Origin of the sequence: Rhodococcus sp. AH-ZY2 (assembly GCF_030916465.1) — a bacterium.
Taxonomy (GTDB): Bacteria; Actinomycetota; Actinomycetes; order Mycobacteriales; family Mycobacteriaceae; genus Rhodococcus; species Rhodococcus ruber.
Map to the genome: position 1 here is coordinate 1,017,853 of NZ_CP126458.1, position 112,772 is coordinate 1,130,624.

Annotated in this window: 109 protein-coding genes and 1 pseudogene (2 of these 110 only partly in view); 66 read left to right on the top strand and 44 right to left on the bottom strand. The window is 70.9% G+C overall.

The features are described from left to right. On the top strand, positions 1-161 hold the end of the coding sequence (locus QNA09_RS05770; protein ID WP_010592516.1) for an acyl-CoA dehydrogenase family protein. Its footprint begins 1,105 nt before the window's first position; the window shows 161 of its 1,266 coding nt (coding positions 1,106-1,266); its start codon lies beyond the left edge, outside the window; it ends in the stop codon at positions 159-161. 70 nt (positions 162-231) lie between these two features. On the opposite strand, the gene QNA09_RS05775 is transcribed toward QNA09_RS05770, so the two are convergent. Further along, the gene (locus tag QNA09_RS05775; protein WP_119699551.1) at positions 232-1,239 is read right to left on the bottom strand and encodes an AraC family transcriptional regulator; all 1,008 of its coding nucleotides are present in this window, start codon (positions 1,237-1,239) and stop codon (positions 232-234) included. A gap of 132 nt (positions 1,240-1,371) precedes the next feature. Between QNA09_RS05775 and QNA09_RS05780 the strand changes: the two genes are divergently transcribed. Beyond that, entirely contained in the window at positions 1,372-2,586 is a 1,215-nt protein-coding gene (locus tag QNA09_RS05780; protein WP_308072321.1) for a cytochrome P450, read from the top strand. Positions 2,587-2,588: 2 nt separating this feature from the next. Next, on the top strand, positions 2,589-3,617 hold the full coding sequence (locus QNA09_RS05785) for an NADH:ubiquinone reductase (Na(+)-transporting) subunit F (protein WP_010592513.1): 1,029 nt from the start codon (positions 2,589-2,591) through the stop codon (positions 3,615-3,617). A gap of 53 nt (positions 3,618-3,670) precedes the next feature. On the opposite strand, the gene QNA09_RS05790 is transcribed toward QNA09_RS05785, so the two are convergent. After that, a complete protein-coding gene (locus QNA09_RS05790; protein WP_010592512.1) occupies positions 3,671-4,693 on the bottom strand; it encodes an AraC family transcriptional regulator in 1,023 nt (340 codons plus the stop codon). A gap of 209 nt (positions 4,694-4,902) precedes the next feature. Here QNA09_RS05790 and QNA09_RS05795 point away from each other — a divergent pair, with 209 nt between their 5' ends. The 4 genes and pseudogenes from QNA09_RS05795 to QNA09_RS05810 all read left to right on the top strand — a co-directional run bounded on the left by QNA09_RS05795 (position 4,903) and on the right by QNA09_RS05810 (position 7,750). After that, entirely contained in the window at positions 4,903-6,465 is a 1,563-nt protein-coding gene (locus QNA09_RS05795; RefSeq protein WP_010592511.1) for a 4-hydroxyphenylacetate 3-hydroxylase family protein, read from the top strand. 13 nt (positions 6,466-6,478) lie between these two features. Next, complete coding sequence (gene nphA, locus QNA09_RS05800) at positions 6,479-7,006, top strand: NADH-dependent flavin reductase (protein WP_190242367.1); 528 nt, start codon at positions 6,479-6,481, stop codon at positions 7,004-7,006. A 167-nt stretch (positions 7,007-7,173) separates the two neighbouring features. Then, positions 7,174-7,335, top strand: a pseudogene (locus QNA09_RS05805) (wax ester/triacylglycerol synthase domain-containing protein); the annotation flags it as partial. A 91-nt stretch (positions 7,336-7,426) separates the two neighbouring features. Further along, positions 7,427-7,750, top strand: coding sequence for a hypothetical protein (locus tag QNA09_RS05810; protein ID WP_010592509.1), 324 nt, complete (start codon positions 7,427-7,429; stop codon positions 7,748-7,750). Positions 7,751-7,776: 26 nt separating this feature from the next. On the opposite strand, the gene QNA09_RS05815 is transcribed toward QNA09_RS05810, so the two are convergent. The 5 genes from QNA09_RS05815 to QNA09_RS05835 all read right to left on the bottom strand — a co-directional run bounded on the left by QNA09_RS05815 (position 7,777) and on the right by QNA09_RS05835 (position 12,534). Next, positions 7,777-8,205: a tautomerase family protein gene (locus tag QNA09_RS05815; RefSeq protein ID WP_010592508.1), complete on the bottom strand. Its 429-nt coding sequence runs from the start codon at positions 8,203-8,205 to the stop codon at positions 7,777-7,779. Between the two features lie 33 nt (positions 8,206-8,238). Next, positions 8,239-8,991: an SDR family NAD(P)-dependent oxidoreductase gene (locus QNA09_RS05820; RefSeq protein ID WP_010592507.1), complete on the bottom strand. Its 753-nt coding sequence runs from the start codon at positions 8,989-8,991 to the stop codon at positions 8,239-8,241. Between the two features lie 112 nt (positions 8,992-9,103). After that, on the bottom strand, positions 9,104-10,582 hold the full coding sequence (locus QNA09_RS05825; protein WP_010592506.1) for an aldehyde dehydrogenase: 1,479 nt from the start codon (positions 10,580-10,582) through the stop codon (positions 9,104-9,106). A gap of 15 nt (positions 10,583-10,597) precedes the next feature. Beyond that, positions 10,598-11,659, bottom strand: a complete 1,062-nt coding sequence (dmpG, locus tag QNA09_RS05830; protein ID WP_048771791.1) for a 4-hydroxy-2-oxovalerate aldolase — start codon at positions 11,657-11,659, stop codon at positions 10,598-10,600. Next, positions 11,656-12,534, bottom strand: a complete 879-nt coding sequence (locus tag QNA09_RS05835) for an acetaldehyde dehydrogenase (acetylating) (protein ID WP_010592504.1) — start codon at positions 12,532-12,534, stop codon at positions 11,656-11,658. The genes dmpG and QNA09_RS05835 overlap by 4 nt, the downstream gene beginning before the upstream one ends. 219 nt (positions 12,535-12,753) lie before the next feature. On the opposite strand from QNA09_RS05835, the gene QNA09_RS05840 reads away from it, so the two are divergent. Continuing rightward, positions 12,754-13,848: a VOC family protein gene (locus QNA09_RS05840; RefSeq protein WP_010592503.1), complete on the top strand. Its 1,095-nt coding sequence runs from the start codon at positions 12,754-12,756 to the stop codon at positions 13,846-13,848. A gap of 68 nt (positions 13,849-13,916) precedes the next feature. Here the strand turns inward: QNA09_RS05840 and QNA09_RS05845 are convergent, their stop codons facing one another. Next, a complete protein-coding gene (locus tag QNA09_RS05845; protein ID WP_119699553.1) occupies positions 13,917-14,846 on the bottom strand; it encodes a sigma-70 family RNA polymerase sigma factor in 930 nt (309 codons plus the stop codon). Positions 14,847-14,921: 75 nt separating this feature from the next. Between QNA09_RS05845 and QNA09_RS05850 the strand changes: the two genes are divergently transcribed. The 3 genes from QNA09_RS05850 (at position 14,922) to QNA09_RS05860 (ending at position 16,375) form a co-directional block, all read left to right on the top strand. Beyond that, the gene (locus tag QNA09_RS05850) at positions 14,922-15,377 is read left to right on the top strand and encodes a carboxymuconolactone decarboxylase family protein (RefSeq protein WP_026137632.1); all 456 of its coding nucleotides are present in this window, start codon (positions 14,922-14,924) and stop codon (positions 15,375-15,377) included. A 96-nt stretch (positions 15,378-15,473) separates the two neighbouring features. Then, positions 15,474-15,863 carry a hypothetical protein gene (locus tag QNA09_RS05855; RefSeq protein ID WP_010592500.1) on the top strand — a complete coding sequence of 130 codons (390 nt, stop codon included), beginning with the start codon at positions 15,474-15,476 and terminating at the stop codon, positions 15,861-15,863. A 92-nt stretch (positions 15,864-15,955) separates the two neighbouring features. Next, a complete protein-coding gene (locus QNA09_RS05860) occupies positions 15,956-16,375 on the top strand; it encodes a hypothetical protein (protein ID WP_102030850.1) in 420 nt (139 codons plus the stop codon). A 9-nt stretch (positions 16,376-16,384) separates the two neighbouring features. Here QNA09_RS05860 and QNA09_RS05865 read toward each other — a convergent pair whose 3' ends face one another. Both QNA09_RS05865 and QNA09_RS05870 read right to left on the bottom strand, forming a co-directional pair. Then, the gene (locus QNA09_RS05865; protein ID WP_010592498.1) at positions 16,385-16,837 is read right to left on the bottom strand and encodes a polynucleotide kinase; all 453 of its coding nucleotides are present in this window, start codon (positions 16,835-16,837) and stop codon (positions 16,385-16,387) included. Positions 16,838-16,938: 101 nt separating this feature from the next. Beyond that, complete coding sequence (locus QNA09_RS05870; protein WP_010592497.1) at positions 16,939-18,636, bottom strand: fumarate hydratase; 1,698 nt, start codon at positions 18,634-18,636, stop codon at positions 16,939-16,941. Positions 18,637-18,903: 267 nt separating this feature from the next. On the opposite strand from QNA09_RS05870, the gene QNA09_RS05875 reads away from it, so the two are divergent. Together QNA09_RS05875 and QNA09_RS05880 are read left to right on the top strand one after the other, a co-directional pair. After that, the gene (locus QNA09_RS05875) at positions 18,904-19,659 is read left to right on the top strand and encodes a CPBP family intramembrane glutamic endopeptidase (RefSeq protein ID WP_010592496.1); all 756 of its coding nucleotides are present in this window, start codon (positions 18,904-18,906) and stop codon (positions 19,657-19,659) included. 49 nt (positions 19,660-19,708) lie between these two features. After that, on the top strand, positions 19,709-20,233 hold the full coding sequence (locus QNA09_RS05880; protein WP_010592495.1) for a 2'-5' RNA ligase family protein: 525 nt from the start codon (positions 19,709-19,711) through the stop codon (positions 20,231-20,233). 10 nt (positions 20,234-20,243) lie between these two features. Here the strand turns inward: QNA09_RS05880 and QNA09_RS05885 are convergent, their stop codons facing one another. Continuing rightward, complete coding sequence (locus QNA09_RS05885) at positions 20,244-20,459, bottom strand: hypothetical protein (RefSeq protein ID WP_010592494.1); 216 nt, start codon at positions 20,457-20,459, stop codon at positions 20,244-20,246. 89 nt (positions 20,460-20,548) lie between these two features. Next, entirely contained in the window at positions 20,549-21,340 is a 792-nt protein-coding gene (locus QNA09_RS05890) for a helix-turn-helix domain-containing protein (RefSeq protein WP_010592493.1), read from the bottom strand. Between the two features lie 127 nt (positions 21,341-21,467). Here QNA09_RS05890 and QNA09_RS05895 point away from each other — a divergent pair, with 127 nt between their 5' ends. Next, positions 21,468-21,803 carry a DUF1330 domain-containing protein gene (locus tag QNA09_RS05895; protein WP_119699557.1) on the top strand — a complete coding sequence of 112 codons (336 nt, stop codon included), beginning with the start codon at positions 21,468-21,470 and terminating at the stop codon, positions 21,801-21,803. Positions 21,804-21,822: 19 nt separating this feature from the next. On the opposite strand, the gene QNA09_RS05900 is transcribed toward QNA09_RS05895, so the two are convergent. Next, positions 21,823-22,389 carry a mismatch-specific DNA-glycosylase gene (locus tag QNA09_RS05900; RefSeq protein ID WP_102030849.1) on the bottom strand — a complete coding sequence of 189 codons (567 nt, stop codon included), beginning with the start codon at positions 22,387-22,389 and terminating at the stop codon, positions 21,823-21,825. A 158-nt stretch (positions 22,390-22,547) separates the two neighbouring features. Here QNA09_RS05900 and QNA09_RS05905 point away from each other — a divergent pair, with 158 nt between their 5' ends. Then, on the top strand, positions 22,548-23,492 hold the full coding sequence (locus QNA09_RS05905) for a winged helix-turn-helix domain-containing protein (protein WP_010592490.1): 945 nt from the start codon (positions 22,548-22,550) through the stop codon (positions 23,490-23,492). A gap of 161 nt (positions 23,493-23,653) precedes the next feature. Beyond that, positions 23,654-24,376: a DUF1906 domain-containing protein gene (locus QNA09_RS05910; RefSeq protein ID WP_017680220.1), complete on the top strand. Its 723-nt coding sequence runs from the start codon at positions 23,654-23,656 to the stop codon at positions 24,374-24,376. Here QNA09_RS05910 and QNA09_RS05915 read toward each other — a convergent pair. The 3 genes from QNA09_RS05915 to QNA09_RS05925 all read right to left on the bottom strand — a co-directional run bounded on the left by QNA09_RS05915 (position 24,363) and on the right by QNA09_RS05925 (position 27,186). After that, positions 24,363-25,790: an MFS transporter gene (locus QNA09_RS05915; RefSeq protein WP_017680219.1), complete on the bottom strand. Its 1,428-nt coding sequence runs from the start codon at positions 25,788-25,790 to the stop codon at positions 24,363-24,365. The two genes, QNA09_RS05910 and QNA09_RS05915, sit on opposite strands and share 14 nt — an antisense overlap. Positions 25,791-25,897: 107 nt before the next feature. Beyond that, the gene (locus QNA09_RS05920) at positions 25,898-26,245 is read right to left on the bottom strand and encodes a hypothetical protein (RefSeq protein WP_010592485.1); all 348 of its coding nucleotides are present in this window, start codon (positions 26,243-26,245) and stop codon (positions 25,898-25,900) included. Between the two features lie 113 nt (positions 26,246-26,358). Then, positions 26,359-27,186 (bottom strand): hypothetical protein, encoded by an 828-nt coding sequence (locus tag QNA09_RS05925; RefSeq protein ID WP_048771782.1) that lies wholly within the window; start codon positions 27,184-27,186, stop codon positions 26,359-26,361. A gap of 357 nt (positions 27,187-27,543) precedes the next feature. Here QNA09_RS05925 and QNA09_RS05930 point away from each other — a divergent pair, with 357 nt between their 5' ends. Continuing rightward, a complete protein-coding gene (locus QNA09_RS05930) occupies positions 27,544-28,806 on the top strand; it encodes a mannosyltransferase (RefSeq protein ID WP_140188407.1) in 1,263 nt (420 codons plus the stop codon). Here QNA09_RS05930 and QNA09_RS05935 read toward each other — a convergent pair. Further along, positions 28,751-29,038, bottom strand: a complete 288-nt coding sequence (locus QNA09_RS05935; RefSeq protein ID WP_140188408.1) for a 4a-hydroxytetrahydrobiopterin dehydratase — start codon at positions 29,036-29,038, stop codon at positions 28,751-28,753. The two genes, QNA09_RS05930 and QNA09_RS05935, sit on opposite strands and share 56 nt — an antisense overlap. Positions 29,039-29,063: 25 nt before the next feature. Here QNA09_RS05935 and QNA09_RS05940 point away from each other — a divergent pair, with 25 nt between their 5' ends. Beyond that, positions 29,064-29,468, top strand: a complete 405-nt coding sequence (locus QNA09_RS05940) for a (deoxy)nucleoside triphosphate pyrophosphohydrolase (protein ID WP_017680216.1) — start codon at positions 29,064-29,066, stop codon at positions 29,466-29,468. A 15-nt stretch (positions 29,469-29,483) separates the two neighbouring features. Here QNA09_RS05940 and QNA09_RS05945 read toward each other — a convergent pair whose 3' ends face one another. Next, positions 29,484-29,660 carry a hypothetical protein gene (locus QNA09_RS05945; protein ID WP_003936054.1) on the bottom strand — a complete coding sequence of 59 codons (177 nt, stop codon included), beginning with the start codon at positions 29,658-29,660 and terminating at the stop codon, positions 29,484-29,486. 357 nt (positions 29,661-30,017) lie between these two features. Between QNA09_RS05945 and typA the strand changes: the two genes are divergently transcribed. The 5 genes from typA (at position 30,018) to QNA09_RS05970 (ending at position 35,419) form a co-directional block, all read left to right on the top strand. Then, positions 30,018-31,904, top strand: coding sequence for a translational GTPase TypA (gene typA / locus QNA09_RS05950; RefSeq protein ID WP_140188409.1), 1,887 nt, complete (start codon positions 30,018-30,020; stop codon positions 31,902-31,904). An 84-nt stretch (positions 31,905-31,988) separates the two neighbouring features. Continuing rightward, a complete protein-coding gene (locus QNA09_RS05955; protein WP_140188410.1) occupies positions 31,989-33,836 on the top strand; it encodes an ABC transporter family substrate-binding protein in 1,848 nt (615 codons plus the stop codon). Next, on the top strand, positions 33,833-34,720 hold the full coding sequence (gene mshB, locus QNA09_RS05960) for an N-acetyl-1-D-myo-inositol-2-amino-2-deoxy-alpha-D-glucopyranoside deacetylase (protein ID WP_140188411.1): 888 nt from the start codon (positions 33,833-33,835) through the stop codon (positions 34,718-34,720). Before QNA09_RS05955 ends, mshB begins: the two co-directional genes overlap by 4 nt. 50 nt (positions 34,721-34,770) lie before the next feature. Then, positions 34,771-34,929, top strand: a complete 159-nt coding sequence (locus tag QNA09_RS05965) for a hypothetical protein (protein ID WP_006933951.1) — start codon at positions 34,771-34,773, stop codon at positions 34,927-34,929. Positions 34,930-34,981: 52 nt separating this feature from the next. After that, positions 34,982-35,419 carry a hypothetical protein gene (locus QNA09_RS05970; protein WP_048771770.1) on the top strand — a complete coding sequence of 146 codons (438 nt, stop codon included), beginning with the start codon at positions 34,982-34,984 and terminating at the stop codon, positions 35,417-35,419. Here QNA09_RS05970 and QNA09_RS05975 read toward each other — a convergent pair. The 3 genes from QNA09_RS05975 to QNA09_RS05985 are packed head-to-tail and all read right to left on the bottom strand — an operon-like array spanning position 35,382 to position 38,208. Then, entirely contained in the window at positions 35,382-36,119 is a 738-nt protein-coding gene (locus QNA09_RS05975; RefSeq protein WP_010592476.1) for a uracil-DNA glycosylase, read from the bottom strand. The two genes, QNA09_RS05970 and QNA09_RS05975, sit on opposite strands and share 38 nt — an antisense overlap. Continuing rightward, positions 36,116-37,669 (bottom strand): PH domain-containing protein, encoded by a 1,554-nt coding sequence (locus QNA09_RS05980; protein WP_017680212.1) that lies wholly within the window; start codon positions 37,667-37,669, stop codon positions 36,116-36,118. The genes QNA09_RS05975 and QNA09_RS05980 overlap by 4 nt, the downstream gene beginning before the upstream one ends. Then, on the bottom strand, positions 37,666-38,208 hold the full coding sequence (locus tag QNA09_RS05985; protein ID WP_010592473.1) for a PH domain-containing protein: 543 nt from the start codon (positions 38,206-38,208) through the stop codon (positions 37,666-37,668). Before QNA09_RS05985 ends, QNA09_RS05980 begins: the two co-directional genes overlap by 4 nt. Positions 38,209-38,318: 110 nt before the next feature. On the opposite strand from QNA09_RS05985, the gene QNA09_RS05990 reads away from it, so the two are divergent. The 11 genes from QNA09_RS05990 (at position 38,319) to QNA09_RS06040 (ending at position 51,508) form a co-directional block, all read left to right on the top strand. Beyond that, positions 38,319-38,507 (top strand): hypothetical protein, encoded by a 189-nt coding sequence (locus QNA09_RS05990; RefSeq protein ID WP_010592472.1) that lies wholly within the window; start codon positions 38,319-38,321, stop codon positions 38,505-38,507. Positions 38,508-38,567: 60 nt separating this feature from the next. Next, positions 38,568-41,195, top strand: coding sequence for a bifunctional FO biosynthesis protein CofGH (locus QNA09_RS05995; RefSeq protein ID WP_010592471.1), 2,628 nt, complete (start codon positions 38,568-38,570; stop codon positions 41,193-41,195). Beyond that, positions 41,192-41,893: a hypothetical protein gene (locus QNA09_RS06000; protein WP_010592470.1), complete on the top strand. Its 702-nt coding sequence runs from the start codon at positions 41,192-41,194 to the stop codon at positions 41,891-41,893. Before QNA09_RS05995 ends, QNA09_RS06000 begins: the two co-directional genes overlap by 4 nt. 129 nt (positions 41,894-42,022) lie before the next feature. Further along, a complete protein-coding gene (fdxA, locus tag QNA09_RS06005; RefSeq protein ID WP_003936066.1) occupies positions 42,023-42,346 on the top strand; it encodes a ferredoxin in 324 nt (107 codons plus the stop codon). After that, positions 42,346-43,467 carry a succinyldiaminopimelate transaminase gene (gene dapC, locus QNA09_RS06010; RefSeq protein WP_017680209.1) on the top strand — a complete coding sequence of 374 codons (1,122 nt, stop codon included), beginning with the start codon at positions 42,346-42,348 and terminating at the stop codon, positions 43,465-43,467. The genes fdxA and dapC overlap by 1 nt, the downstream gene beginning before the upstream one ends. 112 nt (positions 43,468-43,579) lie before the next feature. Continuing rightward, the gene (pruA, locus tag QNA09_RS06015) at positions 43,580-45,220 is read left to right on the top strand and encodes an L-glutamate gamma-semialdehyde dehydrogenase (RefSeq protein ID WP_010592468.1); all 1,641 of its coding nucleotides are present in this window, start codon (positions 43,580-43,582) and stop codon (positions 45,218-45,220) included. Then, entirely contained in the window at positions 45,217-46,236 is a 1,020-nt protein-coding gene (locus QNA09_RS06020) for a proline dehydrogenase family protein (protein WP_048771766.1), read from the top strand. The genes pruA and QNA09_RS06020 overlap by 4 nt, the downstream gene beginning before the upstream one ends. 76 nt (positions 46,237-46,312) lie before the next feature. After that, a complete protein-coding gene (locus QNA09_RS06025) occupies positions 46,313-46,984 on the top strand; it encodes a rhomboid family intramembrane serine protease (RefSeq protein ID WP_017680207.1) in 672 nt (223 codons plus the stop codon). 5 nt (positions 46,985-46,989) lie between these two features. Continuing rightward, complete coding sequence (locus QNA09_RS06030) at positions 46,990-48,408, top strand: acyl-CoA synthetase (RefSeq protein ID WP_248957477.1); 1,419 nt, start codon at positions 46,990-46,992, stop codon at positions 48,406-48,408. A 130-nt stretch (positions 48,409-48,538) separates the two neighbouring features. Further along, positions 48,539-49,804: a CdaR family transcriptional regulator gene (locus QNA09_RS06035; protein WP_010592464.1), complete on the top strand. Its 1,266-nt coding sequence runs from the start codon at positions 48,539-48,541 to the stop codon at positions 49,802-49,804. 78 nt (positions 49,805-49,882) lie between these two features. Then, on the top strand, positions 49,883-51,508 hold the full coding sequence (locus QNA09_RS06040; protein WP_026137628.1) for a substrate-binding domain-containing protein: 1,626 nt from the start codon (positions 49,883-49,885) through the stop codon (positions 51,506-51,508). 22 nt (positions 51,509-51,530) lie between these two features. On the opposite strand, the gene QNA09_RS06045 is transcribed toward QNA09_RS06040, so the two are convergent. Both QNA09_RS06045 and dapD read right to left on the bottom strand, forming a co-directional pair. Next, positions 51,531-52,913 (bottom strand): amino acid permease, encoded by a 1,383-nt coding sequence (locus tag QNA09_RS06045; protein ID WP_010592462.1) that lies wholly within the window; start codon positions 52,911-52,913, stop codon positions 51,531-51,533. A gap of 16 nt (positions 52,914-52,929) precedes the next feature. Beyond that, on the bottom strand, positions 52,930-53,883 hold the full coding sequence (dapD, locus tag QNA09_RS06050) for a 2,3,4,5-tetrahydropyridine-2,6-dicarboxylate N-succinyltransferase (RefSeq protein WP_010592461.1): 954 nt from the start codon (positions 53,881-53,883) through the stop codon (positions 52,930-52,932). Positions 53,884-53,956: 73 nt separating this feature from the next. On the opposite strand from dapD, the gene dapE reads away from it, so the two are divergent. The 10 genes from dapE to QNA09_RS06100 all read left to right on the top strand — a co-directional run bounded on the left by dapE (position 53,957) and on the right by QNA09_RS06100 (position 62,590). Continuing rightward, a complete protein-coding gene (gene dapE, locus QNA09_RS06055) occupies positions 53,957-55,033 on the top strand; it encodes a succinyl-diaminopimelate desuccinylase (RefSeq protein WP_017680204.1) in 1,077 nt (358 codons plus the stop codon). Between the two features lie 56 nt (positions 55,034-55,089). Further along, positions 55,090-55,896, top strand: coding sequence for a TIGR00730 family Rossman fold protein (locus QNA09_RS06060; RefSeq protein ID WP_010592459.1), 807 nt, complete (start codon positions 55,090-55,092; stop codon positions 55,894-55,896). Next, positions 55,890-56,477: a TIGR00730 family Rossman fold protein gene (locus tag QNA09_RS06065; protein ID WP_010592458.1), complete on the top strand. Its 588-nt coding sequence runs from the start codon at positions 55,890-55,892 to the stop codon at positions 56,475-56,477. The genes QNA09_RS06060 and QNA09_RS06065 overlap by 7 nt, the downstream gene beginning before the upstream one ends. 69 nt (positions 56,478-56,546) lie before the next feature. Continuing rightward, complete coding sequence (locus QNA09_RS06070) at positions 56,547-58,319, top strand: long-chain-acyl-CoA synthetase (RefSeq protein ID WP_010592457.1); 1,773 nt, start codon at positions 56,547-56,549, stop codon at positions 58,317-58,319. Between the two features lie 119 nt (positions 58,320-58,438). Next, positions 58,439-59,320: a dihydropteroate synthase gene (gene folP, locus QNA09_RS06075; RefSeq protein ID WP_010592456.1), complete on the top strand. Its 882-nt coding sequence runs from the start codon at positions 58,439-58,441 to the stop codon at positions 59,318-59,320. After that, entirely contained in the window at positions 59,317-60,258 is a 942-nt protein-coding gene (locus tag QNA09_RS06080) for a glucosyl-3-phosphoglycerate synthase (RefSeq protein WP_010592455.1), read from the top strand. The genes folP and QNA09_RS06080 overlap by 4 nt, the downstream gene beginning before the upstream one ends. 38 nt (positions 60,259-60,296) lie before the next feature. Then, positions 60,297-60,749, top strand: coding sequence for a DivIVA domain-containing protein (locus QNA09_RS06085; RefSeq protein ID WP_010592454.1), 453 nt, complete (start codon positions 60,297-60,299; stop codon positions 60,747-60,749). Continuing rightward, positions 60,742-61,365, top strand: coding sequence for a DNA-3-methyladenine glycosylase I (locus QNA09_RS06090; protein WP_010592453.1), 624 nt, complete (start codon positions 60,742-60,744; stop codon positions 61,363-61,365). Before QNA09_RS06085 ends, QNA09_RS06090 begins: the two co-directional genes overlap by 8 nt. A 96-nt stretch (positions 61,366-61,461) precedes the next feature. Continuing rightward, positions 61,462-61,629 carry a DUF3117 domain-containing protein gene (locus tag QNA09_RS06095; RefSeq protein ID WP_003936084.1) on the top strand — a complete coding sequence of 56 codons (168 nt, stop codon included), beginning with the start codon at positions 61,462-61,464 and terminating at the stop codon, positions 61,627-61,629. A 112-nt stretch (positions 61,630-61,741) separates the two neighbouring features. Next, the gene (locus QNA09_RS06100; protein ID WP_203011536.1) at positions 61,742-62,590 is read left to right on the top strand and encodes a putative RNA methyltransferase; all 849 of its coding nucleotides are present in this window, start codon (positions 61,742-61,744) and stop codon (positions 62,588-62,590) included. Positions 62,591-62,638: 48 nt separating this feature from the next. Here the strand turns inward: QNA09_RS06100 and glgA are convergent, their stop codons facing one another. Further along, positions 62,639-63,814 carry a glycogen synthase gene (gene glgA / locus QNA09_RS06105; RefSeq protein WP_072786282.1) on the bottom strand — a complete coding sequence of 392 codons (1,176 nt, stop codon included), beginning with the start codon at positions 63,812-63,814 and terminating at the stop codon, positions 62,639-62,641. 86 nt (positions 63,815-63,900) lie between these two features. Here glgA and glgC point away from each other — a divergent pair, with 86 nt between their 5' ends. Next, positions 63,901-65,115: a glucose-1-phosphate adenylyltransferase gene (glgC, locus tag QNA09_RS06110; protein WP_010592450.1), complete on the top strand. Its 1,215-nt coding sequence runs from the start codon at positions 63,901-63,903 to the stop codon at positions 65,113-65,115. Positions 65,116-65,176: 61 nt separating this feature from the next. Here the strand turns inward: glgC and QNA09_RS06115 are convergent, their stop codons facing one another. Next, positions 65,177-65,806: an O-methyltransferase gene (locus QNA09_RS06115; RefSeq protein ID WP_010592449.1), complete on the bottom strand. Its 630-nt coding sequence runs from the start codon at positions 65,804-65,806 to the stop codon at positions 65,177-65,179. A 252-nt stretch (positions 65,807-66,058) separates the two neighbouring features. Here QNA09_RS06115 and sigE point away from each other — a divergent pair, with 252 nt between their 5' ends. The 4 genes from sigE to tatB all read left to right on the top strand — a co-directional run bounded on the left by sigE (position 66,059) and on the right by tatB (position 69,257). Next, positions 66,059-66,685, top strand: coding sequence for an RNA polymerase sigma factor SigE (sigE, locus tag QNA09_RS06120; protein ID WP_010592448.1), 627 nt, complete (start codon positions 66,059-66,061; stop codon positions 66,683-66,685). 16 nt (positions 66,686-66,701) lie between these two features. After that, on the top strand, positions 66,702-67,055 hold the full coding sequence (locus QNA09_RS06125) for a zf-HC2 domain-containing protein (RefSeq protein WP_010592447.1): 354 nt from the start codon (positions 66,702-66,704) through the stop codon (positions 67,053-67,055). Positions 67,056-67,340: 285 nt separating this feature from the next. Next, entirely contained in the window at positions 67,341-68,792 is a 1,452-nt protein-coding gene (locus QNA09_RS06130) for a S1C family serine protease (RefSeq protein ID WP_017680198.1), read from the top strand. Positions 68,793-68,876: 84 nt separating this feature from the next. Next, entirely contained in the window at positions 68,877-69,257 is a 381-nt protein-coding gene (gene tatB / locus QNA09_RS06135) for a Sec-independent protein translocase protein TatB (RefSeq protein WP_010592445.1), read from the top strand. A gap of 76 nt (positions 69,258-69,333) precedes the next feature. Here the strand turns inward: tatB and QNA09_RS06140 are convergent, their stop codons facing one another. From QNA09_RS06140 to QNA09_RS06160, 5 genes are all read right to left on the bottom strand, one after another. Next, complete coding sequence (locus QNA09_RS06140; protein WP_203011537.1) at positions 69,334-70,467, bottom strand: Mrp/NBP35 family ATP-binding protein; 1,134 nt, start codon at positions 70,465-70,467, stop codon at positions 69,334-69,336. 25 nt (positions 70,468-70,492) lie between these two features. Then, entirely contained in the window at positions 70,493-71,371 is an 879-nt protein-coding gene (locus QNA09_RS06145; protein WP_010592444.1) for a lytic transglycosylase domain-containing protein, read from the bottom strand. A gap of 158 nt (positions 71,372-71,529) precedes the next feature. After that, positions 71,530-72,564 (bottom strand): hypothetical protein, encoded by a 1,035-nt coding sequence (locus QNA09_RS06150; RefSeq protein WP_040275501.1) that lies wholly within the window; start codon positions 72,562-72,564, stop codon positions 71,530-71,532. An 88-nt stretch (positions 72,565-72,652) separates the two neighbouring features. Then, positions 72,653-73,180 carry a DUF1003 domain-containing protein gene (locus QNA09_RS06155; protein ID WP_010592442.1) on the bottom strand — a complete coding sequence of 176 codons (528 nt, stop codon included), beginning with the start codon at positions 73,178-73,180 and terminating at the stop codon, positions 72,653-72,655. Beyond that, positions 73,173-74,447: a magnesium transporter MgtE N-terminal domain-containing protein gene (locus QNA09_RS06160; RefSeq protein ID WP_026138051.1), complete on the bottom strand. Its 1,275-nt coding sequence runs from the start codon at positions 74,445-74,447 to the stop codon at positions 73,173-73,175. Before QNA09_RS06160 ends, QNA09_RS06155 begins: the two co-directional genes overlap by 8 nt. A gap of 58 nt (positions 74,448-74,505) precedes the next feature. On the opposite strand from QNA09_RS06160, the gene QNA09_RS06165 reads away from it, so the two are divergent. The 7 genes from QNA09_RS06165 to QNA09_RS06195 all read left to right on the top strand — a co-directional run bounded on the left by QNA09_RS06165 (position 74,506) and on the right by QNA09_RS06195 (position 81,359). Continuing rightward, positions 74,506-75,462, top strand: coding sequence for a CoA ester lyase (locus QNA09_RS06165; protein ID WP_010592440.1), 957 nt, complete (start codon positions 74,506-74,508; stop codon positions 75,460-75,462). Positions 75,463-75,594: 132 nt separating this feature from the next. Further along, positions 75,595-76,083 (top strand): general stress protein, encoded by a 489-nt coding sequence (locus tag QNA09_RS06170; RefSeq protein ID WP_003936099.1) that lies wholly within the window; start codon positions 75,595-75,597, stop codon positions 76,081-76,083. A gap of 136 nt (positions 76,084-76,219) precedes the next feature. Next, on the top strand, positions 76,220-77,554 hold the full coding sequence (locus QNA09_RS06175; RefSeq protein WP_017681975.1) for an ABC transporter substrate-binding protein: 1,335 nt from the start codon (positions 76,220-76,222) through the stop codon (positions 77,552-77,554). Positions 77,555-77,631: 77 nt separating this feature from the next. Further along, positions 77,632-78,516 carry a carbohydrate ABC transporter permease gene (locus tag QNA09_RS06180; protein ID WP_174557540.1) on the top strand — a complete coding sequence of 295 codons (885 nt, stop codon included), beginning with the start codon at positions 77,632-77,634 and terminating at the stop codon, positions 78,514-78,516. Then, positions 78,516-79,352 carry a carbohydrate ABC transporter permease gene (locus tag QNA09_RS06185; RefSeq protein WP_010592437.1) on the top strand — a complete coding sequence of 279 codons (837 nt, stop codon included), beginning with the start codon at positions 78,516-78,518 and terminating at the stop codon, positions 79,350-79,352. The genes QNA09_RS06180 and QNA09_RS06185 overlap by 1 nt, the downstream gene beginning before the upstream one ends. A gap of 5 nt (positions 79,353-79,357) precedes the next feature. After that, complete coding sequence (locus QNA09_RS06190) at positions 79,358-80,527, top strand: ABC transporter ATP-binding protein (protein ID WP_010592436.1); 1,170 nt, start codon at positions 79,358-79,360, stop codon at positions 80,525-80,527. A gap of 22 nt (positions 80,528-80,549) precedes the next feature. Then, complete coding sequence (locus QNA09_RS06195) at positions 80,550-81,359, top strand: hypothetical protein (protein WP_017681977.1); 810 nt, start codon at positions 80,550-80,552, stop codon at positions 81,357-81,359. Positions 81,360-81,420: 61 nt separating this feature from the next. Here QNA09_RS06195 and QNA09_RS06200 read toward each other — a convergent pair whose 3' ends face one another. Further along, complete coding sequence (locus QNA09_RS06200) at positions 81,421-82,929, bottom strand: MFS transporter (RefSeq protein ID WP_140188413.1); 1,509 nt, start codon at positions 82,927-82,929, stop codon at positions 81,421-81,423. Between the two features lie 123 nt (positions 82,930-83,052). On the opposite strand from QNA09_RS06200, the gene QNA09_RS06205 reads away from it, so the two are divergent. Continuing rightward, entirely contained in the window at positions 83,053-84,159 is a 1,107-nt protein-coding gene (locus tag QNA09_RS06205; protein ID WP_017681979.1) for a winged helix DNA-binding domain-containing protein, read from the top strand. A gap of 116 nt (positions 84,160-84,275) precedes the next feature. Further along, positions 84,276-84,812: a DUF1360 domain-containing protein gene (locus tag QNA09_RS06210; protein ID WP_026138052.1), complete on the top strand. Its 537-nt coding sequence runs from the start codon at positions 84,276-84,278 to the stop codon at positions 84,810-84,812. A 116-nt stretch (positions 84,813-84,928) separates the two neighbouring features. On the opposite strand, the gene QNA09_RS06215 is transcribed toward QNA09_RS06210, so the two are convergent. Then, positions 84,929-86,626: an ATP-dependent DNA helicase RecQ gene (locus QNA09_RS06215; protein WP_308072322.1), complete on the bottom strand. Its 1,698-nt coding sequence runs from the start codon at positions 86,624-86,626 to the stop codon at positions 84,929-84,931. Between the two features lie 183 nt (positions 86,627-86,809). Then, positions 86,810-87,655 (bottom strand): ParB N-terminal domain-containing protein, encoded by an 846-nt coding sequence (locus tag QNA09_RS06220; RefSeq protein ID WP_010592429.1) that lies wholly within the window; start codon positions 87,653-87,655, stop codon positions 86,810-86,812. Positions 87,656-87,749: 94 nt separating this feature from the next. On the opposite strand from QNA09_RS06220, the gene QNA09_RS06225 reads away from it, so the two are divergent. After that, entirely contained in the window at positions 87,750-88,337 is a 588-nt protein-coding gene (locus QNA09_RS06225; protein WP_010592428.1) for a suppressor of fused domain protein, read from the top strand. 43 nt (positions 88,338-88,380) lie between these two features. Here the strand turns inward: QNA09_RS06225 and QNA09_RS06230 are convergent, their stop codons facing one another. Further along, the gene (locus tag QNA09_RS06230; RefSeq protein WP_248957480.1) at positions 88,381-90,192 is read right to left on the bottom strand and encodes a hypothetical protein; all 1,812 of its coding nucleotides are present in this window, start codon (positions 90,190-90,192) and stop codon (positions 88,381-88,383) included. Next, positions 90,183-91,250: a magnesium/cobalt transporter CorA gene (corA, locus tag QNA09_RS06235; RefSeq protein ID WP_010592426.1), complete on the bottom strand. Its 1,068-nt coding sequence runs from the start codon at positions 91,248-91,250 to the stop codon at positions 90,183-90,185. The genes QNA09_RS06230 and corA overlap by 10 nt, the downstream gene beginning before the upstream one ends. A 112-nt stretch (positions 91,251-91,362) precedes the next feature. On the opposite strand from corA, the gene QNA09_RS06240 reads away from it, so the two are divergent. The 4 genes from QNA09_RS06240 (at position 91,363) to QNA09_RS06255 (ending at position 95,308) form a co-directional block, all read left to right on the top strand. Beyond that, complete coding sequence (locus QNA09_RS06240) at positions 91,363-92,217, top strand: PHP domain-containing protein (RefSeq protein WP_017681983.1); 855 nt, start codon at positions 91,363-91,365, stop codon at positions 92,215-92,217. Beyond that, entirely contained in the window at positions 92,214-92,636 is a 423-nt protein-coding gene (locus tag QNA09_RS06245; protein WP_248957481.1) for a hypothetical protein, read from the top strand. Before QNA09_RS06240 ends, QNA09_RS06245 begins: the two co-directional genes overlap by 4 nt. 445 nt (positions 92,637-93,081) lie before the next feature. Next, positions 93,082-94,275, top strand: coding sequence for an NADP-dependent malic enzyme (locus QNA09_RS06250; RefSeq protein ID WP_026138053.1), 1,194 nt, complete (start codon positions 93,082-93,084; stop codon positions 94,273-94,275). A gap of 97 nt (positions 94,276-94,372) precedes the next feature. Further along, entirely contained in the window at positions 94,373-95,308 is a 936-nt protein-coding gene (locus QNA09_RS06255) for a glycine betaine ABC transporter substrate-binding protein (RefSeq protein ID WP_308072324.1), read from the top strand. Here the strand turns inward: QNA09_RS06255 and QNA09_RS06260 are convergent. From QNA09_RS06260 to QNA09_RS06270, 3 genes are read right to left on the bottom strand one after another with little or no spacing between them, the layout of a single operon-like run. Beyond that, entirely contained in the window at positions 95,267-96,184 is a 918-nt protein-coding gene (locus QNA09_RS06260; protein WP_010592421.1) for an alpha/beta hydrolase, read from the bottom strand. The genes QNA09_RS06255 and QNA09_RS06260 overlap by 42 nt on opposite strands. Positions 96,185-96,194: 10 nt before the next feature. After that, positions 96,195-97,022, bottom strand: a complete 828-nt coding sequence (locus QNA09_RS06265; RefSeq protein WP_308072326.1) for an SDR family NAD(P)-dependent oxidoreductase — start codon at positions 97,020-97,022, stop codon at positions 96,195-96,197. Next, complete coding sequence (locus QNA09_RS06270; RefSeq protein ID WP_017681985.1) at positions 97,019-98,602, bottom strand: NAD(P)/FAD-dependent oxidoreductase; 1,584 nt, start codon at positions 98,600-98,602, stop codon at positions 97,019-97,021. Before QNA09_RS06270 ends, QNA09_RS06265 begins: the two co-directional genes overlap by 4 nt. Before the next feature lie 70 nt (positions 98,603-98,672). Here QNA09_RS06270 and QNA09_RS06275 point away from each other — a divergent pair, with 70 nt between their 5' ends. Both QNA09_RS06275 and QNA09_RS06280 read left to right on the top strand, forming a co-directional pair. Beyond that, a complete protein-coding gene (locus QNA09_RS06275; protein WP_248957484.1) occupies positions 98,673-99,410 on the top strand; it encodes a TetR/AcrR family transcriptional regulator in 738 nt (245 codons plus the stop codon). 25 nt (positions 99,411-99,435) lie between these two features. Continuing rightward, positions 99,436-101,064, top strand: a complete 1,629-nt coding sequence (locus QNA09_RS06280) for a transposase (RefSeq protein ID WP_374121870.1) — start codon at positions 99,436-99,438, stop codon at positions 101,062-101,064. Between the two features lie 214 nt (positions 101,065-101,278). Here QNA09_RS06280 and QNA09_RS06285 read toward each other — a convergent pair whose 3' ends face one another. From QNA09_RS06285 to QNA09_RS06310, 6 genes are all read right to left on the bottom strand, one after another. Further along, positions 101,279-105,055 (bottom strand): multifunctional oxoglutarate decarboxylase/oxoglutarate dehydrogenase thiamine pyrophosphate-binding subunit/dihydrolipoyllysine-residue succinyltransferase subunit, encoded by a 3,777-nt coding sequence (locus QNA09_RS06285; protein WP_248957485.1) that lies wholly within the window; start codon positions 105,053-105,055, stop codon positions 101,279-101,281. 107 nt (positions 105,056-105,162) lie between these two features. Then, complete coding sequence (locus QNA09_RS06290) at positions 105,163-108,963, bottom strand: ABC transporter ATP-binding protein (RefSeq protein ID WP_248957486.1); 3,801 nt, start codon at positions 108,961-108,963, stop codon at positions 105,163-105,165. A gap of 161 nt (positions 108,964-109,124) precedes the next feature. Beyond that, positions 109,125-109,910 (bottom strand): ABC transporter permease, encoded by a 786-nt coding sequence (locus QNA09_RS06295; RefSeq protein WP_029539874.1) that lies wholly within the window; start codon positions 109,908-109,910, stop codon positions 109,125-109,127. Continuing rightward, positions 109,907-111,007: an ABC transporter ATP-binding protein gene (locus QNA09_RS06300; protein WP_248957487.1), complete on the bottom strand. Its 1,101-nt coding sequence runs from the start codon at positions 111,005-111,007 to the stop codon at positions 109,907-109,909. The genes QNA09_RS06295 and QNA09_RS06300 overlap by 4 nt, the downstream gene beginning before the upstream one ends. A gap of 40 nt (positions 111,008-111,047) precedes the next feature. Then, positions 111,048-111,887: an alpha/beta fold hydrolase gene (locus QNA09_RS06305; RefSeq protein ID WP_010592413.1), complete on the bottom strand. Its 840-nt coding sequence runs from the start codon at positions 111,885-111,887 to the stop codon at positions 111,048-111,050. 1 nt (position 111,888) lies between these two features. Further along, a complete protein-coding gene (locus QNA09_RS06310; protein WP_026137999.1) occupies positions 111,889-112,638 on the bottom strand; it encodes a hypothetical protein in 750 nt (249 codons plus the stop codon). A 117-nt stretch (positions 112,639-112,755) separates the two neighbouring features. On the opposite strand from QNA09_RS06310, the gene QNA09_RS06315 reads away from it, so the two are divergent. Beyond that, positions 112,756-112,772 carry the 5' portion of a helix-turn-helix domain-containing protein gene (locus QNA09_RS06315; RefSeq protein ID WP_010592411.1) on the top strand. The gene runs 841 nt beyond the window's last position, so only the first 17 of its 858 coding nucleotides appear in the window; its start codon is at positions 112,756-112,758; its stop codon lies off the right edge, out of view.

Consider the following 112,772-nt stretch of genomic DNA (forward strand, 5'->3'; position numbering starts at 1 on the left):
GCGGACTCGGATTCGTGCAGTCCCTCGGTGCCGACGACACCGAAGGCCCGGTCGAGGCGATCTACCGGGACAGCAAGATCGGCGAGATCTACGAGGGAGCCAACGAGATTCAGAAATGGGTGCTCGCCCGGCAGATTTTCGGACGGGACCACACCGGATAGGTTTCGGCAGTTCTGTGGGGGCTGGTCGTCGCTCGTGCGAGCGTGGACGGCCGGCCCTCGCCGGTGACGACTACCCGCGCACGGCGGGGTTCAGGCGGAAATGTGCAGGGCTGGAGCCGAACCGGCGACGGAACGCGCGGCTGAAATGCGATACGTCCCGGAACCCGACGTGGACACTGATCGCAGTGACGGTGAGATCGGTTTCCAGCAGCATCGTTCGGGCGCGGCCGAGTCGCACCTCGTACAGCCACGTGCGGGGAGTGGTTCCCGCCGTGCTGAACAGTTTGTGGATGTAGCGCAGCGACATTCCCAGTTCCATGCCGATCTCGGCGAGCGTGTGATCGGGATCGTGCAGGTACCGGGCCATGGTGGCCTGGACCTTGCGCAGGTCGTCCGCGTGCGCCCGCTTCGTGGCGTTCAGCGGAGTCACCCGGTCGCTGATCGCGGTGACGAGCAGGTCCAGCGCCGCGGCGGCCACAGAATCCGAGGTTCCACCGGACAGGGGGGTTTCGGTGGCGGCCACGTCGACCAGAAAACGCGACACCAGTCGCCCGATGCCGGTCTGCCCCGAAATGCCGTGGCCCGTCACGCTCTCCACCGCGTTGAGCGGCAGTCGGGACGTGAGCTGCCGGCGCGGCGCCCGCAGTACGATCTGCTCGAATTCGGTTGTGCCGTCGACGACGAACGGCGTCGACGAGTCCACGACGCCGAAGGCGCCGTTCTCGAGGATCGCCGTCCGCGGCCCCTGCGTCAGGGTGGCGGAACCCTGAGTGATGAGGCACAGCAGGAAATCGTCGTTGGGATCCGAATCGATCATCGCGGGGGTCCGCACCACCGTGTGCGGATCGGCGCGCACCACGCTCACGATCACGTCGCCGATCGGGCGAGCGACCAGATCGGCAGCAAACCGGTCGTTCGATCGGGACCAGTCGACGTCCATCTCGCAGTAGGTCCGGTCGAGCGTATCCGCCCACCGCGCACGGCCTTCGGCGGATTCGAGTTCACGAACGCTCAGCGCCACCGGTCGACCGGCCTCCGCGGTGCACGGGGAGTCATCCTTCGGTGCACTGTCGGTCATGTTCCTGCTCACCTCCTCCTCCTAGTGTTCCAGATCACAGGAACTCGGCGGGCGGACGATACCGCGAGACGCACCGTCTGCGCGACCCTCGACCGTCGCCTCCGGACGAGCCGACGACAGGAGAACGACATCATGACCACCACCCACACCTGGATCGACGAGATCACCATGGAGGAACTGGATCGCGACCCGAATCCGATCTATGAGCGCCTCCGCCGTGAAGCCCCGGTCGCGTATGTGCCCGCAGTGGGGATGCACGTCGTGGCGACCCGCGAGTTGTGCCTGCAGATCACGCAGGACCCGCAGGCGTGGTCCACCGTGATCGCCCCCTCGGGAGGCCGGACGTTCGGCAAGGGAACGGTTCTCGACTCCAACGGCGAGCAGCACCGCAGGATCCGGGAGTGGATCGATCCGCAACTGCGTCCCGCCGCCGTCGACACCTATGTCGAGGCCCTGGTCCGGCCGCAGGCGCAGCGGATCCTCGAGCGCATCGAAGACCTCGGAGCCGCCGACATCCAGGAGGCATACTTCGCGCCGGTCAGCGTCCGCGCCGTCGGCGACCTCATGGGCCTGACGGACGTCCCGTCCGAGACGCTCGTGCGCTGGTTCCAGACGCTCGCCCTGTCCTACGGCAACGCCGCGGTCGACGAGCACGGCAACTTCGCAGATCCGGCACCCTTCGAGGCCGGTGACAGGGTCAAGGAGGAGATCGTCGCGACAGTCGACCCCATGCTCGACCACTGGACCGCCCACCCCGACCACACCCTCATCTCGCACTGGCTGCACGACGGGATGCCCGAGGGACAGGTGCGCGATCGCGCCGAGATCTACCCGAACATCTACGTGTTCCTGCTCGGTGCTCTGCAGGAGCCGGGCCACGTCATGACGACCACCCTGGCGGGCCTGCTGCAGCACCCCGAACAGCTCGAACGGGTCGTCGACGATCCGACCCTCGTGCCGCGCGCGATCAACGAGGGCGCTCGGTGGGTGGCGCCGATCTGGAGCGCTGCGGTGAAGGTCGCGAACCACGATGTCACGATCGGCGGTGTCGACCTGCCTGCGGGTACACCCGTGATACTCGCCTACGGCTCGGCGAACCGGGACGAGACCGCCTGGGAGAACCCGGACGCCTACGACGTGGATCGGCCGGTCATGCCGCATCTCGCGTTCGGCTCCGGCAACCATGCCTGTGCCGGAACCTACCTCGGCACCGCGATCGTCCGCATCGCGCTCGAGGAGCTGTTCGAGACGATCCCGAACATCGAGCCCGATCTCGACCACACGCCGGACTTCTGGGGCTGGACCTTCCGCGGCCCGCAGGGATTGCGTGTGCGGTGGGAGGTGTGACAGTGGAACATTCGGTGACCGTCTCGGACGGCGAGCAGCCCTTTCGTGCCGCAGCGGACCGCTCCATCCTCGAATCCGCGCTACGGGAGAACCGGTGGCTCCCGCATGCCTGCTCGCAGGGCACGTGTGGCACCTGCAAGATCCGCGTGCTGTGCGGGGAGGTGGACCACGGGCGGGTGGACGATACGGTCCTTTCCGAGACGGAGCGTGCGAGCGGGCTCGCGCTGGCCTGCCAGGCGAGCCCGCGCACCGATCTGACCGTCGCGCCGTTGAGCGAGACTGCGCCGGTCGGCCCGAGGCATCCGTTGCGCGATCACGCCGGCACCGTGCTCGAGCTGACCGACATCGCCCGGTGCACCCGCCGGCTCGTCGTGGAGCTGGACGAGCCGATGGAATTCTCCGCCGGCCAGTACGCCGAGCTGGTTGTGCCGGGTTCCGTGGTGGCACGCCAATATTCGATGGCCAATCCGCCGTCCGAGTCGCGCCGGCTCGAGTTCCACATCAAGAAGGTCGACGGTGGGCTCGCGACGGAGGGGTGGATCTTCGGCTCGCTACGCCCGGGAGACCGGATCGAGTTGCGCGGGCCGCTGGGGCAGTTCGCCCTGGTTCACCCCCAGGAGGAACCGGCCATCCTGATCGGCGGCGGGACGGGACTAGCCCCCTTGAAGTCGATTGTGCGCCATGCTCTCTCCAGCGATCTCGTCCCGAGCATCGACCTGTACCACGGAGGGCGCGGGCAGGCGGATCTGTACGACGTGGACTTCTTCCGGGCACTCGAGGCTGCCGATTCCCGATTCCGCTACCACCCCGTGCTCAGCGAGGAGCAGTGGGACGGCGCGACCGGCATGGTCACCGACGTCGTGCTCGACGACTTCGCCAGTTGCCGGGGGCGCAGCGCGTACCTGTGCGGACCACCCGCCATGGTCGCCGCGGCGGTCAAGGCGCTCAAACGGCGTCGCATGGCGCCCCGGTCGATATTCAAGGAGGAGTTCACCGTCGGCGCCGCGCCGCCGGTGCTGTCGCCGACGTGACCGGTTCTGCGGCCGGGTGTTCGGGTTCGTCCCGGGCACCCGGCCGTTCGCCGTCAGTGCCGGTGGCCCGGTGGGCGGTCGGTTCTTCCCTTGCGGTACTGACCGGGGCTGGAGCCGAAGGAGGCGCGGAACGTCCTGCTGAAGTGGGAGACGTCCCGGAAACCCGCGCATTCGCTGACCTCCGCGACGGACATCTCGGTCGTCAGCAGGTACTTCCGCGCGCGTTCGAGGCGGGCCTGGTACAGCCATGCCCGGGGGGTGATCCCGGCCGCGCTGAACAGTTTCTGCACGTTACGCAACGACATCCCGGCGTCGGCCGCGACGTCCGACAGCGTGAGCTCGGGATCGTGCAGTTTCTGTTCGATGACCCGCTGGACGCGGGTGAGGTCCTCGGTGCGATGCAGTTGCGAGGCGCTGGTCGCGAGCGGTCCCTCCGCGAGCGCGGTGGCCAGCATGTCGACGGCCGAGGAGGCGAACGACACGGCGGCCCCCGGCGAGATCGGCGCCGTCGTGGTCGAGAGGTCGACGAAGAATCGGCCGACCAGTTCGCCGGCCCCGGTGTCGCCGCCGATCGACCGGGCGGTGCCGTGCTCGACGATCCGGCCGGGTAGACGTGAGGTGAGCAGCTCGGCGGGGGACCGCACCACGATCTGCCGGAACGGCGCGGGGGAGTGGAAGACGAACGGTGCGGAGCAGTCCAGCAGCGCGAATCCCCCGCGCTCGAGAACGGTGGCTCGACCGGACTGCTGCACCTCGACGCGGCCCTCGGTCACGATGCACACGAGGTAGCCCGCCCAGTTGTCCGAGGCGATCATCTCGGGGGACCGCACCACGGTGTGGGCGTCGGCGCGGATCGTGCTGATGTGCAGGTCCCCGAAGGGCCGTCCACCCCACTCGGCGTCGAAGTGCTGCCGCGGATCGGGCCACGCCACGTCCATCTCGCCGTACAGCAGCTCGAGGGTGCTCGCCCACTGTGTGCGGCCTTCGCGGGTGTCGAGCTCCCGCGTGCGTAGGGACACGAGGGCGGGCGCCGCTCCGTTGCGCGCGGAGTCACCCGATTGTTCGCGCTCAGCCATGTTCCAGCAGACCTCCGCCTTCTAGTGTTCCAGATCACAGGGACTTGGCGTCCGGAACGATATTCCGACATCGCGCCGAAGGCGACATCCGAGAGCGGATCCCCAATCAGGGCAACGCAATCGGTGCCGACCGCGTCGCAGCGCGACGCCGGTCGATCCCGCCGGTCCCCGAAACGACTCTCCACCGCCCGAGACCAGGAGTGAACATCATGACGACATCAGCGATCATCGGCGACGCCGTGGGAGCACCCAACACCGTCCGTCCCATGACGGGCGAGGAGTACATCGAGTCGCTGCGCGACGGTCGCGAGGTGTACTTCCGTGGTGAGCGGGTCGACGACGTCACCACACACCCCGCCTTCCGAAATTCGGTCCGGTCGGTGGCACGGATGTACGACGCGATGCACAAGCCGGAGGCGAAGGGCATCCTCACGGTGCCGACCGACACCGGCAACGGTGGCTTCACCCATCCGTTCTTCAAGACGGCACGCAGCGCCGACGACCTGCTCCTCGCCCGCGACGCGATCGCCACGTGGCAGCGCGAGGTGTACGGCTGGCTGGGCCGCTCGCCCGACTACAAGGCGTCGTTCCTCGGCACCCTCGGAGCCAACGCCGACTTCTACGGCGAGTACAAGCAGAACGCCCTCGACTGGTACAAGAAGTCCCAGGAGCGGGTGCTCTACCTCAACCACGCGATCGTCAACCCGCCGATCGACCGCGACAAGCCCGCCGACGAGACCGCCGACATCTGCGTGCACGTGGTCGAGGAAACCGACGCGGGTCTGATCGTGTCGGGCGCGAAGGTGGTGGCGACCGGTTCGGCGATCACGAATGCCAACTTCATCGCGCACTACGGCCTGCCGCTCCGCAAGAAGGAGTTCGGCCTGATCTTCACCGTCCCGATGGATTCACCGGGGCTGAAGTTGTTCTGTCGTACGTCCTACGAGATGAACGCCGCCGTCATGGGTACGCCGTTCGACTACCCGCTGTCGAGCCGATTCGACGAGAACGACGCGATCATGGTGTTCGACCGAGTGCTGGTGCCGTGGGAGAACGTCTTCGCCTACGACGCCGAGACGACCAACGGGTTCGTCATGAAATCCGGGTTCATGTCGCGCTTCATGTTTCACGGTTGCGCCCGTCTCGCCGTGAAGCTCGACTTCATCGCCGGCTGTGTGATGAAGGCGGTGGAGATGACCGGCTCGGCCGGATTCCGCGGGGTGCAGATGCAGGTCGGCGAGATCCTCAACTGGCGCGACATGTTCTGGGGACTGTCCGACGCGATGGCGAAGACGCCCGATCCGTGGGTGGGCGGGGCCGTGCAACCGAACCTGAACTACGGCCTGGCGTATCGGACCTTCATGGGTGTGGGCTATCCGCGGATCAAGGAGATCATCCAGCAGACTCTCGGCAGCGGTCTGATCTACCTGAATTCCCATGCGAGCGACTGGGGCAACCCCGACATCCGGCCGTACCTCGACCAGTACGTGCGCGGGTCGAACGGGATCGCGGCCATCGACCGTGTCAAGCTGCTCAAGCTGCTCTGGGATGCCGTCGGCACCGAGTTCGGCGGCCGGCACGAGTTGTACGAGCGCAACTACGGCGGTGACCACGAGGCCGTGCGCTTCCAGACGCTGTTCGCCTACCAGGCCCAGGGCCTGGACAACCAGCTCAAGGGCTTCGCCGAGCAGTGCATGTCCGAGTACGACGTCGACGGCTGGACGCGCCCCGATCTGATCGGCAACGACGATCTGAAGATCGTCCGGGGCTGAACGGAGCGAGACGATGAGGAGCACTGCCGTGGCCGATCTCGAGGTCACTCCACAACATATGCGAAAAGCGCTGGGGCGGTTCGCGAGCGGCGTCACCATCGTCACCACCGCCGAGTGCGAGGACGAGGCTTCGGTGCACGGGATGACCGCCAACGCTTTCACCTCGGTGTCGCTCGACCCGCCGCTCGTGCTCGTGTCGATCGCCAACCGCGCCAGGATGAACGAGCGGATCCGGGAGACCGGTAGGTACGGGGTTTCGATCCTCGCCGGGGACCAGGAACCGTTGTCCCTGCACTTCGCCGGTGCGGCACACCAGCCGGATCTGGTCCGGTTCGTGTGGCGGAAGGAAGTGCCCCTCCTCGAGGGCGCGCTGGTGCACCTCGCGTGCACGGTGGTCGACTCCCATCCCGCGGGTGACCACACGCTGCACGTGGGCCGGGTGGAGCAGCTCTGGTACGACGACGGGCACCCCCTGGTGTTCTACACCGGCAGTTTCCGGTCGCTCGAGTTGCAGGGCAGGGACGACCCCTGGGGCTTCTGATCGAGGTAGAGCGGGGGTGGCCGCGGCGGGTGTCGCGGCCACCCTCCCGCGTATCCGACGGAATCCCTCCGTGCCCTGTCTGCGGACATCTGGTTCGCTGGAGGGACGCGACGCCAGGTGGGCGCATCCGGGCGGTCGCAGCGGGACGGGGCGGGGAGTTGTTCCCGGTGGTCGAATCGATCCGGCGGCGCCCGCTCGACCGGTCACGGCCGCTGTGGGAGCTGTGGGTGATCCCGGGGCTCGGAGAGCATTCACATGCGGTCTACCTGCGGGTCCACCATGTGATCGCCGACGGCCCGGCGGGGGTGGCGATGCTCGGCGTGCTCCTCGACGCCGCCCCGGACGTGCCGCTGACGCCCGCGCCGCCTCGGCACGAGGAGAAGATCGACGATGTGCTGCTCTCGGTCTTCGCCGGGGGGCTTGCGCGAACTGCTGTGTCGCCGGGGCGAACCGGCCGACGACGTCGTGCTGCGGGCGGTCGTCCCCGTCTCACTGCACGGGCAGCAGTCGGGGCCGGCCCGCGGAAGCCTGCTCGGTCAGATGATCGTTCGGCTTCCGGTGGGCAACACCAGCCTCGGTGCGGGCGCGTTCTCGTACGCGGGGCGGTTCACGATCACCGTCGTCGGCGACAGTGTCGTGTGTCCCGAAGTGGACGTGGTGGCTCGCGGGATGGAGGAGACGCCGCGAGTGCTCCGCGGCGGACGCCCGAGCGAATGTGCCGTGGTGTCGGGTAGACCGACGTGACGGCACATTCGCTCAGGTGCCGGCGATCAGCGCGCCCGCTGTGTGGTTGCCGCCCGTGCCGCGACCTCGTCGGCGCGGGCGGCGGCGGCGGGGTCGCCTGCGATGAACCAGTTCACTGGGTCCGCCTCCACGATCCGGCCACGCACCGACTCCCTCGGCGCCCCGAGAATCTCGACGATCAGATCGGTGAAACGCGCTGCCAGCTCCTGCCGCTGCGCGATGGGGCGTCCGGCCAGGACGATCGCGGTGAAGTAGGGGGCCGGGGTGCCGCCGTCGGCGATCACCGTGCCGGACGTCGCGACGTCGTCGGGGTCGTACCGGACGACGAACGCCCGCACCCGCTCGATCGGGGAGTCGAGGACCTCCGCATAACAGCGACTCGCGTCGGCGAGCAGACGACGTCGTTGCCCGGCGGTGTAGGCGCCGTCGACGAGGTGGAAGTGTGCAACGGGCATGGATGCTCCTTCGTGACGCTTCGGGGTACAGGATTACTGGACTCCGTGCCGGGTCCCGCCGTCGACGTTGAGGACGCTTCCGTGCAGCACGGCGGCCTCGGGAGCGAGGAGCATCTCCAGAGTCCAGCCGATCTCGTCGAGCGTCGGTAGGCGGCCGAGCGTGGTCGCGGCGCGATAGCGATCCCAGATCTCGCCGGGGTCGCGCCCGGTCTCGGCGGCCTCGGTCTCGACGAACTTCCGCAGCCGTGGAGTGTCGACGGGTCCCGGTGCGATGGTGTGGGTGGTGACGCCGCTCGGGCCGTAGAGTGCGCTGAGCTGGCGCATGAGATTGAAGACTGCGGCGTTCACCGTCCCCGGCCCGGCGTCGAGCGGGCCGGGTTCGAGTCCGAGCGAACCGGCGATCGTCACGAAACGCGAGCCCGGTACGAGGTGGTCCCGGACGGCGTGCAGCAGCCGCACCAGTCCGCCCACCTTGATATTCGCGCCTACCGCGAGGTCCCCCGGTGCGATGGTGTCGGCCGAGCCGCGCACCGGCAGCCCGGCCGCGAACACGGCCAGGCGCACGGGCGCGTCGAGACGGGCGGCGATCGCGCCGATGGCACTGTCGTCGGCGATGTCGGCGACACACGGAACGATCAGATCGCCCTCGGTCGCGAGCTTGTCGAGGTCCTCGGCATTTCGGGCGACCGCGACGACGCGCATCCCGCGCCGGACCAGGCGCCGGGTGAACTCGGTGCCCATCGCGCCGGTTGCGCCGACGACGACGCACAGTGCGGGTGAGGCCATGTCTGTGCTCCTTGATTCGTGGGTGTGGCCGCAATCGAGACGCGAAATCGGAACTCGCCCAGACATGGTCGTGGGCGGATTCCGATTCGGCGTGCGTATCCGTTGCTCCGTTTCAGCCGCGCAGCCGGAGGGTGACTGCCCGCGGCTCGGTGAAGAAGTCGCGGGAGTACTGCCCGCCCTCGCGTCCCAGGCCGCTGGCGCCCTCGCCACCGAACGGCAGGCGCAGGTCGCGCTCGAAGAAGCAGTTGATCCACACGGTGCCGGCCTTCCAGCGGGCGGCCATCCGGTGGGCGCGGTCGAGGTTCTGGGTGAACAGCATTCCGGCGAGACCGTAGGGGGAGTCGTTGGCGATGCGCAGCGCTTCCTCCTCGGTATCGAATCCGAGGACGGTCTCGACCGGGCCGAAGATCTCCTCCCGTGCGGTGCGGGAGTCGTTTGTCAGCCCGGTGACGACGGTGGGCGGGTAGTAGAACCCGGCGGCGCGGGCGTCGTCGGTCAGGCGGGCACCACCGGTGACGACCTTGCCGCCTTCCTCCTGGGCGAGTTCGACGTAGCCGTGCACCTTGTCGAGGTGGCGCTGCTCGATGAGCGGGCCCAGGAAGTTGGCCGGGTCCTTCGGGTCGCCGACGGTGAGCTTGTCCGCCTCCTCGGTGAACCGGGCGAGGAACTCGTCCATGATGCTGTTGTGCACCAGAAGGCGGGAACCGGCCAGACACACCTGCCCGTTGCCGCCGAAGATCGCCCGGATCGCCATCGGCACGGCGACGTCGAGGTCGGCGTCGGCGAAGACGATGTTCGCGGACTTGCCGCCCATCTCCGCCGAGACCGGGGTGTGATGGGCCGCGGCGGCCTGCAGGATCTTCACGCCCGTGGCGCTCGAGCCGGTGAAGGTGATCCGATCCACCCGCGGATCCGAGGTCAGCGGCCCGGCGACGGCCTCACCGCCGAACCCGTGCACGACGTTGAGCACCCCCTCGGGCAGCCCGGCCTCGAGGGCGAGCTCGGCGAAGCGGTGCGCGGTCAGCGGGGTCTGCGGCGCGGGCTTGAGGACAGCGGTATTTCCGAATGCCAAGGCGGGAGCGATCTTCCACGTGGCGAGCATCAGCGGCGCGTTCCACGGGCTGATCGCCGAGACGACACCGGCCGGTGGGTAGAGCACGTACGACAGCAGGTCCCCGTCCGGGTATGCCTCGTTCGCGGCCATCGCGACGTAGTCGGCGAAGAAGCGCAGATTGTGTGCCACCCGCGGGATCTCGGCGTGCAGGGACTGATTGATGCTCTTGCCGCCGTCGCGGGTCTCGAGCAGGGCGAGTTCCTCTCGGTGGGCGTCGACCGTGTCGGCGACCGCGTGCAGGATCTTCGCGCGCTCCTTCGGGGACAGCAGCGGCCACGGGCCGTCGTCGAACGCACTGCGGGCGGCGGTGATCGCCGCGGCACCGTCCTCGGCCGTGCCCGCGGGTACGATCCCGAGTAGCGCACCGTCGTGCGGGTCGCGGGATTCGAAGGTGGCCCCGTCCGACGCCTGCTTCCATTCGCCGCCGATCAGGTGACGGACCTGCGTGACCGATGGCGGGTTCTGGGTCTGTGTCATGGCAGTCTCCCTGTGTCAGACTCCGGCGCGGGCCGGGAGCTCGTAGGTGCGGCCGGCCAGTTCGGAGGCGACGTCGACGATCATGTCCTCCTGGCCGCCGATGACGCCGCGGCGCCCGAGTTCGAGCAGGATCTCGCGGGTGGAGATGCCGAACTTCTTCGCGGCCCGCTTGGTGGGGTGGAAGAAGGTCGAGTACACCCCGGCGTAGCCGAGGATCAGCGCGGTCTCGTCGATGATCTGCGGGTCGGTCATCAGCGGCGCGACGACGTGCTCGGCGGTGTCGATCAGCGGGAACAGGTCGACGGCGGTATCCCAGCCGGCCCGCTCGAACGCGGCGGCGAGCACCTCGGTCTGGGCGTTGCCGGCGCTGGCGCCGAGCCCGCGCAGAGACCCGTCGATGAACGTCGCGCCGTTCTCGGCGGCGGTGAGCGCGTTGGCGATGCCCACTCCGAGATTGTTGTGGGCGTGGAAACCGATGTCGGCGGAGATCGCCTGTCGCAGGGCCGCGACGCGCTCACCGGCGTGCCGGGGCACCATCGCGCCGGCGGAGTCGACCACGTAGACGACATCGGCGCCGTAGGAGTCGAGCTTGGCGGCCTGCTCGGCGAGCGGCTCCGGGTCGAGTTTGTGGCTCATCATCAGGAACGTCATCACGTTCAGGCCCTGCTCCTTGGCCCACTCGACGGGCTGCTGGGCGCAGTCGGCCTCGGTGCAGTGCACCGCGACGCGCACGGTCTTGATGCCGGCGTCGATCGCGGACTTCAGTTCGGCGAGGGTGGCGATGCCCGGGACGTACAGCACTGCGATGTCCGCATTGTCGACGGCATTGACGGCGGCGCGTACGTACTCGGGGTCGGTGGCGGCGGCGAAGCCGTACTGGATCGAGGAGGCGCCGAGGCCGATGCCGTGGGCCACCTCGATGGTGGGGATGCCGGCCCGGTCGAGGCCGCGGGCGATGTCGGCAACATTCTCGGGGGTGAATCGGTGCGAGACCGACGACATGCCGTCGCGCAGGGTGGTGTCGACGAGGGTGACCTTGCGGCGCCCGGTGTGGGGGGTGGTGTCGGTGGTGCTCACTGGGCTGCTCCCTGGACGAGGTTGCGCTGCGCCAGGACGTCGGCGACCTGTACGGCGGCGGCGGTGATGATGTCGAGGTTTCCGGCGTAGGTGGGCAGGAAGTCGCCGGCGCCGACGACCTCGAGCATGACGGTGACGAGGTCGCCGTCGACGTCGACGAGCCGCAGGGTGTAACCGGGGACGTACTGCTGCACCCTGGCGACCATGTCGATCACGGCGCGTTCGATCGCGTCCGGGTCGGGGTTGCGGACCTTGGCGTAGACGGTGTCGCGCATGTTCATCGGCGGTTCGGCCGGGTTGATCACCGAGATGGCCTTGGCGCGGTCCGCGCCGGCGACCTGCGCGAGTGCCCGGCCGGTCTTCTCGCTGAATTCGCTGAGGTTCTGACGGGTGCCGGGGCCCGCGCTCTTCGACGCGATGGCCGCCACGATCTCGCCGTACGAGGCGTCGGCGACCTCGTTGATCGCGTACAGGATCGGGATGGTGGCCTGCCCGGCGCAGCTGACCATGTTCACGTTCGGCGCGTCCAGGTGCTCGGTGAGGTTGACGGCCGGCACGACGTACGGGCCCACCGACGCGGGCGTCAGGTCGATCGCCTTGATTCCCGCCTCCGCGTAGCGGGGCGCCGTTGCGGCGTGCACCTTTGCCGAGGTGGCCTCGAACACGACGTCAGGGAGTTCGGGGCGGCTCAGCAGCCAGTCCACGCCCTCGGCGGACGCTTCCAGGCCCGCCTGCCGGGCCCGTTCGAGTCCCTCGCTGGACGGGTCGATGCCCACCATGTACACCGGCTCGACATGCTCGGACCGCAGCAGCTTGTACATCAGATCCGTGCCGATGTTCCCGGAACCGACGATCGCGGCTTTCAAACGACTCATCTGTGGGGCCTTCCCTCAACTCGGGGGTGATGCGGACCACGCTAGGGCGGAAGGTCCCCTTGTCGGCCCCTCGTCCGGAGGTCTCGAACGCGGGACCGATGCCCCGAGTGGCGATTCGGCTATTCCGAACGACGTGCACAGCGGACTCGAGGTGCGCGCACGCTCGTGACGAAGAGCACAGCCGGTATCCTCGCCGGCCAGCGCAGATCAGGAGAGATCATGACGGACACGACCGCCCGTTTCGACATCGCGCACCTCGCCCGCGCGGAGCTGTTCACCCCGAGGCCTCAGGAAACCCTCGACTTCTTCACGAAGTTCCTCGGCATGTACGTCACGCACCGGGAAGGACAGTCCGTCTACCTGCGCGGGTACGAGGATCCCTACCAGTGGAGCCTGAAGGTCACCGAGGCTCAGGAGCCCGGCATGGGCCATGCTGCGCTGCGCGCCAGCTCGTCGGAAGCTCTCGAACGCCGCGTCGCGTCCCTGAAGCAGGGCAACGTGGAGGGCAAATGGAGCGAGGATCAGTTCGGCTACGGAAAGACCTTCGAATTCCAGTCCCCGGACGGCCACAACCTGCAGTTGCTGTGGGAGGTCGAGAAGTACGTCGCCCCGCAGGAGCTGCAGAGCAAGATCCTGTCGCGTCCGTCGAAGAAGCCGCTCCAGGGTATTCCGGTCAAGCGGATCGATCACCTGAACCTCATGTCCTCCGACGTGACCGCGGTGAAGGACTCGTTCGAGCGGCACCTCGGATTCCGCACGACCGAACGCGTGGTGGACGGCGGCGTGGAGATCGGCGCCTGGATGAGTTCGAACCTGCTCGGTCACGAGGTCGCCTGCATGCGTGACATGACCGGCGGACACGGCAAGCTCCACCACCTCGCGTTCTACTACGGCACCGGCCAGCACCTCGCAGACGCGGTCGAGATGTTCCGGGACTACGACATTCAGATCGAGGCAGGTCCCGACAAGCACGGCATCACGCAGGGGCAGTTCCTCTACGTGTTCGAGCCCGGCGGCAACCGCGTCGAGCTGTTCGGCGAGGCCGGTTACCTGCATCTCGATCCGGACGCCGAGACGAAGACGTGGCAGATGGCCGACATCGACACCGGCCTCGCGGTCGGTGGGGCCAAGCTGCCGTGGGAAACCTACTTCACCTACGGCACCCCGAACCCGCTCGCACTCGATCAGCACATCGAGAAGTTCTCGCACTTCGGCCCGGGCGCTCCTGTCGAGGACCCCGAGGTGCTCGCCGCGGAGCAGACGATCCCGGACGACATCGATCACTCCCGCGCGGTGTCCGGCTCCCCGGTCTGAGTCCTGGCGGGTGCGCACCTCCTGCACCGTCTTCCGGCGTGCCACGACGAGAGGTGCGCACCCGCGTGTCAGCCGGCGTCCGGGAACGTCACCTCGAGCGCCGCGAGCTGCTCGGGATCCGACACCACCTCGATCTCGACGATCGCGTCGTCCTCGATCGTGAAGGCGAACACCGTGCGCGGACGGCCGCCCGGCGCCCATGCGGCGCCGGGCATTCCGTCGACGAGCACTGCCCGGGCGGCCTGGGCGCGGCCGTCGAAAACCTCTGCGACGCTGTGGGGGCCGTGAAGCTCGCGCGCGAGCGCCGGTGCGCCGTGAGCCGCGCCGGCACGGGCCGTCGCCACGGCGATGTCGTCCGCGCGGAGGATCACACCCGGATCGAGCAGGGCCAGCAGGTCGTCGAACCGCCCCTCCCGCGACGCGGCGAGGAACGCATCGACGAGGCGACGGCGGCGCATCAGGTCGGCCCGTGGAGCGGTCGCGCCCTGGATGCGCCGCCGCGCTCGGCTCGCGAGCTGGCGGGTGGCGGCGGGGGAGCGTTCCACGATCGGGGCGATCTCGTCGAAGGGGACGGCGAACAGGTCGTGCAGCACGAACGCAAGGCGTTCGGCCGGGGCGAGGGTGTCGAGCACGACGAGCAATGCCACCCCGACCGAATCGGCCAGCAGTGCAGCGCTTTCCGGAACGTCGCGCGGGTCCGTCGACCGAGGTCCGGGACGATCGGGCTGATCGAGGGGGATCTCCCGGCGCGAGCCCCGCGAGCGCAGCATGTCCAGGCACACCCGGCTCACCACCGTCGTCAGCCAGCCTCCCAGGTTGGCGACCTCGTCGGTGCCGGAGCGGTGCAGACGCAGCCAGGCCTCCTGCACGGCGTCGTCGGCCTCGCTCGCCGAGCCGAGCATGCGGAAGGCCACTGCCCGCAGACGGTCCCGATGTGCCTCGAACTGTTCGGCGGGGAAGGCGCCGCCGGGGTGGGCCGAGAAGTTTCCGTCGCTCATGTCGTCACATTCTGTCGTCGGGATCCGTCATGGCTGTGACGAACGCACGACCCCGGATGTGACAAGGAGACGATCATGAAGGCTCGAATGACGAATCCCGCGCTTGTTCTGCCCGACGCGGTGACGGCGTTGCAGGCACTGGGGAACGCCGCCGACGGTGGCGGACTGCCGGCGCGCACCACCCACCTCGTGCATCTGCGGGCAAGCCAGATCAACGGATGCAGCGTCTGTGTGGACATGCACCCGCGGCTGGCCAAGAAGGACGGGGAGACCGACAAACGGCTGTTCGCGGTGGCGGCGTGGCGCGAGGCGCCGTACTTCACCGATGGCGAGCGGGCGGCCCTGGCGCTGACGGAGGCGGTGACCCGGCTCGCGGACCGGCCCGACCCGGTGCCCGACGACGTCTGGGACGAGGCCGCCCGCCACTACGACGAGCCGCAACTGGCGGCGCTGATCCTGCAGATCTCGCTGATCAACGTGTGGAACCGGCTCGACGCGACGGTCGAGCAGGTGGCCGGCGCGCAGTGGTGACGACGGGCGTTGCCCTCCGGCAGATATTTTGGAATGATTCCAGATAACATCCCGGAGTGTCGTGCTGCGGCGCCCGGAACGAAAGGAAGTGCGCTCATGTATGCCGTCGATTCCCGTGCCGTCGCGCTGCCGTCGATGGTCCTCGGCGGGTTGCGGCCGCTGTACCGGCAGATGGCCCGCGCCAACGTGCGCGCCGTGGGCTTCGTGCACACCACGGGCGCGAACCGGTTCGAGGTCCGGCTGATCGCGTCCGTGGGTGGGCCGACGCTCGAAATCCGCTCGCAGGACCGGACAGTCGTGTTCACTGTCCCACTCACGGCCCAGTTCCGGGCGCAGCCCGAACTCGACACCGACAGCTACCGGCGGCTGTGCGCGATGCTGACCCCGGCCGCCGATCCCTCGCCCGACACCATCGTCCGGTTCCTGCAGGGTCTCGTCGCTCAGGCGCCCGCCGTCCTCTCGCGCACCGACGCCCGCGCTGCCTGAGGGCGCCCCTACGATGTTCGGCTGCCGGGTCGCGTCCCGGGGTGCATGATCGGTTCGGGACCGAACCGTAGTGATGGCGGAGAGGGGTAACGATGGCGGAGGACGGCGAGACGCGTCGATTCGGACTGCTCGGGTCCGCGATGGAGGAGTTGCTCGAGAGAACCCGCGCGGTGGCCGACGAGGTCGCGTCGATCGGGAGCGACGCCCTCGGGTCGATTCCCGACCCCCTGTCCAGGCCTGCCGACCGGATGCTCGCGTCGCTCCGGGAGGTGATGGAGCTGGCCCCGCCCGTCTTCACCGAGTTCGACGCCCTCGTCGAGCAGCTGCACGCGCAGCGGAAGTCGGTGCAGGCGCTGCAGGCGCAACTGTCGGCGTTCGACCGTCAGTTGGAGGTGGTCGAGAAGTCGCTGGCGCCCCTGCAGGGGCTGGCCCACCAGTGGGCACGGTTGCAGCAGACGCTGCTTCGGTATCCCCCCACCGACGAACCGGAAGCCGGCCCGCCGAAGTCCTGACGGACCGCGTCAGAAGTCGCCCTCGGCCACCTGGAAACACACCAGTCCCATCCGCCGCCACATCCGCACCACCTGGTCACGATCGTCGAGGACGGCGACGACCCGGTACCGGTGCCGGACGAACCGGTCGAACAGCTCGGCCTTGACGATGGAGTCCTTGCGACTGTCGCCGGGCGTGCGCATGTGCAGTTCGGTGTAGGGCACCCGATGCTCGGCCAGCCACTGCTCGGTCTCGGGCCGGCACACCCCGTCGCGCCCGGAGACGAGCACGATCGCCGGCTTCTCCGGCGAGGCGGCGAACGCCGTCACCGCGGCCATCACGGCGGGGGAGAGCGAGTCCTCGCCCACGCGGTGCCAGTGGTAGGGGCTGCGGTCGCTCATGTGGGCGAGCGTGCCGTCGATGTCGACGATCCACGCCGGGGGCAGCGTCGGATCCGGCACATACGGCGCCGGGTAGGGCACCGGCTCGGCCCCTGGTCGGTGCCGCCCCTGTCGCCGCGCCCCGGTGCGTCCTTTGGGCTGCTGGGACCGCCCAAAGGACGCACCGGCGGCGCAGCCGCCTGTCACAGCCCGGGGCGCTTGCCGATCGTCAGGGTGACCTCGCCGGTGCCGGCGAAGAAGTCGTTGCCCTTGTCGTCGACGACGATGAACGCCGGGAAGTCCTCGACCTCGATCTTCCACACTGCTTCCATACCCAGTTCCGGGTACTCGAGAACCTCGACCTTCTTGATGCAGTCCAGGGCGAGGCGCGCGGCGGGTCCCCCGATGGAGCCGAGATAGAAACCGCCGTGGTTCTTGCAGGCGTCGGTGACCTGCTGCGAGCGGTTGCCCTTGGCGAGCATGACCATCGAACCGCCCGCGGCCTGGAACTGCTCGACATAGGAGTCCATCCGGCCCGCGGTGGTGGGACCGAACGAACCGGAGGCCATGCCGTCCGGCGTCTTGGCCGGGCCGGCGTAGTACACGGGGTGGTCCTTCAGGTACTGCGGCATGCCCTCGCCCGCGTCCAGACGTTCCTTGATCTTCGCGTGCGCGATGTCGCGGGCGACGACGAGCGGGCCCGTGAGGGACAGCCGGGTCTTGACGGGATGCTTGGACAGTTCGGCGAGGATCTCCGGCATCGGCCGCGTCAGGTCGATCTTCACCGCGGCGCCCTTGCCGGTGCCCGACACGCCCTCGGTCTCGGCGTCGAGCTGCGCGTCGGTGATCTCGGGCAGGAAGCGGCCCGGATCGAACTCGAGCTGCTCGAGGAACACCCCCTCCGGGGTGATCTTGGCCTTCGCCTGCCGGTCGGCCGAGCAGGACACCGCCAGCGCCACCGGCAGCGACGCGCCGTGCCGCGGCAGCCGGATCACGCGCACGTCGTGGCAGAAGTACTTGCCGCCGAACTGCGCACCGATGCCGATCTTCTGCGTCAGCTCGAAGACCTTCTTCTCGAGTTCGAGGTCGCGGAAGCCGCGGCCGGTGATCGCACCCTCGGTGGGCAGCTCGTCGAGGTAGTGGGCCGAGGCGTACTTCGCGGTCTTGAGGGCGAACTCGGCGGAGGTCCCGCCCACCACGATGGCGAGGTGGTACGGGGGGCACGCGGCCGTGCCGAGCGAGCGGATCTTGGCCTCGAGGAACTGCATCATCGAGTCCGGGTTCAGGATCGCCTTCGTCTCCTGGTACAGGTACGACTTGTTGGCCGAACCACCACCCTTGGCCATGAACAGGAACTTGTAGGCGTTCTCGTGGCCGGCCGCGGTGTCGGCATAGAGCTCGATCTGCGCCGGCAGGTTCGAGCCGGTGTTCTTCTCCTCCCACATGGTGAGGGGAGCGTTCTGCGAGTACCGCAGGTTGAGCCGGGTGTAGGCGTCGTACACGCCGCGGGCGATCGCTTCCTCGTCGTCGCCGGGGGTGAGGACGTGCTGGCCGCGCTTGCCCATGACGATCGCGGTTCCGGTGTCCTGGCACATCGGCAGCACTCCGGCGGCGGCGATGTGGGCGTTCTTCAGGAGGTCCAGGGCGACGAACTTGTCGTTGTCCGACGCCTCCGGGTCGTCGAGGATGCTCGCGAGCTGCTTCAGGTGATCCGCCCGCAGATAGTGCTGGATGTCGTGCAGCGCGGTCTCGGTGAGCAGGCGCAGCGCCTCGGGCTCGACCTGCAGGAAGGTGCGGCCGCCCGGGCCTTCGACGGTCGACACCCCCTCGGTGGTCAGCAGCCGGTACTCGGTGGGGTCTTCCCCGATCGGCAGCAGGTCCTCGTAGAGGAAGTCGGCCATTTCTTCTCCTGAACTGTCCTGGACAGCGGGGCTGATGTTCGGGACAAGGTTAGTCCCGGCAACGGGACGCTCCGACGCCGGGGCGTGTGACGCAGACCGCCTCCGCACCCATCGTGACCTGCATCACTGCCAAAATCGGTCGCCGGTGTGCCGCCGGTCACGGTCGCTCCGGCACGGAATCCGTACACTGGTACGGATGGTTCGTACAGTGCAGGAACGGGTACTCGATCGGTTCCGACAGACCCGACAGCGGGGGTTCGAGAACACATGACTGCGGAGACCCTGCCGACGACGGCACCTGCCCACCGCGGATCGCTCCGCGGCTTCCATGCCTGGTTCGACGTCGCCGTCGTGGTGATCGTCCTCGTCGCCACCAACCTGATCGCGCACTTCACCACCGTGTGGGCCAGCATCGCGACGGTGCCCGCTGCGGCGCTGGTGCTCGTCGCGCTGATGCGCCGTCGTGGCATGCGCTGGTCCGAACTCGGGCTCTCGCCGCGCCACTGGCGCTCGGGTTCCCTCTACGCCCTGGCCGCCGTCGGGGTCGTGCTGGCCGTGATCGCCGTGGGGGTGGCGTTGCCGCTCACGCGGCAGTTCTTCCTGTCGGACCGCTACGCCACGATCTCCGGCGCGCTCCTCGCCTCGATGATCGTGATTCCACTGCAGACGGTCATCCCCGAGGAACTCGCGTTCCGCGGCGTGCTGCACGGCACGCTCGAACGCGTCTCCGGTGCGCGCGGAGTGTTCGCCGCCGGGTCGCTGCTGTTCGGCCTGTGGCACATCGCCTCGTCCCTCGGGCTCACGAACGGCAATCGCGGCCTGAGCGGCATCCTCGGCGGCGGCCTGTGGGGGCAGGTGCTGGGCATCGCCGGAGCGGTCCTGGCCACCGCCGCTGCCGGGTTCGTCTTCACCTGGCTGCGCCGCCGCAGCGGAAGCCTGATCGCCCCGATCGCCCTGCACTGGTCCCTCAACGGTGCCGGGGCGCTGGCCGCGGCGCTGGTCTGGCACGCCACCCTGAACTGACCGCCCGAACCGGCCGCCGGCCCGCCGGCGCCCGCGGTACCGTGCGCTGATGGCACTCGCGGTCTGCCTGGTCTTCGACGCCGCCGCCCGGCGCGCCCTGCAGCAACTGTGGGCCCGGCTCGAAGACCTCGGGGTGCCGACGCTGCTCACCCATACCCACGGCCGGCACGTGCCGCACCTGTCGTACGCGGTGTTGCGCAGCTACGACGTCGAGGACGTGACGGCCGCGCTCGCGACGCTCCCCGACGGTGGACCGCTGACCCTCTACTCCGACGCGCTGGGGGCCTTCCGGCGCGGACGGGTCTGGCTCTCGCCGGCACCCACCGCCGACCTCCTGCGCCGTCAGCAGCGCGTGGTGGACACCGTCACCGCCGTCGGCGCGGACCTGCACAAGCACTACCGGCCGGGCGTATGGACCCCGCATCTGACCCTCAGCCCCCGAGCCCGGCTGGAGGACCTGCCGCGGGTGGCCGCGGTCGTCTACGACGTGCTGCCCCTCGAGACGGTCGTGTCCGGCGCGGCGCTGATCGACACCACGACGGGGGAGCGGCGGCCGCTGCGCCGCGTCCCGTGACCGGCGGTGCTCACTCCTCGGGGTTCTCCACCCACTTGCCGTACGGCGGCGGGCCCTCGCCCATGATCTGCACCCCGAAGTGCGGGGCGTGCTTCCACACGTAGCCGTGCAGGGTGTGTTCCTCCGAGGTCTGCGTATTGACGAGGACGAGGTCTCCCGTCGCTCGCTCCTCGAGGGAGAACCCGCTGTCCGGGCCCTCGAGTACCCACCACTTCGTCCTGCTCATGATCGATGCCTCCGGTGTGGGACGGGACAGGTCTCGGGGCGGACGTTACTCCCGACAGTGCCCGTGCGGCACCGGTTCGCCGATCCGGATCATCGGCCTCCCAGCACCCGTCGGGTGGCCTCGTCGGCCGGGTAGAACGCCTCGATCGCCAGTTCCGCGACGGTGACATCCAACGGCGTGCCGAACAGCGTCGTCGTGCTCAGCAGGGACAGCTCGCCGTCGTCGGTGCGCAGCCGCAGCGGCACCACCAGGGCGTGGGCGCCGGTCGGATCGAGCTCGGCGTCGTGCCCGTCGTCGCAGGGGTAGTCGGCCAGTTCGGCGTGCAGCCGGCGCAGCACCGGGTCGCCCGTCGCGGCGAGCTGATGTCGCAGTCGGGTCAGCAGGTGCGCCCGCCACTGGCCGTGATTGACGATGCGCGGCGCCATCCCGTCCGGGTGCAGCGTCACCCGCAGCACGTTCACCGGGGGCTCGAGCAGCCGCGGGTCGCATCCGCCCAGCAAGCCCATGACGGCGTCGTTGGCGTCGACCATCGTCCAGTGCCGGTCCACCACCAGCGCGGGATACGGGCGGTGCGACCGCAGGATCCGCTCGATCGCATCGGCCACCGCGGCCATCGGCACGTCCCCGAGACGGTGCTCCGGGTACGCGGGCGCCAGACCCGCCGCGAGCAGCAGCGAGTTGCGCTCCCGAAGCGGGATGTCGAGCTGATCGGCCAGGCGCAGCAGCATGACGCGCGTCGGCCGGGACCGGCCCGTCTCGAGGAAACTCACGTGCCGCGCCGAGACCTGCGCCCGGTTGGCGAGGGCGAGCTGGCTCAGGCCGCGACGCTCACGCCAGTGCCGCAGCAGTGCTCCGACGGGTTCCTCGTGCACGGTGGTCATGGAAGTCACGGTAGGCGCGGAAGGGAACGACGGCCATTACCTGCCGGGTAATCGATTCGGGCACCGCGGCCCGGCACTCTCGTCGGTGTGCGGCACGCCGCCGCCACCGACCGACCCGGAGGACCCCATGACTGCCTACGCGATCGCCCATCTGCGCTCCGTCGACTTCGGCCCCGAGATCGTCCGCTACATCGAGGAGATCGACGACACCTTCACGCCGTACGGGGGCAGGTTCCTCGTCCACGGCGTCGAACCCGAGGTCCACGAGGGACCCTGGCCCGGCCACGTCGTGATCATCGAGTTCCCCGACATCGAGCAGGCCCGCGCCTGGTACCGGTCGCCGGCCTACCAGGAGATCCTGCCGCTGCGCACCGAGCACTCCGACAGTTCGGCCATCCTCGTCGAGGGTGTCCCGCCGGGCTACCGGGCGCGCGACTATCTCACCAAGGTGGGGCACCGCTGAGCGGCCCGGACCTACCGGCTCAGGGCAGGATCCCGGCCGCGCGGGCCGGCGCCGCATACGCCTCGGCGAGGGTGTCGACCGTCTCGTGGGCGTTGAGGCCACTCGGATTCGGCACCACCCATACCGGCACCCCGCCGATCGTCGCCTCCTGCAACCCCGCGGCCGCCTTGCGCTGCCCGAACGCCGACCGGTACGCCGTGATGCCGGCGACGGCCACCACCCGCGGCCGGTGCTGCGCCACCACCCCGGCCAGTCGCGCGGCCCCGGTCCGCAGCTCGTCTGCCGTGAGTTCGTCCGCGCGGGCGGTGGCGCGGGGGGCGAGATTGGTGATCCCGACGCCGCGCTCGAGCAGGTGTGCCTTGTCGTCCTCGCTCATACCGGAGGTGGGGTCGACGGGCCGGAGCAGGATGCCGGCCCGCAGCAGGGCCGGGTAGAAGCGGTTCCCGGGCCGGGCGAAGTGCGCACCCGTCGCGGCCGTCCACAGTCCCGGATTGATGCCCACGAACAGCAGCCGGCAGCCCGGCCCGATCAGGTCGGGCACCACCGCGTCACGGCAGCGTTCGAGTTCGGCGCGCGTGAATCCCATCCGTCCCACGGTAGCGAGCGGCGCCGTCCCGGTCCGGCCTCGCCCGGACACGAGGAGTGCGGCCGCCCTCGCTTCCGCGGTCATCGGCTAGGGTGAAATGCGCGTCGTGGCGGGACCGGACAGCCGCGGCGAGCAGGGCCGAAACGATAGGGGAAGGTGTGCAGCGCCGGAACGTGATCGGTAACCCCGTCGAAGACCCGTCCGGCCGCGAGGTGGCGCTACCGCCGTACACGGATCTGCTGTGGCCCACCCTGCAGGCGCTGATCGGGCTCGGCGGCTCGGCGTCGATCGAGGAACTCGAGAAGGCCGTCGTCGCGCGCGAGCGTCTGTCCGAGGCCGCGCGGTCCGTACCGCACGGTGACGGCCCGGTCACCGAGATCGAGTACCGGATCGGCTGGGCGCGTACCTATCTCAAGGGCATGGGTCTGCTGGCCAACACCCGGCGCGGGGTGTGGAGCGTCACGGACCGCGGTCGCGCGGTGCAGGAATCGGAGATCAAGCCGCTCCAGGTGGCCTACACCGCGGAGAAGCGACGCAAACGACTCGTGCGCAACGCGTCGTCGCGGGCGCAGGTGGTGCCTCTCACGGCGGCCCCCGAGGATCCCGAGCTGTGGCGCGAACCCGTGCTCGCCGCCGTCGCCGAGCTCCCCGACGAGGGGTTCGAGCGGCTCGCCGTCGCGGTGCTCCGCGCCGCCGGATTCACCACCGTCTCCGTCCCGCCGCACGGTGGCCATCTCGACACCGGCTCCGACAACGACGTCGACGTGGAGGGCACCGGCGTGCTGCGGGTGTCGCTGCTCGGCTTCTCGGTGTTCTTCCGGTTCCTGCGCGGCCCCGAGCGGGCGGGCGCGGACGTGGTGCGCGAGTTCCGCGCCGCGATGGCCGGTCGCGGTGAGAAGGGCCTGCTCGTCACCACCGGCACGTTCGGCGACGACGCCCGCTCCGAGGCGCACCGGCTCGGCGCGCCCCCCATCGAACTCGTCGACGGCGACGGGCTGTGCGATCTGCTCAAGGAGCACGGTCTCGGGGTCCACACCACGGTGCGCACCGTCGAGGACGTGGCTCTGGTTCCGGCCTTCTTCGCCGAGCTCGGCGGCCGGTAGCCCCGCCCGTCGTCGGGCCGAAGCCCTGGGCCCCGAATCCCTGGGCCCCGAATCTCGATGTGCCCCGAATCTCGATGTGCCCCCGCGGGACCCGGGAGTGTGATGCAATACCGGAGGCTCGACACCCTGTCCTCCGTGCACGCTCGTCCAAGCGAGGTTCGATGGCCGTTTCACGTCGGGAACTGTTGCGATATGCGGCCGTCGGCTCGTGCGCGGCCTGGATCTCGGCCGTCGCCGCCCCCGGGGTGGCGCACGGCCGGGAGGTGCTCGGCACGATCGTCGACTACTCGGCGGCCGTGCCGTCGCCGTCGTCGATCCGTGCCGCCGGGCACATCGGGGCCATCCGGTACGTCTCGGACCGGCGGCCGGGTGCCGAATGGATGCTGGCCAAGCCGCTGACCGAGTCGGAGGCCGCCGCGCTCGTCGCCGGCGATCTCGAGGTCGTCTCGTGCTACCAGTTCGGCAAGGCCGACACCGCGGACTGGCTCGGTGGATACGACGCCGGGGTCCGGCACGCGACGCGCGGCCTCGAGCTGCACCGGGCGGCCGGGGGCCCGGCGGACCGGCCGATCTACGCCTCGATCGACGACAACCCGTCCGAGCAGCAGTTCGCCGACCTCATCGCGCCGTACCTGCAGGGCTGGCACGACGTGCTCGGCGCCGGGAACACCGGCGTGTACGCCAACGCGCCGACCATCTCCTGGGCGCGCGACGCCGGGCTGGGATCGTTCTACTGGCAGCACGACTGGGGCACGGCCGAGGGCTACGTGCATCCCGCGGCCGACCTGCACCAGGTGGGCGGCGGCACGATCGACGGTATCGGCATCGACGTCAACAACGTGTTCAGCACCGACTACGGGCAGTGGTCCCTCACCGCCGGGTGAGGCCGCCGGGTCGTGACCGCGGCACGGCCACCGTCAGGGCCAGGCCCACGACGGCGGCCAGGGCCGCCACCAGGAACGTGGCGCGGAAGGCGTCCAGGGCGGGGACGGTGGCGGTGCCGACGTTCAGGGTGTCCGCTGCGAGCAGGACGCTCACGACCGCCGCGGACGAGGAGGTCCCCACCGAGCGCATGAGCGCGTTGAGACTGTTGGCGGCCGCGGTCTCCGACAGCGGCACCGCGGTCATGATCAGCGCCGGCATCGCGGCGTAGGCCAGGCCGATACCGGCACCGATGATCATGGCGGCGACCACGATGTGCCAGATCTCCGAGCAGGCGACGTAGGCCAGGAGGTAACCGAGGCAGACGACGACCGCGCCCGCGGCGAGGGTCGTCCGGGGTCCGTACCGCGTCGTGATCCGCGCCGACACCGGCGACAGCGCCATCATGACCAGACCGCTCGGCGCGAGCACCAGGCCCGTCGCGACCATGGACAACCCGAACCCGTAGCCCGTGACGACCGGTGCCATCAACAACTGCGGGAAGGCGAGGCTGTTGCTGTAGAGCGCGAAACCGACCGCGACCGACGCCAGATTGGTGAACAACACCGGACGTCGCCCCGACACGCGCAGATCGACCAGCGGTCGCGGCCGTCGGAGTTCGTACCGGCCCCAGGCGACGGCGGTGGCGGCGGCGCCGGCGAACATCGCGAGCGTCGCGGGCGCCGTCCAGCCCCAGGTGCTGCCCTTGGTCACGGGGAGGAGGAACAGCGTCAGTGCCACCGCGAGCCCGATCGCACCGAGCAGGTCGAAACGTCCGGGATCCGCCCGGGGGGATTCGGGAACCACCCACAGCACGAGGGCGGCGGCGAGCACTCCGACCAGTCCGCAGAACCAGAACAGGGTGTGCCAGTGGGCGATCTGCGCGACGGCCGCGGCGACGGGGAAGCCGACGGCTCCGCCGACTCCCATCGTCGCGCTGATGGTCGCCATCGCTCCCGGCAGTCTGCGCGGGCGCAGTTCGTCGCGCAGGATCGCGATGCCGAGCGGGATCGCTCCGCTCGCGGCGCCCTGCAGGGCGCGGCCGGTGATCATCGGCCACAGCGTGGTGGACAGCGCGCAGACCGCGGAGCCGACGACGAGCGTGCCGAGGCACACGAGCAGCATCCGGCGTTTGCCGAACATGTCGCCGAGCCGGCCGCTGACCGGGGTGATCACGGCGGAGGCGAGCAGGGTGGCGGTGACGGCCCACGAGGCGCTCTCCACCGAGGTTCCCAGCAGATGCGGCAGTTGGGGCAGCAGCGGGACGACGAGGGTGTGCATCAGGGCGACGACGATGCCGCAGAGGGAGAGCACAGCGACGAGGCCACGGGGTGCCGGACGTTCGCCGACCGACGGGATCCGGGTCTCGACCGCCATGCGCCTCCTCGAAGCCGGGCCGCGACGACGACCGGACGTACGACATCTACCAGGTGTGGCGGCGGCGCGGGAGAACGGGCCCGTTCAACGGGACAGCGCCTGCCCGGTCAACTCTGGCAGTGCGCGGCGGGGTCGGGTTCGGCGGCGGTGACGACGAGCGTGGGGTGCGGGTCCTCGGGGGCGTCGTGGACGCCGCGCCACGACAGCAGCGACCAGCGGGACAGTCCCGACAGCGCCGAGCCGAGGCTGGCGAACGACAGCGACGACAGGGCCGAACCGAACGACCCCACCGAACCGACCGACAGCACCGACCCGACGCTGCCGACGGACAGGATCGAGTACGCCGAGCCGATGGACAGGATCGAGCCCTCGGAACGGAGGGAGAGGATCGACCGGTGGGAGCGGCGGGAGCGCAGCGATCGGGAAACGGTGTGCCCGAGGGGTGTTTCGGCCATGTCCCGGTCTACCACGCAGCGGGCGGCGCGGGAAGCGTGCGGACGACGAGCGTGCGGACGACCGAGGCCGCCGGGACGATCCCGGCGGCCTCGGCCAAGGTGCGGACGATCGATCAGGCGACCGTGACGAGCCCGATCGTCGGCAGGAAGGTGCACGAGCGCGGGGCCGCGCCCTCGGCCTGCGTGGTGATGCCACCGGAGATCACCGCGGCCACGTTGCCGGAGCCGGTGTCCGCGATCGCGCTGAGCGTCGTCGGGCCGTCGGGGTTGATCCGGGCCTCGTCGGTGAGCGTCGCGGTGCCGCTGCGGCCGTTGGAGACGTTGATCCAGCTCACCGTCAGCGGCTGGGCCTGCTGCGCGGCGAACTTGGCGGTTCCCAGCGCGGTGAACACGAACCCGGCCTGGCCGGCCTTCGGGCCCGGCGGCGGGAGCGGTGCGGGACCGGCGACGGCGAGTGCGGTGCCGATGGAGTCGCCGCCGTCGCGGATGCAGTCCTTGCCGATGCTCGGGTACAGGAACTGCGAGATCGGCACGGCGTTCGGGTCGGGGAGGTCGGGACCGCCACCGCCGCTGCCGTCGAGGAAGGTGATCACGCGCTGGAGCAGGGCCTTGACGGAGTCGGGCAGCTGCGAGTTCGCGAGCAGCTCCTTCGCCTGGTCGAGCAGCTGGTTCCGGCCGTCGGCGACGTCCGTCGGCCCGGCTGCCGCGCCGACGATGGCGGGGGCGAGGGAAGCGAGGGCCTCGACCTCTTCGGGTGCGGCGGCCTGGGTGCTCAGCATCCCCATGAGGGACTCGATCGTCAGGTCCGCCGGCAGCGGGTAGCCCGCGAGCTCGACCGGCAGCTGAAGCGTGTCGGGGAGGCCCGGAACGACGGGTTGCGCGACCGCCTGCGAGGGCACGGTGAGCGCCGCGGCGGCGGCGAGAGCGCAGGCGGTGATCATCCTGCGCGTTGCTCGGGTTCGAAGCACTTTTCCCCATCCTTGTCGTTGAAGCGGCGCCGGAGCGAGGGGCTCCGATGCCGCTGACGGCTCGGGGAGACACTTTATGTAGGCCCCCCGATCAGTACAAGCCGTGGCCGGTCTCACAGCCGCCGCCTGTATTCGCGGGAGTCTAGCCATAACGTGTTCCGATCAGTGGTGTCCGCTCGAGACTACGTGTGACGCATGTGGTTTTTGTGAGAGTAGATGAAACTGTTACTGATGTGAGTATCGTGTTCGGCCCGCCGTCGTGGACCGGATAGTCTGCATCAGTCCCCGGTCCTTCCCCGGGGTGACGTGACGACGGGAGGCCGCGCCGCAGTGTCCGATCCGGTTCGCCCGCATCGACTGTGGTGGTGCGCGGCCCTGCTGGCCGTCTCCGTCGGGGTGCGCCTGGCGTGGAACTTCCTCACCCCCAACGGCATGAATCTCGTGGATCTGCACGTGTACGTCGACGGGTCCGCGGCGCTGCTGCGCGGGGAGCTGTACGACTTCACCTACACCCGGGACACGCCCGAGTTCTCCCTGCCCTTCACCTACCCGCCGTTCGCGGCCCTGGTCTTCTTCCCCCTGCACTACCTCCCGTTCCCCGTGGTCGGAGTGCTGTGGCAGCTGCTGACCGTCGCCGCCCTGTTCGGCATCCTGCGCATCTGCCTCGAGCTGCTGTTCGGTCCCGCGGCCCACAGCGCCCACTGGACGGCGGTCGCGCTCGGATGGACGGCGGTCGGTATCTGGACCGAGCCCATCCGCACGACCCTCGACTACGGGCAGGTCAACGTGTTCCTGGCCTTCGGGGTGATGGTCGCGGTCCGCAGCAACCGCTGGTGGCTCTCGGGCGGACTGGTCGGGGTGCTCGCCGGCATCAAGCTGACCCCGGCGGTCGCCGGTCTGTACCTCGTGGCGCGACGGCGGTGGTCGGCGGCGTTCTTCTCCGCGGCGGTCTTCGTCGTCACCGTCGCCGTCAGCTGGCTGGCGCTCGGCGAGCAGGCACGGACCTACTTCACGACGTTGTTCGGCGACGCCGAGCGGATCGGACCGGTGGGGTCGGTCTGGAACCAGTCGCTGCGCGGCGCGCTGAGCCGCATCGTGGGGCACGACGTCGGCACCGGGCCGCTGTGGCTGGCGGCCGTCGCGGTCTCGGCGGCGCTGGCCTTCGCGGCCTGGCGTGCCCTCGGCCCGGACGATCGCCTCGGCACCATCGTCGTCGTCGAACTCTTCGGGCTGCTGGTCTCGCCGATCTCCTGGATGCACCACTGGGTATGGGTACTGCCGATGCTGGTGTGGCTGGTCTACGGCCCGCTCGCGGACCGGCGGGGCGCGCGCGTGCTGGCCGGAGTCTGGGCGGTGCTCACCGTCGTCGGGGTGCCGTGGCTGCTGGGGCTGGCGCAGGACTCGATGTGGGACATCTCGCGGCCCGCGGTGCTCGCCTGGGCCGGTGCGTGCAACGTGCTCGGAGTGCTCGCGGTGTACGTGTGGACGATCCTCGCCCGGCGCATCCCGGCGCGGCACCCCGCTCCGGCCGTATCCGTCAGCCGTGGACCAGCGCGTCGATCGTCCGGGCCAGTTCCACGTCCGACGCGGTGATCCCGCCGGCGGAATGGGTGGACAGCGAGTACGTCACCTTCCGCCAGCGGATGTCGATGTCGGGATGGTGGTTCGCCGCCTCGGCGGCCTCGGCCACCCGGTCCACCAGCGCGACGGCCTCGGGGAACGAAGGGGACTCGACGGTGCGCACGATCGCGTTCCCGTCCCGCTGCCACGCGGGGAGATCCGCGAGGGCGGCCTCGATGTCGGCGTCGGAGAGCAACTCGGCCATGTCTCATTCTGGGACGATGCCGCACATGAGTGCAACGACGGGCCGGGCGGACGAGGTGGTGGCCGGGGCGATCTTCCGCGACGGCCGGCTGTTGCTGGCGCAGCGGGTCGGCCCCCCGGAGCTGGCGGGGTTGTGGGAACTGCCCGGCGGCAAGGCGGAGCCGGGGGAGTCCGCCGAGGCGGCACTACGCCGGGAGCTGCGGGAGGAACTGGGCGTGGAGGTCGCCGGCGCACAACGGGTCGGGGCCGGAGTGCCGCTCGGCGGGGGCCGGGTGCTGCGCGCCTACCGCGTCGAGCTGGTCTCGGGGGAACCGCGGCCGCTCGAGCACGCGGCCCTGCGCTGGGTGGACGCCGACGAGCTGGAACGGATCGACCTGGTGCCCAACGACCGGGTGTGGCTACCGGAGCTGCGCGCCCGACTCCGGGACTGACGGTGGTGCGGCCGGTCAGGCGGCGCGGGCCTTCTTCAGGCGCTTCGCGAGCTCCTTCTTGCCCAGTCCCTCGTGCTCGAGTCTCTTCATCCGCATGACCACCACCGGGCAGCGCACACAGCGGGTCTTCTTGCGGCAGCACTTCTTCTTGGGCTCGAGCTGCGCGACCTTGCTCGCCTTCACCTTGCCCATCCGGGTCGCCGGCCTTTCGTCGGTGGGGTTCCGGACCAAAGGTTAGCATGCCCTTACCTGGATGGCCGGGCCGCCGAATACAGGGTGCGCCGACGAATGCAGGGTGCGCCGGCCGGCGCGGGGCGACGTGGCGAACGTCACGCTCTGCGTCGCGAGCTGGTGAATCCGGCGTCGGCGCGCGCGGAGCACCGGGACCGGCCTGTACTGTATTGGAGGCCGCAGTGCCTGTGCGGGCCGTTCACGGCCGCGAACAGGTGACTCGCATTCGCGACGCGGCCACCGCAAGAACGCCGTACGGGCGAGGTGCCGTCTGGGTCCAGTGCCGTGTGGCCGGACAACAGCCAGGAGAGCCATCGCGTGAGCACCGCCAGTTTCCGCAACGTCGCCATCGTCGCGCACGTCGACCACGGAAAGACCACCCTCGTCGACGCCATGCTGCGCCAATCGGGCGCCTTCGCCGAGCGCGCGGAACTCGTCGACCGGGTCATGGACTCCGGTGACCTCGAGCGCGAGAAGGGCATCACGATCCTCGCGAAGAACACCGCTGTGCACCGGCACAACCCCGACGGCACCGTCACCGTCATCAACGTGATCGACACCCCCGGTCACGCCGACTTCGGTGGCGAGGTCGAGCGCGGGCTGTCCATGGTCGACGGCGTGGTCCTGCTCGTCGATGCGTCCGAGGGCCCGCTGCCCCAGACCCGTTTCGTGCTGCGCAAGGCGCTCTCCGCGTCGCTGCCGGTGCTGCTCGTGGTCAACAAGACCGACCGTCCCGACGCCCGCATCGCCGAGGTCGTCGAGGAGACCCACGACCTGCTGCTCGACCTCGCCTCCGACCTCGACGACGAGGCTTCCGAGGCCGCCGAGCAGCTGCTCGACCTGCCGGTCCTGTACGCCTCCGGCCGCGAGGGCAAGGCGTCCACCGAACAGCCCGAGAACGGACAGGCGCCGTCCGCCGAGAATCTCGACGCGCTGTTCGACGTGCTCATGAAATACATCCCCGCCCCCAAGGGCGATCCGGCCGCATCCTTGCAGGCGCACGTCACCAACCTCGACGCCTCCGAGTTCCTCGGCCGCCTGGCGCTGCTGCGCATCCACAACGGCGAACTGCGCAAGGGCCAGACCGTCGCGTGGATGCACGCCGACGGCGTGAAGAACGTGAAGATCACCGAGCTGCTCCAGACCATCGGTGTCGAGCGCCGGCCCGGTGACGTCGCCGTCGCCGGCGACATCGTCGCCGTCGCCGGCATCCCGGACATCATGATCGGCGACACCCTCGCCGACGTGGACAACCCGGTCGCGCTGCCGCGCATCACGGTCGACGAGCCGGCCATCTCGGTGGTCATCGGCACCAACACGTCGCCGCTCGTCGGCCGCGTGCAGGGTCACAAGCTGACCGCGCGCATGGTCAAGTCCCGGCTCGACTCGGAGCTGGTCGGCAACGTGTCGTTGCGCGTGCTCGACATCGGCCGCCCCGACGCGTGGGAGGTGCAGGGCCGCGGCGAGCTGGCGCTGGCCATCCTCGTCGAGCAGATGCGCCGCGAGGGCTTCGAGCTCACCGTCGGCAAGCCGCAGGTGGTCACCCGGCAGATCGACGGCAAGGTGCACGAGCCGTACGAGGAGCTCACCATCGACAGCCCCGAGGAACACCTCGGCGCGATCACCCAGCTGCTCGCGGCCCGCAAGGGCAAGATGGTGCAGATGTCCAACCACGCCGCCGGGTGGGTGCGCATGGAGTTCATCGTCCCGTCGCGCGGCCTCATCGGGTTCCGCACCGACTTCCTCACCGAGACCCGCGGCACGGGCATCGCCAACGCCGTCTTCCACGGCTACGCCCCGTGGGCCGGCGAGATCCGCGCACGGCATACCGGCTCGCTGGTCTCCGACCGCTCGGGCTCGGTCACGCCGTTCGCCATGATCCAGCTCGGCGACCGCGGCACCTTCTTCGTGGAGCCGGGCAGCGACACCTACGAGGGCCACGTCGTGGGCATCAACCCGCGCGCCGAAGACCTCGACATCAACGTCACCCGCGAGAAGAAGCTCACCAACATGCGCTCCTCCACGGCCGACGTGATGGAAACCCTCGCCAAGCCGATCACCCTGAGCCTCGAAGAGGCCATGGAGTTCTGCGCCTCCGACGAGTGCGTCGAGGTCACCCCGGAGATCCTCCGGGTCCGCAAGGTGCACCTCTCGGCCACCGACCGGGCCCGCGCCCGCTCGCGGGAGAAGGCTCGCAACAAGTAGTCGCGGCACTGGACGAGTAGTGCGGCAGAGGTGGTCCCGGTGCGGCCGGGACCACCGCCGCATCCCGCAGGGAAGGGAGGCCGGATGCGCAGGTTCGCCGGGATCACCGCCGTCGCCGCGGTGCTGGGATTGTCGGCGTGTACCGCCGATCCGCCGCCGCCGATCGAGCAGACCGAACCCACCCGGACCCCCGCCCCGGTTCCCCAGCTGAACACCGTCGTGGTGGCGGTCGACGACGTGGGCGCCGGGTTCAATCCGCACCTGCTCGCCGACCAGTCGCCCGTCGGCAACACGGTTGCCGGGATGGTGCTGCCGAGCGCGTTCCGGCCCGTGCCCGATCCCGCGCGGCCCGGTGCCACCGTGTGGATGCTCGACGAGTCCGTCCTCGTCTCGGCCGACGTCACCTCGCAGGCGCCGTTCACCATCACCTATCAGGTCCGCGACGAAGCGCAGTGGTCCGACAGCGCACCCATCGCCGCCGAGGACTTCCGGTACCTGTGGCAGCAGATGATCACCGAGCCCGGCGTGGTCGATCCCGCGGGCTACCGCCTCATCGAGGACGTCGGATCCTCCGGCGGCGGCAAGACCGTCACCGTCACCCTGCGCGAGCCCTACCCGGCGTGGCGGGAACTGTTCACCCACCTCCTGCCGGCCCACCTGGTCAAGGACACGCCGGGTGGATTCGCCACGAGCCTCGCCGAATCGATCCCGGTGTCCGGTGGGCAGTTCCATGTCAGGTCCGTCGACCGCGGGCGGGGCGAGATCCTGCTCGAACGCAACGACCGGTTCTGGGGGACCCCGGCCCGGCCCGACCGGATCCTGTTGCGGCGCGGCGGAACCGACGCACAGCTCGCCGAGTCGATGCGCACCGGCGACGCCCAGGTCGCGCAGATGCACGGCGGCGGCTCCGCGCTGCTCGCCCAGCTCGGCGCGATCCCGCACGTGCGCACCGGCACTCAACTCCAGCCCCGCGTCCTGGAACTGACCCTCAACGGCCGCACGACCGAGTTCGCGGATCCGCGCGTGCGCCGCGCCGTCCTCGGACTTCTCGACCCGGACCTGCTGGCCACGGTCGCGGCCGGCACGGAATCGGCCGTGGTCGCGGCCCGTGCACAGGTGCTCGCCCCGTCCGACCCCGGATATGCGCCGAGCATGCCGCCGCGGCCGGGCCGCGAGGAGTCCCTCGCGCTCCTCGCCGCGGCCGGTTACGTACCGGCCGACCCGGCGACGGTCGAAGCGACCCGCACGCCGGTACCGGAAGCGGCGACGACCGGGCTGCTCGCCCACGGAGACGCGCCCCTGGCGCTCGTGCTGGGCGTGCCGGAGAACTCCCCGGTGGCCGACGCCGTCGCCCACACCGCGGCGGACCAGCTGCGCGGAGCCGGCGTCGCGGCCACCGTGACCACGCTGCCGCCCGACGAGCTCTACGGCGAGGCACTCGTCCGGGGAACCGTGCACGCCGTGGTCGGCTGGACCCGCGCCGGCGGCGACCCCGCCACGGCCGCGATGTCCCGATTCGGTTGTCCACCGGCGATTCCCGGGCCGGGGAGCCCCCCGGTCGAGCCGGATCCGGCGCCCGCCCCGGACAGCGGCACCGTGCCCGGCGCCGACACCGCTCCCGGGGGTGACACCGTTCCCGACGACGAGATCGAAGCCGCCGAGGCGCAGCTCGCCGCACCGAGCAACGTGTCCGGGGTGTGCGACCCCGCCCTCGAATCCGAACTCGCCGGCGCCCTGCGCGGCGCCGGCGACGTGCCCGCCGTCCTGACCGGCGCCCAGCCGAAGCTGTGGGACCTCGCGGTCACCCTGCCGATCCTGCAGGACCGCACCGTGATCGCCGCGGGACCCGGCGTCGAGGGCGTGACCCTGACCGGCGCGATCCCCGCCGGGCCCCTGTCCGACGCGCAGCACTGGTGGAGGACCACCCCGTGACCGACCGAACCGACCCCGCGTCGCGGCGCCTGCTGCTGGTGCACGCCCACCCCGACGACGAATCCATCACCACGGGCGGGACCATCGCGCACTACGCCGCTCGGGGCGCCGAGGTCACCGTCGTGACGTGCACCCTCGGGGAGGAAGGCGAGGTCATCGGGGACGAATGGGCGCAGCTCACCGCCGACCGCGCCGACCAGCTCGGCGGTTACCGCATCCACGAACTCGGCCGGGCGCTGGCCGCCCTCGGCGTGCCCGCCCCGCGCTTCCTCGGCGGTGCCGGGCACTGGCGCGATTCCGGGATGGCCGGGACCCCGTCGGCTGCGAACCCCCGGGCCTGGGTGAACGCCGACCGGGACGAGGCGGTGGCCGCCCTGGTCGCGGTGATCCGCGAACTGCGCCCGCACGTGGTGGTCACCTACGACCCGGTGGGCGGCTACGGCCACCCCGACCACATCCGGGTGCATCACGTCGTGACCGCGGCCGTCGAGGCCGCGGGGACCGACGCCTACCCGCACGCCGGCCCGCCGTGGGACCCGGCGAAGCTCTACTGGACCGTCACCGAGGCGAGCGCCCTGCGCCGCGGCATCGAGAACATGACCGACCTGCCCGACGGGTGGCGGCGGCCCGGCCCCGACGAGCTGCCGAGCGTGCCCGACGACCGGGTCACCACCGTGGTCGACGTCGCCGACGTGCTCGACGCCAAGCGAGCGGCGCTGGCGGCGCACGCGACCCAGGTGCTCGTGGCGCCCGGCGGCGCACAGTTCACCCTGTCCAACCTCGTCGCGCAGCCCGTGCTGGACCAGGAGCACTACGTACTGGCCCGCGGCGACCGCGGCGACGGCCCCGGACGGGAGCGTGACCTCTTCGCCGGGCTGGGTTAGTGTGACCACGAGCACCGGAAAGGTGATCGCGATCACACGAGAGGGTTCCGATGTACAACTGGTCCGTCCAGAACCAGATCGTCGCATTCGTCGATTCGTTGCGTCCCTACGCGGACCAGATCAATGCCGCCTACTACCAGGCGCTCTACGGCTTCGCGGACCAGGCCAGCCACGTGCTCACGCTCATGGGCTACCCGCCCGTGCCGTGATCGGCCGGGACCCGGTGCCCACGGACCCGCGCCCGTGGCGCACTATCGAACCATGACGGTCGATCCCGCCACCACCGCCACGCAGGCCTCCGCGCCCCCGGCGGCGACGCCGCGTACGGGCATCGTCGCCCTGCTGACCTTCGACGGCTTCCTCTGCGCGCTGCTGTCCGTGTTCTTCCTCGGCCTGTACATCGGCACGGTGCCGTTCCCGATCACGATCGTGCTGGCCGGCGCGGCGAACGTGCTGCTGGTGATGGCGATGCGCGCCGAAACCGGATCCACCTCGCGCGCGGCGTGGCCGCTGCTGGCGTGGATCGTCGGATTCGTCCTGTGCCTGGCCGGCGGTCCCGGCGGCGATCAGCTCCTCGTCGCCGACTGGCGGACCCTGCTGCTGCCGGTCGGTGCCCTGGCCCCCGCCGGGTTGTACCTGTTCGTCGCGCGCATGGCCGCCCTCACGAGTGCAGTCCGGCAGCCCGCGCCGCGTCCGTGAGCACGGCGGTGAGCATGGCCGGGGTGAGCCGGCCGGTGAACGTGTTCTGCTGGCTCACGTGATAGCACCCGAACACGTGTAACGGCCCGCGGTCCGCGGCGTCGCCGCGCGGCAGCAGTTCCACCCCCGCCCCGTGCCCGAATCGGGGGCGCGGACGCGGCACGACCCAGCCGGCGTCGTCGAGCACCGGGAACAGCGCCTGCCATCCGAAGCCGCCGAGCACCACGATCGAGCGCAGCGTCGGCGTCAGCAGCTGCAGCTCCGCGTCGAGCCAGGTGCGGCACGTGTCCCGTTCCTGCGGCGTCGGCCGGTTGGCCGGGGGCGCGCAGTGCACCGGCGACGTGACGCGGGTGCCGAACAGCTCGAGGCCGTCGCCGCGGTGCGTCGCGGTGGGCTGCGACGCCAGGCCCGCCGCGTGCAGCGCGGCGTAGAGGAAGTCGCCCGAGCGGTCGCCGGTGAACATCCGCCCGGTCCGGTTGCCGCCGTGCGCGGCCGGCGCGAGGCCGACGATCAGCAGGGACGCGTCCGCCGGACCGAACCCGGGCACGGGACGCGCCCAGTACTCCTCGTCGCGGAATGCGGCACGCTTCTCCCGGCCCACCTGCTCGCGCCACGCGACCAGGCGGGGGCAGGCCCGGCACTCGATCAGGCAGGCGTCGAGCGTGGCCAGGTCGCGTGGCCGCCCGATGTCCGGGTTCATCGTCGCACCCAGGCGTCGCCGGCGCCGGGTGTGACCGCCTCGACCAGCGCCCACGCCTGCTCCGCGGGAAGGTCCACGACCTCGTAGCGGCCCGTGCCGGCCGGCGTCGCGGCGACGACGGTCGCCACTCCCGCGCGGCGCTGGAAGAACGACTGCCGCACCGTCCAGCCGATGATGCCGTCCGCCTCGAGCGAGACGCGGCGCCGATCCAGTGAGCCCCCGCGGGTGATCAACCACGCCGGCGCGTCCGCCGTTCCGGCGCCGAGCACGGCATGACCCAGGCTGCGGTAGCGATCCCACGCCAGCCCCACCGCCCCCGTCGCGACGACCGCGACCACCGGTATCCACGCCGCCACCGGCACCGTGCGGCCGGTGACCGCGACCGTCGCCGCGGCGGCCGCGACGGCCAGTGCCACGGGCAGCAGCGCCCGGGTGAACCGTCGTCGCCGGGCCGCCGGCCCGTGCGCACGCAGCGGTGCGTCGAGCTGACGGGTGTCGCGCAGCACCGCCGCCGCGACCCGTCGCGCCTCGGCGGACGGCGCGGGCGGCAGCAGCAACGACGACTCGCCGTGCTCGGCGGCGACACCGGTCATCACCGCATCGAGCCGGGCCCCGCCGACCAGGCGCAGCGCCAGCGGCTCGCGCAGGCTCACCCCGCGCAGACGGCGCCGATCCAGGGTGGTGTGCCGGTGCCGCAGCAGGCCGTGCCCCACGCGCAGCATCCGTCCGTCGTCGGTGACCGACAGGTCCGCATAGAGCAGCACGTAGCGCACGCACGCCACCAGGCTCGCCACTACGACGAGGACGAGCAGGCCGAACCCGGCGGCGACGAACGGCCCGGTGGCCTCGACCGACGACAGCCCACGCTCGACGGCGGCCGACTCGCCGAGCCGCTCGGCGAGTCCGTACTGGAAGGCCAGTCCCACCACCGCCGCGACGGTGACCAGCCCCGTGGTCGAGAACGGGGCGTAGCGCACCCAGCCCGGCCGGAACCGGGCGACCTCGGTTTCGGCGGGTGCGACCACCCCGGGCTCCTCGGCCGGCGTCCCCGGGTGCGTGCCGAGCAGGGCGTCGCGCAGCGCCGGCACGGCGCCGATCGCCAGGCCGTTCAGCTCGAACCGGTTGCGGTCCCGGCCGGCGCCGGTGCGCTGCCCGGTCCCGAGCCGGACCACCGCCAGCCCGAGCAGCCGGTGCAGCAGACGCTGCTCGACGTCCACCGACCGGATGCGGCTGCGCGGCACCGACAACAGCTGGCGCTGCAGCAGGCCGCGGCGCAGTTCCACGTGCACCGGCCCGATCCGGTAGGTCGTGGTGAACCAGCGCAGCACGCCGATCCCCACCAGCAGCACCGCCACCGCCAGGCCCCAGCCGTGATTGCCGCTGCTGCTGCCGAGCACCACGGACGCCACGAGCACGGGCAGCAACCGCAGCACCTCCTCGACGGGATGGATCAGCAGCATCCGCGGATCGAGCCGCAACCACGGCTGCTCGGCCTCGGCGGCGAGGGCGGCGGCGTCGGACCGCGCCGGCGGGACGGGGACGTCGCTCACGTGGCGTCCGCCTGGTTGCTGCCGGCGATCGCGGTGAGCCGCGCGGCGGTGGCGTCGGCGACCCCGACGTCGAGGGCGGTGATCGCCACGGCCCCGGCGGACGAGGCGGTGGTGACGGTCACGGTGGCGAGACCGAGCCACCGGTCGAGCGGCCCACGCTCCGTGTCGACGGTCTGGATCCGGGAGATCGGCGCGATCCGGCGCTCCTGGGTGAACCACCCCGAGCGCGTGTACACCGCGGTGTCGGTGATCTCCCAGCGGTGCACCCGGTACCGCCACAGCGGCATCACGCCGACGTGCGCGACGGCGAGAACCGCGGTGACCACGGCGGCGGCGACGTGCCAGCCCGGATACCGGCCGGAGTCGACGATCGCCCACACCACCTGGGCGGCGACGACCGGTACCCACAGCAGTGCCGCGCCCACCGCCCACAGCAGCCGCGCTTTCGGGCTGGGACGCCACGCCGGGTCGGCCATGGTCACCGGTGCCGGCGGGGCGGCATCGCCGACGGCGGTGGGCGGGGGAGCGTCCCGGGTCACGTGGTTCTCCTCGTCGGTGGTGTCCTGTCGGTTCCAGGCTAAGCTGATCGGCGAGCAGACCCGGCAACGCTGCGCCCGGGTTCGGAGTCGACACGAGGAGGAGGACCGCCGTGACCGAATCATCGGAGACCACCGAATTCACGGAACTGCCCGAGGCGGATCGGATCGAGCAGGAGATGCCGGCGGAGGACGAACCGGCCGACGACGAGGTGACCTCGGTCCCGCTCGAGGTGGAGCCTGCGGATGCTCTGGAACAGAGCCGGGTCGTCCCGGGCGACGAGGACTATCCGCGCGAGTGAGCGCGCCGGGGACGTGGCCCCGAGGTGGCATGGGTCCGGCGGGTGGCGCATGATCGGCCAATGACCGATTCGACCCACGACGGTGCCACCCCCGCGACGTTGCCCCTGCCCACGGTCCGCGCCGGCGCGGGCGAGCCCGCCTCGTCCGCGACGGATCCGGCGCGAGTGTCGCCGTCGGGCATGCGACGGGCGTTGCGCCGGGCGCGGGACGGGGCGACGCTCAACGTCGACGAGTCCGCGATCCTGCTCTCGGCGCGTGGTTCGGACCTCGAGGACCTGTGCGCTTCGGCCGCCCGGGTGCGCGACGCCGGTCTGCTCGCGGCGGGCCGGCCGGGCACGGTCACGTATTCCCGGAAGGTGTTCGTGCCGATCACCCGGCTGTGCCGGGACCGCTGCCACTACTGCACGTTCGTGACCGTGCCGGGCAAGCTGCGCGCCGCCGGGCACGGGATGTACCTCGAACCCGACGAGATCCTCGACATCGCCCGGCGTGGATCCGAATTGGGTTGCAAGGAAGCACTTTTTACGCTCGGTGACCGGCCGGAGGACCGCTGGCCCGAGGCGCGGCAGTGGCTCGACGAGCGGGGCTACGACTCGACCCTCGACTATGTGCGCGCGATGGCGATCCGGGTGCTCGAGGAGACCGGGCTGCTGCCGCATCTGAACCCCGGCGTGATGAGCTGGGCCGAGATGTCCCGGCTCAAGCCGGTGGCCCCGTCGATGGGCATGATGCTCGAGACCACGTCGGCCCGGTTGTTCACCGAGCAGGGCGAGTGCCACTACGGCAGCCCCGACAAGGATCCGGCGGTGCGCCTGCAGGTGCTCACCGATGCGGGCCGGCTGTCGGTGCCGTTCACCACCGGCATCCTCGTCGGTATCGGCGAGACGCTCACCGAGCGCGCCGAGTCGATCGCGGCGATTCGTAAGTCCCACAAGGCGTTCGGGCACATCCAGGAAGTGATCGTGCAGAACTTCCGGGCCAAGGACGACACCGCGATGCGCGAGCACGACGACGCCGGGCTCGACGAGTTCCGGGCCGCGATCGCCGTGGCCCGGCTCGTGCTCGGACCGTCCGTGCGCATCCAGGCGCCGCCGAACCTCGTCGCCGCCGACGAGTGTCGTGCGCTGCTCGCCGCGGGCGTCGACGACTGGGGCGGGGTCTCACCCCTGACCCCGGACCACGTCAACCCGGAACGGCCGTGGCCGAACCTGGATCTGCTCGCGCAGCTCAGTGCCGACGCCGGGTTCACCCTCACCGAGCGGATCGCGGCCCAGCCGCAGTACGTCCTGGCGGGGCAGCCGTGGATCGACCCGCGGATCGGTGCTCACGTCCGAGCGCTGGCGGACCCGGAGACCGGTCTGGCCCGGGACGTGACCCCGCAGGGACACCCGTGGCAGGAGCCCGACCTCGACTGGGAGTCCAGCGGCCGCGTGGATCTGAACTCCGGGATCGACGTCACCGGTCGCAACACCGAGTACCGCTCCGACCTCGGCAGCGCATTCGGCGACTGGGACACCGTGCGCGAGCAGGTCCTTGCGCTCGGCGCGCACGCCCCGGTGCGGTTGGACGGGGACGTGCTCTCCGCGCTGCGCGCCGCCGAGAAGGACCCGGCCGGATGCACCGACGCCCAGTACGTCGCCCTCGCACACGCGGACGGGCCGGGTCTCGAGGCGGTCGTCGCGCTGGCCGATCAGCTGCGCCGCGACACGGTCGGCGACGACGTCACCTACGTGGTGAACCGGAACATCAACTTCACCAACATCTGCTACACCGGCTGCCGGTTCTGCGCGTTCGCGCAGCGCAAGGGTGACGCCGACGCCTTCACCCTGTCCACGTCCGAGGTCGCGGACCGCGCGTGGGAGGCGCACGTCGCCGGCGCCACCGAGGTGTGCATGCAGGGCGGGATCGACCCGGAACTGCCCGTCACCGGCTACGCCGACCTGGTCCGCGCGGTCAAGGAACGGGTGCCGTCGATGCACGTGCACGCGTTCTCCCCGATGGAGATCGCCAACGGCGTCGCCCGCAGCGGCATGTCGGTGCGCGACTGGCTGACCGAGTTGCGCGAGGCCGGCCTCGACACGATCCCCGGCACCGCCGCGGAGATCCTCGACGACGAGGTCCGCTGGGTACTGACCAAGGGCAAGCTGCCGACGGCGGAGTGGGTCGAGGTGGTCACCACCGCGCACGAGGTGGGGCTGCGGTCCAGCTCGACGATGATGTACGGCCACGTCGACCAGCCGCACCACTGGGTGGGGCACCTGAACGTGCTGCGCGGGATCCAGGACCGCACCGGCGGGTTCACGGAGTTCGTGCTGCTGCCGTTCGTGCACCAGTCGTCGCCGCTGTACCTGGCGGGCGCGTCGCGGCCGGGACCGACGATGCGCGACAACCGCGCCGCGCACGCGCTGGCCCGGATCATGCTGCACGGCCGGATCGACAACATCCAGACCAGCTGGGTCAAGCTCGGTGTCGCCGGTACCCAGGCGATGCTGCAGGGTGGAGCCAACGACCTCGGCGGCACCCTGATGGAGGAGACCATCTCCCGGATGGCCGGTTCCCAGCACGGTTCGGAGAAGACCGTGGCCGAACTCGTGGCGATCGCCGAGGGGATCGGTCGGCCGGCCCGCCGACGGACCACCGCCTACGCGCCGGTCGACGGGGGCGCCCTGAGCGGGGCGCGCCCGTGACCCCCAGGCTGGGCGACGGGGTCGTCGCGGCGGCTCTGGACGCGACCGCAGCCGGTGTCGGGCCGCTGTTCGGCCTGGCGTACCTCGACCCGTTCGGGCTCAAGGCCCGCACCTTCGTTCCCACGGTGCGGGAGCGGACGGCGATCGGGCAGGTGCTCGATGCGGCCGCGGCCCTGCTCGACGCGGGTCGCGTGCCGGGCACGGCGGCGTGGGCGGACGCCTCGGAACGGGAGCGCGTGAACTGGTGGATCGGCGGGCTCGGGTCGGTCTCGACGCTGCCCGTCGCGTTCCCGGGGATGCTGGGCGTGCTGGGCCGGATGCTGCCGTTGCAGGACGCCCTCGGCTTTCTCAACCAGGCGGTCGTGCTGCTCGCCGTCGCCCGGGAACGGGGAATCGACGACCGCGACCGGCAGGTGCGGATGCTCGCGGCCGTGCTGTGCCGCCGCGACCTCCCCGGGGGCGGCGACGCCGGGACGGCGCTGTCGTGGGTGCGGCGTCCGGTGCGGTCGACGATCGACCTGGTCCGGGCGGTGAACGCGGAACTCGCACGGCGTCCGCAGCCGGCCGGTGCGTGGCGCGCGCTCGGGGTGCTGCCGCTGGTCGGGGCGCTGGCCGGATACGTCGGTGAACGGGCGGCCCTGTCCCGGGCCGCGGCGGACGGGCAGCAGTGGCTGGCCGCCCACCCGGAACCGGGCTAGTCAGGGCACCCTAACTCCGAGGGCGGTGCCCGCGGCGGGGGATACTGGACGGCGACGGACGCGGAGCGCGCCCCGATTCGGCGTGACCGTGCAGGTCGGCGGGCTACCAGAGAGGCAGGGAGAACACCAGTGACGTACACGATTGCGGAACCGTGCGTGGACGTGTTGGACAAGGCGTGCATCGAAGAATGCCCGGTGGACTGCATCTACGAGGGCGGTCGCATGCTGTACATCCATCCGGACGAGTGCGTGGACTGCGGTGCCTGCGAGCCGGTGTGCCCCGTCGAGGCGATCTTCTACGAGGACGACGTGCCGGACGAGTGGAACGCGTACGTCAAGGCCAACGTCGACTTCTTCGACGACCTCGGGTCCCCGGGCGGCGCCGCCAAGCTCGGCAAGGTCGACTACGACCCGCCGTTCGTCAAGGCGCTGCCCCCCATGGGCGAGGAATAGTGATCGGCGGTACCGTGACGCGCACTCGTCGTTCGGTGGCCGCGAGCCTGCCGGACTTTCCGTGGGACTCGCTGACCGCCGCGAAGGAGAAGGCGGCCGCGCACCCGGACGGCATCGTCAACCTCTCGGTGGGCACGCCCGTCGATCCGGTCGCACCGATCATCCGTGACGCGCTGCTCGCCGTCGCCGACGTGCCCGGCTACCCGACCACGCACGGCACCGACGAGCTGCGGGCCGCCGCCGTCGGGGCGCTGGCCCGCCGCTACGGCGTCACCGGCATCGACGAGTCCGCGATCCTGCCCGCCGTCGGCACCAAGGAGATGATCGCCTGGCTGCCGAGCCTCCTCGGCCTCGGCGGCGGTGACCTCGTGGTGATCCCCGAACTGGCGTACCCGACGTACGAGGTGGGCGCCCTGCTCGCGGGCACCCGGATCATCCGTGCCGACGGGCTCAACCGGCTGGGACCCGAGGGCGCGGCGCTGGTGTTCGTGAACTCGCCGTCGAACCCCACGGGCAAGGTGCTCGGCCTCGAACACCTGCGCAAGGTGGTGGACTGGGCCCGCAGCCGCGACGCGATCGTCGTCTCCGACGAGTGCTACCTGGGCCTGACCTGGGAGGGTGAGGCGCTGTCCGTCCTGCACCCGAGCGTGTGCGACGGCGACCACACCAACCTGCTCGCCGTGCACTCGCTGTCGAAGACGTCCAACCTGGCCAGCTACCGGGCCGGCTTCGTCACCGGCGACGCCGGACTCGTCGCCGACCTGCTCGAGGTGCGCAAGCACGCCGGGATGATGGTGCCGCTGCCGATCCAGTCGGCGATGACCGCCGCCCTGAACGACGACGGGCACGAGAACGCGCAACGCGAGCTGTACCGCGCGCGCCGCGAGATCCTGCTCGCGGCCGTCCGGGGCGCCGGGTTCACCGTCGACCATTCCGAGGCCGGCCTGTACCTGTGGGCCGGCCGGGGCGAGGAGTGCCGCGCGACGGTCGACTGGTTCGCCGAACGCGGGATCCTCGTGGCACCCGGTGAGTTCTACGGTCCCGGGGGCGTCCAGCACGTGCGGATCGCGCTGACCGCCTCGGACGAGCGGATCGCCGCCGCCGCGCAACGACTGGCGTGAGCCGTGCTCGGCGGTGGATCCACCACCGCCGAGCAGCGGAAGCGCCGTTGCCCGAGCAGGATTGCCGTATGCAGGGCGGTGTTCGGCGCTACCCTGGGCCCAGGGAGGCCCCATGGACGCCGTCACTGCAGTTCCTGCGCCGGCCAACGAGCCGGTCCACACCTACGCTCCCGGCAGCCCGGAGCGGGAGCGTCTCACCGCCAAGCTGAAGGAGCTCGCGGCCGAACCGGTGGACGTCTCGCACGTCCTCGGCGGCGAGCACGTGCACGGTGAGGGCGATCGCTTCGACATCGTGCAGCCCCACAACCATCGTGCGGTGCTCGGCACGCTGCGCAACGCCACCCCCGCGGACGCGACGGCGGCCGTCGAGGCGGCGACGGCCGCGGCTCCCGCGTGGCGGGAGATGTCGTTCGACGCCCGCGCGGCCGTGCTGCTGCGGGCCGCCGACCTGCTCGCCGGGCCGTGGCGGGAGACCGTCGCGGCCGCGACCATGCTCGGGCAGTCCAAGTCGGTGCAGCAGGCGGAGATCGACGCGCCGTGCGAACTCGTCGACTTCTGGCGCTTCAACGTGCACTTCGCCCGCGCCCTGCTCGCCGACCAGCCGTACTCGTCGCCCGGCGTGTGGAACCGGATGGACTACCGGCCGCTCGAGGGATTCGTGTACGCGATCACCCCGTTCAACTTCACCGCGATCGCCGGGAACCTGCCCACCGCTCCGGCGCTGCTGGGCAACACCGTGGTGTGGAAGCCCGCACCGACGCAGTCCCTGGCGGCGTACTGGACGATGCGCCTGCTCGAGGCGGCGGGGATGCCGCCCGGCGTGATCAACCTGATCACCGGGGACGGCCGGGTCGCGTCGGAGGTGCTCCTGCGCGACCCGCGGCTGGCCGGTATCCACTTCACCGGCTCGACCCGGACGTTCCAGCACCTGTGGCGGGAGGTCGGGGCCCACATCGACGGCTACCGCACGTATCCGCGGCTGGTGGGGGAGACCGGCGGCAAGGACTTCGTCCTCGCGCATCCGTCGGCCGATCCGGGCGTGCTGTCCACGGCCCTGATCCGGGGAGCCTTCGAATACCAGGGTCAGAAGTGCTCGGCGGCCTCGCGGGCGTTCGTGCCCCGCTCCCTGTGGCGGCGCATGCGCACCGAGTTCCTCGACGAGGTCGAGAGCCTGACCTACGGCGACGTGACCGATCTGTCGAACTTCGGGGGCGCCCTGATCGACCGGACCGCCTACGAGAAGGTCGTCGGCGCGCTCGAGCGGGCCCGCGACCGCGAGTCGATCGAGATCGCCGTGGGCGGTGGGTACGACCAGTGGGTCGGCTGGTTCGTGCGGCCCACCGTCCTGCTCACCGACGATCCGGGTGACGAGGCGATGTGCACGGAGTACTTCGGCCCGGTGCTGAGCGTGTACGTCTACGACGACGCGGAGCCGGACGCATGGGGACGCGTGCTCGACCTCGTCGACCGGGGCGCCCCCTACGCGCTCACCGGTTCGGTGATCGCCGAGGACCGTGCGGCGGTCGAGGAGGCCACCGCCGCGCTGCGGTTCGCGGCCGGCAACTTCTACGTCAACGACAAGCCCACCGGCGCGGTGGTGGGGCAGCAGCCCTTCGGCGGGGGACGGGCGTCCGGCACGGACGACAAGGCGGGCTCGCCGCTGAACCTGCTGCGCTGGGTGTCGGCGCGGACGATCAAGGAGACGTTCGTGCCGCCCACCGACTACCGGTATCCGCACATGAAGGGCGGGTGAGGTCCGTGGTCTCGGCGAAACCGGTGCCGGCGCCGCCCGCGCCGTCGCGGGCGTTGCCGCGGCTGGCGTCGAACCCGCTGCGACCGGTGATCCTCGCGGCAGCCAAGTCGTCGCGCGTCCGGGCGCTGGTCACCGCGGCGCCGCCCACCCGGCGGCTCGTGGACCGGTTCGTCGCCGGCGACACCCGCGCCGACGCCTTGGCAGCGACGAAGGCCCTGCTCGACACGGGGCGTTCGGTGAGCATCGACCATCTCGGCGAGGACACCACCGACCGTGCGCAGGCCCGGGCGATCGTCGCGGAGTACGAGGCGCTGATCGCCGACCTGGCTTCGTCGTCCGGGGCCGGCGGCCCGGTGCCGGCGGTGGAGGTGTCGGTCAAGCTCACCGCGTTGGGTCTGGCGCTCGGCGCCGAAGGTCCCGCCGTCGCGCTCGGGCACGCCCGGCAGATCTGTGCGGCCGCCGCCGAGGCGGGGGTGTGGGTCACCGTCGACGCCGAGGACCACACCACCACCGACGCCACCCTGTCGATCGTGCGGCGGCTGCGTGCGGACTACCCGTGGGTGGGTGCCGTGCTGCAGGCCTACCTGCACCGCACCGAGTCGGACTGCCGGGAGCTGTCCGGCCCGGGCTCGCGGGTGCGGCTGTGCAAGGGCGCCTACCGCGAACCGGCGTCGGTGGCGTACCAGGACGCCGCCGAGGTGGACGCCTCGTACCTGCGCTGCCTGCGGGTACTCATGGCCGGGCAGGGTTATCCGATGGTGGCCTCGCACGACCCGGCGATCGTGGCGGCCGCGGGACCGCTCGCCGCCGAGTACGCCCGCGGCCCGGACGGATTCGAGCATCAGATGCTGTACGGGATCCGCGACCTCGAACAGCGTCGGCTCGCCGATGCCGGGCACCGCATGCGGGTGTACGTCCCCTACGGGGCGCAGTGGTACGGCTACCTGATGCGGCGGCTCGCGGAGCGGCCCTCGAACCTGAAGTTCTTCCTGCGCTCGGTGGTGTCACGGGGTTGACGACCCGGCGCCGGGAGAGCGGACCCGCCGTCGCCGGAACCGGACGCCGGGTACGTCCGCAGGTACATTGACGCCCGTGAGCACCTCCGACGCCGCCCCCGGTTCGGTGCTCCTGCTCGCCCTCGTCGCGGCGCTCGCGGTGCTGCTCGCCCAGCGTCGACTCGCGGTGCCGCCGGGGCGGCTGCTGTGGCCACCGCCGGTGACGGCGCTGGTGCTGTGGCTCGTCGTCGCGGTCCCGTCGCTGCTGCGCCTGGCCGTGCCGTCACTGCTCGGAACGTTCGGCCGCGACCCGCTGCGGATCCGTGCCGAGGAGGAATGGTGGCGGGTCCTGACCTCGGTGCTCGTGCAGGACGGCGGCGTGCTCCTCACCCTCGTCAACCTGGTCCTCCTCGCCGTCGTCGCGACCGTCGCGGTGCGGGTGTGGGGGCCGGGCCGGGCGATCGGGTTGTTCGCGGTGAGCCAGCTGCTGTTCGGACTGTTCACCGCGTTCGTCTCCCCGTCGACCGGGGCGGGCAGCTCCGGTGTGTCGTTCGCGGTCGCCGGGTCGATCGCGGGTCTGTGGCTGGCGGTCGGTGCCCGCGGCGCCGTGCTCGCGGCCGCCGTCGGCAGCTGCCTCGCCGGCGCGGTGCTGGTGGCGGCCGGGGACGGGCACGGCGTGGCCGTCCTCGTCGGTGCGCTGCTCGGTGCGGTGCTCGGGACGGTGGCGCCGCCGCGCCGCGCCGTCCTCTCGGCGGCTGTGCGATCCTGACCGACGTGTCTTCGCTGCTTCGTTCCCTCAACCCTCTGGCCGTCGCGCGCGGCGACGACCTGCCCGACGCCGTCCACATCGACGGCCACACGCTCTCGCGCAGCGACATCCTCGGCGCGGCCGGCGCCCTCGCCCGCCGCATCGGCGGAGCCGAACGTCTCGCGGTGCTCGCCGCGCCGACGGCGACCACGGTGGTCGCGGTCGTGGGCTGCCTGCTGGCCGGGGTCACCGTCGTCCCGGTGCCACCGGACTCCGGTCCCGCAGAACGCGAGCACATCCTGCGCGACTCGGGCGCGCAGGCGTGGCTCGGGGACGCGCCGGACGAGCCCGGCCTGCCCGTGGTGCCGGTGCGGCTGCACGCCCGCGACTGGCACAGCCACCCGGAACCCGATCCGTCCCGCACGGCGTTCGTGCTGTACACCTCCGGCACCACCGGGGCACCGAAGGGCGTGCTGCTGAGCCGCCGTGCGATCGCGGCCGGAATCGACGCCCTGGCCGAGGCATGGGACTGGACCGAACGCGACACCCTGGTGCACGGGCTGCCCCTGTTCCACGTGCACGGCCTGATCCTCGGAGTGCTCGGTCCGCTGCGCGTCGGCAGCCGGCTCGTCCACACCGGCAGGCCCACCCCGGAGGCGTACGCCCAGGCCCACGGCACCCTGTACTTCGGGGTGCCGACGGTGTGGTCGCGCGTGGTCGAGGACGAGGAGTCCGCGAAGGCCCTGAGCGGCGCGCGGCTGCTCGTGTCCGGCAGTGCGCCGCTGCCCGTCCCCGTGTTCGAGCGCCTGCGCGAGCTGACGGGACTCACCCCGATCGAGCGGTACGGGATGAGCGAGACGATGCTGACGCTGAGCACCCGGACCGACGGGGAGCGCCGTCCCGGATGGGTGGGTACCCCGGTGCGCGGTGTCGAGACCCGGCTGCGCGACGAGCACGGCCACGACGTCCCCCACGACGGGGAGAGCATCGGCGGACTGCAGGTGCGCGGACCGATGTTGTTCGACGGCTATCTGAACCGTCCCGACGCCACAGCCGCGGCCTGGACCCCGGACGGGTGGTTCGTCACCGGTGATGTCGCGGCGATCGACGCAGGTGGGTTCCACCGCATCGTCGGCCGCGAGTCGACGGACCTGATCAAGTCCGGCGGGTTCCGGGTCGGGGCCGGCGAGATCGAAACCGTGCTGCTCGGCGATCCGTCCGTACGGGAGGTCGCGGTGGTGGGAGTCCCCGACGACGATCTGGGCCAGCGCATCCTCGCGTTCGTGGTGCCCGCACCGGGCGGCCCGGCCGTCGACCCGGCCGCGCTGATCGAGCTCGTGGCCCGTCAGCTCTCCGTGCACAAGCGCCCGCGCGAGGTGCGCGTGGTGGACACCCTCCCGCGCAACGCGATGGGCAAGGTCCAGAAGAAGCAGCTGCTGACCTGACCGCGCCCCCGGCGACGGCTCCGAGTGTGAGCCACGTCGCCGCGGGCCTTGTCCGATTCGCGCAGGGCACGTACCTTCCTACGGCAGAGTAAGATTGTTCTCTTTCCGGAGTCATGGGGGGTTCCGCGGAATGTCGGTGTCCGAATTCGGTTCCAGGCCCGGGGTGGCGTTCGTCGTCGACGGAAGGCCCGCCTCGGTCCCGCTGCGCGACCTGCGCGCGGTCGCCCGCAAACTGGTCGCGCACTTCGCGGACAACGTCGCGCCGTGTTCCCTGGAGCCGGGCGACACCCTGCGCGGCGACGTCACGGAGATCACCGTCCGGTGCCTGCGCCTGGCGATCCAGGTGCTCGACACGGGCGAGCTGCCGACCGACTCCGATCTGTCGGAGCTGCGCAGCAGCGCCGCCCAGTGGGCGCGCGCGGGATTCCGGCTGGAATACATGCTGCGGATCTACCACGAGGGCATCCGGCTCGGCTGGGAACTCGTCACCGCCCGGGCCCGGGAGGGCGACGTCGAATCGGTCGCGACCGCGTCGCGGCTGTGGATGGCGCTGCTCGAACACGTCACCGTCGCCGCGACGACCGGGTTCGTCGCCGAGCTCGAGGCGATGCGCCGCAACCGCGACGTCGCGGCCCAGGAACTCGTGACCGCCCTGCTCGGCGGGCAGGACGCCGCCGCCGTCGCGCGCCGGTGCGGGCTCGAGCTGGCCGAGCGGTACACGGTGCTCGGGGTGCGGCTCGACCGGCATCCGGACGAGCGCAACCCGCACGTGCGGCCGGAGGTCGTCGCCCGGCGCACCCTGCGGCGGCTCGAGACCGAACTGGACCGGGTGTGCGACGGCCGGCAGCTGACCATGCTCGGACCCGAGGGCGGCACCGTGCTGCTCGGCGACACCCCGGACGAGCACATCCGCACCGTGCTCTACGAGCGGGTCGCCCGTGCCGCCGGGGTGCCGGTGACGATGTCGCTCGTCGAGTCGGACGTCCCGGGTATTCCCGCCGCGGCCCACCAGGCACACGAACTGCTCGAACTGGTCGGTCACCTGCGCCGGCCCGCAGGCGTGTACCGGATGCAGGACCTGGCATTCGAATACCAGCTGACCCGCCCCGGGCCGGCCCGCGAGCATCTCGTGCGGGTGCTCGATCCGCTGACCCACGCGCCCGAGCTGGTGGAGACCCTCGAAACCCACATCGCCCACGAACTGAGCCGCCAGCGCACCGCCCGGAGCCTGCACGTGCACGCCAACACCGTGGACTACCGGCTCAAGCGCGTCGCGCAGCTCACCGGCTTCGACCCGACCGTCCCCTCCGGGCTGCGGCATCTGCACGCCGCCCTGGTCGCGCGACGGCTCCAGGCCGGCGCGGAAACCGGCGGCCCACCTCGGGACGGCACGTGAGACCGGACCGTTACGATGTGGCGCAGATCATGACGACGGTGTGTGCCGCGCGGCCCGGCACCGGCAGGGGAGGACCAGATGGCAGGAGGCCGCCACAGTGCGCGGACGACACGTGACGGCCGATCGACCCGGGTAGTCGTACTCGTCGGGGTGGCGGTCGTGGCGTTCGCGGCGGCCGGTGTCGGCGTGGTCCGTGCCCTGGCCGGCGGATGCGACACCGTCGAGCAGTACAGCCTCGCCGTCGCCCCGAGCATCGAACCGGCTGTGAGTTCCGTTCTGTCGGGGGGCGCGGACACGCGGTGCTACGAGTTCACGGTCGACGCCGCCGAACCGGGTGACGTCGCCGGGTTGCTCGGCAAGGGAATCGACGCGCCCGACCTGTGGATTCCGGACGCCCGCTGGTGGGCGAGCCGTGCGGCACCGACTGCCGCCGGGCCGGTACAGATGATCGCGGGCGCGGTCGCGAGCACCCCCGCGGTCCTGGTGGGACCGCCCGGGCAGGTTCCGGAGGTGCCCACCTGGCGGGCCGCCCTGGCGATTCCCGATCTGGTGCTGGGCAATCCGCTCCGCACCGGGGTCGCCGCCGCCCCGATCCGGGCGGCCCTGGCGGAGACCCAGGACGACCCCGTCGCGGTCGGCACGGTGCGGACCGCGATGGTGCCGCTGGCTCAGCAGGAGAGCATTCGCACCGAGGAGGCACCCAGCGGTGCGGACCTACTGGCCGCGGCCGGTGCCGACGACGCTGTCGGAATCTCCACCGAGCAGCAGGTGCTGGCGTTCTCGGAGGCGAACGAGTCCGCTCTCGAGACCCGGGTACCGGCGAACGGCAGCATCCTGCTGGAATACCCGGTGGTGGTGACGTCGCCCGTCCCCGACCGGCACCATCGCGCGACGGACGCCGCGCGGGTGCTGGTCGACGTGCTGGGCACGGAGGACGCCCTCGAGGTGCTCCACGACGAGGGATTCCGCGGACCCGACGGCGAGCCGCTGCCCGAAGGGCGCGGCATCGGGGGTGTGCCGCTGCTGTCGCTGCGGGACGAGGCGATGGCGGAGGAGGCGCTCGGCGCCTGGTCGTTGATGGCACTGCCGATCCGCACGCTCGTCGCGATCGACGTGTCCGGTTCGATGCAGTTCCCGGCCGGTGACGGCACCCGCATGGACCTGACGGTGCGGGCCGCCCTCGCGGGCAATGCGATGTTCCCCGACAGCGTCTCGGCGGGACTGTGGGCCTTCTCGCAGAACCTCGGCGGCGAGGGCCAGGACTACGTCGAGCTGGTGCCGATCCGGCGGTACGACACCGATGTCGACGGGCGCACCCAGCGGGAGGTGATGGCGGCCCAGGCGGAGAAGGTGCCCGGTCTGGTCGGCGGCGGCACCGGCCTGTACGACACGACCCTCGCGGCGTTCCGTGCCGTCCAGCGGAGCTACGACCCGCGCGCGGTCAACAGCGTCATCGTCCTCACCGACGGCGCGAACGAGGACCCCGACAGCATCACCGAGGCGCAGCTCCTCGACATCCTCGCGCGTGAGCAGGATCCGGCGCGGCCGGTGATCGTCGTGACGATCGGCATCACGGAGGACGCGGACGCGCGGACCCTCGCCGAGATCTCCCGGGTGACCAGCGGCTCGAGCTACGTCGCGCGCGACCCCGCGGACATCGCGAACGTCTTCGTCAACGCGCTCGCCGACCGGGGCGAGCGCTGAAGGTCGCCGGCGGGAACCCGGACTACTGCACTCTCGCGCGGGCGCGGCGCTGCCACAGTTGCGACACCGCGGCGATGAACAGGAACAGCACAGCCGTCGAGGCGAGCTGGATCCGGGCGGCGGGATCGAACAACATGAGCACGATGAACGCGCCGAGCATGCCGAGGGTGAGCCAGCTCAGGTAGGGGAACGCCCACATCCGGACGGTGAGGCGGCCCTCCTGTTCCAGGGTCGGCCGCAGCCGCAGGTGGGAGACGACGACGAAGATCCAGATCGCCAGCAGGGCGGAGCCGACCGCGTTGAGCAGGATGCCGAGGATGTCCTCGGGCAGCCACCAGTTCAGCAGGACCGAGACGAATCCGAAGAACACGGACAGCAGCACGGCGTTGCGGGGGACGCCCGTGCGGGAGAGCTTCGCGAGCACGGTCGGACCGTCGCCGCCCCGGGCGAGGGAGTAGGCCATGCGTGAGGTGCCGTAGACGTTGGCGTTGAAGGCCGACAGCAGGGCGATCACCACGACGAGCTCCATGAAACCCGACACGTAGGGGAGGCCGGCGATGTCGAGGACACTGACGAACGGCGAGGTCTCACCGCTCGCGGACGTCCACGGCAGCACCAGCACCATGATCGAGATCGAGCCGAGGTAGAACAGGCTGATACGCCATACGACGGTGCGCACCGCGGTCGCGATGGACCGCTCGGGGTCGCGCGACTCGGCCGCGGCGATGGTGACGATCTCGATGCCGCCGAAGGCGAAGGCGACGGCCAGCAGGCCGGCGGCGATGCCGGCGAGGCCGTTGGGTGCGAATCCGTCGCCGTCGCCGAGCAGGTGGGTCAGCCCCACCGGCTCGGTGTCCGGCAGCAGGCCGAACACCAGCAGCACTCCGATGACGAGGAAGGCGATGATGACCGCGACCTTCAGCGCCGCGAACCAGAACTCGAACTCGCCGAAGTTGGCAACCTTCGCGAGGTTCACCACCGCGAAGAACGTGACGAACACCAGGGCCACGACCCATTGCGGCACACCCGGCAGCCAGCTGCTCACGATCGCCGAGGCGCCGGTGATCTCCACGCCCAGGACCATGATCAGCATGAACCAGTAGAGCCAGCCCATCGTGAACCCGGCCCATTCGCCGATGCCGATGCGGGCGTAGTGGGAGAAGGATCCGCTGGCCGGAAGAGCCGCCCCCATCTCGCCGAGCATGCGCATCACGAAGACGATCATGATGCCGGCGAGGACGTAGGAGACGATCACCGCGGGCCCGGCGGCGGCGATGCCGACGCCGGACCCGAGGAACAGGCCTGCGCCGATCGCGGAACCGAGTCCCATCATCGTCAGGTGCCGGACCTTGAGTCCGTGCTCGAGGTGGTCGGCTTCGGTGAGGGTGTGCTCGGTTTTCGACACGATCGGTTTCTCTGACTCAGTCGTTGGCGTGCAGCGCCGCATTCAGTTCGACGCCGGTGCCCTTGGTGGGGACCACCTCGACGGCGCCGCTGACCGAGTTGCGGCGCAGCATCAGGTTGGAACGGCCGTTGAGGTCCTTGGCCTTGACGACGGTGCCGTCGGGACCGGTGACCTTGGTGCCGGCGGTGACGTACAGGCCGGCCTCGACGATGCAGTCGTCGCCGAGGGAGATGCCCACACCGGCATTGGCGCCGAGCAGGCATCGCTTGCCGATGGAGATGACCTCCTTGCCGCCGCCGGACAGGGTGCCCATGATCGACGCACCCCCACCGATGTCGGAGCCGTCGTCGACGACGACCCCGGCGGAGATGCGGCCCTCGACCATCGAGTTGCCGAGGGTGCCCGCGTTGAAGTTGACGAAGCCCTCGTGCATGACGGTGGTGCCGGAAGCGAGGTGCGCGCCGAGACGGACACGGTCGGCGTCGGCGATGCGCACCCCGGACGGCACGACGTAGTCGACCATGCGGGGGAACTTGTCGACGCCGTACACGGCCACGGGCCCCCGGATACGCAGGCGCGAACGCACCAGTTCGAAGTTGTCCACGGCGCACGGGCCGTAGTTGGTCCACACGACATTGGCGAGCAGGCCGAACACACCGTCGAGGTTGGTGCCGTGCGGCCGGACGAGGCGGTGCGACAGCAGGTGCAGCCGCAGGTAGGCATCGTGGGTGTCGGCCGGCGGCCGGGACAGGTCGGCGATCGTGGTGCGGACCGCGACCTGCTCGACCTCCCGCGCCTCGTCGGGGCCGACGAGCAGCGCGAAGTCGGAGGGAATGTCCGTGCCCTCGAGCCGGGACGTGCCCGTTTCGGTGAATTCGCCGAGCTCGGGGGCCGGGTACCAGGTGTCGAGAACGGTGCCGTCCGCCGCGATGTTGGCGATGCCTACTGCTGATGCTCCCTGTGCACTCACGGTCGAGAAGCGTACGCGAGGCGTCGTCGTTCTCGCGGACGGCCTGGTAAATCGCCCCACGTATTGTTCTTGCATGTCTGCACCGCACCTGGACCTGCATGCCGATCCGATCGAGCTGACCGCTGCCCTGGTGGACATCCCCAGTGTCTCCCGGGACGAGGCGGTGATCGCCGAGTCCGTCGAACAGGCGCTGCGCACCCAGACCACCGGTTTCGAGATCGTCCGCAGTGGTAACGCGGTTCTCGCCCGCACCCGCCTCGGGCGGCCGAGCCGGGTGTTGCTGGCCGGTCACCTCGACACCGTGCCCATCGCGGACAACGTGCCGTCGCGGCGCGCGGGGGAGTTGCTGTACGGGTGCGGCACGGCCGACATGAAGTCGGGCGACGCGGTGTTCCTGCACCTGGCCGCCACGATCGCCGAGCCGGCGCACGATCTGACCCTGGTGTTCTACGACTGCGAGGAGATCGCCGCGGTGCACAACGGTCTCGGCCGCATCGAACGGGACCTGCGCGACTGGCTGGACGCGGACGTGGCGATCCTCGGCGAACCGACGGCCGGCCAGATCGAGGCGGGCTGCCAGGGCACCCTGCGGGTGCGGATCGCGGCGAGCGGGGTGCGGGCGCATTCGGCGCGGTCCTGGCTGGGAGACAACGCGATCCACCGGCTGGCCCCGGTGCTCGGGCGGCTCGCGGCCTACGAACCGCGCTCGGTGGACATCGACGGCTGCGTCTACCGCGAGGGTCTGTCCGCGGTGCGGATCGCCGGCGGTGTCGCCGGCAACGTGGTGCCCGACGCCGCGGACCTCGACGTCAACTTCCGGTTCGCGCCCGACCGCACGGTCGAGCAGGCGCTCGCGCACGTGCGAGAGGTGTTCGACGGTCTCGACGTCACCCTCGAGCTCACCGACAGTTCGCCCGGCGCGCTGCCCGGCCTGGCCCACCCCACCGCGGCGGACCTCGTCGCCGCGGCCGGCGGCCGGTTCCGGGCCAAGTACGGGTGGACGGACGTCGCGCGGTTCGCCGCGCTGGGGATCCCGGCGGTCAACTACGGTCCCGGCGATCCGAACCTCGCGCACACCCGGGACGAGCACGTGCCCGTGGGACAGATCACCGAGGTCGCCGACACGCTGCGCAGGTACCTCGCCGGCTGACGCGCACAGCGTCGGATGCGGCAGGCGCGGTGTGCCGCATCCCCTAATCTGAGCGCATGGCGCGCGACACCGACCCCGGATCCCGCGACCGTGCGAGTGCCGACGTGGTGCACCGCGGTCCCGTCCAGCTGCGCCGTGACCGGGCGGCCGAGACCACGACGATGGACCAGCGGCTCCTCGATCGCCGGGGTCCGTCGGACTGGGTGCACACCGATCCGTGGCGGGTGCTGCGCATCCAGAGCGAGTTCGTCGAGGGCTTCGGGGCGCTGGCCGAGGTGCCGCGCGCGGTGGCGGTGTTCGGGTCGGCCCGCACCCCCGTCGACCACCCCGAGTACGTCACCGGACGCGCCCTCGGGGCCGCCTTGGCGGCGGCCGGCTATGCGGTGGTCACCGGTGGGGGGCCGGGGGCGATGGAGGCCGCCAACCGCGGTGCGAGCGAGTCGGGGGGATTCTCGATCGGCCTCGGCATCGAACTGCCGTTCGAGCAGGCCCTCAACGAGTGGGTCGACCTCGGACTGAACTTCCGCTACTTCTTCGCCCGCAAGACGATGTTCGTGAAGTACTCCCAGGCATTCGTCTGTCTGCCCGGCGGATTCGGAACCCTCGACGAGCTGTTCGAGGCGCTCACGCTGGTCCAGACCCGCAAGATCACCAGGTTTCCCATCGTGCTGCTCGGCACCCACTACTGGGCGGGGCTGGTCGAGTGGATCCGGCAGTCGATGATCGGCGAGGGGCGGATCTCGCCGGGCGACCTCGACCTGCTGTATCTGACCGACAGTGTCGAGGAGGCGGTGCAGATCGTGGTCGATGCCCATCGCGGTCAGGACGAGTCGGCGCTGTACGGGGAGGGCGGGTCGTGGTGAGCGGGTTCGATCCGGTCGAGGGCGTCGGCGGCGAGCGCGCGGTCGAGGCGCGGGCGGTGTGCGTCTATTGTGCCTCCGGTCCCGTCGGGGACTCCTACCTCGAGCTGGCGGCGGCGGTGGGGACCGCCATCGGACGACGCGGCTGGCAGCTGGTCTCCGGCGGCGGCAACGTGTCGATGATGGGCGCGCTGGCGGAGGCCACCCGGGCCGCGGGCGGGCACACCGTCGGCGTGATCCCCAAGGCGCTGGTGCACCGTGAGGTCGCCGACGTCGACGCCGACGAGCTGATCGTCACCGACACGATGCGCCAGCGGAAGCAGGTGATGGAGGAGCGGGCCGACGCGTTCGTCGCGCTGCCCGGCGGGATCGGCACCCTCGAGGAACTGTTCGAGACGTGGACGGCCGGCTACCTGGGCATGCACACCAAGCCGGTGGTGCTGCTCGATCCGGTGGGGCACTACCGGGGACTGCTGGACTGGCTCGAGTCGATGGTGCCGACCGGCTTCGTCAATCGTCGCGCCCTCGACGACCTGCAGCTCACCGAGGACGTCGAGGACGCGCTCGACCGGTGCGCCGGGTGAGGGGCTTCCGCAACGCGCCGCGGTTGCTTACTCTGCAGTAAGTTGTTGTCCACCGCCACGAAGGATGCCATGCCCGAGTCCGGTTCGACCATCTCCCTGGTGGGTCTCGCCACCCAGCTTCCGCGAATGCTGCCCGACGTACCGAGCCTGCTGCGCGGCGCGGCGGGCCTGACCCGGCGTCCGGAGGCGCGCGAGTCGATCGGGTCGGTGTTCCAACGCCTGGCCGAGCGGAACCCGGACCGGCCGTTCCTGCGCTTCGAGGGCGACGCCCTCAGCTACGGCGACGCCAATGCGCAGGTCAACCGCTACGCGGCCGTCCTCACCGCGCAGGGTGTGCGCACTGGCGACGTCGTCGCCGTGTTGATGAAGAACCGCCCGGAGGCGTTGCTCGTCGCGCTCGCCACGGTCAAGCTCGGTGCCGCGGCCGGCATGCTCAATCACCATCAGCGCGGGGAGGTCCTCGCGCACAGCCTCGACCTGCTCGACAGCCGGGTCCTCGTGGTCGGCGAGGAGTGCGAGGAGGCCCTGGAATCCCTCGACGGGCCGCCACCGGCCGGAAAGGTGCTGCGCGTCGGCGAACTCGACGACCTCGCCGTCGCCGCCGACTCCGCGAACCCCGCCGTCACCGAGCGCCTGCAGGCGAAGGAGACCGCCTTCTTCATCTTCACCTCGGGCACCACGGGCATGCCCAAGGCCAGCCGGATGACCCACTACCGCTGGCTGAAGTCCATGTCCGGCCTGGGCAGCCTCGGTGTCCGGCTGCGCCGCGACGACACCCTGTACTGCTGCCTGCCGCTGTACCACAACAACGCGCTCACCGTGTCGCTGTCGTCGGTGCTCGCAGCCGGGGCCACGTTCGCGCTCGGCCGCAAGTTCTCCGCCACCGGCTTCTGGGCCGACGCGAAACGCAACGACGCGACGGCGTTCGTCTACATCGGCGAGATCTGTCGCTACCTGCTGAACCAGCCGCCGTCGCCCGACGACCGCGATCACGGCATCCGGTTGATGGTCGGCAACGGACTGCGCGCCGAGATCTGGACCGAGTTCACCGAGCGGTTCGGCATCGCCCGCGTCGCCGAGTTCTACGGTGCGAGCGAGTGCAACATCGCGTTCGTCAACGCCCTGAACCAGCCGCGCACCGCGGGAATCTGCCCACTGCCGTATGCCGTGGTCGACTACGACCACGAGACCGGCAAGGCGCTGCGGGGACCGGACGGCCGGCTGCGCCGGGTCGGGCGCGGCGAGGTGGGCCTGCTGCTGGCGAAGGTCACCGACCGCGCCCCGTTCGACGGTTACACCGATCCGGACGCGAGCGAGTCCAAGCTGGTCCGCGACGGCTTCGAGGACGGCGACACCTGGTTCGACACCGGCGATCTCGTCCGCAGTCAGGGCTTCATGCACGTCGCGTTCGTCGACCGTCTCGGTGACACCTTCCGGTGGAAGGGCGAGAACGTCGCCACCACGGAGGTCGAGGCGGCCGTGTCGGCGAGCGAGTCGATCTCGCAGGCGGTGGTCTACGGGGTCGAGATCCCCGGCACCGACGGCCGGGCCGGGATGGCCGCGGTCACGCTCCACGAGGGCGCCGAGTTCGACGGGGCCGCAGTCGCGGCGCAGCTGTACCGGGCGCTGCCGTCGTACGCGGTGCCGCTGTTCGTCCGGATCGTCGACGAACTCGAGCACACCTCGACGTTCAAGAGCCGCAAGGTGGACCTGCGCAAGCAGGGCTACACCGACACCGGTGAGGATCCGGTGTACGTGCTCACCGGACCGGACGAGGGCTACCGGCCCGCATACGACGGCTACGTCGAGTCCGTCGCCGGTGGCGAGCTGCCGGCGGGCTGAGTTCCGTCGCCGCACCTGCGATTCGCGCGGGCGTCCGGAATCCGCCCACGCCGTGCGGAGGGCGGATTCCGGTTCACCGCTCGGATTCGGCCGCCCGGCGTGCATGCCAGGATGGATCCATGACCGCTTCCGTCACCGTCTCGCCGACCCTCTGCGGCCGCCCGGTCGCCACCGACCGGGCCCTGGTGATGGCAATCGTCAACCGCACCCCGGACTCCTTCTACGACCGGGGTGCGACCTTCACCGACGAGGCCGCGATGGCCGCCGTGGACCGGGCCGTGGCCGAGGGTGCGGACCTCGTCGACATCGGTGGCGTGAAGGCCGGCCCCGGTGAGGTGGTCGACGCAGCAGAGGAGACGCGACGGGTGGTGCCGTTCGTCGCGGCGATCCGGGCCCGGCACCCCCGGCTGCTCGTCAGCGTCGACACCTGGCGCAGCGACGTCGCGCGACGCGCGCTCGCCGAGGGCGCGGATCTGATCAACGACACGTGGGCGGGTGCCGACCCGGAACTGGTGTCCGTCGCCGCCGAACTCGGCGCGGGCATCGTCTGCTCGCACACCGGGGGTGCGGTCCCGCGCACCCGGCCGCACCGCGTGCGCTACACCGACGTCGTCGCCGAGGTGACCCGGGAGATCGTCGCCGCGGCCGAGCGGGCCGCGAAGGCCGGAGTGCCCGGCGACTCCATCCTCATCGATCCGACGCACGATTTCGGCAAGAACACCTTCCACGGCCTCGAGTTGTTGCGGCACGTGGACGTTCTCGTAAATACCGGGTGGCCGGTGCTCATGGCGCTGAGCAACAAGGACTTCATCGGGGAGACTCTGGGGGTGGAACTCGCCGACCGGTTGGAGGGCACATTGGCAGCGACAGCACTTGCGGCCGCAGCAGGCGCGCGGATGTTCCGGGTGCACGAGGTGGCGGCGACCCGGCGCGTGGTGGACATGGTGGCGGCCGTCGCCGGAACCCGGCCCCCGGCGCGCACCGTCAGGGGGCTGGCATGAGCACGGCGGTGACAGGGCCGTCGGCCGGGGCGTTCACCCGGCCCTGGGCCGAGGCGAACAGCTGGGACGAGCCCGGCTGGAGCATTTCCGAACTGGAACGCGCCAAACGCGGCCGGACCGTATCGGTGGTGCTGCCGGCGCTCGACGAGGAGGCGACCGTCGCGGGGGTGGTGGACACCATCCATCCGCTCCTCGGCGGGTTGGTGGACGAGCTGATCGTTCTGGACTCGGGGTCCACCGACCGCACGGCGGAGCGAGCCCGCAGTGCCGGTGCGCGGGTGCTCTCGCGGGAGGAGGCGGTCCCGGGCCTCGCCCCGGTGCCCGGCAAGGGCGAGGTGCTGTGGCGGTCCGTCGCGGCCACCACCGGTGACCTCATCGCGTTCGTCGATTCGGATCTGCTCGAGCCCGACCCGGCGTTCGTCCCGAAGCTGCTCGGGCCACTGCTCACCGGCGACGGCATCCACCTGGTCAAGGGCTATTACCGTCGCCCGCTCCGGGTCAGCGGCGCCGAGGAGGCCAACGGCGGCGGACGGGTCACCGAACTGGTGGCGCGGCCCCTGCTCGCGGCGCTGCGACCGGAGCTGACATGCGTGCTGCAGCCCCTGGGCGGTGAGTACGCCGGGACCCGGGAACTGCTGTCGGCGGTGCCGTTCGCGCCCGGGTACGGCGTCGAGATCGGGCTGCTGCTCGACACCTACGACCGGCTCGGTATCGACGCGATCGCCCAGGTCAACCTCGGTGTGCGCAAGCATCGGAACCGGCCGCTGGGGGAGCTGGGGGTGATGAGCCGGCAGATCGTCGGCACCATGCTGGCCCGTTGCGGGATCCCCGACTCGGGAGCGGGCCTGACCCAGTTCCTGGTGGACGGCGACGGGTTCGTCCCCGTCACCACGGAGGTCAGCCTGGTGGACCGGCCCCCGGTCGTCACCGTCACCTGACACCCCGTCGTGTCGGGGGGCCGTGCCAAGATCGGTACATGCTGACGGTTCTGCTCTACCTGCTCGTCGTGGTGGTCGTCGGCGCGGTGCTGTTCCTCGTGGCGAGCGCGGTGTTCGGTCGGGGGGAGACCCTGGCGCCGATCCCGCCGGGCGCCACGGCGACGGCGCTTCCGGTCACCGACGTGACCGGCGCGGACGTCCGCGAGCTGCGTTTCCAGCAGGTGCTGCGGGGCTACAAGACCGCCGAGGTGGACTGGGCGCTCGACCGGCTCGCGCACGAGATCGACGATCTGCGGGCCCGGCTCGCCGAGTACGAGAACACCGGATACGACAACACCGAGTTCGAGAACACCGAGTACGAGAACACCGAATACGACAACACCGGTGGGGTCACTCCGGGCGGCGACGAGGCGGACAGCGGCCGGACCGGGGCATCCGTCGCGGCGGAGGCCGCGCCGGACCGTCGGACAGGGGGGAGTGACGATGGGTGAGGATCGGGTGCGGTGCCCGTGGGCGGTGGATCCGCCGGGGTCCACGCTGTACCGGGACTACCACGACGAGGAGTGGGGCCGCGAGTTGCACGGGCGCGACGAGTTGTTCGAGCGCCTGGCCCTCGAGGCGTTCCAGTCGGGGTTGTCGTGGCTGACGATCCTGCGGAAGCGGGAGGCATTCCGATCGGCGTTCGCGGGTTTCGACGTCGACGTGGTCGCCGGCTACACCGCCGCGGACGTCGACCGCCTGCTCGGCGACGCCGGCATCGTCCGGAACCGGCGCAAGATCGAGGCGGTGATCGGCAACGCCCGGGCGGTGCTCGACCTACGGGAGACGGACCTCGACACGTTGCTGTGGTCGTTCGCGCCGGCGCGGCGCGCCCGGCGTCTCCGCTCGGTGGCGGAGGTACCGGCGGTGACCCCGGAGTCCACGGCGATGGCCCGGGAACTGAAGCGGCGCGGCTTCGCGTTCGTCGGTCCTACCACGGCGTATGCGCTCATGCAGGCCACCGGGATGGTCGACGACCATCTCGCCGAGTGCTGGGTCGATACGGACGTTCGATCAGGTTCCGGCGACATTAGGGCGGAGTCAGCTACCCGGCGGTCGGCCGGATAGGGAAGAATGATGTCGCGAGCCTCGTCGATTTCCGGCGAGGCCCCCACGGTAACCCACGCGCGCAAGAGTCGAGCGCAGATTTGGAGGGAGCAGAGGATGGCGGCCATGAAGCCCCGGACCGGGGACGGTCCCCTCGAAGCAACCAAAGAGGGACGAGGAATCGTCATGAGGGTTCCACTCGAGGGTGGCGGACGTCTGGTCGTCGAACTCACGCCGGAGGAAGCTGCAGCGCTCGGCGAAGAGCTCAAGGGCGTCACCAGCTAGGTGTCGGCAGCCGGCGACGATTCGCCGGTTCCCCCGGGCCCCGCGCGCCACGGTGCGCGGGGCCCGTTGCTGTTCGTACTCCGGTGCTCTGTGTTTCTCGGAAGGACTGCCCGTGCTCGATGCGGTGACCGACCTGCTCGCCTGCCCCCAGTGCGAGCGTGGGCTCGACCTCGACGAGGGCGTCCTGCTGTGCGAGGCCGGGCACAGCTTCGACGTCGCGCGACAGGGCTATGTCAGCCTCCTGACCGGGGCCGCGACGCGATTCACCGGCGACACCGCCGAGATGATCGCCGCGCGCGCGGACTTCCTCGACGCCGGACACTTCGATCCGCTGCTCGGCGCCGTCGCCCGGGCCTGTGCCGAGCACCCCGCCGGCGACGACGGTGCCCGCGTTCTCGAAGTGGGTGCGGGCACCGGAAGGTACCTTGCAGCGGTGCTCGACGCGCTGCCGGACAGCCGCGGCGTCGGGCTCGACGTGTCCAAACCCGCGGTCCGGCGCATCGCCCGCAGCCACCCCCGCGTCGGGGCCGTGCTCGCCGACGTGTGGCGGCAACTACCGATCCGCAGCGGCGTCCTCACCCACGTGCTGTCCGTCTTCGCGCCCCGCAACGCCGCCGAGACGCATCGCGTTCTCGCCCCCGGCGGTGTGCTCGTCGTCGCGGCTCCCACCCCGGCGCACCTGCGCGAGCTGGTGACGCTGCCGGGGATGGTCCAGGTGGACGAACGCAAGACCGAGCGGCTCGGGGCGGCGTTGTCCGGCGGGTTCGAGCGGGTCGACCGCGCCGACGTGCAGTTCACCCTGCAACTCGACCGTCCGGCACTGGGCCGGCTGGCCGGGATGGGACCGTCGGGGCACCACCTGACCGGCGAACGGCTGGCCGAACTGGTCGGGGGACTGCCGGAGCCGTTCCCGGTGACGGCCTCGGTGACCGTCACCGTGTGGGCACGGCGCTCGGACTGATCCGGCCCTCCGTCCCGCGCTCAGTGCCGCGTGGCGGCGACCTCCTGCTCAGTGCCGCGTGGCGGCGACCTCCTGGTAGACCGCGAGTGTCTGCCGCGCAATCTGTGCCCAGGAGAACTCCGCGATGGCCCGCGCCCGCCCGGCCCGGCCCATCTCGGCAGCGAGCACTGCGTCCCCGGCAACCTCGTCGATCGCCGCCGCCAGCGCCTGCTCGTACGCTCGCGGCTCGTAGGAGTTGTAGTGCACCAGCCGGCCGGTGACCCCGTCCTCGACGACCTCGGGGATGCCCCCGACGTCCGATGCGACGACCGCGGTCTCGCAGGCCATCGCCTCGAGATTGACGATTCCCAGCGGTTCGTACACCGAAGGGCATACGAAAACTCTTGCTGCCGAGAGGATTTCGCGGACGGACTCGGTGGGCAGCATTTCCCGGACCCAGAAGACGTTGCCGCGCCGGCGTTCGAGTTCGGCCACGGCCTGCTCGGTTTCGGCGGCGATCTCCGGGGTGTCCGGGGCCCCGGCGCACAGCACCAGCTGGATCCCGGGATCGACGTCGTGGGCGGCGGCGATCAGGTGCCCGACACCCTTCTGGCGCGTGATGCGCCCGACGAACGCGACGATCGGCCGATCGGGGTCGACTCCGATCTTCTCCAGCGCGGACGGCTCTCCCGGTTCGGCCGGGCCCGGATGCCACACGCCGGTGTCGATGCCGTTGCGCACGACATGCACGCGCGCCGGGTCGACGAACGGATACGCGTCCAGCACGTCGAGTCGCATCCCGGCACTGACCGCGACGACCGCGTCCGCGTGCTCGACCGCGTTGCGTTCGGACCACGACGAGATGCGGTAGCCCCCGCCCAGCTGCTCGGCCTTCCACGGTCTGCGCGGTTCGAGCGAATGGGCCGTCAGCACGTGCGGCACGTCGTACAGCTCGGCGGCGAGGTGCCCCGCCAGGCCGGTGTACCAGGTGTGCGAGTGGACGACGTCGGCGCTGCCGGCGGCGTGCGCCATCCGCAGCTCGGCCGACAGCGTCGTCAGCGCCGGGTTGGCGCCTGCCAGGGCGGGATCGGGGCCGTGGACGAAGACGCCCTCCCGGGGCGCTCCCATGCAGTGCACGTCGACTTCGCACAGCCGGCGCAACTGCGCAACCAGTTCGGTGACGTGCACGCCGGCACCACCGTAGACCTCCGGCGGGTACTCCCGCGTCATCATTGCCACCCGCACCGGATCAAACTATCCGGCGCGTGACGTTCCGGCCACCGATGGGCTCTTCGCTGGCGGTGGCGGGGGGTGGCGGATAGGTTGACTGTGTGAGGAGCCAGCCCCATGTGCTTGGAATCGTGCTCGCCGGCGGCGAGGGCAAACGCCTGTATCCGCTGACGGCGGACCGCGCGAAACCGGCGGTACCGTTCGGCGGTGCCTATCGACTGATCGACTTCGTGCTCAGCAACCTGGTCAACGCCGGGTTCCTGCGGATCTGCGTGCTGACGCAGTACAAGTCGCACTCGCTGGACCGGCACATCTCCCAGACCTGGCGGCTGTCGGGTTTCACCGGCGAGTACATCACCCCGGTACCGGCGCAGCAGCGGCTCGGCCCGCGCTGGTATACCGGCAGCGCCGACGCCATCCTCCAGTCGCTCAACCTCGTCTACGACGAGGATCCGGAGTACATCGTGGTGTTCGGCGCCGACCACGTCTACCGGATGGACCCGGAGCAGATGGTGCGCCAGCACATCGAGTCCGGCGCAGGGGTGACCGTCGCCGGTATCCGGGTGCCGCGCAGCGAGGCGTTCGCGTTCGGCTGCATCGACAGCGACGAGCAGGGGCGCATCACCCAGTTCCTGGAGAAGCCCGCCCACCCGCCCGGCACCCCGGACGATCCCAACGTCACCTTCGCCTCGATGGGCAACTACGTCTTCACCACCAAGGTGCTGGTCGAGGCGTTGCGGGCGGACTCGGAGAACCCGGACTCCGACCACGACATGGGCGGCGACATCATCCCCGCCCTCGTCGCCCAGGGCGCCGCCCACGTCTACGACTTCAACGACAACGTCGTGCCCGGCGCCACCGAACGCGACCGTGGATACTGGCGCGACGTGGGTACCCTCGACGCGTTCTACGACGCGCACATGGACCTGGTGTCAGTGCATCCGATCTTCAACCTCTACAACCGGCGCTGGCCCATCCGCGGTGCCTCCGAGATGTGGCCGCCGGCGAAGTTCGTCCAGGGTGGTCTCGCGCAGGAGTCGATCGTCGGATCGGGCAGCATCCTGTCCGCCGCCACCGTCCGCAACTCGGTGCTCAGTTCCAATGTCATGGTCGAGGACGGCGCCACCGTGGAGGGCAGCGTCCTGATGCCGGGGGTGCGCATCGGCAAGGGCGCGGTCGTGCGGCGTGCGATCCTCGACAAGAACGTCGTCGTCGGCGACGGCGAGATCATCGGCGTCGACCTCGAACGCGACCGGCAGCGCTTCGCCGTCAGCAGCGGCGGCGTCGTCGCCATCGGTAAGGGCGTGTGGATCTGACCGTGTGAATCCGACCGTGTGAATCCGACCACGGGGATCCGACCGGGGCCCGCGCCGGGGCTCAGAGTTTGGCGGCGCAGAGCAGCCCGTCGCCCACCGGCAGCAACACCGGAGCGAGACGCTCGTCGGTCACCACCGCCCGGGTGGCCTCCCGGACGGCCAGGACGACGGAGTCGCGTTCGGCCGGATCGGCCACCCGGCCGCAGAGCAGCGCATGGTGCAGCACGATGGCCCCGCCCGGACGCAGCAGCCGGACCCCTTCCCGGACGTAGTGCGGGTGATCGGCGGGGGTGGCGTCGACGAACACCAGGTCGTACGCGGAGTCGGCCAGCCGGGGCAGCACGTCCAGCGCGCGCCCGTTGATCAGGCGGGTGCGCGAGGCCGTGACCCCGGCCTCCCGGAACGCGGTCTTGGCGGCGCGCTGATGTTCGGGCTCGCTGTCGATGGTGGTCAGGACACCGTCCTCGCGCAGGCCCCGCAGCAACCACAGCCCGCTGACGCCGGCACCGGTGCCCACCTCGACGACCGTCCGGGCGTCGAGCATGCGGGTGAACATCGCGAGAGCCGCACCCACCGCTGCCGGGATCGGCTCGGCCCCGAGATCGAGGGCACGCTCGCGCGCCGTGGCGAGGTTGTCGTCCTCTGTGACGTTCTCGACGTGAGCCAGTATCCGTTCGGCATTCGTGTGCACCCCAGTGAGGTTATCGTCGCCGGGGTCCGGTCGCAGGCAGGCGCGCACGGCGACAGGATTCTCAGGCGATGCTCAGGTTGCTCATATCGGCACCACATCACCGTGCGTGAAGGTGTAGGTACCACAACAGACCGCACCGACAGGCGCTCGCGGGCCCGGGAACAAACCCGGCGTACACGGTGTTGGACCACGACACCCGACATCCGACACTCGCGATCACGCGGTCCCGAAGAGGAGGATCCAGCGATCCACATGGCCGATTCCCCCCAGCTCCCCAGCCCCGACGTCGAGCCCACGGCCGACGTCGAGCTCACCGGCACGGCAGTGTTCGACGCCACCGGTGACCGTGCGGTGATGCCGTCGTGGGACGAGCTGGTGCGCGAGCACGGCGACCGGGTGTACCGGCTCGCCTACCGCTTGTCCGGGAACGCGCAGGACGCCGAGGATCTCACCCAGGACACCTTCATCCGGGTCTTCCGCTCGTTGCAGAACTACCAGCCGGGCACCTTCGAGGGCTGGCTGCACCGCATCACCACGAACCTTTTCCTCGACATGGTCCGGCGCCGCAACCGCATCCGCATGGAGGCGCTGCCCGAGGACTACGACCGCGTGCCCTCCGCGGGCCCCGATCCCGAGCAGATCTACCACGACGCCCGGCTCGGCGCCGACCTGCAGTCCGCGCTGGACTCGCTGGCGCCGGACTATCGTGCTGCTGTGGTCCTGTGTGACATCGAAGGTCTGTCCTACGAGGAAATCGGTGCCACACTGGGAGTCAAGCTCGGCACGGTGCGCAGCCGCATCCATCGCGGACGGCAGGCGCTGCGTGAGCACCTGCGCGAGCATGGGAAGGTCGAAGTCGGTCGAGTCGATGCGGGGTAGCCGCCAGGAGGGTTTCATGACGAGGGCACACCCGACCCGCCGGTTCGGTTCCACGGAGCACCTGGCGAGTGAGGCTGTGGCAGCGTACGTGGACGGCGAACTGCGGATGAATGCGTATCTCCGCGCGGCCGAGCATCTGGCCGTGTGCCCGGAGTGCGCCGCGGAGGTCGAGGCACAGCAGCAGGCCCGTCGCGCGTTGCGCGACGCCGCCCGGATGGCTCCGCCCCCGATGTCGAGTACTCTCCTGGGCGCTCTCGCCGACATCCCGCAGCATCATCGGAACCTGCCCGCGTCCGGTTTCCAGGGCATGCCGGCGACCGACCGGTTCGGGTCGGCCGCGCGACGCTGGCCGATCCGCTGGCGCCGTTGACGGTGCCCGAACCCGTGTGCGGTGATCAGTCCGGGACGTCCGGTGGCAGTGCCGTCGGTGATACGAGTCGCTGGTGATACGGGTGGCTTCGGTGACGGCGGGCCCATCGGTGATACTGGGTCCATCGGTGATACTGGGTCCATCGGTGATACTGGGCACCGTGACTGACGGACACGGGGGAGACGGGCACGCGTGACAGCGGAATCAGTAGAGTCCGAGCGTCGGGCCGGGGAGTCCGAGCGTCGGGCCGGCTCTCCGGAGACGGACGGTGCCGCCGCGCCTGAGGTGTCCCGCCGTGCCGATGCATCCCGTCTGCAGCCCCGCCCGGTCTACCGCCCGGCCGTCGACGATGCCGCCAACCGCGTCTTCGGCCGTCCGGCCGGCACGACCGGCCCGTTCGGGCGGTCCGCCGAAGAACGCGCCGCCGAGCCGCCGGTCCGTCACGGTGCGCCCACCGATCCGGTGCTGGCCGAGGCGTTCGGCCGACCCGCGGACACCTCCGAGATCCTGCAACGGCCCCCCGTCGACCCGGACGCCGAGGCCGATGCGGACGGTCCCGAGCCGGACCCGTGGCGCGACCCCGCCACGAACGTGCGCCTGGGCGCGCCCGCACAGTCCCACGACGAGCAGCCGCTGCCGCCCGCCCCGAAGCTCACGCTGCGGGAGGTCCTCTTCGGCGGCCGGATCGAGACCCGCGCCCTCGCCACGCTCGCCGCGGTCGCGCTGACCATCGGCATGGTCGGCGGCCTCGTCGTCGCGCTCGTCACGTCCGACACCGGATCCCTCACCAGCCGTAGCGTGACGCTGGCCCAGGTGGACCAGGACGGCGACCTGCCGTCCGGGCAGGTGGCCCGCGTCGCCGATGCGGTGCTGCCCGCGGTGGTCTCGATCCAGGTGACCCTCGGCGAGGAGGCCGGTACCGGGTCCGGTGTCGTCATCGACGGCGCCGGATACATCGTCACCAACAACCACGTCGTCTCGATGGCCGCCACGGCACCGGACGCCAAGATCCAGGTCACGTTCAACGACGGCACGAAGGTGCCTGCCGAGATCGTCGGCCGGGACATCAAGACCGATCTGGCGGTGCTCTCGGTCGACGCGGACAACCTCACGGTCGCCGAACTCGGCCGTTCGGAGGACGTGCAGGTGGGGGAGGACGTGATCGCCGTCGGTTCCCCGCTCGGACTGAGCAAGACCGTCACCCGCGGCATCGTCAGCGCACTCAACCGCCCGATGCGCCTGGGCGGGCAGGGCACCGACACCGATGCCGTGATCGACGCCGTGCAGACGGACGCCTCCATCAACCCCGGCAACTCCGGCGGCCCGCTCGTCGATGCCGAGGGCCGCGTCATCGGCATCAACTCGGCCATCAAGACCGAGACGGGTGGTTCCGTCGGTCTCGGGTTTGCCATCCCGATCGACGACGTCACCGCCGTCGCCCAGGAACTGATCCGCACCGGCGAGATGCGCCACCCGGAGATCGGCGTCAACACCCGTAGCGTGGCCAACGACGTCGCCAGCGGCGCCGAGGTCGCCAACGTGCAGCAGGGCAGCCCTGCGCAGCAGGCGGGCATCGTCGAGGGCGACGTCATCGTCAAGGTCGGGGACCGCGAGGTGACCAGCGCGGACGAACTGGTCGTCGCCGTGCATGCCCAGGAGATCGGCAAGCCGGTCACGGTGCAGCTGGTACGTGCGGGACGCCTGGTCGACGTGCAGGTGACCCCGATGTCCGACTGACCGTCCGCTGCCGCTTCGCTGGGAATCCGCTGTGACCTGGGTCCTCCGGGCTGCGAACCCCGCGTCACCACGTACCCTGGAACGGTGTTCGGCAATATCGGTTGGGGCGAATTCATGGTCCTGCTCGTCGCGGCGCTCGTGGTCCTCGGCCCCGAGCGGCTGCCCGGTGCGGTGTCCTGGGTGACCAGGTCGCTGCGGCAGGTCCGCGACTACGCATCCGGCGCGAAGGAGCAGCTGAAGGAGGAGCTCGGCCCCGAGTTCGACGACCTGCGGCAACCCCTGTCCGAACTGAACCAGCTCCGTGGCATGACGCCGAAGGCGGTCATCACCAAGCACTTGCTGGACGGCGACGACTCCCTACTCACCGGCGACTTCGACAAGCCCGGCACCAAGCCGGTGAGCAAGCCCGTCCCGCCGCCGTTGACAGCGGGAGAAAAGCCCCCCATCGACTCCGACGCGACCTAGACCTAGGCCGCTGCGCGGCCGGTGTGTCCTTTGGGCGGTCAGGACAGCCCAAAGGACACACCGGCGCCGCAGGCGCCTAGAGGTGACGGGTGGTGTCGATCCCCAGCGACATGCCGGCCAGGCCGCGGCGACGCACGGCGAGCTTCTCGGCGATCTCGCGCAGCGCCGTGCCTGCGGGCGAGTCGGGGGCACTGAGAACGATCGGGGTTCCGGCGTCGCCGGCCTCGCGGATCGCCGGATCGAGCGGGATCTGACCCAGCAGCGGGACGGTCGCGCCGACGGCGCGGGTGAGCCGCTCGGAGACGGCCTGACCGCCACCCGTGCCGAACACGTCCATCCGGGTGCCGTCGGGCAGCTCGAGCCACGACATGTTCTCCACGACGCCGACGATGCGCTGGCGGGTCTGCAGGGCGATGGAGCCGGCCCGCTCGGCGACTTCGGCGGCCGCCTGCTGCGGAGTGGTGACCACGAGGATCTCGGCGCCGGGGATCAACTGCGCGACGGAAATCGCGACGTCGCCCGTGCCGGGCGGCAGGTCGAGCAGCAGCACGTCCAGATCGCCCCAGAACACGTCGGCGAGGAACTGCTGCAGCGCGCGGTGCAGCATCGGTCCCCGCCAGACCACGGGCGTGTTGCCCTGGGTGAACTGGGCGATGGAGATCATCTTCACGTCGTGCGCGATCGGCGGCATGATCATCCGCTCCACCTGGGTGGGCTTGGCGTCGGTGCCGAGCATGCGCGGAATGGAGTGGCCGTAGATGTCGGCGTCCAGCACACCCACGGACAGGCCCCGTGCGGCCATGGCGGTGGCGAGGTTGACCGTGACGGAGGACTTGCCGACCCCGCCCTTGCCGGAGGCCACCGCGTAGACGCGGGTGAGCGAGCCGGGCTGGGCGAACGGGATGACCGGCTCGGTGGAGTCGCCGCGCAACGACTTGCGCAGCTCGGTGCGCTGCTCGTCGTTCATGACGTCGAGTTCGACGCGGACCGCGGAGACACCGGCGACGTCGGCCACAGCCTTGGTGACCCGGTCGGTGATCTCGGTGCGCAGCGGACAGCCGGCGGTGGTCAGGTAGATGCCGACGTCGACGCTGCCGTCGCCGCCGATCTCGATGCTCTTGACCATGCCGAGTTCGGTGATCGGCTTACGGATCTCGGGATCCTGAACCCGCGCCAGGGCGCTGCGGACGTCGGACTCGCTGACTGCCATGGCATCAATCGTAGGTGGCACCCGCTCAGTGGATGCGCGGCAGGTCCGCCGCGCTGGGGGTGACGCCGGTCGAATAGGCGGCCGACCAGGCGAGCACGTTCGCGACGTACGCCATGGAGTTGTTGTAGCGATGGATGGCCTTGGTGGCCTGCGCGAGGTCGTGCATGTTGTTGCCGCCGTCGCACAGGTACTTGGCGGTGGTGAGGGTGGAGTCGTACAGGTTCTGCGGGTCGGCGACGCCGTCGCCGTTGCCGTCGCCGGCGTAGAGCTTCCACGTGGAGGGGATGAACTGCATGGGGCCGACCGCTCGGTCGTAGACGGTGTCGCCGTCCAGGGTGCCGCCGTCGGTGTCCCGGATGACGGCCTGGCCGCGCAGGCTGCCGTCGAGGGGCAGACCGATCACGGGTTCGAGGAGGTTGCCCTTGTCGTCGGCCTTACCGCCCTTGGCATGGCCGGACTCGACCTGGCCGATGCCGGCGAGCAGTGTCCAGTACATGTTGCAGCCGGGGGTCTCGGCGGCGAGGATCCGCTCGGCGTTCTGGTAGGCGGCGAAGTTGATGCCGGGAATCCCGAGGGGGCCGGGCTGGAGCGGTGCCGGGGCGGCGGGGGCAGGCTCCGGGGCGGGCGCGGGGGCCGCCGCGGGCTCCGCGGTAGGCTCCGGTGCGGTCATGAGGGCGGCCGCGGCGGCGACGTCGCGGGAGATCCCGTCGGCGATGTAGGTGGTCTCGGTCGCCGCAGTCACGGGCTCGGCCACCGCTTCGGTGTCCTGCACGCCGAACAGGGTCTTGGGGCTCGCCCCGGCGCTGGTGGCCGCGGCGACCACGCCGACCGGAACCAGTCCGGTGAGGGCGATGACCGAATTGCGGCGGAGCTTGGACTCCGAAGGCTTCCTGTGCCGACCCACTCGATACCTCCTGGGCGCCTTCCCCGAGACGCTTTCGTTACATGGCGGTACCGACCATACAGGAAGCGATGCGTTTCCGTTACCCTACCGTGATGTAACGCGCTGAGCTGGGCAAACGGCTGGAGCTGGGGGTTACGACGAGATCGAGGCGTGACCGATCAGGGTGCGGGCGGCGCCGGGCACAGCGCCGGGACGAGACACGGCAGCGGCGGCAGCACCGGCGCAGCCGGCGGTGCCTCGACAGCCGGCGCGGCCGGCGGTGCCTCGACAGCCGGCGCGGCCGGCGGTGCCTCGACTGCCGGCGCGGGGACGGGGACCGGCTCGACCGCGGGAGCCGGGACCGGCGCCGGCGTGGGTGCCGTCGTGGTCCCGGACACGGGTGCGGGAACGGTCTCCGCGACGTCGACGGTGTTCGGCCGGGCCGGAACGGCCGGCGGCGCCAAGGGCGGGACGACGATCCCCGGCGAGACCGCGGCGCCCTTCTCGTACGCGGCCGACCAGGCCTGCACGTTGGCGACGAACTCCGGCGACGGATCGAACCGGGCAGCCGCGCGGGCGCGGGCGTCGGCCTCGGCCAGGCGCGCGTCGTCCGAGCACAGCCAGGCGCCGGCCGCCAGACCGGCGTCGAAGACGTTCTGGGGATCCGCGGTGCCGTCCGCGTTGCCGTCGGCGGAGAACTGCGACCAGACCGCCGGGGGCAGCTGCATCGGCCCGAGTCTGCCCGTGCCGGGAGCCACGCGCGCGGTCGTGAGCGTGCCCAGCACGTCGGTGCGTCCCGAGTCGGCGTGCTGCGACGTGATCCGTCCGATCGCGGCGAGCAGATGCCACGGCAGTGCGCACTCGGGCTCATCGATCGCAAGCTGCATCTCGGCCGCCCGGTACGCGTAGAGCACCAGCTCCGGGATCGCCAGGGGGCCCTCACCGGCCAGCACGGGCGACGGCTGTCCGGGTGCGACCGTGACCTCGGGCGGAAGATCCGCCGCGGGAGCGCCGGCCGGAGCCTCGGCCCCGCGTACGGGTCGCGGCGCCGCCGGGTCCGCCGGCAGGACCCCGACCCCGGTGCTGCCGTCCGCCGCCGTCACGGCGACCGGCTCCCTGTGCTCCGTCGCAGCCACCGGTGCCGGGGACGACGCGACCGCCGCGAACCCGGCACCGAGCACCACCGGCACCGCGATCAGACCCTGCCAGCGCACGCCATCACCCCACAGACCTACTCGTCGCGGACAGTCACCCCACCGACACCATCGACGGGCTGTGATGGACGTTACAGCGCGTCACGTCTCAGCGGCGGGCCGGGCGCGTTTTGCCGGATGCCGTCGACGTCGTGTCCTCCTCCTCCGGTTCGATCAGCAGCGCGCGCAGATCGTCGAGCTCGCGCCGGAGGTAGTCGCGGGTGGCCACCTCGCCGACCGCCAGCCGCAGCGCCGCCAGCTCCCGCGCGAGGAACTCGGTGTCGGCCTTGGTCTGGGCGGCGCGTGCCCGGTCCACCTCGAGTGACACCCGGTCCCTGTTCTCCTGCCGGTTCTGGGCGAGCAGGATCAGCGGCGCGGCGTAGGCGGCCTGCGTGGAGAACGCGAGGTTCAGCAGGATGAAGGGGTACGGATCCCACTGCAACGTCACGGCGAAGACGTTGAGCAGGATCCACACGATCACCACGACCGTCTGGATGGCCAGGTAGCGCCCGGTGCCGAGGAACCGGGCGATCGATTCGCTGACGCGGCCGACCGCCTCGACGTCGAAGTTGACCCGGAACCGGCCGGTTCGGGGAGTGTCGAGGCGCTGCCGGGCCACGGCGGAACGGTCACTCATCGTCGGCCTCCTCTTCGCGCCAGTCCTCGGGCAGCAGGTGATCGAGCACGTCGTCCACCGTCACGGCACCGAGCAGGTGCCCCTCGTCGTCCAGCACGGGCCCGCACACCAGGTTGTACGTCGCGAAGTACCGGGTGACCGCGGTGAGCGAATCGTCGGGGTCCAGTCGTGGCAGGTCGTTGTCCACGATCCCGCCCACCAGGCCGGCCGGCGGCTCCCGGAGCAGCTGCTGCAGGTGCACGCAGCCGAGATACTTGCCCGTCGGGGTCGCGGTGGGCGGCCGGACGACGAACACCATGGACGCCAGCGCCGGGGTGAGGTCCGGGTTGCGCACCCGGGCCAGTGCCTCGGCCACCGTCGTCGCCGGGGTGAGCACCACCGGCTCGGGGGTCATGAGGCCGCCGGCGGTGTCGGGGGAGTGCTCGAGCAACCGCCGCACCGGCTCGGAATCCTCCGGATCCATCAGGCGCAGCAGCGACTCGGCGTCCGAGTCGGGCAGCTCGCCGAGCAGATCGGCGGCGTCGTCGGGGTCCATCGCCTCGAGCAGGTCCGCGGCGCGTTCCACCTCGAGGTGCATCAGCAGATCGGTCTGGTCGTCGGTCGGCAGCTCCTGCACGACGTCGGCGAGCCGCTCGTCGTCCAGGGCGACCGCCACCTCGTGCCGGCGCTTCTCCGGCAGCTCGCGCAGCGCGTTCGCGACGTCGGCGGCGCGCATGTCCTCGAACTGCAGCAGCAGCTGCGAGACACCCTGGCCGGGCATTCCGAGGTTGCTGTAGGTCAGCCCGTGCACGTGCTGCCAGTCCACGACATGGATCGCGGACCGCCGGCCCAACCGGCCGCGCTGGGCCCGCACGGCCACGCGCGAGACCACCCAGTCCCGGGTGCGGGTCAGTTCGATGCCGAGATCGACGACGACCACGTCCACGCCCGCGAGCTCACCCAGCTCGGGGTCGTCGACCCGGACCTTCGAATCGAGCACCTGCGCGAGCGCCAGCACCTCGGTCGGTCGCTGCGTGAACCGGCGCAGGCTGACGTTGCCGGTGTTCAGGGTGACGGCCCCCGGCTCGATCGCCGTCACGCGCAGCATCGGCACGAATATTCGCTTGCGCGTCGGCAGTTCGACGACCAGACCGAGCACCCGGGGCTGCTGCCGCCCGATCCGGATGGTGAGCACGACGTCGCGCACCCGGCCGATCGACTCGCCGTCGGGTCCCAGGACCACCAGACCTGCGAGCCTCGCCGCGAATACCTTGCTCACTGCTGCCATGATGGTCAGGCTAGAACGTGCGGTCGTCGATTTCGGAACACGGAGGTCTGCCCAGCCCATGTCGTTCGACTTCAGGCCCCGCAGGTCCGTGCTCGCCGTTCCCGGCAGCAGCCGCAAGATGATCGACAAGGCCAAGGGCCTGCCTGCCGACGAGGTGTTCCTCGATCTCGAGGACGCCGTCTCCCCGCTGGCGAAGGAGCAGGCCCGCACGACGATCGTCGAGGCGCTGAACGAGGGCGGGTGGGGCGAGCAACTGAAGGTGGTGCGGGTCAACGACTGGACCACCGATGCCACCTATCTCGACGTCGCCACCGTGGTGGGTGGCGCCGGCGCGCACCTCGATGCGATCCTGCTGCCGAAGGTTCCCGACGCGAGCCATGTGCAGGCGCTCGATCTCCTGCTGACTCAGGTGGAGAAGGCCCACGGGCTCGAGGTCGGACGCATCGGTATCGAGCCGCAGATCGAGGACGCTCTCGGGCTGACCAACATCAACGCGATCGCCACCGCCAGCCCGCGCGTGCAGACGCTGGTGTTCGGCCCGGCCGACTTCATGGCGAGCATCAACATGCGCACCCTCGTCGTCGGGGAGCAGCCCGACGGCTACGACCGCGGCGACGCCTACCACCACATCCTCATGACCATCCTCATGGCGGCCCGGGCCCACGGGCTGCAGGCGATCGACGGGCCGTATCTCCAGATCCGCGACGTCGAGGCGTTCCGGCGCTCCGCGCAGCGGACCGCGGCCCTCGGCTTCGACGGCAAGTGGGTGCTGCACCCCAGCCAGATCGACGCCGCGAACGAGGTCTTCAGTCCGCGGCAGGAGGACTACGACAAGGCCGAGATGATCCTCGACGCCTACGAGTGGCACACCTCCGCGGCTGGCGGCGCGCGCGGCGCCGCGATGCTCGGGGACGAGATGATCGACGAGGCCAGCCGCAAGATGGCGCTGGTGATCTCGGCGAAGGGCCGGGCAGCCGGAATGGCCCGCACCACGACGTTCGAGCCGCCGCAGTAGGCGGCTGCGCCGCCGGTGTGTCCTTTGGGCGGTGGGAGCAGCCCAAAGGACGCACCGGCGCCGAAGGCGCAGACGGGCAGAATGGACAGGGTGCGCCGGATCGGGGCGCGCAGTCACGAGAAGGAGCCGAAGATGACCAACCCCCTCGGACAGCCGGGACGCGCCACGCCGGGCCTGCCGACTCCGCCGAGCGGCTGGCCGGTCGGTTCGTACACGACCTACGCCGAGGCGCAGCGCGCTGTCGACCATCTCTCGGACCAGTCCTTCCCGGTCGAGGACGTCACCATCGTGGGTGTCGATCTCATGCAGGTCGAGCGGGTCACCGGCCGGTTGACGTGGGCGAAGGTGATCGGCGGCGGCATCGCCTCCGGCGCCTGGCTCGGTCTGTTCTTCGGTCTGCTGCTCGGGATCTTCTCGACCGATTTCCTCGGCCCCCTGCTCGTCGGCATGGTCGGTGGCATCGTCTTCGGCCTGATCTCCACGACCATCCCGTACGCCGCGACGCGCGGCCAGCGCGACTTCTCGTCGACGATGCAGCTGGTGGCCGGCCGCTACGACGTGCTGTGCGCGCCGCGCAACGCGGAACGGGCACGGGACCTGCTCGCCAAGCTCGCGTTGTAGACCGTTCGATCACAGTTCCGTTCCGGGCGGCAGTTGAGTCGCGCGGCGGCGTCCGGTGCGTTACGTTCGCACCAAGTGTGACGGAAGTCACCGTCGCGCAGGACGACGGCTGGAGGCTGCGGTGCGGAGACGGGCGGTGCGGGTCGGACTGGTGGGCGCCGCGGCGGTGTTCGCCCTGTCGTCGGTCGCGGCGTGCGGCAGCGAGTCCGACGGGACGGTACTGAGCTTCTACACCGCCGCCGACGGCGCGGAGCAGTACGCTGCCGCGGCGGCGAACTGCACCGCCGCCGCCGGTGGCCGGTACACCATCGAGCAGCGCACCCTGCCCAAGGGCGCCGACGACCAGCGGCTGCAGCTCGCGCGGCGGCTCACCGGCGGGGACGACACCCTCGACCTGATGACACTCGACGTCGTGTGGACGGCCGAGTTCGCCGAGGCGGGCTGGGCGCTGCCGCTGCCGCCGGACGTCGCGGCCGCGGTGTCCGAAGGCACCCTCGCCGGACCGCTGGAGTCCGCCACGTGGCAGGGCACCCTCTATGCGGCACCGCTGAACACCAACACCCAGTTGCTCTGGTATCGCAAGGACCTGATGCCCGACGGGCGGCCACCGCAGACGTGGGACGAGATGATCGACATCGCGAGCGGGCTCGCGGCCGAGGGCCGCCCCAGCTGGATCGGGGTGCAGGCCCGCCAGTACGAGGGCCTGATGGTGTGGTTCAACACCCTGCTCGCCAGCGCCGGCGGATCGGTCGTGGCAGAGGACGGCACCACCGTCACCGTGGCCGACGGTGACGCCGCGGTGACGGCTCTGGACATCATGAAGCGGGTGGCGACCGCGCCCGGTGCGGACCCGTCGCTGAACCAGTCCGACGAGGCCGCTGCGCGTCTCGGTATGGAGAGCGGCAAGGCCGCGTTCCAGGTGAACTGGCCGTTCGTCTACCCCGGCATCGTCGAGAACTCCGAGAAGGGCTTTCTGCCCTTCGTCGACGAGAACGGCAACGTGACCGCCGAGAACACCGGCAACACGGTCCTGACGGTGAACGGCGAGCAGAACTTCCTCCCCGCCCCGTACCCGTCGGTGGTCCCCGGCAAGCCGGCCGAGGTCACGATCGGCGGGTTCAATATCGGGGTCGCCCGCACCACCAGGTATCCCGACCTCGCGTTCGAAGCCGTGCAGTGCCTGCGCAACGAGGAGAACCAGCGCAACAACGCCGTCGACGGCGGTGTCCCGCCCACGCTGGCATCGCTGTACGACGATCCGGAGTTCCAGCAGGCATACCCGATGTGGCGGGAGGTGCGCGAGAGTCTCGAGAACGCGGCGGTGCGCCCGGTTTCGCCTGCGTATCAGAGCATTTCGACGCTCATCACCGCGACTCTCAATCCGGTCGACCAGATCGACCCGCCGCGCACGGTCGACGAACTCGCCGAGCAGGTCCGCAAGGCGGTCAATTCGGAAGGGCTGATCCCGTGACCACCACGCCCGCAACCCGACCCGTCCCACCGGCCGAGGGCGACCGGCCCGTATCGTCCGAGCGCGGGAAAGTTGTTCTGTCCGAAGGGAAGAAGGCCGAACGCCGACTCGGGCTGTGGCTGGTCGCGCCCGCGGCGCTGATGATGCTCGCCGTCACCGCCTACCCCGTGGGGTACGCGGTGTGGCTGAGCCTGCAGCGGTACGACCTGCGCTTCCCCGACGAGCGTGAATTCGTCGGATTCGCCAACTACGTCTCGGTCCTCACCGATGCGTTCTGGTGGCAGGCCTTCTTCGTCACCGCCGGCATCACCGTCGTGTCGGTGGCGATCGAATTCGTCCTGGGGCTGGCGCTGGCGCTGATCATGCACCGCACCATCGTCGGCAAGGGCACCGTCCGCACCGTGGTGCTGATCCCGTACGGGATCGTCACCGTCGCCGCCGCCTACAGCTGGTACTACGCCTGGACGCCGGGCACCGGCTACCTGGCGAATCTGCTCCCCGAGGGCAGCGCCCCACTGACCGAACAACTTCCGTCACTGGCGATCATCGTGCTCGCCGAGGTGTGGAAGACCACCCCGTTCATGGCGCTGCTGCTCCTCGCCGGGCTGGCGCTCGTCCCGGACGACCTGCTGCGCGCGTCCCAGGTCGACGGCGCGGGTGCGTGGACCCGGCTGACCAAGATCATCGTCCCGCTGATGAAGCCGGCGATCCTGGTGGCGCTGCTGTTCCGCACGCTCGACGCGTTCCGCATCTTCGACAACATCTACGTCCTCACGCGCGGGTCGAACGGCACGGGCTCGGTGTCGATCCTCGGATACGACAACCTGTTCAAAGCATTCAACCTGGGCATCGGCTCGGCGATCAGCGTCCTGATCTTCCTGTGCGTGGCGATCATCGCGTTCATGTTCATCAAACTGTTCGGGGCCTCGGCGCCCGGCTCCGATGCGGAAGGGAAGCGGTGATGACGACGACCGAAACCCCGCGGCGCAAACTGAGCTGGTCGGCGGTGAACCTGCTCGTACTGCTGTACGCACTCGTGCCGGTGCTGTGGATCGCCAGCCTGTCGTTCAAGCCGGCCGGCACGATCAAGGACGGGCGCTTCATCCCCCAGGAATGGACCCTGGACAACTACCGCGGCATCTTCCGCACCGACGCATTCACCAGCGCACTGATCAACTCGATCGGCATCGGACTGATCGCCACGGTGATCGCGGTGGTCATCGGCACCATGGCGGCGTACGCGATCGCCCGGCTCGACTTCCCGGGCAAGAAGATCCTCGTCGGTGTCGCGCTGCTGATCGCGATGTTCCCGCAGATCTCGCTCGTCAGCCCGCTGTTCGACATCATCCGCAGACTCGGGCTGTTCGACACCTGGGCGGGCCTGATCATCCCGTACATCACCTTCTCCCTGCCCCTGGCGATCTACACGCTCTCGGCGTTCTTCAAGGAGATCCCGTGGGAACTCGAGAAGGCCGCCAAGATGGACGGCGCCACACCCGGGCAGGCCTTCCGGAAGGTGGTGGCGCCGCTGGCGGCGCCGGGCATCGTCACCGCCGCGATCCTGGTGTTCATCTTCTGCTGGAACGACCTGTTGTTCGCGATCTCGCTGACGTCCACCGAGCGGTCCATCACCGCGCCCGCGGCAATCGCGAACTTCACCGGAGCCTCCCAGTTCGAGGAGCCCACCGGCTCGATCGCGGCGGCCGCGGTGGTCATCACCATTCCGATCATCGTGTTCGTGCTGATCTTCCAACGTCGCATCGTGGCCGGCCTGACGTCCGGCGCAGTGAAGGGATGACCCACATGGCTGAAATCGTGCTGGACAAGGTGACCAAGCTCTACCCCGACGGGGCGCGAGCGGTCAGCGACGTGGACATGACGATCGCCGACGGCGAGTTCATCATCCTGGTCGGCCCCTCGGGCTGCGGAAAGTCGACGACGCTGAACATGATCGCCGGCCTCGAGGACATCTCCTCCGGCGAGTTGCGGATCGGGGGCGAGCGGGTCAACGAGAAGGCGCCGAAGGACCGCGACATCGCGATGGTGTTCCAGTCGTATGCGCTGTACCCGCACATGACCGTCCGGGAGAACATCGCCTTCCCGCTCACCCTGGCCAAGGTCCCCAAGGACGAGGTCGCGCGAAAGGTGGAGGAGGCGGCGAAGATCCTCGACCTGACCGGCCACCTCGACCGCAAGCCGTCGAACCTGTCGGGCGGGCAGCGACAGCGGGTGGCGATGGGACGGGCGATCGTGCGCAATCCCAAGGCGTTCCTCATGGACGAGCCGCTGTCCAACCTCGACGCCAAGCTGCGGGTGCAGATGCGCACCGAGATCGCCCGGCTGCAGAAGCGCCTGGGCACCACCACGGTGTACGTCACCCACGATCAGACCGAGGCCATGACGCTCGGGGACCGCGTGGTCGTCCTCCGCGGCGGGCTGGTGCAGCAGATCGGTGCCCCGCAGGAGCTCTACGACCGGCCGAAGAACCTGTTCGTGGCGGGGTTCATCGGCTCGCCGTCGATGAACTTCTTCGCCGGCCGGCTCGACGGTGACAGAGTGCGCACCGCGATCGGGGACTTCACGCTGCCGGCCGAGCGGTGGGCGGCCGTGCAGAAGCACGATCCGGGACGTGACGTCGTCGTCGGCATCCGGCCCGAGCACTTCGAGGACGCCGCGCTCCTGGACCCGGCGCAGCGCGAGCAGGGCACCATCTTCACGGTCGACATCGACGTGCTCGAATCCATGGGGTCGGACAAGTACGCGTACTTCACCGTCGAGTCCCCGGAGCTGCATTCGAGCGACCTCGACGATCTGGCAGCCGATGTGGGCGTCGCCGATCTCGCCGGCGGCTCGATGGTCGCGCGGCTGCCCGCCGAGTCCGACGTCGCGAAGGGCCGGCCGGTGCAGCTGTGGTTCGATCCGGCGAAGGTTGCCCTGTTCGACCAGGCGACGGGGGAGAACGTCACCCTCTGACCGAGGAGTGCATAGTAGGCCGGTGGACCTCGACGACATCGCCGACGAGCTGTACGGGCTCGATCCGGGTGAGTTCACCGCGGCCCGTAAGGAGTACGTCGCCCGTGCCCGCGACGCCGGCGACCGGGAGCTCGCGGCGGCGGTCGGCCGGCTGCGCAAGCCGACCGTGTCGGCGTGGCTGGTGAACCTCCTCGTCCGCGAGAGGCCCGAGGAGATCACGGCCCTGCTCGGACTCGGCGAGGCCCTGCGTACCGCGCAGCGTCAGCTCTCCGGAGCCGAGCTGCGGCGGCTGTCCACCCAGCGACGGCGGGTGATCGGTGCGCTCGAGAAGACGGCCTCCCGGCTCGCCGCCGAGCACGGTCGGCGGGCATCCGAAGCCGCGCTGCGCGAGGTGGGCCAGACCCTGCACGCCGCACTCGCCGAGGCCGAGCTGGCCGAGCAGGTGCGCGGTGGCCGACTCGAGACGCCGCTGGACTACAGCGGGTTCGGACCGGTCGGACTGTCGGTCGTTCCGCCCGCGCCGGAACGGAAGGGCACCGGGGCGGACGACATCGAGGAGGCCGAGCGCACGCGGCGAGCGCTGGAGGCCGCCGTCGCCGAGGCGGAAACGGCGCGGAACACCGCCGACGAGGCGCGGTCGGTGGCGGAGCGCGCACGTGCCGCGGTCGAACAACTCGACGAGCACGTCGCGCGGCTGCGCGAGGAGCTGGGCCGGGTGGAACACCAGCGCGAGTTCGCGCGACGCACCGCCCGGACGGCCGACGAGGACGCCGCGAAGGCCGAGGAGGCGGCGCAGCAGGCGGAGGAGGCGGTGCGCGCACTGCAGGGTTGAGCGGACGCAGAACGGGAAAGGGCTGAGGACGCCCGGTTCCGTCCCGTTCCCGACCGCGAGGTCAGCCCCGGCGGACCGCGTCGGTCTGCCCGGTCGCGGTGTGCTCCGCCGCGAGACCGGACACCGTGCTCCATTCGGCGGCCAGGGCCGTCGCCTCGACCTCGTCCTCCTCGCGGTCGCTCAGTGCGCGCGTGGCCGGTCGCCCGCCGATGAGAACGAGCAGTGCGGCCACGGCCGCGGCCGCGACACCCAACCCGAATGCCGCGACGAATGCGCTCTCGCGGACGACGCCCGTGCCGGGAACGGTCAGCGTGGCCAGCAGGGTCGTGACCACCGCACTGCTGAGCGAACTGCCCACCGTGCGGGCGATGGAGTTGATGCTGTTCGCGACCCCGGTCTGATCGGGACGGATCTCGGCGACGAGCAGGGCGGGCAGTGCGGCATAGGCGAGGCTGACGAAGGTGGTCACGAGGATGCCGGAGACGATCAGCTGCCAGCTCCGGTCGTGCACGACCGCCACCAGGGCGAAGCCGGCGATCCCGAGAATGCACGCTCCGATCAGCACCCATCGGGCGTCGAACCGGTGGATGAGCCGGCCCGCGAGTGCCGCGGCGACCACCCCGACGAGCGCGCCGGGCAGCATGTACACCGCGGTCGCCTCGAGCACGGTGGCGCCGAATCCGTATCCGGCGACGGCGGGCGGTGTCTGCACGAAGTACGCCGTCGCGAGGAAGCTGACGAACATGGCCATGCCGACGAGGAACGCGGCGCCGTGCACCACGAACACCGGCCGATCGGTGAGCATCCGCGGCGGCACGAGCGGCTCGTCGACGTGCCGTTCGAAGAGCAGCCACGCCGCGAGCACGGCCAGCCCGAGTGCGGCGCTCCCGAGGGTGAGCGCCGACGCCCAACCCCACGTTCCGCCCTCGGACAGGGCCAGCAGCACCAGCGCCAGCCCGACGGCCAGCAGGATCGCGCCGAGCCAGTCGATCCGTCCGTCCGCGGACCGCGGTCGTCGCGGCACGACGAGGAACGCGCTCAGCAACGCGACGGCGTTGAACGCCGCCACCAGCCAGAACACGCGACGGTAGTCGCCGCCCGAGACCATCAGGCCGGTGAGCACCATGCCGATCGCGCCACCGACGCCGAGCGTTCCGGAGAACAGGCCCATCGCCCCGATCAATCGCTGCGGCGGCAGTTCGGCCCGCAGCACGGCGATGCCGACGGGGAACAGCGCGAACGACACGCCCTGCAGGACCCGGCCGATCAGCAGGAGCGCGAACGAGTCCGCGGCGGCGCACAGCAGCGAACCGACGAACACCACGACGAGGACGGTGAGCAGGACCGGGCGTTTGCCGCGCAGATCGGCCAGCCGGCCCAGCAGGGGAGTGGTGACGGCGGCCGCGAGCAGGTTCGCGGTCAGGACCCAGCCCGCGGCGGTCGTGCTCACCCCCAGCTGTTCCTGAATGGTGCCGACGATCGGTACGACGGACGTCTGCATCACGGCGATGGTGGTGACGATGAAGCACAGCACCGGAACCAGCAGCCGCGCACCTCTCGGATCGGACATCGGCTCTCCTCGACGCTGCAACATGAAACTAAACTCAACTAAACATCTACCGGACGCTCGGTTGCCCCGTCCAGGTGCAGGCGCCGACGAGGCCGTGTCGGTCCGCCGTGGCAGGGTGTTCCCGTGACGCCGCGCACCCTCACCGTCCGTGCTCTCGGCCGCGCCACCCTCGCCCGTCAGCATCTGTTGCATCGTGCCGACCTCCCGGTGCTCGACGCGGTCGAGCACCTGCTGGGCCTGCAGGCGCAGGCCCCGACACCGCCCTACTTCGCGCTGTGGGCGCGGTTGCGGCGGTTCCGGCCCGCGGCCCTCGCCGACCTCATCGAGGGACGGCACGTGGTGCGCACCGTACTCATGCGCGGCACGGTCTTCGCAGTCTCGGCCGCCGACGCTGCGGCGCTGCGGGACTGGGTCCAGCCACTGCTGGACCGGGACCTGGCCACCAACACCCAGTACGCGGCCGGTCTGGCCGGGGTGGACCTGCGTGAGCTCGCCGCGGCAGGCCGCGACCTGCTCGGCGACGCCCCCCGCAGCCTGCAGGAGCTGCGCCCGTTGCTCGCGGAGCGATTCCCCGGCCGCGATCCGGCCGCGCTCGCCTACGGGCTGCGGAACCTGCTCCCGCTGGTGCAGGTGCCGCCGCGGGGGCTGTGGGGGCGCTCCGGGCAGCCGCGACTCACCCCGCTCGACGAGTGGACCGGTCGCGGACCGGCACGGCCGGACCCGGCCGTCGTCCTCCGGCGATACCTCGCCGCGTTCGGGCCCGCGAGCGTGCGCGACGCCCAGGCCTGGTCGGGGCTGACGCGGCTCGGGGAGGTGTTCGAACGGCTGCGCCCGTCGCTCGAGGTGTTCCGGGACGAGAACGGCGTCGAGCTGTTCGACCTGCCCGACGCCCCGCGCCCGGATCCGGCGACACCGGCGCCGGTGCGGATCCTCGCGCCGTACGACAACGTCCTGCTCTCGCACGCCGACCGGACCCGGATCGTCTCCGACGAGCACCGTCGCCGGATCGTGACGCAGAACGGCATCGTGCGCTCCGCCGTCCTCGTCGACGGGACGGTCGCCGGAACCGCGAAACTGGCCGTCGCGAAGGACTCGGCCGTACTCGAGGTGACCCCGTGGCGGCGCCTGACGGCCCGGCAACGCTCGGCGGTCGAGGCGGAGGGGCTGCGGCTGGCGCGGTTCGGCGGGGCGACCGCCCCCACGCACGAGGTGCGATTCCCCGCGGGGTAGCGGAGAGGCGTGGCGGCAGCCGTGCGTGGGTACAGCCGTGCGTGGGTACAGCCGTGCGTGGGTACAGCCGTGCGTGGGTACTACTGCGCGGACCGAGCTACGTGCAGGAGAAGCAGATGAGCAATCAGACCGAGACGTCCGTCGACCTCGTCGACGCCGTCCGCGAACAGACCCGCGAGTACACCGGCGGGGAGGACATACCCCTCCGGGGCTACACGAAGGTCCTCGCCGGGTACAGCACGCTGGTCACCGTCGCGGTGATCGCCGCGGTGGTCACCGGGCGTCGACTGCCGGAGCGTCTGAGCGGGCAGGACCTCGTCGTGCTCGCCCTCGGCACGCACAAGCTGTCGCGCACGGTGACGAAGGATGCGGTGACCAGCCCCATTCGCGCGCCCTTCACGCGCTACAAGGAGCAGGGCGGCCCGGCCGAGGTGATGGAGGAGGTCCGCGGACCGAGCAACAGTCTCCGGCACAGCCTGGGCGAGTTGCTGAGCTGCCCCTTCTGCTTCGACATGTGGGTCGCGACGTTCTTCACCATCGGAATGGTCTTCGCACCGCGTCCGACCCGGCTCGTCGCCGGGCTGTTCGCCGCCCTCGCCGGGGCAGACTTCCTCCAGTTCGCCTACGCGAAGGCGCAGCAGAGCGTCGAGTGAGGGCCGCCGTCCGAGGGTGGGGCAGGATTACCGCGCCGGTTCGGAATCCGCCCACGCCACGGCGGGGGCGGATTCCGAAGTCGCGGGCGGATTTACGGGGCGCCCCCTGGGATCCGTCAGGCGATGTCCGGCTCCGGTTCGGGCTCCGAGTTCTCGGGGCGCAGCAGATCGTGCTCCTCCACCGCCTCGAGCGACAGCGTGCGGTAGCCGTACTCGTCGAACAGCACGGTGATCCGGTCCGGCTCCGCGCTCATCACCTCGCCGGGACCCCACTGCGCGTGCACCACTCGGGTGTGCAGCGGAATCGGCTCGTAAGGGCCGTGTTTCGGCGATTCCGGTCGGTGCTCGTGGATTCCCTCGCGGCAGCAGTCACAGTGCCCGCACGGATCGGGTAGCGACTCGCCGAAGTACCCGAGCAGGAACTGCCTGCGGCAGCCACGGGTTTCGGCGTAGCCCCGCATCATCTCCACGCGCGAGCGGTCCATCCGTTCACCGACCGCGGCCACCTCGGCCGCGCGGCGGACGGCGATCTCCACCTCGACGGTGCGTGCGGTGAGCCCCTTGCGTCCCGAGGAGACCACACCCGCGCGTTCGAGCAGGTTGACCGCGTTGGTGAGGGTTCGTCCCCGGATATCCAGTTCGGCGCGAAGGTCTTTCAGTCGCTTCGGTGACTTCGCGCGCGCCAGCGCGGTGAAGGCCCGGCCGAGCAGGTCCTCGTCCGGACGGTGGGTGGTGAAGAACTTCGCGAGCGACAGGTCCTCGGGCCGGTAGAACAGCAGCGCCTTCGCCTCGAGCCCGTCGCGGCCGGCGCGGCCGATCTGCTGGTAGTAGCTGTCCACGGAATCCGGCGCGGAGGCGTGTGCGACGAACCGCACGTCGGGCTTGTCGATGCCCATGCCGAACGCGGAGGTCGCCACCACCACCTCGAGTTCGTCGTCGAGGAATCCGTGGTGCACCCGCTCGCGCGTGGCCGCCGGCAGACCGGCGTGGTACGCGGCCGCCCGCAGTCCCCGTTCGGTCAGCTCGGCCGCGTAGAATTCGGCGTCCTTGCGGGTCGCGGTGTACACCAGCCCGGGGGTCTCGAGTCCGGCGACGGTCTCGACCACCGCCCGGCGCTTGTCGGCGTCGGCGGTGTACCGCTCGACGGCCAGGTCGATGTTGGGCCGGTCGAACCCGCTGGCGATGACCACCGGGTCGCGCAGGCGCAGCTCCTCGACGATCTCCTGCCGCACCGGCGGCGACGCGGTGGCCGTGAGCGCCACCACCGGGGGCCGGCCGAGGCGGTCGAGCGCATCGGCCAGACGCAGGTAGTCGGGCCGGAAGTCGTGACCCCACGCGGACACGCAGTGCGCCTCGTCGACTACCACGAGGGAGACGCGGGCGGCGGCGAGTCGGGCCACCACCTCGTCGTTGGCGAGCTGTTCCGGCGCCAGGAAGACGTACTCCACGGTGCGCTCACGGATCGTCTCCCACGCGGCTGCGGTCTCCGAAGCCCGCTGCCGGGAGTTGATCGCGACCGCGTCCGGCGCCGAGGTGGCGTCGAGCCCCGCGATCTGATCGTTCTGCAGCGCGATGAGCGGGGAGATCACCAGGGTGGTGCCCTCGATCAGCAGCGCCGGCACCTGGTAGATCGCCGACTTGCCCGATCCGGTGGCCATCACCGCGAGCACGTCCCGGCCCTGCACCAGTGGTTCCATCGCGTCGAGCTGGCCGGGACGCAGCTCCTTCCAGCCGAACACGCGGCGCGCGGCCGCGCTCAGCTCGGTCCGGACGTCCCGGGTGGTGTCCGCTGCGTCCTGCACGGTCGCCGTCAAGCGCGTTCTCCTGTCGTGGGCCCGGTCCTGCCGACCAGGGTACGGAGCGCGGGGTCCCCCCCGCGCGGACCGGCGCCGGCACGCTGCTCGACCGGCCCGGGCGTCCGCGCGTCCGGCGGACGCCCTCGGTGGCTGCCGGGGGCATACCTCCGGCGCCGCGGGATCAAACCGGCCGGCGTGCGCTCACCGGGGCGCCCGCCGCTTCAGCCGCTCGATGATCTCCTCGTTCCACACGTGCCGCCGCACGAGCCGGTACCGTTCGCCGGCCAGCCACAGGTACGCCTCGGCGTCGGTCCGGGTGCGCAGCATCCCCGCCGCCCGCACCATGTCGACCACGGGCACGAACTCCTCGTCGAACCAGCGCTGGGCCACCACATCGCGGGTGAGGAACTCGCCGCGCTCCTGCATGAGCCGGAAACCCCACGCCTCGATGCACTCGGCCAGCTCGGCGTAGTCCCACGGATCCCGGACGGTCACCGCGTCGCGCCGCTCGCCGGTGAGTGGCACCCGGCTCAGGAACATCCGGTAGTGGTCCTTCCGCATCAGGTCCGAGTGCTGGCTCACCCCCTCGGGCGAGATCCGGGTGACGATCTCGGTCACGTAGGCGTCGATGGTCGCGTCCCCGCGGGCGTAGGCGATGGAGACGCGGTGGTGCCCGTCCACCACGAAGTGCATCGACCCGACCCGGTACACCGTGATCGGCGGCACGGCCTCGCCCCGGCGGCGGGCCGTGGCCAGCTTCTCCCATCGCTGGCGCAGCCGGGCCGACGTGGGCCGGAACCGCCGGTCGAAATCCTCGGTCCGGTCCACGCTGCCGACGATCGAGGCCACGTCGATGCTCTGCAGCCCCAGACGCCGTTCCCCGACCCGGCCCAGCGCCCGCACGACGGCGTCGAACGGCAGCACGGCGTTGACGTCCCCGGGTTCGCGGCGAAGCCAGGCGATCAGTCGCGCGTACTCGGCGCGCCGGCGCTGCCGGGAGAAGTCGTCGCCGGCATCGGCGCCGGGGAAGCCGGTGTCTCGCACCATGACACGACGGTACCGGCGGACGGGCTCCCGGTGACCCGGATCGGTGCGGGACGCACCGGCGGCACGAGCCCCGCGCCGGGTCTACATTGCAGGGGTGATCGACGCCGTGCTGCCCGCCGTCCGTGCCCATCTCAGCGCCCGCTTCGGGGGCGCCGAGCCGGAGACGGCGTCCGTGACGTTCCTCGGACTCGAACCCGTCGAGGTGCTGCGGTTCCGCGTGGAACAGCCGGACCTCGTGCGGTTCGCGACCCTGGGGTGTTCGCGGCATCCGATGGGCGACCCCACCGCGACGGTCGCCGACCCGACGCGGGGGCCGCGCGCCGAACTGATTCTGAGCATGCGCGGCCTCACCGGCACTCTGCCGGGGCTGGTCCGCACGCTCGCGACGCTCGCGGCACTGCCCGCGGTGGAGGGCGTCGTTCTCACCGACGACGCCCTGCTCGACCTGGGGGAGCCGTTGTGGCAGGGGGCACCCTTCACCGCGGTGATGCTCGAGCCGAGCGACGTCCCCGAACTGGTACTGCCCGAGCCCGCCGACCCGGTGCGGTTCTTCGAGGTGATCCCGCTGACGGGCACCGAGGCCGCGTGGAAGCGGTTGCGCGGCGGCGACGCGCTGCGCGAGGCGTGGTCGGAGGCCGGCATCGACGTGCGGGACCCGAACCGCGCCCCGGCCCGAATGTGACGGGAGCCCGAATGTGAGGGGAGCCCGAATGTGACGGGCGCGGTCAGCGCGGGACGACGACGCCGATCGGGCCCCCCGCCAGGCACACGTCGAGTCCCGCCGATGCCGAGCGGGCCTGCAGCCCGGTGCCTGCGCCCGGGACCCGTGCGTAGGCCGTGCCCAGTCCCTCGGTGACCGGTACCCGCACCCGCGGGGCGGCGGGAAACCCCACCTCGATCTCGCCGTCCGCGGAGGCGCGGTAGTTCAGCTGCACCGTCCACTCCCCGCCCACGAGCGCCGTGTCGGCGGGCAGCACGGTCGTCCTCGACTCGGTGAGCAGATGCCCGCAGTCGGGCACCGGACCGGGCAGCACGTGCCGCACCGGAACGAGTTCCGCCGGCACGAGTCGTCCCCGGTCGTCGAGCACCTGCAGTTCGGTGGTGACGGCGCCGATCTCGGCGCGTCCCGGCAACGGCGAGAACACCCGGCTCAGGAGGTTGTGGGGGTGGGTGACCGGCAGGAGCACCCACACCGACACGGGATGGTCGAGGATCGGCACGTCGGGGCGTGCGGTGAGCGCGGACCTCGCGGCGGCCAGGTAGGCGCCGGTGGGGTTGTCGGCCCAGGTGCGCGCGAAGGTCGTCGTGGACCACAGACAGCTCGCCGTGAAGACCACCGCGCACCCGGCGGCGACGATCCGCCGCGCGGGTGCGCGCCGCGGGTCGTCGCGTGGGCCGGCGCGCAGGATCAGGGCCGCTCCGATCGCGACGACCACGGCCGTGTCGGTGTGGTAGCGCAGGGTCTGGGCCAGTTCGTACGTCGTGTCCGGGCCGAAGCGGGTGGTGATCATCGCGGCCGTCGAGGCCGCCACGTAGGCGGCCGTCGCGGCCCACACCCAGCCCGTGCGCCGGCTGCGCCGCAGCGACCACACCAGGACGGCGAGCACCGCGGCCCAGGCCGCCACGACGAGCCCGGTCGGCGGATCCGCCCACGGCGGGCCCGGATTCCAGCGGTCCCATCGCCACGGCCCGCCCAGCAGCGCCGGCAGCACCCCGAACGAGACACCGTGGTGCGTCAGCCCCCGGACCATGTCGCCCGTCGGCGCCCCGAACCGGGACTCGACGAGGGACAGGTACGCCGCCGCCCAGGCCGCGAGGACCAGCGCCGAGCCGAGCCACAGCGGCGCCGCGCGTCGCGCCGCGGTGCGCACCGGCCGGGGGTGGCCGTCCAACCCGTACATCAGCGCGACGGTCGCGAAGGCCACCGCCGGTACCAGCACCGACTTCTCGAAGAACAGCAGTGCGACGCCGGTGACCGCCGTCCCGCTCAGCGCGTAGCGGAGTCGGCCCGTGCGCGCCGCACGGATCGCGTCGCCGGCCACCCACGCCAGGCCCGCCTGCAGCGGCAGCGAATTCAGGCCCGCCGCCCACCACGCGAACGCCGGCAGCGTCAGGGGCGTGAACAGGTAGAACAGCAGCGGGCCGAGCAGCGCCGGCCGCGGTCCGAGCAGCAACCACAGCACGCGCAGCACGGCCAGCGACGCCAACGCCTGGCTGGCCACGAGCGTCGCAGCCGCCGGCCACCACTGCAGCGGTGCGAGGCTCGTGATCACGTCGGCCACCACGAACGCACCCGGCATGAGATGGCCGTCGTGGTCGTAGCCGAGCAACTCGAACGACAGCAGCGGGTGCAGGCCCGCCCGTCCGACCAGAATCAGGTCGTCCCAGTAGAACTGCCCGCCGAACGCGAGCAGGGAGCGCACCGCCAGCTGCAGGACGATCAGGACGAGGGCCGCCGCGAGCACCCACGTCCCACGGGTGTGCCCTGCGGAAGCGACCGGCGTCAGGCGGTTCCGCGCCGCGGTGATCAGAGCCATTTGTTGCGGCGGAAGGTGACGAACAGGCCGACGGTGATCGCGACGATCGCCCCGATGACCACGAAGTACCCGTGCTCCCAGTGCAGTTCGGGCATGTTGTCGAAGTTCATCCCGTAGATCCCGGCGATCATCGTGGGCACGGCCGCGATCGCCACCCACGCCGAGATCCGGCGCATGTCGGTGTTCTGCTGCACCGTCACCTTCGCGATCGCGGCATCGACGAGGGTGCTCAGCGTCTCGTCGTAGTCCGCGATGCGCTCGGCCACCTTGGTGTGATGATCGGCGACGTCCCGGAAGTAGCGCCGCACCTCCTTGGGCACCGGATTGCCCGCGCCGCGGGTCAGCTGGCGCAGCGGCGTCGCGAGGGGGAGCACCGCCCGTCGCAGTTCCACGATCTCCCGCTTGAGCAGATAGATCTGCTCCACCGCGATGCGGGTGTCGGGCGTGAACACCAGTTCCTCGAGGTCGTCGATGTCCGGCTGCACGGCGTCGACCACGGCGAGGTACGTGTCCACGACGTGGTCGGCGACGGCGTGCAGCACCGACGACGGACCCAGCGCCAGCCGCTCCGGGGCGGCCTCGAGCCGATGCCGCACGTCCGCCAGCGCGGAGTGGTCGCCGTGGCGGACGCTGACGACGAAGTCCCGGCCGCAGAAGAGCATGATCTCGCCGGTCTCGACGATCTCCTTGGTCGTGGTCACCGACTCGTGTTCGACGTAGTTCACGGTCCGCAGCACGAGGAACGTCACGTCGTCGTAGCGTTCGAGCTTGGGCCGCTGATGCGCGTGCACGGCGTCCTCGACCGTCAGTTCGTGCAGCCCGAACGTGCGGCCCACGCTCGTCATCTGCTGTTCGTCGGGCTCGTGCAGGCCGAGCCACACGAATCCGGCGCCGCGCCGGCGCACCTCCTCGAGCGCCGCGCCGTGGGCGTAACGGCCCGGCAGCCGCACGCCGTCGACGTAGACGGCGCAGTCCACCACCGCCCGCTCGGCGGGGACGCGCAGGGTGGACGCCGGGGCGCCGGTCCGGCGCGACGGGTGCGAGGGCAGGTTCGGCATCGGTTCCCTTCCGCGCAGCACGCTCCGGCCCGTCCGGGCGGTCGCAGCGTCATGCTAACCCGCCCCGGACCGCCCGCCGGGGCCGCACGACGGCACCTGACACACTGGTGGGGTGCGTATCGATCTGCATACCCACTCGCTGGCCTCCGACGGGACCGACACCCCGGCGGGACTCGTCCGTGCCGCGGTCGAGGCCGGGCTCGACGTGGTCGCCCTGACCGACCACGACACCACCGCCGGCTGGGACGCGGCGGCCGACGCCCTGCCTGCGGGACTGCGGCTGATCCGCGGCATGGAGATGTCGTGCACCGGACGCGGTGAGGACGGCCGGCCCGTGGCGGTGCATCTGCTCGCCTACCTGTTCGACCCGCGGAACGAGGCGTTCGCGGTCGAGCGGGAGCGCCTGCGCGGGGAGCGGGTGGGCCGTATCCGGACGATGGCCGAGCGGATGGCCGCCGACGGGCTGCCCGTCGATCCCGAACGGATCGTCACCGCCGCCGGTCCGGTGGCCGGGCGGCCGCACCTGGCGCGCGCGCTGGTGGAGGCGGGGGTCGTTCCGAGCATCGAGGCCGCGTTCGCGGACCTGCTGTCGTCGCGGGGTCGCTACTACGTCACCAAGGCGGACACTCCGCTGTCGGAGGCCGTGCGCATGGTCGCCGACGCCGGCGGTGTCACCGTCGTGGCGCATGCCCGTGCCCGGTCCCGGGGCCGGCTGCTCGCACTCGACCACATCGAGGAACTCGCGGAACTGGGCCTCGGCGGCCTCGAGGCGGACCATCCGGACCACGCTCCGGCCGACGCGCAGCTCATGCGGGACATGGCGGCGAAGCTCGATCTGTTCGTCACGGGGTCGTCCGACTACCACGGCGGCAACAAGGCCGTCCCGCTCGGCCGGTACACGACGGACCCCGAGGCGTTCGAGGCGCTGACGGCACGGGCCACCGGGGTCGAGGTGCTCGAGGGATGAGCACCTGGGGCCGCCCGGCGCGCCGCGACGACCGCGCCGTCGGGCACGACGACTTCTACGACGACTCCGCTCACCGCTCCGGGCGCGACGCCTACGAGGCGCCCGGGGCGGCATCGCCCCGCGGGGGGACGCCGAGTCGGGACGGGTTCGTCGTGCGGGGACTGCGAGCCCTGTCGGGTGTGGTGTGCGGCGCGGTGATCGTCCTGACAGCGGTGGTCTGGGTGGCGCAGTACCTGGGCGACAAGCGGGATTTCCCGGGGCCGGGTTCGGCGTCGCTGTCCGCGCACGTCGTCGCGGCGCTCGTCGCCACGGCCGCGCAGCTGTTCGCGGACCGCCGGCGTGGTCTCGCCGCGGTCGCGGGCGTGGCTGTGGTCTATCTCACGGGCGCGGTTCTGATGTTCACCCAGTGGTGGGGCTGACGTTCGGACCCCCGTGCGTTACCGGCAGGTAACCGGTCGGCATCTCGGGCTTTTGCCTCGGAACGACCCCGATCGTGGGGTCGACATTGCGGCTCGGCTGTCCAAACTCACAGGTGAGCGCCGAAAATCGTGAGACATTCGCAAGAAATACCGATTTGATTGTTGGCTTGTGAAGGTGGCAAACTTTTCCTCAATCCGGCCTCGGTGCCACCGCCTCGAAGCCGGACGAAGATGGCAGACCCTGTAGAGGGCTCGTCGCCAGGGCTCACCCGCCTCGGCGCCATCACGCTCCGGAAGTCGTACAGCGTTGTACAGCGGTAACCGTGATCGCGCCCGGAAGCTTCACCGAAATGTCCTTGGCGAAGCGCTGCACCCGATGTCCGTCGCGCAGCTACTTCGCAGTAACCGGAACCCGAGTGGTTCCGGCTCGAGCAGGAGTGTCATCGTGTCAATCGTGTCTGATGCACCTACCCCCCAGAAGGTCGAGTTGACCGACGAGGAAATCTTCGGCAGCCACGTCGACGGCAAGCTGTCCGTCGAGCTCACCGCACCGCTGGAGACGCAGCGGGACCTGTCGATCGCCTACACGCCCGGCGTCGCGCAGGTCTCCCGCGCGATCGCGGCCGACGAGACCCTCGCCGACCGCTACACCTGGACCAACCGCCTGGTGGTGGTCGTCTCCGACGGCTCGGCCGTCCTCGGCCTCGGTGACATCGGCCCGCGCGCGTCGCTGCCGGTGATGGAGGGCAAGTCCGCCCTGTTCAAGAAGTTCGCCGGCCTGAACTCGATCCCGCTGGTCCTCGACACCAAGGACCCCGACGCGATCGTCGAGACCCTGATCCGGCTGCGCCCGAGCTTCGGCGCGGTCAATCTCGAGGACATCTCGGCCCCGCGTTGCTTCGAGATCGAGAAGCGCGTGATCGAGGCGCTGGACTGCCCGGTCATGCACGACGACCAGCACGGCACCGCGATCGTCGCGCTCGCCGCGCTCAAGGGTGCGGCCAAGGTGCAGAACCGGGAGCTGTCCGGCCTGCGCATCGTCATCTCCGGTGCCGGCGCGGCCGGCGTGGCGGTGGCCAACATCCTGCTCGCCGCCGGCGCCGCGGATGTGACCGTGCTGGACTCGAAGGGCATCGTCTCGCGCGAGCGCACCGACCTGAACGAGGTCAAGGTCGACCTGGCCGCGCGGACCAACCCGGCCGGCCGGCACGGCGGCCTGATCGAGGCCCTGAGCGGTGCGGACGTGTTCATCGGCGTCTCGGCCGGCACGGTGCCCGAGGAGATCGTCGCCGAGATGGCCGACGGTGCGATCGTGTTCGCGCTGTCGAACCCGGACCCGGAGATCCACCCGACGATCGCCGCCAAGCACGCCGCGATCGTGGCGACCGGGCGCAGCGACTTCCCGAACCAGATCAACAACGTGCTGGCCTTCCCCGGTGTGTTCAAGGGCGCGCTCGACGCCGGTGCCCGGCGCATCACCGAGGGCATGAAGCTCGCCGCCGCCGAGGCCATCCTCTCGGTCGTCGGTGACGAGTTGGCCGTGGACAAGATCGTCCCGAGCCCTCTCGATCCGCGGGTGGCGCCCGCCGTCGCCGAGGCCGTCGCGGCCGCGGCACGGGCCGAGGGCGTCACCGACTGACGCGATCGACCGCACGCCCCGGCCGGAGCCCGCACCCAGGTTCCGGCCGGGGCGTTCGGCTTTCCGGGGATGCGCGAGGATGGGCAACGTGTGGAACGTGAGGAGACGGCGCGGCGGGGGATTCGTACGGACGGCGGCCGGGCTGACGGTCGCCGTCGCGGTGCTGACCGGGTGCGGCCCGTCGGTTCTCGACGAGTCGGCGGATGCCGCCACGGTGGTCGTCGGATCCGGGGACGACGTCGCGAGCGAACTGCTGGCCCGCATCTACGCCGGCGCCCTGGCCGGAAGCGGAACCCGTACCGAACTGCGAACCGGGCTCGGTGACCGGGCCGGATACCTGGCGGCGCTGGACGCGGCCGAGGTGACCCTCGTGCCGGACTACACCGGCCGGTTGCTGCGGTACTTCGCTCCGGCTGCCCCGGACACGGACGCCGAGGACGTGTTCGAGGCCCTCGCCCGTTCCCTGCCCGACGACCTGGCGATCACGGATTATGCTGCCGCCCAGGATCGTTCGATGCTCCTCGTGTCCGATGCCACCGCGGAGCGGCTCGGCACCACCGAAGTGGCCGGAATTCTCGGCCGGTGCGGCGAACTGACCGTGACGGTGTCCGGCGGGTTCGAGGCGAACGACGGCCTGCGGGACCTGGCCGAAAGAGGTTGCGTCCCGGGCCGTGTCGAATCCGGCGACGACGACGTGGCGCTGCGCGCGGCCACGCAGGGTGCGAGCGCGGCCGCGCTGACCACCACCTCGGTCGTCGCGCGCGACGCGCCGGGGGTCGCGCTCGAGGACGCACCGGACCGCGCGCCCGGGACGGATCCGGAGGACGGAACCGCCACGGAGCCACCGGTGTTCACTGCCCAGAACGTCGTCCCCGTGTTCCGCGAACACGTCCTGGGGGAACGTCAGCTCGAGGCTCTGAGCCTCGTCGCGGGCGAGCTCACCACCGCCGACCTGGCCGAGATGCTCGGCCGGATCGACGGCGGCGAGGACTCAGCGGTCGTCGCGCAGGCCTGGCTCACCGAGCACGTGTGAACGCAGGAACCCGCCCAGCTGTGCCACCGCGTCGGCGGCCTGACCCACCAGCGCGGCCTGCAGATGGGCCACGTGCCACAGATCGCGCTGCTCGGTGACCGTCACCTCCACACCCGCGTCGCGGAGCTTGCGGGCGAACTCGGTGACCTGCGGGTACAGCATCTCGCCGGTGCCGACATGGATCAGCGTCGGCGGCAGCCCGTTCAGGTCTCCCCGCAGGGGCGCGTAGCCGGGGTCGGCGGCGTCGTGCCCGCCGAGATACGCGCGGGCCGAGGCCGAGATCCAGGCGGCGTTGAGGACCGTGTCCCGGTCGAACGGGAAGTCGCGCGAGCCGGGGTCGGCCAACGGTGCGATCAGACCCAGGGCGGCGGGACGGACCCCGTGCCGGTCGATCAGCCGTCGCGCCGTCGCGACCGCCAGCCCGCCCCCGGCCGAATCCCCGGCGATCGGGGCGGTCCCCGGGGTCACGCCGTGCTCGGTCACCAGCTCGAGGTACGCACCGACCGCGTCGTCCAGGGCGGCGGGGTAGGGGTGCTCGGGAGCCAGCCGGTAGTCGAGCACGTAGACCGCCGAACCCGAGGCCGCGGCCAGGTGCGCGGCCAGGGACCGGTGCGTGGCGGGGGAGCCCACCGTGTACGCGCCGCCGTGCAGGTACAGCACCGCGGTGGGACGTTCGGTGGCGCCGACGGTGACGCGTTCGGCCGGCCGGCCCGCGAGCGTGACCTGCCGGACCACCGTGCCCTCGGGCAGGGTCTGGATCGGGGCGACCAGCTCGAGCAGCCGTCGCTGGGCGGAGTACGGCAACCGGGCGTTGAGGGCCAGCCGGTACGCCGGACGCAACGCGGCCCGCACGACGGGCAGGGGGAGCTGTGGCATGACCGCGACCCTAGCCCCTGGGCACGAAGCGGCCACTGACGAATGCGACGACACGCTGGTAGGACGGGCCCACCGCGCGTACCCAGGCGTCGAGGACCTTCGCGTCGGCGCCCACGAGTATCCGGGGCCGGCCCTTGCGCACCCCCTCGACGATGGTGCGGGCCGCGTCCTCCGGGCTGGTGCGCGCCAGCTTGCGGTCGAAGAACTGGGCGAAGGACTCCTGGTCGTCGCCCGCCGGGACGGCCGCATTGCGGGCGATCGCGGTCTTGATGCCGCCGGGATGGACACAGCTGACCTTGACGGGGTGCCCGGCGATCAGCATTTCCTGGCGCAGGGACTCGGTGAAGCCGCGGACGGCGAACTTCGCGGAGTTGTAGGCGCTCTGACCGGGGATGGACAGCAGCCCGAACAGGCTCGAGACGTTGACGACGTGTCCGTCGCCGGACGCGACGACGTGGGGCAGGAACGCCTTGGTGCCGTTGACCACGCCCCAGAAGTCGACGTCCATGATCCGCTCGATGTCCTTGAACTCCGAGCGCTCGAACTCTCCGTGGTAGGCGATGCCGGCGTTGTTGTAGATCTGGTTGACCTGGCCGAAGTGGGCGGCGACGGCGTCGGCGTAGTCGAGCACCGCCTCGCGCTGCGTGACGTCGAGGTGGTCGGCCTTGACCTCGGCGCCGAGATCGCGGGCCCGGCGCGCGGTTTCCTCCAGCCCGACGGTGTCGACGTCGGACAGGGCCAGCCGGGCGCCGCGCCGGGCGAGCTCGAGCGCCAGAGCGCGGCCGATGCCCGATCCGGCGCCGGTGATGACAGCTACCTTTCCTGCGAACTCGCTCACTGTGCTGCCACCTTCCGGGCGTCGGTCTCATCGGTGTCACGAACGGCCGCCGGCGTCTGCGCCGGGACCGGGGGGAGATCTGCCGCAGCGACGCTGCGGTAGGCATCCAGATCGAAATGCCGGGTGATACGGCGGAACTCGAACGTGAAGCTCGGCCACAGGGTGGTGTTGTTGCCGTGCTTGTCGAGGTACCAGCTCGCGCAGCCGCCGTTGTTCCACACGCTGCGCTTCAGGGCGTCCTGCAGGTTGCGGTTGTAGTCGTCCTGCACCTCGGCGCGCACCTCGACGGTGCCGATCCGATGGCGGTCGATGGTCTCGATCGCGTCCACGACGTAGTTCAGCTGGGATTCGATCATGTACACCATCGAGGTGTGGCCCAGGCCGGTGTTCGGTCCCACGAGGAAGAACATGTTGGGGAACCCGGCGACCGCGGCACCCTTGTAGCCCTGCATGCCGGTGGCGTCGAAGACGTCGGCGAGACTGCGGCCGTCCTTGCCGAAGATGCCGGCGAAGGTGGGCGAGTCGGTGACGTGGAAACCGGTCGCGACGACGATGGCGTCGACCTGCCGGGTGGTGCCGTCGCGGGTGACGATGCCGTCCGCGGTGACCTCCGCGATGCCGTCGGTGACCAGGTCGACGTTCGGGCGGGCCAGCGCGGGGTAGTAGTTGTTGGAGATGAGCATCCGCTTGCAGCCGATCTGGAAGTCCGGGGTGACCTTGCGGCGCAGCTCGGGGTCGGCGATCTGGCGGCGGATGTGCGTGCGGGCGGCGAGCTCGAGCGGCTTCATGAACGCCGGTGCCTTGGCGAGGCCGACGACCTGTGTCTCGCGGGTGAGGTACTGCAGGGCGCGGGACAGGCGCTGGAATCCGGGCAGGTGGCGGAACGCGAGCCGCTCGACGGGGGTGTACTCGCGGTCGGCGCGCGGCAGCACCCATGGCGCGGTGCGCTGGTAGACGTCGAGGTGGGCGACCTTGCCGGCGATGGCGGGCACGATCTGGATCGAGGAGGCGCCGGTGCCGATCACGGCGACGCGCTTGCCGGTGAGGTCCGCGTCGTGGTTCCACCGGGCGGAGTGGAAGATCTCGCCCCGGAACCGGTCGATGCCCTCGATGTCGGGCAGCGCCGGTTCGCACAGCGCGCCGACGGCGGAGACGACGATCCGGGCCTCGAACGCGCCCTTGGTGGTCTGCACGTCCCACCGGTGGGTGGCGTCGTTCCAGCGGACGGTCTGCACGTCGCAGCCGAAGACGGTGCGGCGGCGCACGTCGTACTTGTCGGCGATCGAGGCGATGTAGGCCTGGATCTCGGGCTGAGGCGAGAAGGACCGCGTCCAGCCCGGGTTCAGGGCGAACGAGTAGGAGTACAGATTGGAGGGAACGTCGCACGCGGCGCCCGGGTACGTGTTGTCGCGCCAGGTGCCGCCAACCTCCGAGCCGCGTTCGAGGACCACGAAGTCCTTGCCGGCCTGCGTCAGTCGGACGGCGGCGCCGAGTCCGGCGAACCCGCTGCCGATGATCAGCGTGTCGACCTGACGCGGGTGCGCATCGGTGGCGATGGTGTCTGTTACCGGAAGACTCATGTAAATGAGCGTAGGGCCATACTGAGTGGGGGTCAATAGCTGTTGACTACGATTCAACAAGAATGTTTGCATGGCACCTGTGAAGGGCAACATCGTCAAGCGCACCAGGCTCAGTCCTGCCGAGCGCCGGGCCCAGCTCGTCGACCTCGGCGTCCAGCTGCTCGCCGAACGGCCGCTCGAGCAGATCTCCGTGGAGGAGATCGCCGATCAGGCCGGGGTGTCGCGCGGGCTGCTGTTCCACTACTTCGCGTCCAAGCACGACTTCCACGTCGAACTCGTCCGGCACACCAGCCGCGACATGCTCGAGCGCACCGCACCCGACGACAGCCTCGAACCGATGGACATGCTGCGCGGCACGATCGTCGCGTACGTCGACTACGTCACCGACCACCGCGACACCTACCTGTCGATGCTGCGCGGCACCGCGAGCGGGGATCCGGACATGCGACAGGTCTTCGAGGACACCCGCACCGCGATGGTCGAACGTACCGTCGCGCACCTGCACCGCATCGGCATCGACGCCGGCCCCGCCGTAACCCTGGCGGTGCGCGGCTGGATCGCGTTCGTCGAGGACACCACGATCGCCTGGCTGCGGGACCCGCAGCTCACCCGCGAGGAGTTCGTGGACCTCGCCGTCGCGGCTCTGCCGGCGCTCGCCCTGGCTGCCGGCGGGCCGAATGTGACATCCAGTCGATTCGAGGGGTTGTTGCAGAATCGTGGGTCGGCCCCGTCATGTCACGGCGGGGCTGACCTGCGGTTTCGTGTAGAATCCGTTGGTGGCCAAAGGATATCGACCCGTCGATCGTGACCAGCAGTTCCTGATCCCCCCGGACATGCGCGACTGGCTCGGCACCGACCATCCCGTGTGGACGGTCATCGACATCATCGACCGGATCGACACCACCGCATTCCATCGGACCGCCAAGACCGGTGGCGCCGGCCGTGCCGGCTACCACCCGGACATGCTGCTCACCTTGCTGGTGTGGGCCTGGTCCCGCGGGGAACGCTCCTCCCGCCGCATCGAACGGCTGTGCACCGAGGACGTGGCCTACCGGGTGATCTGCGCCCAGGACATCCCCGATCACGTGACGATCGCCCGGTTCCGCAAAACCCACGCCACCGCCTGCGAAGACCTGTTCACCCAGGTCCTGCTGCTGGCTGCAGCCCTGGGACTGGGCCGGCTGGAGACCATCGCGTTGGACTCGGTCAAGATCGCCTCCAACGCCTCGGCCGGCGCCAACCGCACCGAATCGTCGGTGCGGGCCGAAGCCGCCGCCCACGCCCGAGCAGTGGCGGCGGCAGCGGTGGCCGCGCATGCGGCCACCGATGCCGCCGAAGACGAACCCCACGATCACGGCGACCGCGGTTCCGGTTCGGTCCCACCGGCGTTGACCGACCCCCGGTCACGGGCAGCGCGGATCAGCGAGGCGATCGCCGCACTCGACGCTGCCCGCGCCGCCGACGAGCAGGCCCGGGCCGACAAGGACACCTCGGCCCGTCTGTATCTCGAGCAGGCCCGCGGCGGGCAGATGCCGATGGGTGCCCCGCCCGCCTCGGCGGCGGTCGCGGCAGCGGAACTGGCGTTGGAGAAGACCCTGGCTGCCCATGCCGCGAAAGTTCGGCGGTACGAGCAGCGGCGGGCCGAAGCGGCAGCGAAAGGCCACCGATACGGTGGCTGGGTGATCCGGCCGGCCGGGCAGGACCCGAAGGTGATCAAGGCCCGGGCACGTCTGGCTCGTGCCACCGCCGCAGCGGCGGCGGCGACTGCGGTCGCGGCGGCACGAGCCGATGCCGACACCGAGGGCCGGCCCGAGCGGGTGGTCAACACCACCGACCCGGAGTCCGGGTTGCAACCGTTGCGTGGTGGCGGCTGGGTGCAGGGGTTCAACTGTCAGGCCGTGACCAGCGGTGACGGGCTGATCATGGCGGTGTCGGTGGCGGCCAATCCCACCGATGCGCCGACGTTCGTGCCGATGATGCAGGCGGCGGTGGCCGCTGCCGGGTCGATCATCGCTGCCCGCCCCACCGGCACCGCCGATACGGACGGCACCGACGGCACCGACGGCGAGGGGATCGGGATGCTGCTCGCCGATGCCGGGTACTTCTCCGAAGCCAACATCACCGCGCCGGGACCGGACCGGTTGATCGCCCGCGGCAAGGCCCGCCACCTCGAACACGCGGCCCGGCACACACCGGTGTCTGGGCCGGCGCCGGTCGAGGCTTCACCGGTCGAGGTGATGGCCCACCGGTTGCGCACCGAGGAGGGAATCGCCACCTACCGCAAGCGTTCTCACATTGCCGAGACTCCGTTCGGGCATGCCAAACACAATCTGAATTTTCGGCGGTTCACCGGCCGGGGACTGGTCCGTGCCCGTGGTGAGTGGAGTTTTCATGCCGCGGTGCACAACATCGGCAAGATCCTCGCTGCGGTGGGTGGGGGCGGGTTGCCGGCCGCTGTGTGAGGCGGTGGTCCCGGGGCGGGAGACCCCGCCCCGGGACCGGCGCTTTGGTTCGCGGTCGCGGACCCTCGGCGATTTCGCAACAGCCCGTCGATCGACCGGATGTGACATTCGGTCACGTCGCTGGATCGTAGGAAACGGCGCGAGCCGGGCCGGCTGCCCCGAAGGGCAGGCGCGACCCGGCTCGTGTGAGAACCGCGGGGGTACCGCCGGTGACCTACTGACCGAACGCCTTCTCCAGGATCTCCTGCTGCTCGACAGCGTGCACCTTGCTCGACCCGGACGACGGCGCCGACATCGCGCGGCGCGACGCCCGCTTGATGCCCGACAGCTTCTCGGGCAGCATCTCCGGCAGCGCCAGGCCCAGGAACGGCCACGCGCCCTGGTTGGCCGGCTCCTCCTGCACCCAGAAGAACTCGTGCGCGTTCGGGTACCGGTCGAGTGCCTCGGCGATACGGCGGCGCGGCACCGGGTACAGCTGCTCGATCCGCAGGATCGCGACGTCGTCCCGCTTCTCCTTGTCCTTCTTGGCCTTCAGCTCCCAGTAGAGCTTGCCGGAGGTCAGCAGAACGCGGGTGACCTTCTCGCGGTCGCCGCCGTCGCTCTCGTACATCGGCTCCTCGAACACCGAGCGGAACTTACCGTTGGTGAAGTCCTCGAGGTTGCTGACCGCGGCCTTGTTGCGCAGCATCGACTTCGGCGTGAACACCACCAGCGGACGGCGGATCCCGTCGAGGTGATGCCGGCGCAGCAGGTGGAAGTAGCTTGCCGGGGTGGACGGCATGGCCACCGTCATCGAACCCTCCGCACACAGCTGCAGGAACCGCTCGATGCGGCCCGAGGTGTGGTCCGGGCCCTGGCCCTCGTGGCCGTGCGGCAGCAGCAGCACCACGTCGGAGAGCTGGCCCCACTTGGCTTCGCCGGAGGAGATGAACTCGTCGATGATGGACTGCGCGCCGTTGACGAAGTCGCCGAACTGCGCCTCCCACAGCACCAGCGCCTCGGGGTTGCCCACGGAGTAGCCGTACTCGAAGCCCAGGCCCGCGAACTCGGTGAGCGCCGAGTCGTACACCATGAACTTGCCGCCCTTGCCGCCCTCGGCCGCGACCTGCTGCAGGGGGGTGTACTCGGCGCCGGTCTTGCGGTCGATGAGCACCGCGTGACGCTGGGTGAACGTGCCGCGGCGCGAGTCCTGGCCGGCCAGACGCACCAGCGCGCCCTGCTCGACCAGCGAACCGAACGCGAGCAGCTCGGCGTACGCCCAGTCGATGTGGCCCTCACGGGACATCTCGCGACGCTTCTCGATGACTGGCTTGACGCGCGGATGCACGGAGAAGCCCTCGGGGACGTTGACGAACGCGTCGCCGATCCGCTCGAGCACCGACTTGTCGACCGCGGTGGTCAGCTTCGCCGGCGGCGTCTGGTCGAGCTCGACCGACTCGGACGGCTCCGGCTTGAACTTTTCGAGCTCGCGGACCTCGTTGAAGACCCGTTCGAGCTGGCCCTGGTAGTCGCGCAGCGCGTCCTCGGCCTCTTTGAGCGAGATGTCGCCACGACCGATGAGGGACTCGGTGTAGCTCTTGCGGACGCTGCGCTTGGTGTCGATCACGTCGTACATCGCCGGCTGCGTCATCGACGGGTCGTCGCCCTCGTTGTGGCCGCGACGGCGGTAGCAGATCATGTCGATGACGACGTCCTTGTTGAACTTCTCGCGGAAGTCCACGGCGAGGCGGGCCACCCACACGCACGCCTCCGGGTCGTCGCCGTTGACGTGGAAGATCGGCGCGCCGATCATCTTCGCGACGTCGGTGCAGTACTCCGACGACCGCGAGTGCTCGGGGGCCGTGGTGAAGCCGACCTGGTTGTTGACGACGATGTGCACGGTGCCGCCGGTGCGGTAGCCCCGTAGCAGCGCGAGGTTGAGGGTCTCGGCCACGACACCCTGGCCGGCGAACGCCGCGTCACCGTGCAGCAGCAGCGGCATGACGGTGAAGCCACCCTCGCCCTTGTCCAGGATGTCCTGCTTGGCGCGCACGAGGCCCTCGAGGACCGGGTTGACGGCCTCGAGATGCGACGGGTTCGCCGTGAGCGAGACGTTGATGTCGTTGTCGCCGAACATCTGGATGTAGTTGCCCTCGGCGCCGAGGTGGTACTTCACGTCGCCGGATCCGTGGGCAGCGGCCGGGTTCAGGTTGCCCTCGAACTCGGTGAAGATCTTCGAGTACGGCTTGCCGACGATGTTGGCCAGCACGTTCAGGCGGCCGCGGTGCGGCATCGCGATGGCGACCTCGTCGAGCTCGTGCTCGGCGGCCTGGTCGATGATCGCGTCCATCATCGGGATGACCGACTCGGCGCCCTCGAGCGAGAACCGCTTCTGGCCGACGTACTTGGTCTGCAGGAACGTCTCGAACGCCTCGGCGGCGTTGAGGCGGCTGAGGATGTACTTCTGCTGTGCCACGGTCGGCTTGACGTGGTGCGCCTCGACGCGCTCCTGCAGCCACTGCTGCTGCTCGGGGTCGAGGATGTGGGTGTACTCCACGCCGACGTGGCGGCAGTAGGCGTCCCGCAGCACCGACAGCACGTCGCGCAGCTTCATGCGCTGCTGCCCGTGGAAGCCGCCGACGTTGAACTCCCGGTCGAGGTCCCAGAGGGTCAGGTCGTGGGTGGTGACGTCGAGGTCCGGGTGCGACCGGAACTTGTCCTTGACGAACTGCAGCGGATCCGTGTCGGCCATCAGGTGGCCGCGGCTGCGGTAGGCGGCGATCAGCTCGAGGACGCGGGTGCTCTTGTCGACGGCGCCTTCCGGCACGTCCTTGCGCCAGCGGACCGGCTCGTAGGGGATGTGCAGCGTGTGGAAGATCTCGTCGTAGAAATCGTCGCTGATGAGCAGGTTGTGGACGGTCCGCAGGAAGTCGCCGGACTCCGCGCCCTGGATGATGCGGTGATCGTACGTGGAGGTCAACGTCATGAGCTTGCCGACGCCGAGCTCGGCGATGCGCTCGTCGGAGGCGCCCTGGAACTCGGCCGGGTACTCCATCGCGCCGGCGCCGATGATGGCGCCCTGGCCCGGCATCAGGCGGGGCACCGAGTGCACGGTGCCGATGCCGCCCGGGTTGGTCAGCGAGATGGTGACCCCGGAGAAGTCCTCGGCGGTGAGCTTGCCGTCGCGCGCACGACGGACGATGTCCTCGTACGCGGAATAGAACTGCGCGAAGTTCATCGACTCGCAGTTCTTGATCGCGGCGACGACGAGCGAACGGTTGCCGTCCTTGCCGGCCAGGTCGATGGCCAGCCCGAGGTTGGTGTGCGCGGGGGTGACCGCGTTCGGCTTGCCGTCGATCTCGGCGAAGTGGCGGTTCATGTTCGGGAACGCCTTCACCGCCTGCACGATGGCGTAGCCGAGCAGGTGGGTGAACGACACCTTGCCGCCGCGGGTACGGGCGAGGTGGTTGTTGATGACGATCCGGTTGTCGACCATCAGCTTCGCAGGGATGGCGCGCACACTGGTGGCGGTCGGGATCGAAAGCGAGGCGTTCATGTTCTTCGCGACGGCAGCAGCAGCGCCACGGAGAACCTTGGACTCTTCCTGGGTAGCCGAAGCGGCGGGCTTCGCGGGGGCCGGCTTGGCGGCGGGCTTCGCGGGGGCCGGCTTCGCGGCCGCCGGCTTGGCGGCGGGCTCGGCCGGCTTCGGAGCGGCCTTCGCCGGGGCGGTGCCGGACTTCGCCGGGGCGGGGGTGGCCTTCGGCGGAGTCTCGGCCGGGGCGGCCTTCGAGGCGGGAGTGGATTCGGTGGAGGTCGGAGCGGAACTCTGCGCCGGACGCTGGGTCTGCGTGGCACCGTTCGCGCCACCTGCGACCGCCGCCTCCGGGGAGTAGTCCGTCAAGAATTCGTGCCAGCTGGCGTCCACGGACGACGGATCGTCCTGGAACCGCTGGTACATCTCGTCAACCAACCACTGGTTCTGTCCGAACTGGGAAGTAGAGCTGCTGCTCACGGCAGTTGTTCGCCTCGTTTCTTTCTTCGGTACCCGATCGGAGTGCCTATGTATATGAGGCTAGCCCGCGACTGTGACGAACAAAAAAGCTCTGCCACGGTCGAGACCTACCTCACAATCTCTGAGTCGACGGGGTCCCCATCGACGACGGTTCTCGACAGCCGATTATTCCCTGCCCGCATTTGGGCCGCATCACAGAGGGTCGTGTACACGCCTCCGGCGTGACGCAGCGCGTCGTGCGATCCGGTCTCCACGATGCGCCCGCCGTCGACCACCACGATCAGGTCGGAGCGGGCCGCGGTCGCCAATCGGTGGGCCACCACCACGGCGGTGCGGCTGCGGGTCACCGACTCGCCCGCCGCGAGCACCGCGCGTTCGGTGCCCGGGTCGAGAGTCGCGGTGGCCTCGTCGAGCAGCAGCAGGTCCGGATCGACGAGTTCGGCCCGGGCCAGCGCGACGAGCTGACGTTGCCCGGCGGACAGGCCTTGCCCCCGCTCGCCGACGGGATGCAGCATGCCGCCCGGCAGACCGGCGATCATGTCGAGCGCCCCCACTGCGCGGGCCGCCGCCTCGATCGCCGTGCGCTCCGCGTCGGGCCGCCCGTAGGCGATGTTGCTCGCGACGGTGCCGGTGAACAGATGCGCTTCCTGCGGGACGACGCCGAGCCGGGCCCGGTACTCGGGCAGTCGGTAGCCGCGCAGGTCGACGTCGTCCACGCGCACCGAACCGGACGTCGGATCGTAGAACCGGGCCAGCAGTTTGACGATCGTGGACTTGCCGGCCCCCGTGCGTCCGACCAGTGCCACCGTCGAACCGGCCGGTAAGTGCAGGTCCACGCCGGTGAGCGCGTCCGCGTCGGCACCCGCGTAGCGGAACCCGACCTGCTCGAGCCGTACGTCGCCGCGCAGATGTCCCGGGATCGGCACCGTGCCGGTGCCGCCCGTCTCGAGGGAACTCTCGGTCCGCAGCAGGTCACCGATCCGGCGCAGTCCCACCCGGGCCTGCTGATAGCTGTCGAACACCTGCGACAACTGCTGGATGGGACCGAACAACAGACCGAGGTAGAGCACGAATGCGACGAGCACGCCCGCGGTCGTCGCGCCCGACGCCACCTCCCGGGCCCCGACGAACACCACCGCGGCCAGCGCGAGGTCGGACAGCAGCGCGATGAACGGGAAGTACAGCGAGATGGCCCGCTGGGAGCGCATCCGGCTGCGCCGGTACGCATCGGCGCGTTCGGCGAACCGGCGGGCCGCGAATTCCTCGCGGCGGTATGCCTGGGCTGCCCGCAACCCGGTGATGTTCTCCTGGAAGTCCGCATTGACCAGCGAGATGCGTTCACGGGAGACCGAGTAGGCCGTGGACGAGACCCGCCGGAACCACAGTGTCGCCGCGAGCAGCGGCGGCACCACCGCCAGCGCCACCAGCCCCAGGGTGAGGTCGGTGGCCAGCAGGGCGACGGAGATCCCGGCCAGCGTCAGCACGCTCACGACCGCCGTGGACAACCCGGTCTGGATGAACGACGAGAGTGCGTCGACGTCGGTGGTCATCCGGGTCATGATGCGGCCGGACAGTTCCCGCTCGTAGTAGTCCAGCCCCAGCCGCTGCAGGTGCGCATAGCTGCGCACCCGCAACCCGAACAGCACCCGCTCACCGGCACGCGCGGTGAGCACGGTGAGCAGCGCCACTACCAGCCACGCCAGCAGCGCCAGCGCGGCACCCACGGCGGTGGCCGCCCACAACGGGCCGGGTTCGCCCGGCGTGACGCCCCGGTCGACGGCGTAGCGCACGATCGACGGGAACGCGATCGACGTCAGCGACTCGACCGCCAGGCACAGCACCACCGCCGCCAGCAGCCACCGCACCGGCCGCAGCGTCCGGGAGAGGCGGAACTCGGGGTCGGGGCGCCGCAGCTGTGCCGTGTCCAGCCCCGGTCGCTCGGTGGCCGGGGGCAACGCCTCGACCGCCCGGCGCAGCGCCGGCGTCGGGGCGACCGACCCGAGGGCGCCGCTCATCGGACCGCCGCCGCGGCCGCCACCGCCCGGGCCCCCCTGCGGTGCGGCCGCCCGCACCACGACCGGATCGGAGCCGGGCGCCGCCTCCGGCCACAATGCGCCGAGGGCGTGCCCGTCGGTGCGCTCCGGCTCGGGCGCCTCGTCCTCGTTGCCAGTGAGCAGGGCCCGGAACAGGGCATTGCGCGTCTCGAGTTCGTGGACCGTTCCGGAGTCGGCCACGCGGCCGCCGTCGAGCACCGCGACCCGGTCGGCGAGGGAGAGCGTGGACCGCCGGTGCGCGAGGATCAGCGTGGTGCGCTTCGGGCGTGCCCGCAGCGCCGCGAAGATCGCGGCCTCCGTCTCCGCGTCCACGGCCGAGGTCGCGTCGTCGAGAATCAGCACCCGAGGATCGAGCAGCAACGCACGGGCCAGCGCGACCCGCTGCCGCTGCCCACCGGAGAGCGTCAGCCCCCGCTCGCCGACCACGGTGTCGTACCCCTCGGGGAGCGCCTCGACGAACTCGTCCGCGCACGCCGCCCGCGCGGCGGCGCGGATCTCCTCGGCGCTCGCCTCGGGCCGGCCGAGCGCGATGTTCGCGGCGATCGTGTCCGAGAACAGGAACGGCTCGTCGAACACCAGGCTCACCGCCTCGCGCAACTGCTCGGCACGCAGGGCCCCGACGTCGATTCGTTCGCCGTCGGCGGCGGTGACGTACACCGTCCCGGACTCGGGGGCATAGAACCGGGGTAGCAGCAGCGACAGCGCGGTCTTGCCGGAGCCGGCGGCGCCGACCACGGCGACGGTCTCGCCCGGCGCCAGTTCGAGATCGAGACCGTCGAGGACGGGCCGGCCGGGCTCGAAGCCGAAGGTCACCGAATCGAGGACCAGCCCGAGCGGTCCCTCCGGCAACGGCACCGGGTGCGGCGGGTCGGCGACGTCGGGTTCGGTGTCGATCACCTCGTACACCCGCTCGACCGCCGCCCGGGAGAGCTGCGCCATGATCACCACCGACGACAGCGTGCGGGTGGTCGCCGTCATCGTCGCCAGGTAGGCGGCGAACGCGAGGAACGTGCCGACGGTGACGGTGCCCTGCAGGGCCAGCCAGCCGCCGAGCGCGATCACGGCGACGAGCCCGAGCTGCGGGATGGCCCCCATCGGGGCGGCGAACGCGGCGTTGATCCGGGCGGCGCGCATGCGCTCGGCGTAGAGGGCGCGACCGTGCTGTTCGAGCTGGTCGACGGCGCGGCCCTCCTGCCCGAACCCCTTGACCACCCGCACCCCGGTGACGGTCTCCTCCACGTGCTGGGCCAGGTCGGCGGCGCGTTGCTGCGCCGACCACGTCGCCGCGAACAGCTTGGGCCGGACGAGGGCCACCACCCCGGCGATCACCGGCACGGTGACGAGGGCGACCAGGGTCAGCAGCGGGGAGAGCACCGCCATGATCACGAGTGCCAGGACGAACTGCAGCAGCGCCCCCGCCGACATGGGGACCATCGCGAGCAGACCCTGGACGAGTTGCAGGTCGGTGATGGAGCGCGACACCACCTGCCCGGTGCGGATCTGGTCCTGGCCGCGTCCGTCGAGCCGCTGCAGAGAGGCGAGCAGACCGAGCCGCAGGTCGTGCTGCACGTCGAGGGAGAGCCGGCCGGCGAGCATCCGCCGGCCGTACTGGCACCCGAACCGCACCACCGCGCCCCCCGCGATCGCCGCCGCCGCCAGACCGATCAGCTGCAGGTCGTGACCCTCCGGGTGGGTGGCGCTGTCGAGTGCGAGCTTGGTCAGCAGCGGGAAGGTGATGTCGATCAGTGCGGCGACGACGGTGACGGTCAGTGCGCCGAGCGCGACGCGGCGGTGCTGCCAGGCCTCCGCGCCCAGCCGACGGATCCAACCGGGGGAACGCGCGTCGTGTGCCATCGCTTTTCGACATTAGCCCCGGCGGCCGACAGGACGCGGGCCACGGTCACGGCTCTCCACGATCCGCTTCCGTCGAAGCGGATCCGCTCGGCCCTTCGGAATCCGCTCCGTGCGCGACCGGCGCGAATTCGCAACGAGCGGACGAATCCGCGCAGAGGGAATCAGACGATGTCGCGGGTACGGGTACGCCACCAGCCGAGGCCGCACAGCAGTACCGTCCAGCCGAGCAACCCCAGCGGCGCCGCCGGCCACGTCACAGCCGGGTCGACCTCCTCGGGCAGGTCGATGGCCGTGAACACCGTGTACCAGGTGAGCTGTCCGGGCAGCAGCCGGGCGAGTGCACCCGCCCCGAGACCGTCGAGGATCAGCGAGACGATCAGCTCCCCGAACGGAACCCAGGCGGTGATCGCCAGGACGCTGCCGGCCGTCGAACCGGTGAGCAGGCCGAGCCCCGCGCCCATGAGGGCCCACAGCATCGCGGCGAACAGGCCGGCGCCGAGGACCGCGGCGACATTGCCCGCCCCCGAGCCGTCGCCGGACGGTCCGCCGCCGAACATCAGGACGGTCAGCACCGACACGGTTTCCACCACCACGCAGTACAACAGGCCGAACGCGACCGCCGTCGTCAGCTTGGCGGCGACGACCCCGTCGCGGCCGCGGGCGGTCAGGAAACTGGTGACGATGGTGCGGTGCTGGAACTCGCTGCCCGTGTTGACCACCCCGAACAGGGCCGCGAACAGGAACACCAGCGCCAGTGCGACCGCGACACCGATCGCGGCGGCGGCGGCTTCGGCGAAGTTCTCGCCGACGAGTCCCTCGAGGGTGGTGAGGATCGGCAGGGTCAGAGCCCCCGAGAACAGGCCCACCACCGCCGGGGCGATCCCGAGGATCCACCAGTAACGCAGGCCCAGGACCTTACGGAACTCGGCCGTCAGCAACGCAGTCAACGGGGTCCTTCCCAACCGGTCGGCGGATGAGGCTGTGGGGAGTGCGGGAACTGCCCCGGGTACGGCGGCTGTTGCGGGGGCTGTGGGAACTGCCCCGGGTACGGGGGCTGTGGAGCCGGCGGTCCCTGCATCCCCCACCCGGGCGGGGCACCCACGTACTGCCCCGCCGTCATCGCCAGGAACACCTGCTCGAGGTCGATGTGCTCGACGCTCGTTCCGAAGACGGTCACGCCGTACGCGGTGGCGAGCTCGGCGACGCGCTCGGGTTCCACCCCGACGATCGCGAGCCGCCCGTCGGGCTGGACCTGCGCGTCGGTGTGGCCCGACGCGGCGAGAGCCGTCGCCAGGCGGGCAGGGTCGGAGACGGCGACGAGGACCCGGGCTCGATGCGCATGCCGCAGATCCGCCGTCGTGCCCTGGTGCACGAGCCTGCCGCGGCTGATGATCACCAGACGGTCGGCCGTCTGCTCGACCTCCCGCAGGATGTGACTCGAGATCAGCACGGTGCCCCCGGAGCGGGCGTAGCCGAGCAGGAAGTCGCGCAACCAGGCCATGCCTTCGGGGTCGAGGCCGTTCGCCGGTTCGTCGAGCACGAGGTAGCGCGGTTCGCCGAGCAGCGCGGTGGCCAGCGCCAGCCGCTGCCGCATGCCGAGGGAGAACTCGCCGATCCGCCGGCGGGTCGCCGCGGCGAGCCCGGTCAGGTCGAGGACGCGCCGCACCTGTGCCGACGGCACGCCGATCGCCGCGGCGTACACCTCGAGATGGGTGCCGGCGGTGTGCTTGGGATGGAAGCTCTGCGCGTCCAGCACCGCACCGACCACCCGTGCCGGGTGCGGCAGCGAGGTGAAGGGCACCCCGTCGACGAGCGCGACACCGGCCGTCGGGCGCACCAGGCCGAGCAGCATCCGCAGGGTCGTCGTCTTCCCGGAACCGTTCGGCCCGAGAAATCCCGTGATCGAACCCGGCGGCACGGAGAACGACAGGTCCGACACCGCGGGTACGTCGCGGAAGTTCTTCCACAGGCCCTCCACGGCGATACCCGCCGCGGGCGCGTACCCGGCGCCGGCGGCCGGCTCCGTCGGGAACGGCGCTGTCATCGACTCCCTCTCTGGTGGGTCCTGCTCGGACCCCGAGAGCCTACGTGCCCGGCGCGGCAGGCCGGGAGAAGGACCGCTCGAGGAACGGCAGCACCAGTTCGAGGAATTCGCTGGGGGAGTCGAGCTGCGGGCAATGCCCGGCGTCCGGAATGATCGCGACCCGCCGTCGGGCGCCGGTATGCACCCGGCCCGCGGCGCGCGCCGGGGTGATCAGATCCCGCTCACCCCACACCAGCAGTGCCGGCACGGACAGGGAGTTCACCATTTCGGGGATGGGCAGCCGGGCCAGTTCGGGGATCACGGCCCGGCCGACGGCCAGCAGGGTCTCGATGCTGCGCCGGCTCGCGTAGTTCGCCGCGAACGCGGTGCGGGTGTCGACGCCCAGCCGGTCCGGACGGTGCAGCGCCGCACGGGCGTAGAGAGTGGCGACGGCGAACTGCACCAGGGCGGGCGGCACGGGCCGGGACAGCGCGCGCGACACCATGTCCAGCGGCAACCGCGCGCCGCTCGACCAGCTGCGCGGGATCCCGGCCATCCCCGGCATGTCGGCGAGCACGACGCCGTCCACCCGGCCCGGATACGTCGATGCGAACGCCAGCGAGGTCACCGCTCCCAGCGAATTGCCGATCAGCGCCACCGGATCCGCGCAGTCGGCGATCACCTCGGCGACGGTGTCGACATAGTGATCCAGCACCGGCGCCCGCCAGTGTCCGGCGCTGCGGCCGAATCCGGGCAGGTCGACGGTCAGGACCCGGTGGCGCTCGGCCAGCGCCGGGACCACCTTGCACCAGGTGCCCCCGTGATCGGAGTATCCGTGCAGGAGAACCACGGTGCGGGTGCCGGATCCGCTCTCGCGCACGAACACCTTGCCCGCGGACATGTCACCAGCCGGTCAGGGGGGAGGACAGCGCCTGCCAGTTCGGATCCCCGTCCGGTCCGGACGCTGCGCCGGTGAGCGGTGGACGCTGCGACGGCCACTGCGCCGGCGGCGGCCCGAACGCGTCCCGGGCGTTCGCGATGACCCGCTTGCCCAGCGCGCGGTTGCCCGCGCCACCGATCGCGGCACCGATGCCGGCGGGCACGAGCTTGCCGAACACCAGGGCGCTGCGCTTGGCGAGGTACTTGCGGACGAAGGTCCGCACGAGCGATTTGTTCACGGACTTCAGCTGGGCACCGGGGATCTTGCCGGTGAGCGCCGACGTCCACGTCTTCGCGGTCGTGCCGGTGGCGCGCTCGACGATCTCCATGCCGGCTTCGCCCAGTGCCACGGCGAGCACGAGGGCGCGGCGCTGCTCGTGCTGGTGCGGTTCGATCCCGTGCACCGATGCCACCGCCAGGGTCAGCAACGCGGCGGCCTCGAGGAAGAACGCGGTCTCGGCGCCGACCGCGGCGATCGACGCGAGTGTGCCGATCCCGGGCACGGTCGCCGCGGCGCCGGCCGCCGTGCCGCTCCCGGTGACTCCGTTGAGGAAGGTCTTCTCCAACCGCCTGATGATCTGCTCGGGAGTCTCGTCGGGATGGGCACGCCGCGTCAGGTCGACGTAGCGTGCCACCGCGGGCGCTTGCAGCCTGCTGCCGTTGTCCAGGAGCGTGACGAGATACTTCTCCACGCGTCCTACCCTGTCGCTCATCGTTCCGTCCTCGATCCTCCCGGCCCTCCCGGGCCTGCATACACCGCCGTGAGTTCCACGGCTGCTCACCCTGTGTACCCCGTGGGCGTGGCGTCTATCCGTGTTTACCCTGGGACCGTGACCGGCATCTCGGA

What these genes read in the sequence shown, in the direction of transcription:
- QNA09_RS05775 (WP_119699551.1), bottom strand. Translation starts at nt 1,239, where the DNA reads ATGACCGACAGTGCACCGAAGGATGACTCCCCGTGCACCGCGGAGGCC.
- QNA09_RS05780 (WP_308072321.1), top strand. Translation starts at nt 1,372, where the DNA reads ATGACCACCACCCACACCTGGATCGACGAGATCACCATGGAGGAACTG.
- QNA09_RS05790 (WP_010592512.1), bottom strand. Translation starts at nt 4,693, where the DNA reads ATGGCTGAGCGCGAACAATCGGGTGACTCCGCGCGCAACGGAGCGGCG.
- QNA09_RS05795 (WP_010592511.1), top strand. Translation starts at nt 4,903, where the DNA reads ATGACGACATCAGCGATCATCGGCGACGCCGTGGGAGCACCCAACACC.
- nphA (WP_190242367.1), top strand. Translation starts at nt 6,479, where the DNA reads ATGAGGAGCACTGCCGTGGCCGATCTCGAGGTCACTCCACAACATATG.
- QNA09_RS05815 (WP_010592508.1), bottom strand. Translation starts at nt 8,205, where the DNA reads ATGCCCGTTGCACACTTCCACCTCGTCGACGGCGCCTACACCGCCGGG.
- QNA09_RS05820 (WP_010592507.1), bottom strand. Translation starts at nt 8,991, where the DNA reads ATGGCCTCACCCGCACTGTGCGTCGTCGTCGGCGCAACCGGCGCGATG.
- QNA09_RS05825 (WP_010592506.1), bottom strand. Translation starts at nt 10,582, where the DNA reads ATGACACAGACCCAGAACCCGCCATCGGTCACGCAGGTCCGTCACCTG.
- QNA09_RS05835 (WP_010592504.1), bottom strand. Translation starts at nt 12,534, where the DNA reads ATGAGTCGTTTGAAAGCCGCGATCGTCGGTTCCGGGAACATCGGCACG.
- QNA09_RS05840 (WP_010592503.1), top strand. Translation starts at nt 12,754, where the DNA reads ATGACGGACACGACCGCCCGTTTCGACATCGCGCACCTCGCCCGCGCG.
- QNA09_RS05845 (WP_119699553.1), bottom strand. Translation starts at nt 14,846, where the DNA reads ATGAGCGACGGAAACTTCTCGGCCCACCCCGGCGGCGCCTTCCCCGCC.
- QNA09_RS05850 (WP_026137632.1), top strand. Translation starts at nt 14,922, where the DNA reads ATGAAGGCTCGAATGACGAATCCCGCGCTTGTTCTGCCCGACGCGGTG.
- QNA09_RS05855 (WP_010592500.1), top strand. Translation starts at nt 15,474, where the DNA reads ATGTATGCCGTCGATTCCCGTGCCGTCGCGCTGCCGTCGATGGTCCTC.
- QNA09_RS05860 (WP_102030850.1), top strand. Translation starts at nt 15,956, where the DNA reads ATGGCGGAGGACGGCGAGACGCGTCGATTCGGACTGCTCGGGTCCGCG.
- QNA09_RS05870 (WP_010592497.1), bottom strand. Translation starts at nt 18,636, where the DNA reads ATGGCCGACTTCCTCTACGAGGACCTGCTGCCGATCGGGGAAGACCCC.
- QNA09_RS05875 (WP_010592496.1), top strand. Translation starts at nt 18,904, where the DNA reads ATGACTGCGGAGACCCTGCCGACGACGGCACCTGCCCACCGCGGATCG.
- QNA09_RS05880 (WP_010592495.1), top strand. Translation starts at nt 19,709, where the DNA reads ATGGCACTCGCGGTCTGCCTGGTCTTCGACGCCGCCGCCCGGCGCGCC.
- QNA09_RS05885 (WP_010592494.1), bottom strand. Translation starts at nt 20,459, where the DNA reads ATGAGCAGGACGAAGTGGTGGGTACTCGAGGGCCCGGACAGCGGGTTC.
- QNA09_RS05890 (WP_010592493.1), bottom strand. Translation starts at nt 21,340, where the DNA reads ATGACCACCGTGCACGAGGAACCCGTCGGAGCACTGCTGCGGCACTGG.
- QNA09_RS05895 (WP_119699557.1), top strand. Translation starts at nt 21,468, where the DNA reads ATGACTGCCTACGCGATCGCCCATCTGCGCTCCGTCGACTTCGGCCCC.
- QNA09_RS05900 (WP_102030849.1), bottom strand. Translation starts at nt 22,389, where the DNA reads ATGGGATTCACGCGCGCCGAACTCGAACGCTGCCGTGACGCGGTGGTG.
- QNA09_RS05910 (WP_017680220.1), top strand. Translation starts at nt 23,654, where the DNA reads ATGGCCGTTTCACGTCGGGAACTGTTGCGATATGCGGCCGTCGGCTCG.
- QNA09_RS05915 (WP_017680219.1), bottom strand. Translation starts at nt 25,790, where the DNA reads ATGGCGGTCGAGACCCGGATCCCGTCGGTCGGCGAACGTCCGGCACCC.
- QNA09_RS05920 (WP_010592485.1), bottom strand. Translation starts at nt 26,245, where the DNA reads ATGGCCGAAACACCCCTCGGGCACACCGTTTCCCGATCGCTGCGCTCC.
- QNA09_RS05925 (WP_048771782.1), bottom strand. Translation starts at nt 27,186, where the DNA reads ATGATCACCGCCTGCGCTCTCGCCGCCGCCGCGGCGCTCACCGTGCCC.
- QNA09_RS05935 (WP_140188408.1), bottom strand. Translation starts at nt 29,038, where the DNA reads ATGGCCGAGTTGCTCTCCGACGCCGACATCGAGGCCGCCCTCGCGGAT.
- QNA09_RS05940 (WP_017680216.1), top strand. Translation starts at nt 29,064, where the DNA reads ATGAGTGCAACGACGGGCCGGGCGGACGAGGTGGTGGCCGGGGCGATC.
- QNA09_RS05945 (WP_003936054.1), bottom strand. Translation starts at nt 29,660, where the DNA reads ATGGGCAAGGTGAAGGCGAGCAAGGTCGCGCAGCTCGAGCCCAAGAAG.
- QNA09_RS05955 (WP_140188410.1), top strand. Translation starts at nt 31,989, where the DNA reads ATGCGCAGGTTCGCCGGGATCACCGCCGTCGCCGCGGTGCTGGGATTG.
- QNA09_RS05965 (WP_006933951.1), top strand. Translation starts at nt 34,771, where the DNA reads ATGTACAACTGGTCCGTCCAGAACCAGATCGTCGCATTCGTCGATTCG.
- QNA09_RS05970 (WP_048771770.1), top strand. Translation starts at nt 34,982, where the DNA reads ATGACGGTCGATCCCGCCACCACCGCCACGCAGGCCTCCGCGCCCCCG.
- QNA09_RS05975 (WP_010592476.1), bottom strand. Translation starts at nt 36,119, where the DNA reads ATGAACCCGGACATCGGGCGGCCACGCGACCTGGCCACGCTCGACGCC.
- QNA09_RS05995 (WP_010592471.1), top strand. Translation starts at nt 38,568, where the DNA reads ATGACCGATTCGACCCACGACGGTGCCACCCCCGCGACGTTGCCCCTG.
- pruA (WP_010592468.1), top strand. Translation starts at nt 43,580, where the DNA reads ATGGACGCCGTCACTGCAGTTCCTGCGCCGGCCAACGAGCCGGTCCAC.
- QNA09_RS06035 (WP_010592464.1), top strand. Translation starts at nt 48,539, where the DNA reads ATGTCGGTGTCCGAATTCGGTTCCAGGCCCGGGGTGGCGTTCGTCGTC.
- QNA09_RS06040 (WP_026137628.1), top strand. Translation starts at nt 49,883, where the DNA reads ATGGCAGGAGGCCGCCACAGTGCGCGGACGACACGTGACGGCCGATCG.
- dapE (WP_017680204.1), top strand. Translation starts at nt 53,957, where the DNA reads ATGTCTGCACCGCACCTGGACCTGCATGCCGATCCGATCGAGCTGACC.
- QNA09_RS06060 (WP_010592459.1), top strand. Translation starts at nt 55,090, where the DNA reads ATGGCGCGCGACACCGACCCCGGATCCCGCGACCGTGCGAGTGCCGAC.
- QNA09_RS06070 (WP_010592457.1), top strand. Translation starts at nt 56,547, where the DNA reads ATGCCCGAGTCCGGTTCGACCATCTCCCTGGTGGGTCTCGCCACCCAG.
- folP (WP_010592456.1), top strand. Translation starts at nt 58,439, where the DNA reads ATGACCGCTTCCGTCACCGTCTCGCCGACCCTCTGCGGCCGCCCGGTC.
- QNA09_RS06080 (WP_010592455.1), top strand. Translation starts at nt 59,317, where the DNA reads ATGAGCACGGCGGTGACAGGGCCGTCGGCCGGGGCGTTCACCCGGCCC.
- QNA09_RS06085 (WP_010592454.1), top strand. Translation starts at nt 60,297, where the DNA reads ATGCTGACGGTTCTGCTCTACCTGCTCGTCGTGGTGGTCGTCGGCGCG.
- QNA09_RS06090 (WP_010592453.1), top strand. Translation starts at nt 60,742, where the DNA reads ATGGGTGAGGATCGGGTGCGGTGCCCGTGGGCGGTGGATCCGCCGGGG.
- QNA09_RS06095 (WP_003936084.1), top strand. Translation starts at nt 61,462, where the DNA reads ATGGCGGCCATGAAGCCCCGGACCGGGGACGGTCCCCTCGAAGCAACC.
- sigE (WP_010592448.1), top strand. Translation starts at nt 66,059, where the DNA reads ATGGCCGATTCCCCCCAGCTCCCCAGCCCCGACGTCGAGCCCACGGCC.
- QNA09_RS06125 (WP_010592447.1), top strand. Translation starts at nt 66,702, where the DNA reads ATGACGAGGGCACACCCGACCCGCCGGTTCGGTTCCACGGAGCACCTG.
- QNA09_RS06140 (WP_203011537.1), bottom strand. Translation starts at nt 70,467, where the DNA reads ATGGCAGTCAGCGAGTCCGACGTCCGCAGCGCCCTGGCGCGGGTTCAG.
- QNA09_RS06155 (WP_010592442.1), bottom strand. Translation starts at nt 73,180, where the DNA reads ATGAGTGACCGTTCCGCCGTGGCCCGGCAGCGCCTCGACACTCCCCGA.
- QNA09_RS06160 (WP_026138051.1), bottom strand. Translation starts at nt 74,447, where the DNA reads ATGGCAGCAGTGAGCAAGGTATTCGCGGCGAGGCTCGCAGGTCTGGTG.
- QNA09_RS06165 (WP_010592440.1), top strand. Translation starts at nt 74,506, where the DNA reads ATGTCGTTCGACTTCAGGCCCCGCAGGTCCGTGCTCGCCGTTCCCGGC.
- QNA09_RS06170 (WP_003936099.1), top strand. Translation starts at nt 75,595, where the DNA reads ATGACCAACCCCCTCGGACAGCCGGGACGCGCCACGCCGGGCCTGCCG.
- QNA09_RS06185 (WP_010592437.1), top strand. Translation starts at nt 78,516, where the DNA reads ATGACGACGACCGAAACCCCGCGGCGCAAACTGAGCTGGTCGGCGGTG.
- QNA09_RS06190 (WP_010592436.1), top strand. Translation starts at nt 79,358, where the DNA reads ATGGCTGAAATCGTGCTGGACAAGGTGACCAAGCTCTACCCCGACGGG.
- QNA09_RS06200 (WP_140188413.1), bottom strand. Translation starts at nt 82,929, where the DNA reads ATGTCCGATCCGAGAGGTGCGCGGCTGCTGGTTCCGGTGCTGTGCTTC.
- QNA09_RS06210 (WP_026138052.1), top strand. Translation starts at nt 84,276, where the DNA reads ATGAGCAATCAGACCGAGACGTCCGTCGACCTCGTCGACGCCGTCCGC.
- QNA09_RS06220 (WP_010592429.1), bottom strand. Translation starts at nt 87,655, where the DNA reads ATGGTGCGAGACACCGGCTTCCCCGGCGCCGATGCCGGCGACGACTTC.
- QNA09_RS06230 (WP_248957480.1), bottom strand. Translation starts at nt 90,192, where the DNA reads ATGGCTCTGATCACCGCGGCGCGGAACCGCCTGACGCCGGTCGCTTCC.
- corA (WP_010592426.1), bottom strand. Translation starts at nt 91,250, where the DNA reads ATGCCGAACCTGCCCTCGCACCCGTCGCGCCGGACCGGCGCCCCGGCG.
- QNA09_RS06245 (WP_248957481.1), top strand. Translation starts at nt 92,214, where the DNA reads ATGAGCACCTGGGGCCGCCCGGCGCGCCGCGACGACCGCGCCGTCGGG.
- QNA09_RS06260 (WP_010592421.1), bottom strand. Translation starts at nt 96,184, where the DNA reads ATGCCACAGCTCCCCCTGCCCGTCGTGCGGGCCGCGTTGCGTCCGGCG.
- QNA09_RS06270 (WP_017681985.1), bottom strand. Translation starts at nt 98,602, where the DNA reads ATGAGTCTTCCGGTAACAGACACCATCGCCACCGATGCGCACCCGCGT.
- QNA09_RS06275 (WP_248957484.1), top strand. Translation starts at nt 98,673, where the DNA reads ATGGCACCTGTGAAGGGCAACATCGTCAAGCGCACCAGGCTCAGTCCT.
- QNA09_RS06280 (WP_374121870.1), top strand. Translation starts at nt 99,436, where the DNA reads ATGCGCGACTGGCTCGGCACCGACCATCCCGTGTGGACGGTCATCGAC.
- QNA09_RS06290 (WP_248957486.1), bottom strand. Translation starts at nt 108,963, where the DNA reads ATGGCACACGACGCGCGTTCCCCCGGTTGGATCCGTCGGCTGGGCGCG.
- QNA09_RS06300 (WP_248957487.1), bottom strand. Translation starts at nt 111,007, where the DNA reads ATGACAGCGCCGTTCCCGACGGAGCCGGCCGCCGGCGCCGGGTACGCG.
- QNA09_RS06305 (WP_010592413.1), bottom strand. Translation starts at nt 111,887, where the DNA reads ATGTCCGCGGGCAAGGTGTTCGTGCGCGAGAGCGGATCCGGCACCCGC.
- QNA09_RS06310 (WP_026137999.1), bottom strand. Translation starts at nt 112,638, where the DNA reads ATGAGCGACAGGGTAGGACGCGTGGAGAAGTATCTCGTCACGCTCCTG.